The sequence below is a fragment of the Acetobacterium sp. MES1 genome (genome assembly GCF_002237635.1).
In the GTDB taxonomy this organism is placed as follows: domain Bacteria; phylum Bacillota; class Clostridia; order Eubacteriales; family Eubacteriaceae; genus Acetobacterium; species Acetobacterium wieringae.
This window is the reverse complement of sequence record NZ_MJUY01000003.1, coordinates 1-94,015: the sequence shown is the minus strand read 5'-3', so window position 1 is coordinate 94,015 and position 94,015 is coordinate 1. Positions and strand designations below refer to the sequence as shown.

The 94,015-nt window shown below is 43.8% G+C and carries 78 protein-coding genes and 1 pseudogene; 52 read left to right on the top strand and 27 right to left on the bottom strand.

The genetic code is table 11. The features are described from left to right. The first annotated feature begins 124 nt into the window (after window positions 1-124). From BI182_RS00950 to ftsH, 4 genes are all read left to right on the top strand, one after another. The gene (locus BI182_RS00950) at window positions 125-934 is read left to right on the top strand and encodes a hypothetical protein (RefSeq protein WP_286804884.1); all 810 of its coding nucleotides are present in this window, start codon (window positions 125-127) and stop codon (window positions 932-934) included. Window positions 935-1,105: 171 nt separating this feature from the next. Continuing rightward, window positions 1,106-2,662 (top strand): ABC-F family ATP-binding cassette domain-containing protein, encoded by a 1,557-nt coding sequence (locus BI182_RS00945; RefSeq protein ID WP_070372124.1) that lies wholly within the window; start codon window positions 1,106-1,108, stop codon window positions 2,660-2,662. 95 nt (window positions 2,663-2,757) lie between these two features. Further along, on the top strand, window positions 2,758-3,330 hold the full coding sequence (locus tag BI182_RS00940; RefSeq protein ID WP_070372123.1) for a TetR/AcrR family transcriptional regulator: 573 nt from the start codon (window positions 2,758-2,760) through the stop codon (window positions 3,328-3,330). 195 nt (window positions 3,331-3,525) lie between these two features. Then, on the top strand, window positions 3,526-5,340 hold the full coding sequence (gene ftsH, locus BI182_RS00935; protein ID WP_286804879.1) for an ATP-dependent zinc metalloprotease FtsH: 1,815 nt from the start codon (window positions 3,526-3,528) through the stop codon (window positions 5,338-5,340). A gap of 219 nt (window positions 5,341-5,559) precedes the next feature. On the opposite strand, the gene rsmH is transcribed toward ftsH, so the two are convergent. Together rsmH and BI182_RS00925 are read right to left on the bottom strand one after the other, a co-directional pair. Further along, window positions 5,560-6,609: a 16S rRNA (cytosine(1402)-N(4))-methyltransferase RsmH gene (rsmH, locus tag BI182_RS00930; protein ID WP_286804877.1), complete on the bottom strand. Its 1,050-nt coding sequence runs from the start codon at window positions 6,607-6,609 to the stop codon at window positions 5,560-5,562. A gap of 18 nt (window positions 6,610-6,627) precedes the next feature. Next, entirely contained in the window at window positions 6,628-7,002 is a 375-nt protein-coding gene (locus tag BI182_RS00925) for a hypothetical protein (RefSeq protein ID WP_286804875.1), read from the bottom strand. 306 nt (window positions 7,003-7,308) lie between these two features. On the opposite strand from BI182_RS00925, the gene BI182_RS00920 reads away from it, so the two are divergent. Together BI182_RS00920 and BI182_RS00915 are read left to right on the top strand one after the other, a co-directional pair. Continuing rightward, entirely contained in the window at window positions 7,309-9,258 is a 1,950-nt protein-coding gene (locus BI182_RS00920; protein ID WP_070372119.1) for an oxidoreductase, read from the top strand. Between the two features lie 242 nt (window positions 9,259-9,500). After that, window positions 9,501-10,247 carry a thymidylate synthase gene (locus BI182_RS00915; protein WP_228878733.1) on the top strand — a complete coding sequence of 249 codons (747 nt, stop codon included), beginning with the start codon at window positions 9,501-9,503 and terminating at the stop codon, window positions 10,245-10,247. A gap of 88 nt (window positions 10,248-10,335) precedes the next feature. On the opposite strand, the gene BI182_RS00910 is transcribed toward BI182_RS00915, so the two are convergent. Further along, window positions 10,336-10,935, bottom strand: coding sequence for a TetR/AcrR family transcriptional regulator (locus tag BI182_RS00910; protein WP_187389271.1), 600 nt, complete (start codon window positions 10,933-10,935; stop codon window positions 10,336-10,338). A gap of 158 nt (window positions 10,936-11,093) precedes the next feature. Here BI182_RS00910 and BI182_RS00905 point away from each other — a divergent pair, with 158 nt between their 5' ends. The 4 genes from BI182_RS00905 to BI182_RS00890 all read left to right on the top strand — a co-directional run bounded on the left by BI182_RS00905 (window position 11,094) and on the right by BI182_RS00890 (window position 14,027). Next, window positions 11,094-11,825 carry an ABC transporter ATP-binding protein gene (locus BI182_RS00905; RefSeq protein ID WP_286804869.1) on the top strand — a complete coding sequence of 244 codons (732 nt, stop codon included), beginning with the start codon at window positions 11,094-11,096 and terminating at the stop codon, window positions 11,823-11,825. Then, entirely contained in the window at window positions 11,819-12,829 is a 1,011-nt protein-coding gene (locus BI182_RS00900) for an ABC transporter permease (protein WP_070372114.1), read from the top strand. Before BI182_RS00905 ends, BI182_RS00900 begins: the two co-directional genes overlap by 7 nt. Window positions 12,830-12,988: 159 nt before the next feature. After that, window positions 12,989-13,246: a hypothetical protein gene (locus BI182_RS00895; protein ID WP_070372113.1), complete on the top strand. Its 258-nt coding sequence runs from the start codon at window positions 12,989-12,991 to the stop codon at window positions 13,244-13,246. Between the two features lie 19 nt (window positions 13,247-13,265). Next, the gene (locus tag BI182_RS00890; RefSeq protein ID WP_286804867.1) at window positions 13,266-14,027 is read left to right on the top strand and encodes an NAD(P)H-dependent oxidoreductase; all 762 of its coding nucleotides are present in this window, start codon (window positions 13,266-13,268) and stop codon (window positions 14,025-14,027) included. A 44-nt stretch (window positions 14,028-14,071) separates the two neighbouring features. On the opposite strand, the gene BI182_RS00885 is transcribed toward BI182_RS00890, so the two are convergent. The 3 genes from BI182_RS00885 to BI182_RS00875 form a co-directional block, all read right to left on the bottom strand. Continuing rightward, the gene (locus BI182_RS00885) at window positions 14,072-15,061 is read right to left on the bottom strand and encodes a 2-hydroxyacid dehydrogenase (protein WP_148637817.1); all 990 of its coding nucleotides are present in this window, start codon (window positions 15,059-15,061) and stop codon (window positions 14,072-14,074) included. Window positions 15,062-15,130: 69 nt separating this feature from the next. Next, a complete protein-coding gene (locus BI182_RS00880) occupies window positions 15,131-15,463 on the bottom strand; it encodes a hypothetical protein (protein ID WP_070372109.1) in 333 nt (110 codons plus the stop codon). Window positions 15,464-15,732: 269 nt separating this feature from the next. Next, entirely contained in the window at window positions 15,733-16,671 is a 939-nt protein-coding gene (locus BI182_RS00875; RefSeq protein WP_070372108.1) for a CHAP domain-containing protein, read from the bottom strand. Window positions 16,672-17,472: 801 nt separating this feature from the next. Between BI182_RS00875 and rsmA the strand changes: the two genes are divergently transcribed. Genes rsmA through BI182_RS00860 form a run of 3 tightly spaced genes read left to right on the top strand, consistent with a single transcriptional unit; the run spans window position 17,473 to window position 20,229 of the window. Next, window positions 17,473-18,366, top strand: a complete 894-nt coding sequence (gene rsmA, locus BI182_RS00870) for a 16S rRNA (adenine(1518)-N(6)/adenine(1519)-N(6))-dimethyltransferase RsmA (RefSeq protein WP_070372107.1) — start codon at window positions 17,473-17,475, stop codon at window positions 18,364-18,366. A 19-nt stretch (window positions 18,367-18,385) separates the two neighbouring features. After that, window positions 18,386-19,432, top strand: a complete 1,047-nt coding sequence (locus BI182_RS00865; RefSeq protein ID WP_070372106.1) for an ABC transporter ATP-binding protein — start codon at window positions 18,386-18,388, stop codon at window positions 19,430-19,432. Beyond that, window positions 19,429-20,229 (top strand): hypothetical protein, encoded by an 801-nt coding sequence (locus BI182_RS00860; protein WP_070372105.1) that lies wholly within the window; start codon window positions 19,429-19,431, stop codon window positions 20,227-20,229. Before BI182_RS00865 ends, BI182_RS00860 begins: the two co-directional genes overlap by 4 nt. Before the next feature lie 118 nt (window positions 20,230-20,347). On the opposite strand, the gene BI182_RS00855 is transcribed toward BI182_RS00860, so the two are convergent. Continuing rightward, the gene (locus tag BI182_RS00855) at window positions 20,348-21,241 is read right to left on the bottom strand and encodes a fumarylacetoacetate hydrolase family protein (RefSeq protein ID WP_070372104.1); all 894 of its coding nucleotides are present in this window, start codon (window positions 21,239-21,241) and stop codon (window positions 20,348-20,350) included. Between the two features lie 385 nt (window positions 21,242-21,626). Between BI182_RS00855 and pyrB the strand changes: the two genes are divergently transcribed. The 8 genes from pyrB to BI182_RS00815 all read left to right on the top strand — a co-directional run bounded on the left by pyrB (window position 21,627) and on the right by BI182_RS00815 (window position 28,067). Next, window positions 21,627-22,553, top strand: a complete 927-nt coding sequence (gene pyrB / locus BI182_RS00850) for an aspartate carbamoyltransferase (protein ID WP_148637819.1) — start codon at window positions 21,627-21,629, stop codon at window positions 22,551-22,553. Next, window positions 22,550-22,984 (top strand): aspartate carbamoyltransferase regulatory subunit, encoded by a 435-nt coding sequence (locus BI182_RS00845; protein ID WP_070372102.1) that lies wholly within the window; start codon window positions 22,550-22,552, stop codon window positions 22,982-22,984. Before pyrB ends, BI182_RS00845 begins: the two co-directional genes overlap by 4 nt. A gap of 13 nt (window positions 22,985-22,997) precedes the next feature. Then, entirely contained in the window at window positions 22,998-24,170 is a 1,173-nt protein-coding gene (locus tag BI182_RS00840; protein ID WP_070372101.1) for a dihydroorotase, read from the top strand. Continuing rightward, window positions 24,145-25,005, top strand: a complete 861-nt coding sequence (pyrF, locus tag BI182_RS00835) for an orotidine-5'-phosphate decarboxylase (protein WP_084633717.1) — start codon at window positions 24,145-24,147, stop codon at window positions 25,003-25,005. The genes BI182_RS00840 and pyrF overlap by 26 nt, the downstream gene beginning before the upstream one ends. After that, entirely contained in the window at window positions 24,996-25,697 is a 702-nt protein-coding gene (locus BI182_RS00830; RefSeq protein ID WP_286804860.1) for a dihydroorotate dehydrogenase electron transfer subunit, read from the top strand. Before pyrF ends, BI182_RS00830 begins: the two co-directional genes overlap by 10 nt. After that, complete coding sequence (locus BI182_RS00825) at window positions 25,690-26,595, top strand: dihydroorotate dehydrogenase (protein WP_286804858.1); 906 nt, start codon at window positions 25,690-25,692, stop codon at window positions 26,593-26,595. Before BI182_RS00830 ends, BI182_RS00825 begins: the two co-directional genes overlap by 8 nt. Before the next feature lie 26 nt (window positions 26,596-26,621). Further along, window positions 26,622-27,197 carry an orotate phosphoribosyltransferase gene (gene pyrE, locus BI182_RS00820; RefSeq protein WP_286804856.1) on the top strand — a complete coding sequence of 192 codons (576 nt, stop codon included), beginning with the start codon at window positions 26,622-26,624 and terminating at the stop codon, window positions 27,195-27,197. Between the two features lie 348 nt (window positions 27,198-27,545). Next, window positions 27,546-28,067: a type 1 glutamine amidotransferase domain-containing protein gene (locus BI182_RS00815; RefSeq protein ID WP_070372097.1), complete on the top strand. Its 522-nt coding sequence runs from the start codon at window positions 27,546-27,548 to the stop codon at window positions 28,065-28,067. A 123-nt stretch (window positions 28,068-28,190) separates the two neighbouring features. On the opposite strand, the gene BI182_RS00810 is transcribed toward BI182_RS00815, so the two are convergent. The 4 genes from BI182_RS00810 to ltaE form a co-directional block, all read right to left on the bottom strand. After that, the gene (locus BI182_RS00810; RefSeq protein ID WP_148637823.1) at window positions 28,191-29,564 is read right to left on the bottom strand and encodes a diguanylate cyclase domain-containing protein; all 1,374 of its coding nucleotides are present in this window, start codon (window positions 29,562-29,564) and stop codon (window positions 28,191-28,193) included. A 71-nt stretch (window positions 29,565-29,635) separates the two neighbouring features. Then, window positions 29,636-32,392 carry a methyl-accepting chemotaxis protein gene (locus BI182_RS00805; protein WP_286804853.1) on the bottom strand — a complete coding sequence of 919 codons (2,757 nt, stop codon included), beginning with the start codon at window positions 32,390-32,392 and terminating at the stop codon, window positions 29,636-29,638. Window positions 32,393-32,636: 244 nt separating this feature from the next. Next, complete coding sequence (locus BI182_RS00800) at window positions 32,637-33,755, bottom strand: hypothetical protein (protein WP_148637824.1); 1,119 nt, start codon at window positions 33,753-33,755, stop codon at window positions 32,637-32,639. 96 nt (window positions 33,756-33,851) lie between these two features. Then, complete coding sequence (ltaE, locus tag BI182_RS00795) at window positions 33,852-34,883, bottom strand: low-specificity L-threonine aldolase (RefSeq protein WP_070372093.1); 1,032 nt, start codon at window positions 34,881-34,883, stop codon at window positions 33,852-33,854. A gap of 407 nt (window positions 34,884-35,290) precedes the next feature. On the opposite strand from ltaE, the pseudogene BI182_RS00790 reads away from it, so the two are divergent. From BI182_RS00790 to BI182_RS00780, 3 genes and pseudogenes are all read left to right on the top strand, one after another. Continuing rightward, window positions 35,291-35,668 (top strand): annotated as a pseudogene (locus tag BI182_RS00790) (GGDEF domain-containing protein); the annotation flags it as partial. Then, window positions 35,642-36,232: an HD-GYP domain-containing protein gene (locus BI182_RS00785; protein WP_353744728.1), complete on the top strand. Its 591-nt coding sequence runs from the start codon at window positions 35,642-35,644 to the stop codon at window positions 36,230-36,232. The pseudogene BI182_RS00790 and the gene BI182_RS00785, both read left to right, overlap by 27 nt. 183 nt (window positions 36,233-36,415) lie before the next feature. Further along, the gene (locus BI182_RS00780) at window positions 36,416-37,669 is read left to right on the top strand and encodes an HD domain-containing phosphohydrolase (RefSeq protein WP_250935630.1); all 1,254 of its coding nucleotides are present in this window, start codon (window positions 36,416-36,418) and stop codon (window positions 37,667-37,669) included. A 118-nt stretch (window positions 37,670-37,787) separates the two neighbouring features. On the opposite strand, the gene BI182_RS00775 is transcribed toward BI182_RS00780, so the two are convergent. From BI182_RS00775 to BI182_RS00765, 3 genes are all read right to left on the bottom strand, one after another. Continuing rightward, complete coding sequence (locus BI182_RS00775; protein ID WP_286804848.1) at window positions 37,788-40,508, bottom strand: methyl-accepting chemotaxis protein; 2,721 nt, start codon at window positions 40,506-40,508, stop codon at window positions 37,788-37,790. A 548-nt stretch (window positions 40,509-41,056) separates the two neighbouring features. Then, window positions 41,057-44,173, bottom strand: a complete 3,117-nt coding sequence (locus BI182_RS00770; RefSeq protein WP_286804846.1) for a methyl-accepting chemotaxis protein — start codon at window positions 44,171-44,173, stop codon at window positions 41,057-41,059. A 289-nt stretch (window positions 44,174-44,462) separates the two neighbouring features. Continuing rightward, entirely contained in the window at window positions 44,463-45,035 is a 573-nt protein-coding gene (locus tag BI182_RS00765; protein ID WP_148638346.1) for a GGDEF domain-containing protein, read from the bottom strand. Between the two features lie 239 nt (window positions 45,036-45,274). Between BI182_RS00765 and BI182_RS00760 the strand changes: the two genes are divergently transcribed. After that, entirely contained in the window at window positions 45,275-46,216 is a 942-nt protein-coding gene (locus tag BI182_RS00760) for an EFR1 family ferrodoxin (protein WP_139142379.1), read from the top strand. A gap of 39 nt (window positions 46,217-46,255) precedes the next feature. Then, window positions 46,256-46,858 carry a protein-L-isoaspartate(D-aspartate) O-methyltransferase gene (locus tag BI182_RS00755; RefSeq protein ID WP_084633715.1) on the top strand — a complete coding sequence of 201 codons (603 nt, stop codon included), beginning with the start codon at window positions 46,256-46,258 and terminating at the stop codon, window positions 46,856-46,858. 55 nt (window positions 46,859-46,913) lie between these two features. On the opposite strand, the gene BI182_RS00750 is transcribed toward BI182_RS00755, so the two are convergent. Both BI182_RS00750 and BI182_RS00745 read right to left on the bottom strand, forming a co-directional pair. After that, window positions 46,914-49,049, bottom strand: coding sequence for a diguanylate cyclase domain-containing protein (locus tag BI182_RS00750; protein WP_084633714.1), 2,136 nt, complete (start codon window positions 49,047-49,049; stop codon window positions 46,914-46,916). A gap of 37 nt (window positions 49,050-49,086) precedes the next feature. Continuing rightward, window positions 49,087-49,785 (bottom strand): MBL fold metallo-hydrolase, encoded by a 699-nt coding sequence (locus BI182_RS00745; RefSeq protein WP_070372086.1) that lies wholly within the window; start codon window positions 49,783-49,785, stop codon window positions 49,087-49,089. 235 nt (window positions 49,786-50,020) lie between these two features. On the opposite strand from BI182_RS00745, the gene BI182_RS00740 reads away from it, so the two are divergent. The 16 genes from BI182_RS00740 (at window position 50,021) to groL (ending at window position 70,451) form a co-directional block, all read left to right on the top strand. Further along, the gene (locus tag BI182_RS00740) at window positions 50,021-53,770 is read left to right on the top strand and encodes a phosphoribosylformylglycinamidine synthase (protein WP_070372085.1); all 3,750 of its coding nucleotides are present in this window, start codon (window positions 50,021-50,023) and stop codon (window positions 53,768-53,770) included. Between the two features lie 61 nt (window positions 53,771-53,831). Next, window positions 53,832-54,326, top strand: a complete 495-nt coding sequence (gene purE / locus BI182_RS00735; protein WP_228879449.1) for a 5-(carboxyamino)imidazole ribonucleotide mutase — start codon at window positions 53,832-53,834, stop codon at window positions 54,324-54,326. A gap of 50 nt (window positions 54,327-54,376) precedes the next feature. Further along, entirely contained in the window at window positions 54,377-55,084 is a 708-nt protein-coding gene (gene purC / locus BI182_RS00730; protein ID WP_148638341.1) for a phosphoribosylaminoimidazolesuccinocarboxamide synthase, read from the top strand. Between the two features lie 73 nt (window positions 55,085-55,157). Continuing rightward, a complete protein-coding gene (purF, locus tag BI182_RS00725; RefSeq protein ID WP_286804836.1) occupies window positions 55,158-56,546 on the top strand; it encodes an amidophosphoribosyltransferase in 1,389 nt (462 codons plus the stop codon). Between the two features lie 47 nt (window positions 56,547-56,593). Next, the gene (gene purM, locus BI182_RS00720) at window positions 56,594-57,640 is read left to right on the top strand and encodes a phosphoribosylformylglycinamidine cyclo-ligase (protein ID WP_070372081.1); all 1,047 of its coding nucleotides are present in this window, start codon (window positions 56,594-56,596) and stop codon (window positions 57,638-57,640) included. Next, entirely contained in the window at window positions 57,631-58,263 is a 633-nt protein-coding gene (gene purN, locus BI182_RS00715) for a phosphoribosylglycinamide formyltransferase (protein WP_228879445.1), read from the top strand. Before purM ends, purN begins: the two co-directional genes overlap by 10 nt. Before the next feature lie 53 nt (window positions 58,264-58,316). Then, complete coding sequence (gene purH / locus BI182_RS00710; RefSeq protein ID WP_070372079.1) at window positions 58,317-59,846, top strand: bifunctional phosphoribosylaminoimidazolecarboxamide formyltransferase/IMP cyclohydrolase; 1,530 nt, start codon at window positions 58,317-58,319, stop codon at window positions 59,844-59,846. Between the two features lie 167 nt (window positions 59,847-60,013). Beyond that, a complete protein-coding gene (gene purD / locus BI182_RS00705; protein ID WP_286804832.1) occupies window positions 60,014-61,270 on the top strand; it encodes a phosphoribosylamine--glycine ligase in 1,257 nt (418 codons plus the stop codon). Between the two features lie 270 nt (window positions 61,271-61,540). Then, window positions 61,541-62,356, top strand: coding sequence for a pyrroline-5-carboxylate reductase (gene proC, locus BI182_RS00700; RefSeq protein ID WP_084633713.1), 816 nt, complete (start codon window positions 61,541-61,543; stop codon window positions 62,354-62,356). A 330-nt stretch (window positions 62,357-62,686) separates the two neighbouring features. Beyond that, window positions 62,687-65,290 carry a glycoside hydrolase family 3 C-terminal domain-containing protein gene (locus tag BI182_RS00695; protein ID WP_286804829.1) on the top strand — a complete coding sequence of 868 codons (2,604 nt, stop codon included), beginning with the start codon at window positions 62,687-62,689 and terminating at the stop codon, window positions 65,288-65,290. Between the two features lie 119 nt (window positions 65,291-65,409). Then, complete coding sequence (gene tsaB / locus BI182_RS00690) at window positions 65,410-66,096, top strand: tRNA (adenosine(37)-N6)-threonylcarbamoyltransferase complex dimerization subunit type 1 TsaB (protein ID WP_286804828.1); 687 nt, start codon at window positions 65,410-65,412, stop codon at window positions 66,094-66,096. Continuing rightward, a complete protein-coding gene (gene rimI, locus BI182_RS00685) occupies window positions 66,093-66,536 on the top strand; it encodes a ribosomal protein S18-alanine N-acetyltransferase (protein ID WP_286804827.1) in 444 nt (147 codons plus the stop codon). Before tsaB ends, rimI begins: the two co-directional genes overlap by 4 nt. Beyond that, on the top strand, window positions 66,529-67,221 hold the full coding sequence (locus BI182_RS00680; RefSeq protein WP_070372074.1) for a TIGR01906 family membrane protein: 693 nt from the start codon (window positions 66,529-66,531) through the stop codon (window positions 67,219-67,221). Before rimI ends, BI182_RS00680 begins: the two co-directional genes overlap by 8 nt. A 33-nt stretch (window positions 67,222-67,254) precedes the next feature. Beyond that, on the top strand, window positions 67,255-68,268 hold the full coding sequence (gene tsaD, locus BI182_RS00675; RefSeq protein WP_286804826.1) for a tRNA (adenosine(37)-N6)-threonylcarbamoyltransferase complex transferase subunit TsaD: 1,014 nt from the start codon (window positions 67,255-67,257) through the stop codon (window positions 68,266-68,268). 236 nt (window positions 68,269-68,504) lie between these two features. Further along, on the top strand, window positions 68,505-68,789 hold the full coding sequence (gene groES, locus BI182_RS00670) for a co-chaperone GroES (protein ID WP_070372072.1): 285 nt from the start codon (window positions 68,505-68,507) through the stop codon (window positions 68,787-68,789). Between the two features lie 30 nt (window positions 68,790-68,819). Next, window positions 68,820-70,451, top strand: a complete 1,632-nt coding sequence (groL, locus tag BI182_RS00665; protein ID WP_070372071.1) for a chaperonin GroEL — start codon at window positions 68,820-68,822, stop codon at window positions 70,449-70,451. Window positions 70,452-70,552: 101 nt separating this feature from the next. Here the strand turns inward: groL and BI182_RS00660 are convergent, their stop codons facing one another. Both BI182_RS00660 and BI182_RS00655 read right to left on the bottom strand, forming a co-directional pair. Next, entirely contained in the window at window positions 70,553-70,786 is a 234-nt protein-coding gene (locus tag BI182_RS00660) for a hypothetical protein (protein ID WP_070372070.1), read from the bottom strand. Window positions 70,787-70,827: 41 nt separating this feature from the next. Beyond that, window positions 70,828-72,756: an ABC-F family ATP-binding cassette domain-containing protein gene (locus BI182_RS00655; RefSeq protein WP_286804823.1), complete on the bottom strand. Its 1,929-nt coding sequence runs from the start codon at window positions 72,754-72,756 to the stop codon at window positions 70,828-70,830. Window positions 72,757-72,904: 148 nt separating this feature from the next. On the opposite strand from BI182_RS00655, the gene BI182_RS00650 reads away from it, so the two are divergent. After that, window positions 72,905-73,534: a redox-sensing transcriptional repressor Rex gene (locus BI182_RS00650; RefSeq protein ID WP_070372068.1), complete on the top strand. Its 630-nt coding sequence runs from the start codon at window positions 72,905-72,907 to the stop codon at window positions 73,532-73,534. Between the two features lie 176 nt (window positions 73,535-73,710). On the opposite strand, the gene BI182_RS00645 is transcribed toward BI182_RS00650, so the two are convergent. The 4 genes from BI182_RS00645 to BI182_RS00630 all read right to left on the bottom strand — a co-directional run bounded on the left by BI182_RS00645 (window position 73,711) and on the right by BI182_RS00630 (window position 77,655). Further along, a complete protein-coding gene (locus BI182_RS00645; protein WP_026394608.1) occupies window positions 73,711-74,091 on the bottom strand; it encodes a helix-turn-helix domain-containing protein in 381 nt (126 codons plus the stop codon). Between the two features lie 129 nt (window positions 74,092-74,220). Beyond that, complete coding sequence (locus tag BI182_RS00640) at window positions 74,221-75,051, bottom strand: FMN-binding protein (RefSeq protein ID WP_286804819.1); 831 nt, start codon at window positions 75,049-75,051, stop codon at window positions 74,221-74,223. A gap of 26 nt (window positions 75,052-75,077) precedes the next feature. Beyond that, a complete protein-coding gene (locus BI182_RS00635; RefSeq protein WP_070372066.1) occupies window positions 75,078-76,700 on the bottom strand; it encodes a putative manganese-dependent inorganic diphosphatase in 1,623 nt (540 codons plus the stop codon). A gap of 16 nt (window positions 76,701-76,716) precedes the next feature. Continuing rightward, window positions 76,717-77,655, bottom strand: coding sequence for an alpha/beta fold hydrolase (locus tag BI182_RS00630; protein ID WP_286804816.1), 939 nt, complete (start codon window positions 77,653-77,655; stop codon window positions 76,717-76,719). A gap of 190 nt (window positions 77,656-77,845) precedes the next feature. Here BI182_RS00630 and BI182_RS00625 point away from each other — a divergent pair, with 190 nt between their 5' ends. Next, window positions 77,846-80,266 (top strand): DNA internalization-related competence protein ComEC/Rec2, encoded by a 2,421-nt coding sequence (locus tag BI182_RS00625; protein WP_286804815.1) that lies wholly within the window; start codon window positions 77,846-77,848, stop codon window positions 80,264-80,266. 58 nt (window positions 80,267-80,324) lie between these two features. After that, entirely contained in the window at window positions 80,325-81,341 is a 1,017-nt protein-coding gene (holA, locus tag BI182_RS00620; protein WP_286804814.1) for a DNA polymerase III subunit delta, read from the top strand. Between the two features lie 238 nt (window positions 81,342-81,579). Here the strand turns inward: holA and rpsT are convergent, their stop codons facing one another. Then, on the bottom strand, window positions 81,580-81,846 hold the full coding sequence (rpsT, locus tag BI182_RS00615; RefSeq protein ID WP_070372062.1) for a 30S ribosomal protein S20: 267 nt from the start codon (window positions 81,844-81,846) through the stop codon (window positions 81,580-81,582). Between the two features lie 177 nt (window positions 81,847-82,023). Between rpsT and lepA the strand changes: the two genes are divergently transcribed. Beyond that, window positions 82,024-83,829 (top strand): translation elongation factor 4, encoded by a 1,806-nt coding sequence (lepA, locus tag BI182_RS00610; RefSeq protein ID WP_070372183.1) that lies wholly within the window; start codon window positions 82,024-82,026, stop codon window positions 83,827-83,829. A gap of 63 nt (window positions 83,830-83,892) precedes the next feature. On the opposite strand, the gene lsrF is transcribed toward lepA, so the two are convergent. From lsrF to BI182_RS00590, 4 genes are read right to left on the bottom strand one after another with little or no spacing between them, the layout of a single operon-like run. After that, on the bottom strand, window positions 83,893-84,771 hold the full coding sequence (gene lsrF / locus BI182_RS00605; protein WP_286804809.1) for a 3-hydroxy-5-phosphonooxypentane-2,4-dione thiolase: 879 nt from the start codon (window positions 84,769-84,771) through the stop codon (window positions 83,893-83,895). A 2-nt stretch (window positions 84,772-84,773) separates the two neighbouring features. Continuing rightward, window positions 84,774-85,772 (bottom strand): dihydroxyacetone kinase subunit DhaK, encoded by a 999-nt coding sequence (locus BI182_RS00600; RefSeq protein WP_286804807.1) that lies wholly within the window; start codon window positions 85,770-85,772, stop codon window positions 84,774-84,776. Between the two features lie 44 nt (window positions 85,773-85,816). After that, window positions 85,817-86,137: a VOC family protein gene (locus BI182_RS00595; protein ID WP_286804805.1), complete on the bottom strand. Its 321-nt coding sequence runs from the start codon at window positions 86,135-86,137 to the stop codon at window positions 85,817-85,819. 25 nt (window positions 86,138-86,162) lie between these two features. After that, a complete protein-coding gene (locus tag BI182_RS00590) occupies window positions 86,163-86,789 on the bottom strand; it encodes a dihydroxyacetone kinase subunit L (protein ID WP_286804803.1) in 627 nt (208 codons plus the stop codon). A 206-nt stretch (window positions 86,790-86,995) separates the two neighbouring features. On the opposite strand from BI182_RS00590, the gene BI182_RS00585 reads away from it, so the two are divergent. The 6 genes from BI182_RS00585 (at window position 86,996) to BI182_RS00560 (ending at window position 93,742) form a co-directional block, all read left to right on the top strand. Next, complete coding sequence (locus BI182_RS00585) at window positions 86,996-87,919, top strand: sugar-binding transcriptional regulator (RefSeq protein ID WP_286804801.1); 924 nt, start codon at window positions 86,996-86,998, stop codon at window positions 87,917-87,919. 176 nt (window positions 87,920-88,095) lie between these two features. Further along, the gene (locus BI182_RS00580) at window positions 88,096-88,863 is read left to right on the top strand and encodes a DeoR/GlpR family DNA-binding transcription regulator (RefSeq protein ID WP_286804799.1); all 768 of its coding nucleotides are present in this window, start codon (window positions 88,096-88,098) and stop codon (window positions 88,861-88,863) included. Between the two features lie 370 nt (window positions 88,864-89,233). Then, complete coding sequence (locus tag BI182_RS00575) at window positions 89,234-90,388, top strand: uroporphyrinogen decarboxylase family protein (RefSeq protein ID WP_286804798.1); 1,155 nt, start codon at window positions 89,234-89,236, stop codon at window positions 90,386-90,388. Between the two features lie 28 nt (window positions 90,389-90,416). Then, a complete protein-coding gene (locus BI182_RS00570) occupies window positions 90,417-91,049 on the top strand; it encodes a cobalamin B12-binding domain-containing protein (protein WP_286804797.1) in 633 nt (210 codons plus the stop codon). A gap of 96 nt (window positions 91,050-91,145) precedes the next feature. Beyond that, the gene (locus tag BI182_RS00565; protein WP_286804795.1) at window positions 91,146-91,958 is read left to right on the top strand and encodes a methyltetrahydrofolate cobalamin methyltransferase; all 813 of its coding nucleotides are present in this window, start codon (window positions 91,146-91,148) and stop codon (window positions 91,956-91,958) included. A 296-nt stretch (window positions 91,959-92,254) separates the two neighbouring features. Beyond that, entirely contained in the window at window positions 92,255-93,742 is a 1,488-nt protein-coding gene (locus BI182_RS00560) for an FGGY family carbohydrate kinase (protein ID WP_250935697.1), read from the top strand. Window positions 93,743-94,015 lie beyond the last annotated feature (273 nt).

Genomic DNA, 94,015 nt, shown 5'->3' with positions numbered 1-94,015 from the left:
GGGCAAGCAAAAGTGGCAAAGGCCATAGAGCCTGAACGAAGTGAAGGCCAGCGTCTTGAGGCGCCGGCCGGTAACAGAGGCTTATAGCCTCAGAGCAAACCACCCGTTAGACGGGTGGTGCTGATTGATCCGATCGATTGGAACGGCAGTGGCCCCGGCGATTATGGTCGGTTTTATTGCCCATGCCGGGTTGTCGGTGCAGTCAAACGTCATGAATCTATTGCCAACGGAGGTGAGCGTACCAACCTTACCCTATGCTCAGGAGCTAACAGATGAATTTAATCAGCTAAAAAGCAACGAAAATATTGGTGATCAGCTGGCGACTGTAAGCTTGCCGGATTTAACGGCCAAGCAAACGATTGAAATCAATATGAATGAAAACAGTGGTAACGATATTCCTGAGGAGCTGGTGGCCCTGATGAAGGAGTCGGACGTCACCACCATTACCGAAAACAGCAAAACCTTTGCAGCCCGGATGTTTGCAATTATGATGCCGGACACCATTGCTGAGATTAATACCGGCATCGACAATGGAATCAATGGATTAAACACCGGGATCACCCAACTGGATGGAAGCATTGCGGCCTTATCAGCACAACAATATTCGGCTCAGGCAAATCAGGCTCAGATGGGAATAGCCATTGATGCGATGGCGGATGTAAAAAACCAGTTAACGACCATGGTAAATCAGATGACAATCATGAAGAACGCCGTGCCGGAAGCCTTTGAAAGTTCTAAGAATGATTATCTGGCAGCGATTGACAGCAAAAAAACGGAGCTTGAAAATGAGTTTCAGAAAACCCTCAATTATGGCTTCAAACAGGTGTACTGGACCGTTGCCATTGCTTCGGTGCTGGCATTGATGCTACTGGGATTTTATCAAAAAAAGTCGATGCCTGAGGAAGTTCAATGGGAATCCGTTGTTGAACTTTAAAATTTTTCAGAAAATATTTTAGAGATGAGAACAATATTTTCAACTATGGAATAATAAAGACGATTATGTTATACTTATAAAGTTAGAATCTAAGGATAAATATCAACACTTCCTGATCGCAACACACATCTGGAAGTGTTTTTAATTGCGAAAAAAAGAAATGGAGAATGAATGAGTATTTTAAATGTCGAGAATCTTTCTCATGGATTTGGCGACCGGGCGATTTTTAATCAGGTCTCGTTCCGGTTGTTAAAGGGAGAGCACATCGGTTTGATTGGGCCAAACGGCGAAGGCAAGTCAACCTTCATGAATATTGTTACGAATCGGCTGATGCCGGATGAGGGCAAGGTGGAATGGGCCAAAAATGTCCGGATTGGATACCTCGATCAACATGCCGTGTTACAGCCTGGGATGACCGTTCGGGATGTGTTGACCTCAGCCTTTGATTTTCTGCTGGAGATTGAAAGCCGGATCGGTTTGCTTTATGAAAAAATGGCGGAAGACAGCCCCGAAGAAGTGGAAAAAAGTCTGGAAGAGGTGGGCGATCTTCAGGACTTACTGGAATTTCATGACTTTTATCTGGTTGATTCCAAGGTGGAAGAAGTGGGAAATGCTCTGGGTCTTAACGATATTGGCATGGACAAGGATATCACTGAGCTCAGTGGCGGTCAGCGTACTAAGGTACTGTTAGGTAAGCTGTTGCTGGAAAAACCGGATATTCTGTTATTGGATGAGCCGACAAATTACCTCGATGAACAGCACATTGAATGGTTAAAGCGTTATCTTAATGAGTATGAAAATGCCTTTATTCTGATTTCTCACGATCTGCCCTTCGTTGATTCAGTTATTAATCTGATTTATCATATGGATAATCAGAAGCTGACCCGCTATGTAGGAAATTATGCCAAATTCCAGGAAGTACTGGAAGCAAAAAAAGCCCAGGAACAGGCCGCTTACAATAAACAGCAAAATGAAATTGCTGAGCTTAAAGATTTTGTCGCTCGAAACAAAGCCCGGGTGGCCACCCGGAACATGGCCATGTCACGTCAGAAAAAACTGGATAAGATGGATATCATTGAGCTGGCCTCGGAAAAGCCAAAACCCCGCTTCCATTTTAAAGAAGCCGGAGCTACTGGCCGCCGGGTGTTTGAAACTGAAGATCTGGTTATCGGTTATGATGAACCACTGTCCAAGCCTCTGAATCTGGTGATGGAGCGGAAACAGAAAATCGTCTTAAAGGGTACTAACGGCATCGGTAAAACGACGCTGTTAAAAAGCATTCTGGGCTTGATTCCTCCAGTTGCCGGAACCGTTGAACAGGGTGAAAAACTGAAAATTGGCTATTTTGAACAGGAAATGGATCAGGACATCCGCACCAGCTGCATTGAAGAGGTCTGGAACGAGTTTCCGTCGCTGAATCAGAACGAAGTGCGTTCAGCCCTGGCCCAATGTGGTCTGACCCGTAAGCATATCGAAAGCATGGTCAAGGTCTTAAGTGGTGGCGAACAGGCCAAGGTTCGCCTCTGTAAACTGATTAACCGGGAAACCAATATCCTGGTATTGGATGAGCCCACCAATCATCTTGATGCCGATGCCAAGGCCGAGTTGCAGCGGGCACTAGCAGCTTATAACGGCGGGATTCTGATGGTTTGTCATGAACCGGAATTCTATCAGAGCTTTGTCAATGAAGTCTGGGATTGTTCCCAGTGGACCACCAAAACAATTTAATTTAAAAGAAAATTAATTTTTTAAATCTCTGTGTAATAAGATTGACAATAGCCGAATGGTCATTTACTATTAAAACAGTCTGGAGGAGGTGGCACTTGCGAAAAAGAGATGATGAAAAAGAGAAAAGCATTAAGGAGGCGGTCGTAAAACTCACGTTAGAGGAGGGGTTTCATGGGACGTCGATTTCGAAAATTGCCAAGGCAGCCGGAGTTTCACCAGCGACGGTCTATACTTATTTTGACAGCAAGGAAATAATGCTTCAGGTGATTTACCGGGAATATGCCGAAGAAATCTGTCGCTTTGTCTTAAGTCGGGTTCATTATGGAATGAGCAATCATCAACTCATTGAAGGACTAATTGGAAGCTATTATGCCTATATTGAGGCCAATCAGGAAATTTTCAGTTTTGTTGACCAGTTTTCCAATTCACCATCATTAGTGGGGAGTTGTTCAGAAATCGATGGTTACACAAAAATTAAGCAGTTGGTTGCCGACTTGAAGCATCGGGAAATTATAAAAGATTATCACCATGAAAATATTTTGGCGATGATTGTCCAGCCAGTCAAGGCGATTGCAGCAAATAATAATATAACCAGAACGGAACGATCCGAACTGTTACAGGAAATGATCGAAATGATCAAGAGTACCTTATTAGTAAACGAAAAATAAAAAAGAAGCGTGATTGTTAACAATACTACAATAACAATTGCGCTATTTCTTAAAAATTAATTAAATGATCAATCATTTAAAAATAAAGAAAGCAGGTCAAACGAAAGTGAAGTTTCAGGGAAATACGAAAAATGATCGCATCAGTTCAATCGTCAAAAGGTCGTTGCTGATGATCCGATTAATGGAGGCTGAACGTTGAAATATCTTAAAAAGCAAGGCATATTTTTGATTGTTTTTACGATTATTGCTGGATTAATTGTCTTTAGCACCATGAAAAATGAACCCCAAAGCATGAGTTATTCAAAGCTGTTGACAGAAATTCAAGCGGGAAATGTCAGCAGTATTGTATTAGAAGGGGAGATGGCTAAAGTTCAGCTCAATGCAGCTGTGGATGAAAACAGCGGCACCACTGCGTATGAGGTCGTTGTTCCACCGGACATCACTTCAGCTTCCGAACGATTTACCCAGGCATTGGATGCACAACTGATCCAGTCATTTAGTATTTCAAAGCCAATGGAAATTCCCTGGTGGTTTTCAGCCGTGACAACCATTGGCTTGGTGCTCCTGATGGTAATCTGGTTCGGGGTAAATCAGCGGCAGCAAGGTGGCATGGGTGGCAATCGGGTGACGGCAATGGGCAAGAGTCGGGCTAAATTGCTGGAGGATGATCATAAAAACGTCAATTTTACCTGTGTTGCTGGCGCTGATGAGGTCAAGGAAGAACTGGAAGAAATTGTTGAATTTCTTAAGGCTCCGGAACGATTTGTCGATCTGGGGGCCAGAATTCCTAAAGGTGTTCTGCTAATCGGACCGCCGGGTACCGGTAAAACGCTTTTGGCAAAAGCCATATCTGGTGAAGCCAAGGTACCATTTTTTAGTATTAGTGGATCAGACTTTGTCGAAATTTATGTCGGCGTTGGGGCATCCCGGGTTCGTGATTTGTTTGCACAGGCAAAAAAACATGCACCCTGTATTGTCTTCATAGACGAAATTGATGCAGTTGGCAGGCAGCGTGGGGCTAACGTCGGTGGCGGAAATGATGAGCGTGAGCAGACCTTAAATCAGTTGCTGGTCGAAATGGATGGTTTTGGCATCAACGAAGGGGTGATTATCCTGGCGGCTACCAACCGACCGGATGTACTTGATCCGGCGCTTTTGCGACCCGGCCGATTTGATCGGCGGGTAACAGTTGGCTTACCGGATATTAACGGCAGAGAACAGATTCTCAATGTCCATGCTAAAGGTAAACCGCTGGCAGAAGATGTGAAGTTGGGTGAAGTGGCCAGACTGACTCCGGGCTTTACCGGTGCTGATCTGGAAAACCTGCTCAATGAAGCGGCCTTGTTAACTGCCAGAGGTCACCAAAAAAAGATTGGCAATGAGGCCATTAAGGAAGCGGCTTTCAAGGTGATGATGGGGCCGGAAAAGAAAAGCCATGTGATGAGTGACCGTGACAAAAAAGTAACGGCTTATCACGAGGCAGGGCATGCCATTGCCATCAAGCTGGTTTCTTCAAGTCGAAATGTTGATCGGGTTACAATTATTCCATCGGGAATGGCTGGTGGCTATACCGCCAGCAGACCAACGGAAGATCAGAGCTATCACACCAAGTCGCAACTGCTCGAGGAAATTATCATCGCTTTAGGTGGTCGTGCTGCGGAAGAAATTGTTCTGAATGAGATCAGCACCGGTGCGTCTAATGATTTGAAACGGGTGAATCAGATTGCGCGGAATATGATAACCAAATATGGGATGAGTGAAAAGCTGACCAATATGATTTTTGAAAATGATGGGGCCTATGATGGCCAGGATTATGGCTTCAAAAATTGCAGCAATGAGATAGCCAGCATTATTGACACTGAAGTCAAAGAGATTATTGATCACGCTTATCAGCGAACCCTGATGCTGCTTAATGAAAATATTACCAAGCTAAACCGGCTGGGTGAAGTGCTTCTTGAGAAAGAAAAAGTTGATGGTCCGGAATTTGAGTCGATTTTCCAGGCGGCCTAGATAAAATTATGCGTCGAAAGACCTTGTCTGACAGTTGTGTCCGGCAGGGTCTTGTTATTTTTGCAGTAATTTAAGCCAAAACAGCTCATTAAGACGGTTTAGCGTTATGCCGAAAAAATTAAATTTTACTTATCCCACAACTTAAAACCCCAGTTATAATCTGAAGCGTGATTATAACTGGGGTAAATTTTTTTAAACAAACCAGGCCAGATTCATAAACTACGCTTTAATAGCCCACCGCAATTTTGCTGAACGGGCGCGGCTATTGGTATTGCACTCTACAGCAGATGGTCGAATTGGACCGGGAGCGACTTCACGATAGATCCCTTCACGAAAAAGACGTTGAAAGGATTTTTTAACGAGGCGATCTTCGCCGGAATGAAAAGCAAGAATGGCCACCCGTCCACCTGGTACCAGCACCGAAGGAAGTTTTTCTAAAAATTCATATAATACTTCATATTCATCATTAACATCAATCCGTAAGGCTTGAAAGCAGCGTTGACAGGACTTTTTTATGGCATCTTTGCTGTTACTACCGGGAATGAACTTCACGGCATCTTTGATAATTTCCTGGAGTTGAGTTGTTGTTCTGATGTCGATGCCTTTGTTCCGTTGGGAAATAACAGCTTGTGCGATTGCTGCGGCATTGGGTTCGTCAGCGTTTTCAATAAACATACCTTCCAGTTCATATTCAGAAATGGTTTTTAGTCGATCGGCGGCAGAAATACCTTTTTCAGGATTCAGGCGTAGATCCAGCGGCCCTTCGAACTTAAATGAAAAGCCTCGTTCCGGATTGTCAATTTGCATCGATGAAACCCCTAAATCGGCCAAAACAAAATCCATGGGCCCCGATTCTAAAGCAATTTGATCAATACCGGAGAAATTCATTTGCCGGACGGTTAGAAGCTCGGAACCGTAACCCAGGTCTTCCAGACGCTTTTGGGTGCGGGGCAATTCAATGGGATCCACATCCAGGGCATATAAATGTCCCTTACCACCTAAACATCTAAGCATTGCCTGGGTATGACCGCCAAAACCAAGGGTTGCATCCAATCCCGTTTGACCGGGAGTAATTTGTAGGAAATCCAATATTTCATCAACACAAATGGAGCGATGCATTCCAGCCGGGGTGCTGCCCTTTTGCATTACTTTTTCGATTGTATCTGCGTATTTCTCGGGCTGCAGCTCTTTATACTTATCTCTATATGCTTTTGGGTGTGTACCTTTATAGCGCGGTCGTCGCTGATGTTTCGGTTCTTGACTATCCATGGAGTACTCCTAAAATCATTAATTTAAAAACTTTGATCGTGTAAACGGTGGCTCCAACGAATATACGTTTTCTTCATCGTCGGGAGTCTGAGGGATTTCTGGTCGGATATGATACAGTTTCCGAATCAGGTCGTTATAAACCCATTCCAGATTATCCAGAGCTTCCAACAGGGTTAGCGTATCGGCGATGATCTCCGTTGCCTCGCAATATTCCGGGACTTTTGAAAGTTGATCATATTCTTTTTTACTGATGCCGCCACTTACTTTAATTGTTTGAGATTCAGCTTTTTGGGCGGCATACATTTTAATTCCTTTTGCAAAGCTCTCTTGAGAAAGACCGTCGAGGTCTTTACAGAGTTTACGGATTTTTTCTAGCATTTGTTCTGGGATCATAAGGCGCCTCGTTTCGTTTTTTTAATGATACCCATCTTTACAGTAAACGTCAAGGATAAAACGTTGTGATTTTGGCGCAGATCCGAGCAAAGTTGATTTATTTGGGTAGGAATGATCATATGGCTATTAAACTGATAGTTAACAGCTATCGATCGGCAACGTTTACACACAATTAAAATAAATATATCTTAAACATGTAAATATTTACATGATTTTATTGACATCAGCAAAAGATCATGTTAAAATTTTATCAAATTGACCGCTTATTGTTGACGGAACCAACGAAAAATTAAAGGAGAACTGACAATGCAACGAAAATATCCAAATCTTTGTAAACCAATTAAAATTGGTAATGTAACTTTCAGAAACAGAATGTTTGGCGCACCCATGGGAGGCACTGATATAACTGCCGATTGTACCATTGGACCTAAATCAAAAGCTTTTTATGAACTGCGGGCTAAAGGTGGTGCTGCCACCGTCACAGTCAGCGAATGCGTGGTACATCCTGAAACCGAAGGATCCCATATGTATCATCTTGATCTGCAAACGGTTGATTCACTGGCCAGCTTTACTTATACAGCTGACGCAATCCGCCGTCATGGGGCCATTCCCAGTGTCGAATTATCTCATTCTGGACAGTACGCTGGCACCTATCTGACTGACAAGGATAAAAAAGGCGGTATGGCCCAATGGGGACCCAGCGCTGGAACCCGTCCGGATGGGAAACCGGTTAAAGAACTGACCCAGGAACTGATTGATGATATTGTTGCCGCTTACGGACGGGTGGCCGGATTGGCTAAACGGGCCGGATTTGAAATGATCATGGTTCACGGTGGTCACGGCTGGTTACTGAACCAGTTTCTGTCACCATTTTTCAATCATCGTACCGATAAATATGGCGGCCCGCTGGAAAACCGGGCCCGTTTGGCTCTCGAAGTGCTGGACAGTGTCCGTGCAGCAGTTGGGCCCGGTTTCCCGATCGAATTCCGTATGAGTGGCTCAGAATTCTTTGAAGGTGGCTACACCCTGGAAGATGGGGTGGAAATTGCCAAGATGGTCGAATCAAAGGTTGATTTACTGCACATAACCGCTGGCACCTATCAAACCGGCTTTGGCCTGACCCATCCATCCATGTTCGAGCCACATGGCCGAAATGTTTATCTGGCGGCTGAAATCAAGAAACATGTCTCGGTTCCGGTAGCAACCCTGGGAGGACTGAATGACCCTGCAATGATGGAAGAAATTATTGCCTCTGGTCAGGCTGATATCGTTGAAATGGCTCGGGCACTGCTGGCAGATCCCTTCCTGCCAAGAAAAGTTATGAGCAATCAGGATGCTGATATTATTAAATGTCTCCGATGCTTCACCTGTATGGCGGAACGGGCCGTGACATCAACTCGACGTTGTACGGTTAATCCTCTAATTGGTCGGGAAATGGATGGGACTGAAATTATTCCCACCGCCAATCCGGTAAAAGTATTGGTCGCCGGTGGTGGACCAGCCGGACTGGAAGCAGCGCTAACGGCAGCTAAACGTGGCCACCAGGTTATTCTTTGCGAGAAAGGCGATGCCTTGGGTGGAATCCTCAAAGGCGAACAGGCGATCCCATTCAAATATGAAATGTACGAACTGGGTGTTACCCTGGAAAAATTGGCCAGAGACGCTGGCGTTGAAATTCGTTTAAACACGCCGGTAAGCAAAGACTATGTCGATCAGCAAAATGTTGATGCTCTGATAGTCGCTGTGGGTTCGGAACCGATCGTGCCAGCTATTCCCGGTCTGGATGGCGATAATGTGATTATCGTTAACGACTACTATAAGAAAAAAGATCAGGTTGGCGAGTCCGTGGTTGTTTTAGGTGGTGGTCTGGCTGGTTGTGAAGCGGCGATCCATTTTGCCCGGGAAGGTAAACCGGTTCATCTGGTGGAAATGCGTTCAGAACTGGCACCGGATGCTAATCTTCGTCATCGTCCGCTGATGATGAACGAAATCGAAAAATGCGGCATTACCGTTCATACCGAATTAAAAGGGCTAAAAGTTACTGATCAGGGTGTTGTCTGTGAAGATCTTGCTGGTAAGGAAGTACTGGTTCCCGGAACAACCGTGATCTGTGCGCTGGGCCAAAAACCGCTCCGCAATCTTGCCGAAAGCCTGGTTGACTGTGCCCCCTATGTTATTGAAATTGGTGATTGCGTTAAGGCCTCCACCATCACAACGGCTATTTATCAGGGATACCACGCTGCTTTGGATATCTAAGCTGGATTGGCATCGAAAAACTAAAAAAGATACCAAATTCAAATAAAAAGAAGTTGAGACTGCTTTTAAAAAAACCGCCATTTGGCGGTTTTTTACATTTCGCGTACTTTGTTTTACACTGATGAAATTTGCACTTAAATATGGTATGATCATTTTAGCGACAGTTTAATAAAATTATTTTAACAGAAAGGAACTCGTGTCAGCAGTTTAAATCTTTACTGATTAGCTGATGCGATGTGAAAATGATGGTTACTTACATTCACGAAACCGAACTGCATAAGGGCATTGAGGCGGCAATGAAGGCTTTAAATCAAGCTGATGTCGTCATTGGGAAGAATCAGGATCGGGAAGACAGTTTAAAAGAAATTCACCTACTGATGGATATCGACAGCGTCCAGGATATAAAAATTACCATGGCGATGCCAACTGGGCTGGAAACCCTGGTGGACTACGTCCTGGAAATAGTTGAAGGCACCAAAGATTTTGAAAAGGACATGTATGGTTATACCTATCATGATCTGTTTTCCCAAAACATTGACTTTGTGATCAATAAACTAAAAGAAGATCCGGGAACCAGACAGGCGACGCTGCATGTCGCCAACCAGGAGGCCGCCAGACTCAATCATCCGCCCTGTCTGCAGCTGATTCATTATACTGTTAAGGACGGCAAATTAAATACCGATGTGGTATTTAGAAGTAATGATGGGGTTAAGGCCGTCGCTATGAATATTTTTGCTCTGATTGAACTCTCAAGAATGATTGCCCGAGAAGCCGGGATCAACGAACTGGGTTCCTATACCCATCATGCCTTGAGTTTTCATGCCTACAGCCGGGATTGGAAAGCCCTGGAAGGTTACTGTAAATCTTTTGATGACCGTGATTGTACCATCGATTATGAAGATTATCTGGAAGCCTATGACGACTATGCGGACGAATGCCGAGAAAAAAGTATTGAACTGAAAGTAGCTCAGGCGAAAAAGAATCATTAGTACAGTTGAAAAATATATTAAAGCAAAAGCTCTTAATGAGTCGATGACTCGTTAAGAGCTTTAAATAATTAAAAGGAGTTGGGTTTATTCAACGCCGGTATTTTGATAGCTCGCATTGAACGCCGTTGGTCGTCACGGCCAGAAGCAATTCCAGAAATTGTTCCGTTGGCAGGTCTTTGTCATTGGCATACCATTTGGCAATCATACTGAGCATGGCCGCACTCTGGTATTCCATTAAATAGCTTACCTCCAGCAGTTCATGTGGGGATAGTTTTTTGTACATTGACAGCACTGTCGGAGTGAGTTTCTTTAAGACTTTTTGCCTGAAGTGGGGATCGCCGTTTTCTCCCAGTAAAACCGGAAGATAGGTTTTGTTTTTTTCAAAAAATTCAAGAATTGATTTCAGAATGGCTTTTTTACGATGATCACGAAATAGATTGCCATAAAAAAGGTTCTTAATCACAATGCTTCTAAAATCCTCAACCGTAATGGTCTGTTCTTCAATTTCTTCTAAAATTTCATAGACATCGTTAAAATACACATAAAAAGTTGAGCGATTGTAGCCCGCAATTTCACAAATTTCCTTGACAGTAATCTTTTCAATGTTCTTTTGGCAATATAACAGCCAAAAGGAATCGATCAGGTTCTGGCGGGTCACTGTAGCAGTTGCTGATAAAGTCGTATTCATATTGGTTACCTCATTGTCGTAATCAGTCTTCCTGATTATATCCGAAGCCACTGGGATTAACAAGAAAATCCAACAGGTTACGGAACTCTGTTGGTTGAAATAAACAGGAATCGGGATTAAAATGAGAATTATCAAATACAATAAAGAGGGAATTAAAAATGGAAATAATCGTCTGTGAAGTGAGTAAATCATTTAAACAACAGCAGGTTCTCAATCAGATCAGTTTGACAATTGAGGCGGGCCGGATCTTCTGTCTGCTGGGTGCATCCGGTTCAGGCAAGACCACCTTGTTACGCATCATGATGGGGGCTATCCCCGCTGATGGCGGGAGCGTAACAATCGGCGGCATTGCCGTACCAAATCGCCAACTGTTGGCGCTGATCGGCTATATGCCGCAAAATGAAGCATTATATGAAGAGTTGTCAGTCTGGGAAAATCTGAAATTTTTTTCGAGTTTGCAACGGCTAAACTGGAAAACATTTGCTGCCGAAGCCGAAGTACTGCTCCAGATTGTTGATATGGCAGCGTGTAAAAATAAGTTGGTGCGTGACTGCTCCGGCGGGATGAAAAAAAGAATCTCATTGGCAGTAGCGCTGATTCATAAACCCAAGCTCCTGTTACTGGATGAACCAACAGTGGGAGTTGACCCGGTGCTGCGGCGTAAAATATGGCTTTATCTCAAGCAGCTGCGAAATCAGGGCACGACCATTTTGGTGACCACCCATGTCATGGATGAGGTTTCTCAATGTGACGATGCCGCTTTGCTTCGTAATGGTCATATCATTGCGAAGGATACCGTTAAGAATTTGATCGATCAGACTCCCGATGGTAATATTGAAGAATTATTTTTTATGGATAAGCATCCTGAAAAGGAGGTCATATCATGTTAAGCATTATTAAACGGATCCTTGGTCAGATGAAAAATGATAAGCGATCATTGGGACTACTCTTATTTGCACCACTGCTGATTCTAACCCTGCTATTTTTTATTCTCGGAGATTCAAATTATATACCGCAAATTGCTGTATACGATATGAATGAAAAATTTGTTGCTGAGCTTGAGAACCATGCCACAGTTATTTTAGAAACCGAAAAACCAGAGGCTGCAGATTATCTGGAGGCCAATGATGTCGATGCGTTGATCTGGGCTGACAGTGCGGGGACACACATTGAATTGCTGGAGAAAAATTCCAAATCCGTTGCTGCTCTGGAAGCCATTCAGGATACCACTCAAGCCTTGCAACCAACGCAAAATGAGTTGATTGTTGACTATGTATATGAAACAGCTGGGGATAATCAACTGGATTCGCTTTCCTATGTTTTTTTGGGCGTGATTTCATTTTTCTTTGTCTTTATTCTTTCGGGAATGTCATTTGTCCGGGAGCGGTTTGGGCAGACTTTGGAGCGGATGCTGATGACTCCGATCAGACGAGTCGATGTCATTGGGGGCTATACCCTGGGGTATGGTTTGCTGGCTGCAGTTCAAAGTGTGGTGATTATCCTGTACGCAGTGTATGTGCTGCAGCTTCAGGTGGAAGGATCGGTGGCGCTATGTACCTTTGTTATGATCCTAATGGCTTTTTCGGCAGTTTCGGTGGGGGCGTTGGTATCGATTTTTGCCAACAATGAATTACAATTGGTTCAATTTATTCCGGTAATCATCATTCCGCAGATCTTTTTCTCAGGGCTGATCCCGATTGACACCATTCCCTTTGGGCTGGGAAACCTGTGTTACCTGACGCCAATTTACTATGGTTGCACGGCCCTGGAAATGATTATGATTCAGGGTAAGGGGGTTGTCGAGATATGGCCCTGGTTAGCGGGCTCAGTCGTTTTTATTGGGGTGCTTTTTTTAGCAAATGTGACTGCGCTAAAGAAATATCGCCGACTCTAAATTGGTGACAAGCGTATCAAAGCTGAGTTTGATACGCTTTTTTTAATGGGAGAGTTCGATTTAGTTCACAACCATCCTGATTTTATGATATCATTCACGTGTAATAGTTTTAAATAGCATTATATAACAACCCAAAATAAAATCAGAAAGAAGAATAGTATGTTAAATCAGGAATACATTGAAGCACAAACGATTATGAATCAGGCCAAAAAAGAGCTGGAATCCATTTTTGACCAGGCTAAACCACAAACACCAGAAGACCAGGAAGCGCATCACAGTTTATTAAAGCTGATTGATCAATTAAAAAGCATGGATGCGTACTATAATCATTTAAAAACAGCAAAAATCGAAGCCTTGTCTCCAAATGAAAAACTGTTTGTCAATCTGATCAAGAAAAACAAAGAAAACTTAAAATAAGATTGGAAGTGAGATCAGCATGAAAGTTATTGCAATTATGGGAAGTCCCCACAAAGGGAAGGGTTTTGAGATTGTGCGGAAGATTGAGGCTGAGCTCTCTCGTTTGGATTCGGTTGAATTTTCATATGTTTTTTTAAAGGACGCAGATTTAAAACTCTGTCGGGGTTGTTTTGCCTGCATTGGCAAAGGGGAGCAGCTATGTCCCCTTAAGGATGATAAAAACAGCATTGAAGCAGAAATATTAAGTGCCGACGGTGTCATTCTCAGTACCCCGGGTTATGCCATGAATGTCAGTGCGCTGATGAAAAATTTTATTGATCGTTTTGCCCACAGTTTGCATCGACCGAAGTTTTTTAATCAATCCCTGATGCTGGTTGCAAATGGCGGCTCTGGTTTGTCCAAGGTTAATGCATCCATGGGGATGACCTTGGGCGGCAGCAACAAGGTTTGCGAATTAAAAATCACCACCACCCCATGGGAAACCACAAAATCTTATGAGGAGCGGGTACAAAACGATATTGAAAAAGCTGCTGATCGTCTCTATCGATCGATGAAGAATAAAAAGCTTGCTTCACCATCGCTGGGGAACCTGATCTGGTTCCGGATGTTTAAAAAAATGGCCAGTCTTTCTGAGCAGAACCTGCCAGCAGATTACGAATATTATCGAACAAAAACCAATTATTTTTATCCAACTCGAGTGAATCCCATGAAAAACGGTGTGGCAGGGATTATCGCCAATATGGGGGTGGCCACCATGAAAAAGCAGGTCGAATTTAAATAGACATAAAACCCCAGAAAACTGGGGTTTTATTGATTTTAGGGGATTTATAAACCATTAACACAATTTATCGGGGCAGCATCGTTTGAAACAGCTAGAATATTCGCCCAGACCGTTTTATGCATTTTTTCAAAAGCCGGTTTAGTGGTTCCGCCAATATGTGGGCTAAATAGCAGTTTATAATGACAGCTTTCCGGCAGATTAAGCAGTGGGTTATCCAACATTACCGGTTCCGGGTACAGGGTATCAAGACCAGCCCCGGCGATCTGCCCAGCTGCTAATGCAGCAACCAGATCTTCTTGAACGACCAGCTCGCCCCGGGCTGTGTTGATAAGTAGGGTGGTCGGTTTCATCAGAGACAGCAGGTCTGCATTGATCAGACCAGTGGTTTCTGGAGTTACCGGCAAATGGAGACTGATAATATCGCACTGCTTGCAGAGTTCTTCCAGCGGCAGATAGCAAAGGCCTAATTCGTTCTCAACCGTGCTTTTTCGGGAACGATTGAAATAACTGAGCTGCGCACCAAATGGCTGTAACCGTTTGGCTGTTTCAAGGGCAATGGAACCCATACCGACCAGTCCCACATGACAGGAACCCAGTTCCGGAATACCATCGAGAATAAACGAACCTTTGGCCTGGATCTGCTGACCACTACGTACCAGCTGATCGCCTTCTAGAAGCCTTCGCTGCAGGCCTAATATTAGTAGAATCGTTTGCTCTGCCACCGCAGCAGAGTTGGCGGCGGTATTGTTACAGACATAGATACTTTTTTCTTTAGCGGCCAGGATGTCGATTTTATTATATCCCACACCTTCGGAATGGATAAGTTTGAGATTCGGCATGTTATCGATCAGGGTTTTGCTGACTTCCCGGACAGCATCCGCAAAAATAAAATCAGCATCACTGGCAACGTTTAGTATTGCATCATCGGTATTCAGGCTTTCACCGAAAACGAATTCCCAGTCTTTGGGGAGGACAGATAAATCAGAAAATTTTTCGACACGCTTTGTTGATGTCAGGATCAGAATCTTGGTCACAGGGATACCTCCGTTGGATAAATTATCTTCATTATATAATGACAGCGATTTAAGTACAACCAAGTTTGTTTAGATATATTTAAATTTTATGGCTTTCATTTGATTGTCAAAGTAGAAATCACCAGCAGCAGCAACTATTTCTGTCCAATCCAGATACTGGCTGTTTTGCTGAACCCAGGCATTCATTGTAGAAAGTGGAATCTGTTCAAAATCCTGCTGGGTGGCAACTAAAAATCCAGCTGATTGTAAGAAGTCATCAAGGCAGGAGAAAACGGTGTGTGTTTTCATAAATGCAGGCGTAAAATAATTTCTGATCAAATCAAGATCATCTTGAATACCAATCACCGAACCGTCATCATTAAGAAGATTTGAATGGCCAAATTGAGTTTCAAGGGTTTTCATATACGACCTCCTGGAATTTTAGTATGGTTGAATATTATCTTAATAGCTCTATCTTATATTGTTTTAACCAATGTGACAAGAAAAATTCCAATAATTAAAAAGATCACCGATCACGACAACGATTTCCCCTAAATGCGGCAGAAAAAATTTTGTATGATAGGGTGGTGAACCGCAAACGTCCCTGAAAAGTTGCTACCTAGATTGAAATCAAAAAGCCTTCCATTGACGTTTAAACGTCGATTGGAAGGCTTTTTGATGGATGTAATTAACTAGCTTTCAAGAGCAACTTTGCCCAGACTGGTAAAGGTATCGGCCTTCGTGATGGTGGTACCAGTCATCGTGTAGTGACCGGCATTATCGTAAGCATAAATATGGACATTGTAGTCACCAAGTTCAGTGTTGTGATCACTGTATGGAATAAAACAGCTGGCCACATTGCCGTCAACAGTTCCTTCATGCCAGATTAAATCATCCTGTCCGTTGTTTTCGGTCCAGACAGGAAAGTAGACCGATCCGATTCCGCTAAGGTCATCTGAAACCAGCGCAGTGACCTTGATTCCTTCATCCTGATAGTCAGTAACCAGTACATCTGACAAGGATGGGGGGGTTACGTCTGATGCGGCATCAATATAATCACCGATGTAGATATAACCCTGAAAGCCGCCGACCGAGGTGGCATCTTCAGCTCCAATTGTATAGGTGTAATTTTGAAAGTAGATGCCACTATAGGTGGATTCTGAGAGCGTAACCGTATCACCATTGATCGCCTCAACGATTGCCACATGTCCATCTGAACTGCCACCCCAACAGATTACAGCGCCAAGTTTTGGTGTGGAACCTGAGGGATAATAACCAGTGTTTTGATTATAAGCCCACCAGGAATTTGCATTGCCCATTGCTAAATTTGGCGTGGTTCCTAAAATTTCGTACGCTCGGCCAAAGGCATAGGCGGTACAGTTAGGTAGTCCATATCCACCTTGGGAATATGGATTGCTGGCAAAGAAATAGGTGTTATCAGCACCTGGTGCAGTAGTTCTGGCTGTGAATAAGCTGGGCAGAGCTGCCGAGGTTTCAGTTGTTTCCACAGCCTGAGCGATTTCTGTTAAATCGAGCTCGGCTTCTTCAGCCATTACAGTTCCTGGTAATAGGCCCAGGCATAATGCCAAGGCAAGACTTACGCAAGTATTTTTTATTGAGTTTTTTTTCATTTGACCTCCAATGTCAAAACATGATGGTGTCACGGTGTTGTGTGTGACTGAAATGCATCATTGATAGTTGCAAATTATTTACAAATTGGCAAAGCGTATAATACATGATGGTTTGATATTTAGCAAGGGTCTGATAAAAACCATTTAAGAAATCTTTGGAGTCAGCTCAGATAAATAAAAGTAAGACGAGAATAAATGGCTTTAAATACAGGGATTTTCATGACAATGAGCAGTTCGAAGTAAATTGACATTGAAATTAACTGCAAATACGATTAATTTTAATTTAAGTTAAAATGAAATAGCTTCCTAAAAAGTAAAATTAAGGTCTGAGAATGAGTCGTGATTGCGTTTTCTTTTTTATGCAAATGCCATTTTTTTCCGGGCCAACAGAAATAAAAAACGATAGTTTTCAGAAAAGTTGCCGCTTAGATAGCCTAAAATGGGGTGAAGAAGCATCTCCGGCAATAAAGTAAAACAAATGGGTTGACTACGTTTAGAAGCCCAAAAGTAAGTAGATGTGAATATGAAATTTACATAGCGCCTTTTGATTCAATAAAAATTTCTTGATAATGCGAATTCAGCAGCTTAATTCAATAGAAACAGCATATCACGTATCTGCCTATTTAGAAAATTCTGGCCGCTCTGATAAAAGATTCAAAATAACAGGGAGGGAGAGTTTTAATTCGAAACCGAGATAAGGTCTTCCCGCGGGATTAAATAAAGTGTATAATAGTTAAGTTATAGATGGAACATTAAAGATTCACATATAAGCCTAAATAGTTGCAAAATGGAAGGATATGAATGGAAAAATTAACATCACCACGGGTCATCGAAGCACTGTTAAAAAAGTATGATCTTCACTTCAATAAACGATTTGGACAGAATTTTTTAATTGATGAGAATATTGTTCAAAAAATTGTTAAAGCCGGAGACGTGAGCGAAAGGGACTTGGTGCTGGAAATCGGACCGGGGATTGGCACCATGACGCAGGCTCTCAGTGATCATGCTGGCAAGGTTATTTCAGTAGAAATCGATAAAAAACTGATACCGGTTCTTCATGAAACCCTGAATGACTGTGACAATGTTGAGATTGTCCAGGGTGACATCTTAAAAACCAACGTCCGGGAGATTCTGGGAGATCAACTTGTCACAATGCCGCTTAAGATTGTGGCAAACTTACCCTATTATATTACTACCCCCATCATTATGGGGTTTCTGGAATCGGATCTGCCGATTGAAAGCATGACTTTCTTAATTCAAAAAGAGGTGGGCGAGCGTCTATGTGGCGTTCCAGGGACCAAAGCTTACGGATCACTGAGTATCGTGGCACAATTTTATGCGGATATTTCGATTGATTTCGAAGTGCCAGCGCATGTATTTATTCCCAAGCCTAAGGTTGACTCGATTGTAGTCACCCTAAAAAAACTGACGGTGCCCAAAATAGCACTGGAAAACAAGGAATTGTTTTTGTCAGTTGTGAAAGCCAGTTTTCTAAATCGACGAAAAACGCTGATCAATGGGCTGACCATGAACACCCCATTTGATAAAGCGGTTTTAATGGAGGTTCTGGAGGTGTGTAATATTGCACCGGGAATCCGCGGAGAAACCCTCACCGGATCAGATTTTGGCCGAATCGCCAATGAATTGAACAGCCGGATCAGCCAATCAGTTGAATCCGAAGCAATGAACGAATAAGGTTTTTAAGGAGAAAAAAATGATTGAATTAAAGGACGTAACCCTTAAATATTCAAGCACGAAAGGTATTTTCAACTTAAATTTTAGCGTTGAAAAAGGCCAGGTTTTCGGATACGTTGGACCAAACGATGCCGGGAAAACGACCACCATTCGGATGCTGATGGGACTGATCAGGGCTGGACGTGGTAGCGCCACCATCGATGGATTAAATTGCTTTTCCAGAGCATCTGCGATTCAAAAAAATACCGGATATGTGCCCGAAGATGTCGCTCTTTTTGAAAACATGCGGGTCAAAGAGTATTTGAACTTCGTTACTCAAATGCGGGGGATTTTTGGTCAGAAGAATACCAGACTCAGAGATATGCTGATTGAACGCTTTGAGGTTGAAACCCGGGGAAAAATCGAAAATATGTCAAGTGGCATGAAAAAAAGACTGACCATTGTCACAGCTTTGATGCATGATCCCCAAACGCTGGTATTGGACGAACCCACCAGTGGATTGGATCCCCTGATGCAGTCCCGGTTTCTCGATCTTATTTTGGAGGAGAAACGGCGGGGTAAAACGGTACTGTTATCAACGCATAAGTTTGAGGAAGTGGAAAGAACCTGTGATCGTGTCGGGGTGCTAAGAGAAGGCCGTCTCGTGGAAAATATGGATATTGTCAGTCTTCGAGCCGAAGAAACCAAGGCCTATCTGGTTAAATTTGCGGCTCCCCCGAATCTGGAACAGATAAAAAAATATGGTTTCGGCTATCAGCAGTTTTCGCAGAGCGATTATGAGATCTTCTCACCGGGTGATCGGATTGATGTACTGATGAAAGTTTTATCCCATGAAAAAGTATTAGTGTTTAATTCGAAAAATCAATCGTTGGAAGAAATTTTCCAACAGCATTATAAAAAAGAAATAAAACAGACGGAATTTAAAAATGAAGAAAACAACACCCAGGAAAACGAAGGTAAAATAAAAAGAAGCGAAAGAAAGCCGAAATTAATGCCTAAAAAAACGGAGAAGAATAGAACCCTGCCGGATCCGGAAGAAACAGTAAGAGAGGTGAAAAAAGCATGAGTATTCCATTGTTTCTGAAGAATATTAAAAATAATACTTTGCTGTTGCTGGTTTTTGCAGCGTTGATGTCTATTTATTTAGCGGTTATTATCTATATCTATGATCCTAATGGGATTGGCGCAATGGTCGATATGATGTCGATCCTGCCGACCAAACTGGTTAATGCCCTGGGTTTTGGCACCATTGACAGCGGACTGACCGGATTTATTGCCAGCTTGTTTTACGGTTTTCTGATTTATCTGTTTCCGATGGTATATTGCATCATTCTGGCCAATCGTCTGGTGGCCAAGTGGGTCTATGAAGGCTCATTTACCAGCCTGCTGTGCACCCCCAATAGTCGTATAAAAATCATTGTAACCCAGGGAATTTATCTGCTGGCGTCGATTGGGGTTTTGTTTACGATTCTCTTTTTGGTTGGGTACGGCATGAGTGAACATTTTTTTCCGGGAATGCTGGATGTTAAAGTGTTTTTAAAACTGAATTTAGGGGCTTGCCTGATGACAATGACCATCGGGATGTTTTGCTTTTTCTTTTCCTGTTTGTTCAACAGTACCAAACCAGCACTATTTTTTGGAGCCCTGATTCCAGTCGGCTTCTTTATCTTGAATACCCTCAGCAAGTTATCTGAACGAACTGCTTTTTTAGGAAAGTTTTCGCTGTATAATGCCTTTGATGGTTTGGCCATTGTCACAGGGCAGAGCAGTATCAGTTTAATCAGTGGTGGTTTTGCAGTCTTTATTGGATTATTGTTTGCGGCGGCGGTTGGGGTATTCAGTCTGAAACGGTTGCCAGTTTAAACGCTCATCATCGTGATGCAGATCGGATTTTGCGTTATTGGACTAAATCGTAATATTTTAACGTTAAAAAAGCCAGAATGGTCTTGGGTTAGATCCCAAGATAATTCTGGCTTTTTGATTATTCGATGGTATTTCGTAGGACTCCGATTTTTTCAATTTCCGCTTCAATCTGATCCCCGTGTTTTAGGAATTGTGGCGGATCCAGGGCAAAGCCTACCCCGGCAGGGGTTCCGGTGAGAATAATATCGCCTGGTAATAGGGTCATCCCCTGAGATAGATCACTGATAATGGATGGAATGTCAAAAATCATCCGACCAGTTTTAGAGTGTTGCCGAACTTCACCGTTGACTCGACAGGTGATATCCAGATCAAAGGGAATTCTTAAATCGTTTTTGTGCAGAATCCGAGGACCCAAGGGACAAAAAGTGTCAAGAGATTTACCCTTGTACCATTGAGAATGCTTTTTTTGGAGATCCCGGGCGGTTATATCGTTGGCAATGGTGTAGCCAAAAATATAATCTTCAGCGTCTTCTTTGGGAATATCGGCACCTTCTTTGCCAATCACAATGGCCAGCTCCACTTCATAGTCGATCTGCTTGGTGGCCTTGGCATGGGAAAGAATTACCGTATCTGGTCCAGTAACTGAGGTGGGCAGTTTGGAAAAATAGATCGGATTTTCTGGGACGTCGCCCATGGTGGGGATATTCTTGATTTCCTTGGCGTGATCCGCATAGTTTTTCCCCAGACAGAAAATATTTCTTGGGGGTTTGGGAATCGGCGCCAACAGCTTGACCAGATCCAGATTGATACCCAGGTTCTGATGTTCAGCCATGACTTGTTTGATGTCGGCCAGCAATTCATCGGTTGCCAGAGGAATAAAATCGATCAGACGTTCGGGAAATTTGAGACCCATTAGTTTACCGATGGTTGTAATTGGTAAAACCCTGGTTTCATCGGCGGTCAAAATGCCACCTTCGCTAAATGCGTTATATTGATAAGTTACGAAATACATAAAAATCCCTCCCTTTAAATAATATAAGTATTGAAAATTACAAAACTGATCTTAATACTGGTGTCATTTTTGCAATTATTTATGTTAACATCATACCATTATCTGCTTCGAAATTCCAGTCAAATCATTCAGCATGATCCTGTCGATCTTTAAGCTCAAATATTATCTTAAGATAACGGTTTCTTTTAATCAAAGTCCATTGACAATTAGGTCTAATTAAATTATGATTATTATAATTAAGTATGCGAGCTTTAGTAAGCGAGGCATAAAGGTGCAAAAGGAACGATACATTTAATGAGGGAAGATGCCTGTTAGAAAGTATGCCGCTATTTTATAAAGCGGCTTGTTTTTTGCCCATAATTGTGTTTATGATAGGAGGAACATTATGTTAAAAGGAAGACATTTAATCGAGCCTGGAGACTTTCAACTAAATGAAATTGAATCGATTATGCAGCTGGCTGATAATATTATTGCAGACCCCGAGGGTTATTCTTTGGTTTGCAAGGGAAAATTATTGGCCAGCCTTTTTTATGAGCCTTCCACACGGACACGGTTCAGTTTTGAAGCTGCCATGCTTCGTTTAGGGGGAGAAATCATCGGGTTTGATGATCCCAATAACTCCTCGGTGTCCAAGGGGGAAAGTCTGGGTGATACGATCCGGACCATCGAGTGCTATTCGGATATCGCTGTGATCCGGCATCCCCGAGAGGGAACCGCCCGGCTGGTTTCCAAATTTGCCAACGAAATGCCGATTATCAATGCCGGGGACGGCGGTCATGAGCACCCCACCCAGACTCTGACTGATCTGCTGACGATTCGAAAATTCAAAGGCGGTTGCAACAACCATGTGGTGGGCGTATGCGGCGATTTACTTTTTGGTCGAACCATCCATTCGCTGGTTAAAACTCTGAGCCGTTATCAGGGCATCCGGTTTGTATTTATATCGCCCACTGAGCTAAAAATGCCAGCCCATATTCTTAATCAACTGGATCCACAAACCTATAAGGAAACGACCAGTCTGGATGAGGTCATTGGTGAATTGGATATTCTTTATATGTCCCGGGTTCAACGGGAGCGGTTTGTCAGTGAGGAAGAGTATCTGCGATTGAAAAACTATTATATTCTGGATAAAAAGAAAATGAAGGGCGCCAAACCGGATATGATTGTCATGCATCCTTTGCCGCGGGTTAATGAAATCGCCACCGAGGTGGACGAGGATCCCCGGGCAGTTTATTTTGCCCAGGCTAAATATGGGATGTATGTTCGGATGGCTCTGATTGCCAAACTTCTGGGAGTGGAGGATAAAAAATGATCAACGTATCGAAATTGAAAAAGGGTATCATCATCGACCACATTGAAGCGGGACATGGTTTTGAAATTTACAAGGAACTCCATCTCAATGATATTGACGATGTGGTGGTGTTACTTAAGAACATTCCCAGTAAAAAAATGAAACAGAAAGATTTAATTAAAATTGAAACCGATTTGCAGATTGATATGACCGTTCTGGGTCTGATTGATCCCAATGTGACCATTAACTTTGTCAAGAATGGTGAGTTGTACAAAAAAATAAGCTTGACCCTACCAACAGTTGTTAATGGCATTATGACCTGCAAAAATCCCCGTTGTATTACCCAATATGAGGATGTGAAGGATATTAAATTCTTTTTGGTCAATGAAGAGAAAAAACAATACCGCTGTGAGTACTGCGACGCCTACACCACTTTTATTGACGAAGAATAACAAAGGAGGAACGATGAAAACCTTAATCAAGAACGTTGAAATGGTAGATGCCGAGGGAAGACGGTTTGGCAAGGTATTAATTGAAGACGGAAAAATAAAAAAAGTCTATAAAGAAAAAGGGAATGTCAAGTCTGAATATGATCAGGAAATCGATGGTCAGGGTTATTTGTTGATGCCAGGATTTATTGATATGCACTGTCATTTGCGGGATCCGGGCTTTGAATATAAAGAAACCATGGAAACTGGGATGCAGGCGGCGCTGAAAGGCGGCTTTACGACACTGGTGGCAATGGCAAATACCAAGCCCTGCATGGATGAGGCGGCACTTGTTAAAGCCAATCTGGATAAGGCCAAAAATTTGCACCTTTGCAACCTGATTCAGGTGGCGGCACTGACTAAAGAGTTTAATGATTCGAATCTAGTCGAGGTTCAATCCTTGCGGCCGCTGACCAATGTCTTTTCCAACGACGGGGTTTCAATTGTGAATCCAGACATTATGGTAGCAGGGCTAAAGGCTTCAACCGCACATGATTTTATTCTTTTAACCCATTGCCAGCCAGAAACTGAACTGGTGCAGCGCGATGTAGACCTACTGGAAGAAATCGGCGGTCATCTGCATATCTGCCATATCAGCAAAAAAGATACTCTGGATCTGATTGTGGAAGCTAAAGCAAAGGGCCTTGATATCACCTGCGAAGTAACTCCCCATCACATCTTTGCCTCGGCGATGGACTACAAGGTCAATCCGCCGTTCCGGACTTATCCCGACCGCCGCGCCTTAATCGAAGGGATTAAAGCTGGCATCATTGATATGTGTGGCACCGATCATGCCCCCCATTCTGAAGCTGACAAACAAAAAGGGGCTCCGGGAATCAATAACTTCGAAATGGCTTTTGCCATGTATTATACGGTTTTTGAACAGAATGGCATCAGCCTGGAAAAGCTCAGCGAGATGCTTAGCGACGCTCCGGCTAAACGCCTGGGCATAAAGGCGGGACTCATCAAAGAACGATATCCGGCGGATCTGGTTCTGGTGGATCCAAACTGGGAAGGGAAAATCAATCCCAAAGAATTCGTTTCAAAAAGTAAAAACAATCCCTTTGGCGGCGAGACCCTAAAAGGAAAAGTAATGATGACCATGGTGAAGGGAGAAATTAAATATGATAATAATGGACCGGCTCTATAATGAAGCTGTAAAAAAAGGACCGATTTGCGTAGGTCTGGATACAACCTTGAAATTTTTACCAAAATACCTGCTTGATAAGGACTGGTCTGATGGTGAGAAAATAACCGAATTCAATAAAAAAATTATCGATGCCACCGAGGATCTGGCAGCTGCCTACAAGGTGCAAATTGCCTGCTATGAGTCACTGGGACTGGACGGCATGAAAGCCTATAGCGAAACGGTTAAATATGCCCGGAGTAAAGGCATTGTCGTGATTGGTGATGTCAAGCGGGGCGACATTTCGTCCACTGGCGACCAGTATGCCAAGGGTCATTTCACAGGTGATTTCGAAGTCGATATCATGACCGTTAACGCTTATATGGGTGAAGATGCGGTATCACCTTACTATCAATATATTAAAGAAAACAACAAGGGTATTTTTATCCTGCAACGCACATCCAACCCGTCAGCGGTGGATCTCCAGAATCTGGAGGTTGGGGCTGACACCATTTACGAAATTATGGGCGATAAAATCGAAGGCTGGGGCAGTGCTTTCCGGGGTGAAAATGGCTTTTCGGCTATCGGATCGGTAGTCGGACTGACCCGTCCGGATGAATTCGAAGCGATTCGGGCCCGTTGCCCCCATACCTTCTTTTTAGTGCCAGGTTACGGTGCCCAGGGCGGAACTGGCGAAGATATCGCAAATATTCTCAAAAAATCCCGGTGTGCGGTGGTTAACTCATCCCGGGGACTGATCACCGGTCATCAAAAGGCTGGCTGTGAAGATGAGGGCTTTGCTGAGCATATCCGAAAGGCCACTCTGGCAATGCAGGAGGATATTCTTAAATGGCTGTAATCCTAAGTAATTCTCTTGTGTCAGCAGGGATTTTTAAAATGACTGTGGCGTTTACCGGCGACGTTAAGCCAGGTCAATTCTTTATGCTGCGTGCCTGGGACAAAGACCCGCTACTGTCCCGACCGATCAGTGTTCACAATTACGAAGCCGGTCAACTCACCTTTTTATACCAGGTGGTGGGAAAAGGGACCGAAATTTTAGCGCGACTGCAGGCTGATGATGAGGTGACCATCCAGGGTCCCTACGGCAATGGTTTTCCGGAAATCACCGGTGACCTCTGCGTGGTTGGCGGCGGTATCGGAACAGCGCCGCTTTATTATTTGCTGCGACACTATCGTGACCAGAACCCCACCGGTAAGTGTCGGGTCTATTTGGGTTTTCGGGATCTCGACTACGGTGTTGAGGCTTTTGCCGCCCTAGCCGATGAAGTGGTGCTTGATGTCGGGGGCATTATCACTGACAAACTTTCGGTTATACCCAGCGAAACGGTGGTAACCTGCGGGCCGGAAATTATGATGGCCGCGGTGGCTAGTGCCGTACCGACTGAAAATACCGTCTACGTTTCGCTGGAAGCCCATATGGCCTGCGGGATCGGCGCCTGTCTGGGTTGCACCTGTGAAACTCGTTCCGGTAATAAAAAAGTCTGTAAAGATGGCCCGGTGTTTGTCCGTGAGGAGGTCTTTAATGTCTAATTATCTGGAAACAAAATTTAATGACATCCGCTTTAAAAACCCGGTGATTCCGGCTTCGGGAACCTTTGGTTTTGGCCGGGAGTATGAAGCCTTTTATGATCTGGCTAAACTGGGCGGCCTCTGCTCCAAGGGGCTGACCTTAGAACCAAAATCGGGAAATACTGGGATGCGACTCTGGGAAACACCGGCTGGGTTGATGAACAGCATCGGTCTGGAAAATCCGGGAATCGATGCCTTTATCGAAAATGAATGGCCCCATCTAAAAGCAATTGATACGGTAACGATTGTCAACGTCGGCGGTAAAGATGAAGAATCGTACCTCACCGCCATTGAGAAGCTGAACGCCATTGATGCCCAGCTGATTGAGCTCAATATTTCCTGTCCCAATGTTAAAGCGGGGGGCATGGCCTATGGGATCAAAGCTGAAACCGCCGGGGAGATCACCAGAAAAGTGGTGGAAATCTCCCGTCATCCGATTATGGTCAAACTGTCGCCCAATGGTGAAGCAGTCGCCGATATTGCCCGGGCCTGCGAGGATGCAGGGGCCCAGGGCATTTCACTGATCAATACGCTTCAAGGAATGGCCATTGATTACAGAAAAAAAGCGGTTGTTTTTGACAACCTCTATGCTGGCCTTTCCGGTCCGGCGGTAAAACCGATTGCTCTGCGGATGACCCATCAGGTATGTCAGGCGGTAAAAATACCGGTGATGGCCATGGGTGGCATCAGTGACTGGAAAGATGCCCTGGAATTTATTATGGCTGGGGCTACCTGTATTCAAATCGGTACCATCAACTTCAATAACCCGCTGGCGCCGCTTGAGATCATCGCTGGCTTGGAAGCCTATTGCATTAACGAAGGACTGACCAATATCGGCGAAGTCAGGGGAATTATTTAATTTAAAATATAGAAATGAGGAATAATATGAGTCAGGAAGTATTAGAAGTATTAAAAGAAACCGATGCTTTTTTGGAAGGACATTTTTTACTATCATCCGGTAAACACAGCGATCAGTATGTTCAATGCGCCAAAGTGCTGCGTTTTCCTGATGCTGCCGCCAAGGTTCTGGCACCGGTAGTTGAACAGTTAAAAACGCTGGAAATTGACAAGGTGGTCGGCCCGGCCATGGGCGGCGTCATCGTTTCCTACGAAATCGGCCGACAATTGGGCAAAGAATCTATTTTTACCGAACGTAAAGACGGCCTGATGGAACTGCGCCGCGGCTTTGAAATCAAACCCGGCGAACGGGTCATTATCACCGAAGATGTCGTCACTACCGGAAAATCCACCATTGAAACAAAAAAAGTGCTCGAAGAGCTGGGCGCTGTCGTCCTCGGCGTGGCCTGTATCGCTGACCGCCGGGCAGCCGGGGTTGAAATCAACATGCCCATCTATTCATCCATCAAACTGGAAATCACCGCCTGGGACCCCGACGACTGTCCCGTCTGCAAAGCCGATCAAGTCGCCCTGGTTAAACCCGGTTCCAGAGGGAATGCCTAGCATTTGAAAAAATGCTTTGAAATATATTAATTTAGGTACCGATATCTTTATTCGAAGTAAGTGTGAAATAAACAGACGTAGTACCGACAATTGTTACATCATGTTGTGACCTAGGGGTCAGACCCTGTGCATCAAGGCGGACACGGCGTAGCCTGCGTGAAGGCAACGAGCCAATCACAAGCTTGCTTGTAGTTGGCGACTGCCCACGACTCATGAGAAATGTTACATTTCTTATGAGTGTCCGAGCTTGCAGCATACAACAGATTAACAATTGGTCGGTACGGAACTTAGATGAAAAACTGAGGTACCGTATAGTTAGTTTACAATTAAAAACAGGAGGAAAACAAGATGAAAAACAAAAAGATTATCGCGTTAATCAGTAATGATTTTGAGGATCTTGAATTATGGTACCCCGTGCTGCGCCTGCGGGAAGAAGGGGTTACCGTTCATGTTGTAGGGGAGATTGCTAACAAAAAGTACATCGGTAAATACGGTGTACCCTGTGTCTCCGACCTGGCCTATACTGACATCAATCCTGACGATTATGACGGGATTCTGGTTCCCGGCGGTTGGGCGCCCGATGCGATCCGTCGTTTCCCGGTGGTGCTGGAGATGATCCGCAACCTCGACAAACGAAAACGGGTCATTGGCCAAATCTGCCATGCCGGTTGGGTCCTGATTTCTGCTGGCATCCTCAAAGGCAAAAACGTCACCAGTACCCCTGGTATCAAAGATGACATGACCAACGCCGGGGCCATCTGGCATGATACACCTTCGATTATCGACGGCCACATTGTTTCCAGTCGTCGGCCCCCGGATCTGCCAGAATATATGATTGATTATATTAAAGTTCTGAAAGCTCAGGATTGATCAGACCTGTAAAATAAGAATAACCGACATTTGTCCATCACTTAGTAAGATAGGCTACAGCGGACAGATGTCGGTATTTTTTGTAAAAAAATGACCGCAGTGAACATAAACTGCGGTCATTGATTAAAGATAAGGCCCCATGGCTTCAATATCCTCATGCCAGACTGCTATCCGGTTTCTCCCGGTTTCTTTGGCCTGATAAAGGGCTTCATCAGCACGGTGCAACAGGCTGTCAAAGGAGTTCTCATCCATTGGATTAGAAGAAACAACCCCGACTGATATAGTAACCATATCATTAACAGGAGAGGACTCATGAGGAATGTTCAAATTCAGAATTGCGTTGCGCAGCGATTCGGCAACGTTTTGAGCTCCGTGAGTATTGGTGTTGGGGAGCAAACAGGCGAATTCTTCGCCACCCCAGCGGGCAGCCAGATCTTTAGGACGCTTAAGTGTAACCGATAGAGCGCTAGCCACCTTTCTAAGACAAGCATCCCCTTCCAAATGACCATAGGTATCGTTATAAAACTTAAAATGATCAATGTCAAGCAAAAGCACAGATAAAATGGTGCCCGTTCGCTTGGCTTTTTTAATTTCCAGGGTCATGGTATCATCGAAACGTCGGCGGTTGGCGATCTGGGTCAATTGATCAACATCCGTATTGATTTTTAGGGTGTCCTGATAGTATTTTACAGCCAGATGGTTTTTGATCTTGGCTTTAATAATCGGGATGCTGAAGGGTTTAGTAATATAATCGATGGCACCCAGAGTTAAGCCGAACTCGATATCTCTGGCAGCTGTGAGAGAGGTAAGAAAGATCACCGGTATATCTTTAGTTTTTGTACCCCTGCTAAGTCGTCGGCAGATTTCATAGCCATCAATTTCAGGCATAATAATATCCAACAGGATAAGATCCGGGGGATCATTGGAATTACAAATAGACAGGGCTTCTTTACCACTGTGAGATATCAGCACATCGTAATCTTCAATCAGTGCACTTTCCATTATTTTGGTGTTAAGGGGTGAGTCATCAACCACTAGGATTTTCTGACGAATCGGACAAAGGTCTTCCAGATCGTTTTGAAGCTGGTGCTTATTGAGCTGTCCACGAAGTTCTTTCAGGCCAGCTGCAGAGAGTTTTGTGTGGGTGATGTCGGTTCCCGCCACATAGGCGTAGTTATCATGGCAATTAAATTCCCAGTCGACGTATCGGTAGTTGCCGTCTTTGGATCGGAAACGATTCGAAAAGGTGAGTCGATGGTTAGTGTGTAACAATTCTGAAAAAACAAAGGTGGTAGCGTCCCGGTCATCGGGATGCGCATAATCAATAATGTTGGTATCGAGTAATTCTGCCGCACTGTAACCAAAGGTTTTTTCCCAGGTATAATTAACTTTTTCAATACGTCCATCCGTGTGGAGGATGCATAAAAGGCCAAGATTCAGGGAAAAAATGCGGTTGAGAATTTGTTGCGAGGTATTGGTGGCGAAAAATTCTTCCATGGGCAATGATTCCAATCGATAAGTAAATTTGTTTAATTATAACATGCATTACTCAAAGGTGGATAAAAAAATTAATAATTATCTGTTTCTCGATCATCAAGATCAATTATCGGTTCCATGCTTTCAAATTCCGTCTTTTCAAAAGCGGGGTAGCTTGAGCCAAGGCGGGAATCAGTGTTAATGGGAGTGGTAGAAAGCTGCTTCAGTTTAAAAGCTTCCATCATTTCTTTAAGCATTTCGGCCTGGCTGGACAGTTCCTGACTGGCGGCTGCGCTTTCTTCGGCGGTGGCAGAATTTGCCTGAACGACCTGCGAAACCTGATCAAGTCCCATGGTAATCTGGGCGATTTCTGAGGCCTGGTCATTGGAGGCCCGGGCAATATTGGCAACCAGATCGGAGACCTTTTCAATTTGATTGAGAATTTCCTTTAATCCCTCAGCGGTCTCATCCGCAATTTTTGTTCCAGCTTCCACTTTACTTATGGAGCCTTCAATCAGGAAGGTCGTTTCTTTGGCGGCTTCGGCGCTTCGGGCGGCCAGGGTGCGAACTTCCTCGGCGACGACGGCAAAACCTTTACCGTGCTGACCAGCCCGGGCAGCTTCAACTGCGGCATTTAAAGCCAGTATATTCGTCTGGAAGGCGATGTCATCAATAACCTTGATGACTTTTGAAATATTGTGGGATGAGGCATTGATGTCGGACATGGAGGTGACCATTTTTTGTATCTGTTCATTGCCGATCTGGGCATTACTTCGCACCTCAATGGCCCGGTCATTGGCTTCATTGGCATTAACGGCATTCTGTTTTGTTTCAGCCGCCACTTCTTCGATGGAAGAACTGAGCTCCTCAATGGAACTGGCCTGTTCAGTGGTACCATGGGATAACTGCTGACCGCCGTCAGAGATCTGTCGGGAACCAGAATCCACCTGATCGGCAGCTTCGATAATTTCCCGCATCACGGTGCTGAGATGGCTGGTAATATCGTTGATAGCGTATTTAATAGCAATAAAATCCCCGAGATAGTGATTCGTGATTTCCTGAGTCAGATCACCCTGGCCAATTTTTTCCAGGGTGGCAGTGATTTCATCAACATATTGTTTGAGGAAGTCAATGGTACGGTTCATGTCATCTTTGATTTTTCCGTGTTGTCCTTTGAAATCGCCAGCCATGGTAACCTTTAGATTTCCCTGGGCTAATTGGTTTAAGGTTGTTGAAGCAGCACGAATCGGGTCGATTACCGCATCAAGCGTATTATTGAAACCTTCAATGACCCGGGCGTATTCGCCAGGGAATTTAGAAGCGTCACCCCGATGATCAAGATCTCCTTCAACGGCAATTTGCGTCATCGACTGAGTTTCGTCAACGAGTAATACAATATTCTCAATCATTCCAATCAGACTGGGAATTAACTGATCGTTATCACTGCGTTTGCCGGTGGATTTCAGGTCAGCCAGATCACTCATATCACCGTTTGCGATCCGATTGACGATATCCATGATGTGAATCATTTTGTTATTGATGCGGTTGATAGAGTGAGAAATTTCGCTAAATATACCGCAACAGCTTTCATCAATAGTTTGTGAGAAGTCATTGACACTCATGCGGGCCAGAACCCGATTACCATCTTCCAGCGCCCCGAGACCATCGATACAGGAATTGATATTGTTCTTGATGGTATTGAAATCACCGTGATAGGTATCAGTAATCTGCGGGGGAATTTCACCATGGCCAATGCGTTGGATATAATCGGCAGCCACATTGAGGGGTAGGATAACGGCATTTAGCGTTTCATTGACACCTTGTACGATTTCTTTAAATCCACCCTGAAAGTTCTCGGCATTTCCCCGGGTTTCCAGACGCCCCTCGATGGCCGCTGCCGAGAGAAAATTAGCCTCGGCAATCAGGTGACGAATGTTCTCAATGGTCTGTTTGAGAGCCGGTGTGATTTCATCCCGATCCCCCTGAGATTGAATTTCGGCAGAAAGATCACCAGCCGCTATTTGGTTCAGGGTTTTGATCAAAACAAATTGGAGGTTGTCAGCGAAGTTATCAAGGGCAACAGCCATTTCACCAATCTCATTGCTTTCTTTCATATTCAACCGGGTACCCAGATAACCCTGGTTCATTTCCTGAATCATCTGATTGACGTTTGTGATGGGCTTGGTAATTGATAGTGAAATTCGATAGAGGATCAATGCCAGAATTACGAAAATCAGTAAGCCAACACCGGCAATCAACAGGATATTGTTGGTAACCGCAGCATAAACATTTTCCATAGAGTAGCCAATGTCAATTGCGCCAACCAGTTCGCCATTAATTGTCAGCGGATAGAGCACATCATAAACGGTTACATCCTTTAATTCATAGTAGTATTCTGAGGCGGAGGCAATGCCTTCCTGAGCGGCAGCCTTCATTGTTTCGTCGTCAGAATAATCGTTACCGATGTCTTCGGCAATACTGTCAGCGATGTCGATGACATTTTTGTCAATGATGGCGATATAGACTATGTTTTCATCATTGGTCATTTTATCAATCTGGGCTTGATAGCTGAATTCATCTTTAATTTCTTTACTTTCTTGGGATGTTGCCCCAGCAGTAGCTTCAGTCAGGGCTTCAATGGCATTGGCGTTGTTTTCAAGCTGTGTTACAAATCGTTGAGAAGTTGTATAGCCATGATCTTTTAATTGATCCAAGAGGCTGTTTCGGATCAAATACGAAGAAATAAGACCAATGGCAAAAATGCCCAAAAAAACGCAGAAAAGGGGCATAATCAGTAGTTTAAAACGTATCGAATCGTTTTTTTTGGTTTGCGTCCTTTGATTATTCATTCTCATGATGCTCCTTTAATTATGGGCGTTTGGATTTGAAAAACTAGACACTTAATTCTGGTTGCCTGGATTAGCTTAATTATACAGGCAGGTTTCTTTTAAGTCAAAATAATTATTCTGTCAAATATAGTCCAATCAATAGAAAAAAGCAATCGTTGCGAACGTCCGATCAGGAGGAAGTTGCAAACAATTGCTTTTAATGGCGTAAACAGACTTGTATAATGGTGGAACGCTATCAGGTGCTTTATTGTTCCACAAAATCTACGATGATTTCAATGAGATCCATGGCTAATTGATTATAATGATCTCCGGTAAGGTCATCAGTACCTGAATAAATTAATACAAAGGACTTGGCATTGAGTCCAACCCCTATTTTTATCCGGGGTTTATCTTTGAAAGCGATGGGAATATTATCGTTTCGCAGAGTAATATACATTTTCTCTTTGTCAGCAAAAAGTTTTACCAGGGTTCGTCCATCTTCGGCTTTGATGCTGTAAGAACCATTAAAGGTGATAACCTTGCTGGTGGTGAGCCGATCTCCCAAGGATACTAAAAACTCCTCCAGATTTAATTTCAAATCCGGGTGCCACTGATCCAAAACAATGGTTCGAATGGTCGGGTCATTATTGCTGGAGCCGGTTTCTGCAGGCAGATGTAAGACATTGTCTTTCGACAGGGCATAATATCCTTTTTGGGGATCAACCAGGTTTTGCTCTTCAAGCATGGCAAACGAAATTAAACCAAAGGATTGTTTTTCGGCCCGCCAACCGCTGACGCCGATGGGGGGCAAAAAGTTGGCATTTTTAAAGGGCTGGATATCAACCGGATCATTAGTCAGAGCAACAAATAAAAAATCCGGATTGTATCCGAATTTATCAATACAGAGTTTGATCATGACGGGTTTTTTAAGTACCTTGGGGACATCGTGGTAGAGCTTGTATGCTTCATCCACATCTTCAATAAATCCGCCATCTTTTTGATAATGATAAGCTTTGGCCAAACGATACATTAGAGCCAGTCGGATATTCAGCTTGTCGCCAATGTCTTTGTATTTATTGGGAAATAGTTTTATATTTAATTTTTCTGATGCATCATCATAGGCCGAAATTTTTGATTCAACAAAAATAACATGCCGCTGGAGGCTTTTTTCTTCGGCTATAATGATCAGATTGGGCCTGCCAAACTGTCCCAGTGACGGTTCGATAATAAAAGTAATTTTGACAATATCCGGCAGCCACTCTGGCTTGAAGTCATCAGTAAATTTAATAGTGTTTAAAAATCTCAATTGTTTTTCAAAATCGGTTTCCATATCGAGTATGATGCTGTTCACAACACCTTGGTTACCGTAGAATGTGGTTGTCATAAAGAATCCTCCATTTTTAGTGAGTTTAGTATACCACGTCAAGCCCAACTATAAAAGGATTTTGATGCATGAGTCCGTGAAAATCAGGGGTAAAAATCAGGAATAATGGGAAACAAGGGTCTTCATACTTTCAATGACCCAGTCGATGTCATCAGAGTTGACACCATGATTGGTTACAAAACGGTACTCACCATTTTCTGTTCCACTAATTTTAATATTCTTTTTTAGCAGACCTTCAATAAGCGCAGATTCAGTTATCACAGATTCTGGAAGGGTAAAAAAGACCATGTTGATATCCAAACGGTTTCTAAGAACCGAGCAGGAATCGATCTCTTCCAGCCGGGTGGCCAGATAGCGGGCATTCCGGTGGTCTTCTTCCAGCCGGGAGATCATTTCCGTCAGACTGATAATCCCGGCCGCGGCCAGGATTCCGGCCTGTCGGAGGCCACCGCCCATCAGTTTTCTGTTTTTACGGGCTTTTTTTATAAATATTTCGGTTCCCAGTAGTAACGACCCCACCGGTGCACAGAGGCCTTTGGACAGACAGACGTTTACTGAATCCCCTTGGGCGGCAATTTCTTTGACATCAACCCCTAATGCAAGAGCGGCATTAAATATTCGGGCGCCATCAATGTGCACTGGGATGTTTTGGGATTGGGCCAGGGTATAAACCGCTTCCATATTGGCCAAGGGAACAGTTTTTCCCGATGACTGGGCGTTTTCCATACAGATCAGTCCGGTATCCGGGAAATGAATGTCTTCACCCCGGAGCATCAGCGCCAGTTTTTCCACATCGACGCCGTCATCGAGAACCGGAAAGGTTCTGATTTGAACGCCCGAAAGGACCGCGGCTGCGCCGACCTCATGCATCAGGATATGGCAATCATCACCGACCAGGACTTCATTTCCTCTTGTCGTGTGGGTCATGATCGCCAGTTGATTGCCAAAAGTACCGGAGGGTACAAACAGAGCCGCTTCCTTGCCTAAAAGTTCAGCAGCTAGCTTTTCTAACTGGTTGACAGTTGGGTCATCCCCGTAGACATCATCACCCACGGTTGCATTGGCCATAGCGGTTCGCATGGTTTGGGTTGGTTGGGTTACAGTATCACTTCTTAAGTCGATCAACATAATTAAAACTCCTTTGATTGTTTTAATAATTATTTCAGTTTTCATTATTATAGCGCGAAAAGATCTGATCGACAAATAAGTTTTTGATCGGGAAAAGATCTAAATGTATTTATGCAAGGCTTATTACAGAACGACTGATGAGATTGTAAAAATATAAAAATTTGTCAATAAATGAGATTTAAATTAGAGTACTGTCTTAATTGTATAAATATACAGTAAGATAATGGTTAATTACGATAAAAAATAGTTGAAATAAATCGAGGTCATGTTATAATTTGCACATATGTGAAAGTATGGGGGAATAGTTTTGGAGAAGATTCAAATTACCATCAATTTCTAAAAAGCGTGAGAGATGGTATTATCGTTGTTGACCTAGACAATATGAAGAAGCCCGGGAAAGATTTGAGGATGGGTCTCAATATCCACTTTCTATTATTATGGGAGATGTAAACGGATTAAAGATGACAAATGATGCATTCGGACATCTGGCCGGTGATTCATTATTGATAGCAGCTAGTCAGGTTCTGACTCATTGTTGTCGTTCCACCGATGTGGTCGTGCGATGGGGCGGTGATGAATTTGTTATGCTCCTCCCAAATACCGATGAAGAAACCGTTAAAAAACGGATGAGCAATATGATCGATGCAGTGGTGTCTTGTAAAGTTGACCAAGGGATTCTATCGATATCATTTGGATGGGCAACTAAGCATTCAAAGACAGAACCATTTACTGAATTGTTTAAAAAAGCGGAAAGCATGATGCATAAAAATAAACTAAAAATGAAATCTGAAGTTCGACAAAATACAATTCAGTCAATTATGTATACTTTATATGAAAAAAGCGCAGTTGAAAAAATTCATGCGGAGCGGGTTTGTTATTATTGTATGCGTATTGCTAAAGAAATGAATATGAAAGAAATAAAATTAGAACTGCTCAGGTGGACAGGAATGCTTCATGACATCGGCAAAGTAACAATCGATAAAGAAATTCTTGAAAAAAAGGGAGAATTAACCCCGGAGGAATGGAATGTAATAAAAAAGCATCCAGAAACTGGCTATCATATTATCAATTCAGCCCCTGAAATGGTTGGAATTGCTACCGCAATTTTGTGTCATCATGAACGGTGGGATGGAAAAGGGTATCCAAAAGGCCTGGTAGGTGAAGAGATTCCGATTTTATCAAGAATTATGGCGGTTGGAGCGTCTTATGATACGATATTATCTCAACGAACCTATAAAAAAGCAAAAACCAAAAGCGAAGCGCTGCAGGAGCTTCAGAATTATGCTGGAACCCAATTTGATCCCCAGATTGTATCACTTTTTGTGAATCGGGTGGCAAACACATTATAAAAAAATCGATCATCAGCAAAGTCAAATTTTGTGATGGTCTTTTTCATTTCATTCCCAAATTATAAAAAAAAACCCTAAAGTCAAAAAGTGCGATGAGATTGTGTTACAATGCTAACAAAAGTATGGTATCATAACAAAATAATTATGTGTAACTCATGTCTTATGTGGAAAGGAAAAGAAAAGATGGTCTCTTTATTAGAGTTAACTCTCCAACTATCAAGAGCTTCGGATATGGTAAGCCCGGAACTGAATCATCATCAACGTCTTGTCGCCTATATTACCAACAACCTAGGGGAAGAGTTGAACTTTGATGAAAAGAAACTAAATGAAGTCTGTGTCGCCGCTGTGCTGCATGATATTGGTGGTTTAAGTATGCAGGAACGAATCAATGTGCTGAAGTTTGAAGCCATTAATCCCCATCAGCATGCCCGAATTGGTTGGCTGCTTCTGAAGGATTACCGAGAATTCAAAAATATAGCCAGAATCATCAAATTTCATCATGTGGATTGGAACGATGGGGAAGGTCTCAGATTTTTGGGGGAAACGGTCATGTCCGAAAGTCATCTCATCCACTTGGCTGACCGGATTGCTACCCTCATCTCTCGGGACGATAAGATGATCAATCAAAAAGACCGAATTTTTGAAAAAATAGTAAGTGCCTCGGGACGAAAATTTAACCCTGAGTTCATCAAAGCTTTTGAACGCTTAAAAGAAAAAGAGTTTTTCTGGTATGATCTGGAGTCTATTTCCAATGGTCGGCGATATTATAAAAAAATAAAATTCCAGGACCAGAGACTGGATATCGACGAATTAATCGGAATTACCAAACTGTTTGCCCGGGTCATTGATTTTCGGAGCAACTTTACTGCAGTTCACAGCGAAGGAGTTTCAGCAGTAGCCAAACGGTTGGCACAGCATTTAAAATGTGATGAGCTGACCTGTAAGAAAATTCAGGCCGCTGGCTACATCCATGATATTGGCAAACTGACAGTTTCCACGGAAATCCTGGAGAAACCGGCGGGACTTACCCAAGCCGAATTTGCTGTCATGAAAGAGCATACCTATCATACTTATGTGTTGTTGTTTCAGATTGCCGGTTTTGAAGAAATAAATGAATTTGCCTCGATGCATCATGAACGGCTGGATGGAACCGGCTATCCCTTTAAAAAGACAGCGTCAGAGCTTTCGCTGGGAGCCAAGATCATGGCGGTGGCAGATATTTTTACCGCAGTATCTGAGAATAGACCCTATCGTAAGGGAATGGAAAAAGAAAAAGTGATCGAGATTTTAAAGCAAATGGTGACGGATCATAAAATTGATCCACACATTGTAGAAATTCTAATTTCGAATTATCAAGATGTAAACAAAGTCCGGATCAGGGCCCAGAAAAAGGCAAGAATACGGTACAATGATTTTGCTAAACTATTGACATCATAAAAGCTATTCAGGTTTTAGGTTTTTGTGAAAAAATGGAAGTGTAAAGAAATTAATAAAAAAATAGTACAATAAAAATCCAGGCTGAATATTTCTGTTCAGCCTGGATTTTTTAGAACGCTTAATATTTGTCAAAATCCAGATTATCAAGGATTATTTCTGATTGAGGAAGTACCAATGACTCTGAATAATCGGTAACAGGTCTGGCAGGCTGATTTTTTGTGTTCTTGAGTTTAAAGGCATCAACCATTTGTTTAAGCATCTCGGCTTGTCCGGAAAGTTCTTCACTGGCAGCAGCGCTTTGTTCGGCTGTTGCTGAATTCGTTTGAACTACTTGGGAAACGGCTTCAATGCCTTGATTGATCTGGGCAATTTCTGAAGCCTGGTCATTGGAGGCCCGGGCAATTCGACCGACCAGATCGGTAACTTTTTCAATTTGCTTAAGAATTTCGGCAAGCCCCAGAGCGGTTTCATCAGCGATTTTAGTGCCGACTTCTACCTTGTCGATGGAGCCTTCAATCAGCCCGGTGGTTTCCTTGGCAGCTTCAGCACTGCGGGCAGCCAGAGTACGGACTTCTTCAGCAACGACGGCAAAACCTTTGCCGTGCTGACCAGCCCGGGCTGCTTCCACAGCGGCATTAAGAGCCAGAATATTGGTCTGAAAGGCAATGTCATCAATGACTTTAATGATTTTAGAAATATTGTGTGAGGAGTCGTTGATTTCGCTCATCGCAGCGACCATCTTAACCATTTGAGTATTGCCAACTTCAGCATTGGAACGAACATTGATGGCCAGTTCATTCGCTTCATTGGCATTTTGGGCGTTGCGTTTTGTTTCGGCAGCAACTTCTTCAATGGAAGCTGTCAACTCCTGAATCGAGCTGGCCTGTTCAGTAGTTCCATGTGATAATGCTTGACCACTATCAGAAATTTGTTGAGCACCGATATCCACCTGACTGGCAGCGACATTGATGTCGTAAAGGGTAGTGCTTAAGCTGGCAGCAATTTGATTTAGGGCTTTTTTGATTGCCAGGAAATCGCCACAGTAGAGGTTGGTAATCTCCAGGTCAAAATTTCCCCGACTCATTTCTTCCAGAGTGTGAGTGATTTCTTCCACGTAGGCTCTTAAAAATTCAATGGTCTGGTTCATATCATGTTTGATTTTTCCATGTTGACCTTTGAAATCACCGTCCATGGTAATTTTGAGATTTCCCTCAGCCAGTTCATTGAGCGTGGCCGAAGCAGCTTGAATCGGATCAATGATCGCATCCAGGGTCTGGTTGAATCCTTCAATGACGGTGGCATATTCACCTTGGAACTTTGTTACATCGCCACGGTTGTTGAGATCTCCGGAAATGGCGATCTGAGCCATGTTTCTGGTTTCTTCAACCAGCATCAAAATCGTTTCGGTCATGCCCAGCAGTGCTGGTACCAGACGGTCGTTCTCACTGCGTTTGCCAATGCTGCGAAGATAGTCCAGATCACTTAGATCACCGTTACGGATATTGGTGGAAATACTGACAATCCGACCAAGCTGGGCATGAACCCCATTGATGGATCGGGCAATTTCACCGAAAATACCGTCAAAATCGCCGTCAATAGCTTGAGTTAAATCGTTTTTATTCATCAATTTCAAAGTGTGGTCAGCCACCGATAAGGCACCTAATCCATCCAGGCAGGCATTAAGATTATTTTTAATTTCGCGGAAGTCGCCATAATATTCATCAGTAATCTTCGGTGGAATTTCACCCTTGCCAATTCGCTCAATGTATTCGGCAGCGACGTTAAGGGGACCGACAACGGCATCCAGAGTACTGTTTACACCGGCAACGATTTCCCGAAAACCACCGCTGAATGCATCAGCATGGCCCCGGGTGTCCAGACGTCCTTCGACGGCTGCCTGAGACAGTGCATTTGTCTCGGTAATCAGGGCTCGGATGGTTTCGATGGTTTTTTTCAGCGCGGGCCCGATTTCATCCTGGGGATCGGTGATTTCCACATTCATGGAAACATCCCCTTCAGAAATGCGGTTGATTGTGCCAATAACCAGAAACTGGAGAGAATCAGCCATTTTGTCCATGGTTGTCGCCATTTCGCCGACCTCGTCGGTGGTATCAATATTAAGACGGTTGCTCAGGTGACCTTTACTCATTTCCTGGATCATATGGTTAGCCTTGCGGAGTGGCCCACAGATCAGGGAGGTCAGTACTAATCCCAAAGCGACAGCGATAATCATACTAATAATCATGATAATGGTCATTGTGGTGGTGACACCAGCCGCCTGGGCAAAATTTTCTTCAGATTTGGTCAAACCATCGGCAAGTTTTAAGTCAGAGAGATTATCGATTGCCGTTTGCAGGGCGGCCGTGGCTTTCCCGGCAGCACCATCTGGACTCATTAAGTTAAACGCTTCAGTGTCCTGGTTTAGGGCAGCTTGGGTCTTCACCGCGTCAAGATGTTTGTTGTATTCTGTCCGAGCAGCTTCAAAGCTGTCAAAGGCTTCTTGCATTTCATCGGTTTGAATCGTTTTCTGGTAATCGTCAGCCAAGGTATCGATTTTTTGTTGGTCTTCAGCAATGCTCTTTTCAATCGACTGAATCAGGGCAGGATCGTTGGCTAGAATCATGTCCCGCAGGTTTACACGCATCTTCTGAAAGGTGGTTGACATTTGACCAACTTGGGAGATGGGCACTGTCATGTTTTCATATAACTCCTGATCAGACTCTTGTAGCGACCAGGTATTTATGATACCAATGAAACCAACAACGCCAACAAGCAGAGCAATAAGAATAAACGATGTCAGCAGTTTCGTTTTAATTTTTAAATTTTTAAACCAATTCAAGTTAGACCTCCGTTAGTTTAATCTGAGGGGGCAAATTGCGGACGGTGTCCTTACTCACCAGTATTGATGCAAAAAAAAAAGTCTTATGAGATTAGCTTATCGCTGCGGAATAAATAATTGCTATTCTGGTGATTGGACGGATTGATGCGGGATTTATTTTCTGAAACACCACCTGACTGAATGAATAGATAGTCATTCAAATTAATATAATTTCATTTTTTAATTTCCTGTAAATTATAAGGGATAATCTTGTAAAATGAAACAAAAAAATAACATAATATCGCATTATTTTCTAAAAAATGCTCCAAATATAGTATAACTCGATCAAAATTTTAATCAAATGTCAATAATGTTAGCAGAAATAGAAAATAGACAGTTGTTTATTGTTATATTCTGGACGATAATGAATCGATATTGACATCCGTTATAAAATCGTAAAATGAAAGAATACATGAGTATTCAAAAAAAATCCTGAAGACAATCGGATTTGACTGTCTTCAGGATTTTTACTTAGAGCATGGAGTATATGGATATGACTTGTTCAGATATCAGTACTTATCACGTTCTGAATCATCCAAAGTGATCCGGGGTTCAGGTTGGGGTGGTGCGACAAAGGGAACCGCAGATACCTTTTTGTTAATCGGCATTGTTCTTTCGACATCATTGCTGTATTGGTTTTTGAGTTTGAAAGTGCGCATCATCTGTTTAAGAACCTCAGCCTGGCCGGAAAGCTCCTGGCTGGAAGCTGCACTTTCTTCGGCAGTAGCTGAGTTGGTTTGGACTACATTGGAAACTTGTTCAATACCCTTGGTGATTTGTGCAATTTCTGAAGCCTGATCATTGGAGGCCCGGGCGATATTGCCAACCAATCCGGTTACTTTTTCAATCTCATTAAGAATTTCAACCAGACTTTCAGCGGTTTCATCAGCAATCTTGGTGCCAGCTGCAACCTTATCAATCGAGCCTTCAATGAGACCCGTGGTTTCCTTGGCGGCTTCGGCACTGCGGGCTGCCAGGGTTCGCACTTCTTCAGCAACGACGGCAAAGCCTTTGCCATGTTGTCCGGCCCGGGCGGCTTCGACAGCCGCATTAAGAGCGAGAATATTGGTTTGGAAGGCGATGTCATCAATGACCTTGATAATCTTTGAAATATTGTTTGACGATTCGTTGATTTCAACCATGGCAGTGACCATTTTTGACATCTGAGAATTACCTACTTCAGCATTGGTTCGCACTTCAATGGCCCGTTCATTGGCTTCATTGGCGTTTTGGGCGTTTCGCTTGGTTTCTGCGGCCACTTCTTCAATGGAAGCGGTAAGTTCCTGGATGGCACTAGCCTGTTCGGTTGTACCTTGTGATAAGGCTTGACCGCCGTCAGAGATTTGAATGGCACCGGCTTCGACTTGTCCGGCAGCGTCATCAATTTCTTTCATGACTTCACTTAAATGGGTAGTGATCCCATTAATAGCCAGTTTAATGGCGACAAAATCGCCATGATAATAGGTTTTAATTTCCTGGCTGAGGTCGCCCTCTCCAATGCGTTGGAGGGTGATTGTGATTTCGTCAACATAGTTTTTGAGGAAATCAATGGTTCGGTTCATATCCTCTTTTATTTTTCCGTGCTGGCCTTTGTAATCACCATCCATATACGTCTTCAGGTTACCTTTGGCCAGCTCGTCCAAGGCGGTAGAAGCTGCCTGGATCGGCTCAATGACAGCATCCAGGGTTTGGTTAAAGCCAGCAATAACTTTGGCATACTCGCCTTTGAATTTAGCAGGGTCACCCCGATGATCAAGATCGCCTTCAACAGCCAGCCGGGTCATTTCATCGGCTTCGCTAACCAGGGAATGGATATTTTCAATCATTTGAATCAAGCTGGGAATAAATTCATCCGCTTCACTTCGTTTTCCGATGTTAACCAGTTCATCGTAATCACTCATATTGCCGTTGGCAACATTATTGACAATGGCATGGATGTAGTTTAATTTCCAGTGAATTTCATTGACAGAGGTTGCCAAATCGCCAAAGACGCCTAAATAGGTTCCCTCCATTTGGGCCGTAAAATCATTGATAAATAGTCGATGAAGCACTTCACCAGTCTCGGTTAAAGCCCCTAAACCATCGATGCAGGCGTTGATATTATTTTTCAGATCATTAAAATCACCCTTGTATTCAGTGGTGATTTTAGGCGGGATCACGCCGTTGCCAATCCGTTCAATGGCTTTATTGGCAACTTTGAGGGGTTTGACAAAGGTGTTGATCACATTGTTTAAAGAAATGATCATATCTTTGTAGGCCCCGGCGTATTCATTGGTATTTCCCCGGTAGTTAAGTTGTCCAGCTAAAGCAGCGTTTCCAAATTTTACAATGGCATCATGGATTCTGTTCATTTCTGTTAAAACAGCAACCATGGAATAGGCGATTACATCATCGTCAGAACGGGGGATGATTGCAACGTCAAAATCACCCTTTGACATCTGTTGAGCCGCTTCGGAGAGACCTTTGTTGTTTTGAATCATGGTTTCAAAAGATCGCATCAAATCGCCAATCTCATCATGGGTGGTGATTTCAATGTTTACATCCACCTTGCCCACAGCCACCTGATCGGCGATTTCTTTAAGTTTTACAATCGGTTTCGACAGCTTTTGGGCCATTATAAAGGCTGCAGCACCGCCAATCAGGAGAATAAACAATGAAATCATGATAATCAGATTGCGGAGATTATTGATCGGAGCTAGTACATCATCTTCATATTGGGCGACAATCAGGGTCCAGTTTGTACCAGGAATGGGAGCTGTGGAACCAATTTTGGTTTCTCCGTTTAAAGTATAGGTTAACATCCCGGTGGTTTGGGTTCCCAGTTTCTTTAACGCTAAACCAAAACTCTTCCAAATGCCATCGTTGTCGATAGCGTCAAAGACGTTAACCTGATCCAATATCATCTGATCATCGGGATGGGCCATCATCGCTCCAGTTTCATTGACAACAAAACCGAACTGGCGGTCGCCATCGCCCATGGCATTGATGATATCCTTTAAGAAGGTTGGATCTCTTCGGCCAACCAATAAGCCAACAACCTGACCGTTGCTTTTTATCGGTGCGACGTCAAATACCACGGGTTCTTTGGTAACTTTACTGATGGCAACATCAGAAATAGATAATTCACCCTTGAAGCCGTTTTCATACCAAAATTCTCCCCAAGAATCAAACTCGCCACCGCCTTTGATATATTTGGCATGACCGTCCTGGTTCATTACGGCAATGTCCTGATAACCCAATCGTTCCACATCGCCAGCAATGGCATCAACTTGAGTTTGCCAGTCCATGGTGGTTACCCGGGCCCGGGAAGCCACTTCACTAAGGGTCGATAAGTTACCATCAATGATGGCGCCAACATGGGAAGCGCCTTCCGTGGTGTACTTTTGAGCATCGGTATTGGCCTGGTTGGTTAACGCAGCAGCACCCAGGTTAACTGTGATGATTCCCAGAGAAAACACGGCCAAGGCCATAAGGACAACTGTAAACAACAGCAGTTTGGTGGATATTCGGGATTTACGAATGGCTTTATCCGGGATATAGTCAGCTGTATTTGCAGCAGTTTGTGGTGTCAGATCGGTTTGCTTGGTTGGTTCCAGATCCAGCAGCGGTTCTAGATTTTTGTTCATAATAACCCCTTTCAAATATCGTTTTGCAGGTTATCCAGAAAATCAGGGGCCAAGATACGGCCGCAATGATTTTAGCAGGATGTAAGTTGATTTAGGACAAGTGCATACTGACATCGCAAAAGACACCAGTGTTATCATTATATAACTATTTATAACAAAAATCTACCACTTCATAACTAATAATTATCATTGCCGAACAGGTTGTGGCTGGTTGCAGCTTGGTTGCTGTCTGTTAGTTTAATCGCTAAAAACATGCAATATAAATTAAAACCAGACAGAGTGCCTGGTTTTAATTTATATTGATAACAATTTGGTTTTGGCCCATTGCATCGGCTGCCGACAGGGCCTGAGTTACTTTTTTAATCAGTATTTCGTAGGAAATATCATCAGTGAGAATGGCAGTAACCACACCAATGGAAACTGTGTAATAGCAAATCTGGGGAGTGGTTGCGTGGAAAAAAGCGGTGTTTAAGATTTTTCGTCTGAATTTTTCAGCCATTTCTGCAGCACCGGCGGGATCCGTATCTGAGAGAATACAGGCGAATGTGCAATCATCCCATTGGGTAACCAGATCCCCGGAACGTTTCAAGGTTTTATTCAGTATGGTGGCAATCCGGCGATGACAGTCAGTGTTGGATAATTGTTCTTGACAATGAGTAGGTTTCTCTAAAGTGTTAAATTTGATCAGAAGGATTGATAGATAACGTACGGTAGTCTTTGCTTTGTTGATGGCCTCAACGAGCATTGAATCAAATTCTTGACGATTGCCAATTGGAGTAGGGATATCCGTGACGCAGCCGTATCGCTTAGAAACGTCTTCATTTGCAAAAGCGTCATCTGGGGGAACGCAAAATTTACTCATTTTCAGAATTCCTTTCTGATCATAAAAAATATTGACCTGATAGTATTTTATACTTGATTTGGGCGGAATGTAAAGCTTTTTAATCAAAATCAAGCGCTCGTGAATATGTTTATAATTAACAATAAAGGGTAAAATATGGTAGAATGAAGACCTGCAAATTGACAAAGACAGCCACAATAATCATACGCATTTGATTATTGAAAGAATGGAGAACGGGTAATAAAAATAAGGTGTACAGATTGAGCGACATTCAAATTCAAAAAGCAATAGACAACTGTACGGTTAGTGAGGAAAGAATGGATTTTAAAAACGCAAATCTGGTGTATTTTACAGGTACTGGAGGAACAGCTCGAGTTGCTGATGCGTTCGAACATTCGTTAAAAAAAAGAGCAATTGCGGTTCAACGCACCGAGTTAAGGGGTATAACTGAGCCAGTTGTGTTTGGCGATGTATTGGTGCTGTTGTTTCCGGTGTATGCATTTAATGCACCAAAACCCATTACGGAGTGGTTAAAAAAAATTCCGCCTGCCAAAGATCGACCGGCGGTGGTCATTTCTGTTTCAGGTGGAGGCGAAATTTCGCCCAATACAGCGTGTCGATGGGCAACAATTCGTCATCTTGAAAGAAAAGGTTATGATGTAATATACGAAAAAATGATGGTTATGCCATCTAATTTTTTGATCGGTTACGATGAAAGCCTTTGCGCCATGGTTCTTCATGCAACACCAGTAATTGTTGAAAAGGTGGTGACTGAAATTATGGTAGGAGAACGGCATCGAACGCAGCCCTATGGCATCGATCGAATCGCATCAAAACTGGGATATTTTGAGATGATTGGGGGAAGGATTTTTGGTCGGCGACTTAAAGTCAACGAGAAATGTATTGAATGCGGATTGTGTGAAAAATTGTGTCCTCAAGAAAATATTAAAATTAGTGAAGGTAGGCACCATTTTGGCAATGAGTGCGTCATCTGTATGCGTTGTATTTATGGCTGCCCTCAAAAGGCTATTGAACCGGGAATTGGAAAATTTGTGGTGCTTTCAGAAGGCTTTGATTTGAATAAAGTCGAAGACCGCATGGATCATCTGACCGTATATCCCCGTATCAGCAGTGCCACCAGCCATTCGTCACTTCGAGGTGTACGGGATTATCTGATTGAAAGTGATTGTTTTAGACAATAAAAGAATTGGGTGTTAAGGAATTGAAAGTGAGAAACAGCAATGGATTATCAGGAACTCAGTGATTTTTTTGTGCATCTGGATCGTTCTTATTTTATTGACAATGAAATGAAAGAATTTGCAGATCGGGATCAACCCCTGTCAATCGGTTATGAACAAACAATTTCTCAACCTTCTCTGGTGCTTGAAATGACTCAGATTCTCGCCCCAGAGAAAAACAGTTGTGTGTTGGAAATTGGAACGGGTTCAGGTTACCAAACAGCACTTCTGGCTAGATTTTCGAAAATGGTTTATACGATTGAACGAATTCCGGAATTATCGGAAACAGCCCAAAAGAGACTTAATAATTTGGGTTACAAAAATATTGTTTATAAAATTGGCGATGGCAGTGAGGGATGGGCTGAATTTGCCCCCTTCAATCGAATAATCGTCACGGCAGCGGCAGAGAGAATTCCCAAGGAACTCATTGATCAGTTGGCCAGAGGTGGAAAAATGATTATCCCTGTGGGGCCGCCGGAATTACAGGAGTTAAAGCTTATATGTAAAGATGATGATGGGCAGCTTAGGCAGCAGACCGTTGATCTGGTACGTTTTGTTGAAATGAAAGGGAAATATGGTTGGAAAAATAAAGCAGCAGTTAAATAGGATGTTTTTAAAACCCCTGAACCCTTTTTTAAAAGAGGATAGGGGTTTTAAATTTTTAGTCGTTATGGAATACAAAAAGCTGGTTGCGACCGGCTTTTTTGGCTCTGATTAGAGCGGTTTCCGAGCGGGTGAAAAGGGTCGTTAAGGAGTTTTCGGAAGTGCTTTTGTCTAAATAAACGCCGGTAGCCACTCCCAGTGATAAAGTGATGATTGTATTAATTGGTGAGGTTTGGTGAGGAATGCTCAAATTTACTACAGTTTTTCTGATGATTTCAGCGATATGGGCGGCTCCCTTTAAATTAGTGTCCGGGAGTAGACAGATAAATTCCTCACCTTCCCAGCGGGCGGCCAGATCACCGGCACGTTTTAATGTTTTTTTGATTGTACCGGCAACTTCCTGGAGACAAGCATCCCCTTCAGCGCGGCCATAAGTCTCATTATATAATTTAAAATAATCAATATCAATTCTGATCATCGAGAGTGGGGTGTTATTTCGTCTGGCTTTGCGAATTTCGATAGTCAGCATTTCTTCGAAACGGCGACGGTTGGCGAGTTGGGTTAAAGCGTCGGTATCGGTTGTGTTACTGAGAATTTCCCGATAATGCTTGAGCGCCAGCTGGTATTTTATTTTTTGCTCGACATTGGGCAGATCAAAGGGCTTGGAAATAAAATCAACAGCACCAGTTTGGGCGCCATGGGCTTTGTTTTCTTTGTCACTCAGAGTCGTTAAAAAAATGATCGGAATACCCATCGTACTTTCTTCCAGCTGAATTTGTTTACTGACTTCAAAGCCATTCATTTCCGGCATACTGAGATCCAACAGAATTAAGTCGGGGACAGGTTTTTGTGTAGCCATAGCTAAGGCAGCTTTTCCGCTGTTGGCAACAGTGATATCATATTTTTCTACCAGAGCCTCAGCAAGCATTTGGGTGTTCTTGGTTGAATCATCAACCACCAGGATTTTCGGTCTCTGATCTAGAACGCCAGAGCTGGTTAATTGAGTCTGATCATTTACGATTTGCTCTAATGCTGTTAGTTCGTCATCTTTGAGGCGAAGGTTTTTATTATACATCGGTAATATATGTTGGGACACACTACGTCCGTTTTTGAGTTTCTGAGACTCATCTCTGAGCAAGAGAACATGAAATGAAAAATCATAGTTGTTCTCATTGTCCCAGGCAGCAGAAAATTTGCCGTTCATGGTTTCAACCAGCGTTTTCACTAGTTCCAGGCCAAAACTGAGATTGTTTGCCATTGTGACGCCGGTGGCATCGGTAAATAAAAAGGGGTCTGCCAAGCCATTTTTTAAGGGCGAAATTCCAGACGTTTTAACATTAAAATAAATCTTAAAAACTGATTTGTCGGTATTTTCCGGGGTAGCTTCAAGGAAAATCTTACCTTGCTCCAGGCATTTCATGGCGTTAAGAATTAAATAGGAGATGATTTGCTTGAGTCGTTGAGGATCACCAACGACAGTCGTTGGAATCTTGGGATGAATTGACAATTCGATGGCAATGTTATGACGCTTGGCGCTGGCGATCAAGGGGATGATTGCATCCTCGACGGTAGTGTGAAAATCAAAAACAATCACATCATGGCCAGTCTTGCTATCGTTTGTCAGAAGCCCATCAATCAGATTTCCCAGAAGTGAAGAGGAAAGATGGATATTCTCCAGACAGGTTTTCTGATCTGATCTGGAATTGGCTTTGCTCATTAACTCAAAAAACAGGAACAGACTTTCCAGAGGTTCCTTTAGTTCATTTGATAAAATCGATATCAATTGATTTTTTAAAAAGTTGGCGCTCTCAGCATCTTTTTTTGCCTGATAGAGTTCAGTCAAATCTTTACCACAACAAAAGATAAGTCCATCGACCCATTTAAACTGCCAGGTTACAAAAAGATAGGAGTCAAAATTGGAGTGTAGACGAGTGGTAAGCGTCAGTGATTCCTTTTCTCCAGTCAATTTTTTTAGGCCAAGAATCAAGTTGGGCACATCGTTGGGATGAACAAGATCAATGAGATTTTTGTCATAAAGATCTGGATTCAGGTAGCCCAGCTTCGTTTCCCAAACCTGATTTGTTTGTAAAATAGCCCCTCGTTCATCGGCAATGCAAAGAAATTCTGTACTGATGGTAAAAAATAAGTCAAGGAGTTGACGACTTTGTTTACTAAGCGAAAATAGATTGTTCATAGCAATACTCCTTCAGCAAGTAAGAAGATTCGATAATTCAGACGCCAGGTGACCAGGTGTTTTTGATTTTGACATTCCGTTCTTTAAATTCAGGAATAATCGTTTTGGTGTTCCCGATTTTGTCTTTGAAACGCTGGATAATTTCGAAATCATCACGAAAATGCATGGGAATGAGTACCTTGGGATGAAAGGTTTCGATAAAATATTCGCCCGCTTTGTAGAAGGAGTCGCCCAGACGGGGATCCACCGGAACAAAGGCGAATTCCATGGGCAGGTTCTTCATTTTTTCCAGTTCAGCTTTATAGTCCTTTTCTTCCTGTATCGGATCGATATTTGGTTTTTCATTGGTGTCCCAGTCCCACCAATTGAGATCCCCGGCGTGGAAAATCCGATGGGAATTGGTAGCAATATAAAATGAGATACCTTGATCAGTGGAACCAAAAGTTTTGATGTCCATCCCACCCAGCGACATGTGCTGGTAGGGGCCAATAGTATGGGTTTTATGAGTAGAGGCTTTGGGGATATCATCACTTAATATATAGGTAGGGTGATAAACCCGTTCGGTTGAAAAAATATCAGCGGTGTAGTGGTCGCCGTGACCATGAGACACAAAAAAATAATGAGGAAGTCCCTTGCGAAGGAGACTGGTTGGGATATGGGTAAAACAATCAAAGATCAGTGTTTTATCTGCTAATTGAATTAAAAAGCCGCTATGATGCAAATGGAAAATTTTCATATGTTACCTCTCTTGGATCTTTTTTATATCGAGTAATTGGTTAGTACTATATTACCCAAATATAATGCAATTATACTTCAAATTATACCGGAATCGATTAAAAATTTGAAAATAAACGGATAAACTTGAAAAATATTCGGGAAAATAAAAAAATAATCCGAACGTTTTAAATTCTATTGATATTATTGTTCGGAAATAGTAAAATAAGTTTATCATTTAAAAAGGTGGAAAAATTGTGATAAAACGAATTTTTGTAGAAAAAAAAGACGAATTTGAAGTAGAAGCCAAGTCGTTGACACATACCTTTCAACGGATTCTAAAGATTCAAAAGCTTGAATCCATGCGTATAGTATATCGATATGATGTCCAAGACGTGGCAGATGAGTTGTTTGATCAGATTATTAGCACTATTTTATCCGAACCCAATGTTGATCAGGTATTTGAAGACTGTCTTGAAACGAGAGTTGATGAAAAAATATTTGGAATTTCGTATCTGCCTGGGCAATACGATCAGCATGCCGATTCCGCGATTCAGTGCATTCAGATCGTATCCGGTGAACGGGCTTTAGTTAAAGTCGCAAAAATTGTTGTACTCACAGGGGAATTAACTCAAAATGAATTTGAGAGTATTAAGCACTACATGATTAATCCAGTGGATTCTCAGGAAGCCAGTTTAGAACCTTTTACAACCCTGGCTGATGAGGTTCGTGAGCCAAATGATATCAAACCGCTGGATCGTTTTATCACGCTAAATGGTGATCAATTAGAAGCGTTTCGTCTGGATCACGGATTTGCCATGACAACTGAGGACATTATATTTGTTCAGAATTATTTTAATAAAGAAGAACAGCGGAATCCGACCATTACGGAATTAAAGGTAATTGATACCTATTGGTCGGATCATTGTCGTCATACGACTTTTTTAACTCAGATTAAGCAGGTGCAGTTTCTGGGCGATGACCCCATTTCACAGGCGATGAAACGGGCCTATGCTGATTATTGTCAGGCCAGAACGGATCTATACGGCGAAAATTCCGAACGACCAATGAGTCTGATGGATCTGGCGGTTATTGGTACCAAAGCACTTAAAAAAGCGGGGCGGATTCCAGATCTGGATGAATCAGAAGAAATCAATGCCTGTAGCATCAACATGGTTGTCGATCATGATGGTGTCGACGAAGAATGGCTACTGATGTTTAAAAATGAAACCCATAACCATCCCACCGAAATCGAACCGTTTGGCGGGGCTGCGACTTGTCTGGGTGGGGCTATCCGGGATCCACTTTCCGGTCGAAGTTATGTTTATCAGGCAATGCGGGTAACTGGTGCCTGGGATCCCCGGGCGGCCATTGAAGATACCTTACCGGGCAAATTGCCGCAACGTAAAATTTCGACGGAAGCGGCCCATGGATACAGTTCATATGGGAATCAGATCGGTTTGGCAACTGGTCAGGTAACGGAAGTTTATGATCCCGGTTTTCTGGCCAAGCGGATGGAAGTCGGGGCCGTGATTGCTGCGGCACCCAAAGAAAATGTCATCCGGGAACGCCCAGCTCCTGGCGATGTGGTGTTGCTAGTTGGTGGTCGGACTGGCCGGGATGGTTGCGGTGGTGCCACCGGTTCATCTAAGGCCCATACTGAAGAATCGATTCTGGAAAGTGGGGCTGAGGTTCAAAAAGGAAATCCCGTCGAAGAAAGAAAAATCCAACGCTTATTCCGCAGTAAAGAACTGGCGAATCTCATTAAACGTTGTAACGACTTTGGTGCTGGCGGGGTATCGGTGGCCATTGGCGAACTGGCAGATAGTCTGGAAATCGATTTGGATAAGGTGCCAAAAAAATATGAAGGCTTGGATGGCACCGAACTGGCCATTTCTGAATCCCAGGAACGAATGGCTGTGGTGGTCGATCCTAAAGATGTGGATACCTTTATTTCTATGGGAAAAGCTGAAAACCTGGAGATTACCCCAGTTGCCGTTGTCACCGATTCAGGTCGGTTGATCATGAAATGGCGGGGTGCAGAAATCTTGAATATTTCCCGATCCTTTCTTGAAACCAACGGTGCACCACAATTTATTGATGTGGTAGTTGAGTCACCAATAGAAATAGATAGCGCAATAAAAACAGCGGATCAAGACCCGAAAAAAGATGAACAATTCGATTTTATCAATCAAATGAAAGAGACGCTAAAAGATCTGAATGTAGCCAGTCAGCGAGGTATGGTGGAAATGTTTGACTCAACCATTGGCGCTGGCACTGTGGCGATGCCCTATGGCGGCAAAAACGCTTTGTCACCAATGGACGGGATGATCGCCAAGATTCCGATGATTCATGGCGACACTACCACCTGCAGCATGATGACCTTTGGTTACAATCCGACCATCGCCAAAAGCAGTCCCTTTCTAGGCGGGATGATGGGAGTGCTTGAATCGCTGTCCAAACTGGTTGCGATGGGGGGCGATTATAAAAAGGCCCGCCTCAGTTTCCAGGAATATTTTGAACGGTTGGGCAAAGAACCAATTAAATGGGGCCGCCCTTTTGCGGCGCTCTTAGGGGCCCATCAGGTTCAGACAGCCATGGGAACGCCAGCCATTGGTGGCAAGGATAGTATGTCAGGCAGCTTTGGCGAACTGACCGTTCCACCAACCCTGATTTCTTTTGCAGTGGTGACAACTCACGTGGAATCAGTGATAACCAGTGAACTCAAGTCCAGTGAGTCATTGTTACAATTGTTTAGTTTACCGTTAGATAAAAATGGAGTACCGGACTTAGTTGCGGTGAAAGCTGTTTATGATGTCATCATTAAAGCGAATCGGGAAGGCAAAATATTGAGCGCCAAAACAATCGGTTATGGCGGTTTGGCTGAAGCAGTGACAAAAATGGCATTTGGTAACGGCATCGGGGTTGACATCAATGATCGGATCGATCCCGCCTTCTTGTTTAAACCACTGTATGGCAGTATCTTGATCGAAAGTTTTGAAATTCTGGAGGGCTCAACCCCCATTGGCAAGACCACTGATAATAATAAAATTGTATTTGGCAGTGATGCCATCGCAATTAATGAATTGATCGAAGTCTGGGAAGCACCACTGCGGTCAGTTTATCCTGAAAAAGCAGAAATCAGTGGGGCCGTGGAAACCTTAAGCTTTAAGGTCACACCGATTGTATACCACAAAGATAAACTAGCCAAACCTCAGGTATTTATCCCGGTCTTCCCGGGAACTAACTGTGAATACGACTCGGTCAAAGCCTTTGAGAATGCCGGTGCAAAAGCGGTGACGACGATTTTCAGAAATCAGTCAGCGCAGGATATAATCAACTCCATTGACGAAATGGCGGCGCAGATCAGAGCATCCCAGATGATAATGATTCCTGGTGGGTTTAGTGCTGGGGATCAACCGAACGGTTCCGGTAAATTTATTGCCTCGGTTTTTAGAAATCCCAAGATGATGGATGCCGTCATGGATTTGCTCAATAACCGGGATGGGTTGGTATTGGGGATCTGTAATGGCTTCCAGGCCCTGATTAAGCTGGGACTGGTTCCCAATGGTGAAATCTGTGAAATTACCGAGGAGATGCCGACCTTAACCTTTAACACCATCGGCCGCCATGTGTCCACCATTCCGATGACTCGAATCAGCTCCAATCTGTCGCCCTGGTTGGCCAATACCAAGGTCGGGGATATTCATCGGATGCCCATGTCGCATGGCGAAGGTCGTTTTGTCGCCAGTGATGCGGTGCTGAAAATCCTCATCGAAAACGGTCAGATTGCTACCCAATATGTGGATTTTGAGGGTGCCGCCACCCTTGATGGCCGCTTCAATCCCAACGGTTCTGTTTATGCGGTTGAAGGCATCACCAGCCAGGATGGCCGGGTCCTTGGGAAAATGGGTCACTCCGAACGAATCGGCAAGAATCTCTATAAAAATATTCCCGGCAATATGGATCAGCAGATCTTTAAAGCTGGCGTCAATTATTTTAAATAAATTATAAATAAGAAAACTAGTGTTAGAAAATTTAAGAAGCAAACACGAAGGAGATTAAAAAATGAGTACACCAAAAGTTGCGGTTATCATGGGCAGTGATTCTGATTTTGAGATTGTCAAAAAATGTCTGATTGCGCTGGAGAAATTTGGCATTGAATATGATGTTCAGGTTATCTCAGCCCACCGCAATCCCCACAAAATCTTTGACTATGCCACTACTGCCGAAGATCGGGGGATTGAAGTTTTCATTGCGGCAGCGGGAAAAGCGGCCCACTTGCCGGGAGTTATCGCTGGGATCACACCACTTCCGGTCATTGGCATTCCGATTCAAACCTCTTTTCAAGGTGGACTGGATTCGCTCTTGTCAATCGTTCAGATGCCATCCGGCGTACCAGTGGCCACAGTCGCTGTCAATGGCGCCGAAAATGCCGGGATTTTAGCCGCTCAGATGCTGTCAATCAAATACCCGGAGATCCGCGAAAAAATGAAGGCTTTCAAAATTCAGTTAAACGACGAAGTAATTGCGAAAAATGAAAAGGTTCAGGAAATCTTATAAGACATTTACAAGCACAGCATTGATTTAAATCAAATTTTAAGGAGATTAAAATGGAAAAATTAGAACAGTTATACGAAGGTAAAGCCAAGAAAGTTTTTAAAACCGATAATCCCAACGAATTTATTATTGAGTATAAGGATGACGCGACTGCTTTTAACGGCGAGGTCAAAGGCAGCATTGGTGGCAAAGGTGTCATCAATAATAAAATGACCGGTGTCATTTTCACAATGTTGGAAGAGAATGGTATCCCTACTCATTTTGTTAAAATTCTCTCTGAAAATGAACAGCTGGTTAAAGCAGTCACGATTTTCCCATTGGAAGTGATTATCCGCAACACCGCTGCCGGTTCCATTTGCAAACGCCTTGGCTTGGAAGAAGGCTTGAAACTGGAGTCGCCAATTTTTGAATTCTGTTATAAAAACGATGATTTTGGGGATCCGGTCATCAATGATTATCATGCCATTGCCATGAAACTGGCCACTGCCGAAGAAATTGAGACAATCCGTGAAATGACCTTTAAAATCAATGAGATCTTAAAAACATATTTCCTGGAAAAAGGCATCAATTTAGTGGACTTTAAGATTGAGTTTGGTAAAACCAGTGATGGTCAAATTGTTCTGGCCGATGAGATTTCACCGGATACCTGTCGCTTCTGGGATGTGAAAACCAATGAAAAACTGGATAAAGACCGCTTCCGTAGAAACCTTGGCCATATCGAAGAAGCCTACGAAGAAATGCTCAAACGGGTGCAGGCATAAAAAATCACTCGTATCATATAAAAGTTCGAGTGCGGGAAAAATAAAATCAAATACCTGGAGGATACACACACCAATGATAAATGACAAGTTTCGCGATGAATGTGGAATAATGGGGGCCTATCTCAAATCGAAAGAGAATAATTGTTCTTCCTATATCTATTATGGACTTTATGCGCTTCAGCACCGCGGTCAGGAAAGCGCTGGTATATCAGTTAACAAAGACGGAAAGATTTCGACCCACAAAGAAACGGGCCTGGTCTGTGATGCATTTAAAGGCAACGTATTAAAACAGCTTAAAGGTAATATCGGAATCGGTCACGTTCGTTATTCCACTTCAGGCGAAGATGGGGTCACAAATGCTCAACCATTAACGGTTAATCACAGTATGGGCCAAATAGCTTTGGCACATAATGGAAATCTCATCAATGATAGTGCTTTACGGAACATGCTGGAAGACTCTGGCGTTGTTTTTCAGACGACTATTGATACCGAGGTAATGGTCAACATTTTAGCCAGAGGCCTGCGCCACGGGATGATTGAAGCGATTCAACGAATGGTCGAAATCATCAAGGGGGCCTATGCTCTGGTAATCACGGTTGGCGATAAACTGGTGGGCGTTCGTGATCCCTATGGTTTGCGGCCGCTTTGTATTGGTAAGAAGGATGAAGATTATTTTCTGACATCGGAAAGCTGTGCCCTGGATGCGATTGGGGCGGAACTGGTTCGCGATGTTGAACCCGGCGAAATTGTTGTCATTGACGAAAACGGCTTAACCAGTTATGGCCAAAACAACTGGGTTAAAAAGAAAGCCTGTATTTTCGAGTTGATTTATTTTGCCCGTCCCGATTCGGTGATGGATGAAACATCTGTTTATGCGGCTCGTCATAAAGCTGGTGAAATTCTTGCCAAAGAGTCACCAGTTGAAGCCGATGTAGTCATTGGGGTGCCGGATTCAGGAATTGGCGCAGCCATCGGTTATGCTGAAGCATCAGGGATTCCCTATGGTGTCGGCTTGATTAAAAATAAATACATTGGCCGAACCTTTATTCAACCCAATCAGAAGTTGCGGGAAGAAGGGGTGCGGATAAAACTCAACCCATTAAAAGAAACCATTAAAGGCAAACGGGTCATTATTATCGACGATTCCATCGTTCGGGGGACTACCTCTAAACGATTGGTTGAAATTTTGAGACAGGCTGGCGCGACTGAAGTTCATTTCCGGGTTACCAGTCCACCGGTAGCGCACACCTGCCATTTCGGGATTGATACCCCCCGCCGTAAATACCTGATCGGCGCAAAAAAAACGGTGGAAGAAATACGCGATATTTTAGGTGCCGATTCGCTGGCCTATATTTCATTGGAGGGCTTAACCGAATCTGTCGGCGGTAAAACAACCTTCTGCCGGGCCTGCTTTGACGGGGAATATCCGATGGAAGTGCCAATTTTAAATGCCAACGACTAATTGGCAAGTGATGCTAGAAACTGGAACTAAAAATAGATGGAGGAAACATGTCAGAAAATCAGATAAAAACAGATGCCTATCGACAAGCCGGAGTGGACGTTGAAGCGGGTTACGAATCGGTTAAACTAATGAAGGCCGATGTCAAGCGGACCTTTAACGATCGGGTTCTTTCGCACCTGGGCGGATTTGGCGGGCTGTTCGAACTGCCCGCAGGTTATCAGAAACCAGTCCTGGTTTCCGGAACCGATGGCGTTGGTACCAAACTACGGCTGGCCTTTATGATGGATCGCCATGATACCATTGGCATCGACTGTGTGGCGATGTGTGTTAATGATATCTTGTGTCAGGGCGCCCAACCAATGTTCTTTTTGGACTACATTGCCTGCGGCAAAAACTATCCGGAAAAAATTGCCACCATTGTTAAAGGGATTGCTGAAGGTTGTATTCAGGGGAATATGGCCTTAATCGGTGGCGAAACGGCGGAAATGCCAGACATGTATGGCCTGGATGAGTATGATCTGGCCGGTTTTGCGGTGGGCATTGTTGAAAAAGATGATATTGTCACTGGTGCGAATATTGCTGAAGGGGATGTGTTGGTGGGGCTACCATCCTCCGGGGTTCACAGTAATGGTTTTTCGCTGGTTCGAAAGGTTTTATTCAAAGATCTGTCGCTGGACATCAATACCTATGTGGAGGATCTCGGTATGACCCTGGGTGAAGCCCTGCTGACACCGACCCGAATTTATGTAAAAGCCTTGGCCGATCTGATCAAACCATGCAAAATTAAGGGCATGAGCCATATCACTGGCGGCGGTTTCTATGAAAACATACCCCGGATGATTCCTGATGGACTTTGCGCCAAGGTCGATGCCAGTGTGATCGAAACCCTGCCGATTTTTAAATTTATCCAGGAAGCGGGAAAAATTGCCGCTGAAAGCATGTATGCCACCTTTAATATGGGGATTGGCCTGGTGGCTGTTCTGCCAGCTGACCAGGTTGAAGCCTTTCTATCCGGTTTAACTGCCAAGGGCGAAAAGCCGGTTATTCTCGGTTCCATTGTAAAAGGAGAGGAAAAAATCGAGCTATGTCTGTAAAAGCTTTAAAAAAAATCGGTGTGCTGGTTTCCGGTGGCGGAACAAATTTTCAGTCCCTGATTGATACCATTCATCACAAATATGGTGAAATTGTGGTCGTTATTTCCAATAACCGCCATGCCTTTGGTCTGGAACGGGGAGAAGCCGCCGGGATTCCGGCAGTGGCCGTCAATCCCAAGGGTTATCCCAGTAATGAAGCCTTTGATCAAAAAATTGTCGAGATTTTAAGAGGCTATGATGTCGATCTGGTGGTGCTGGCCGGCTATATGAAAATTATTACCCCGGCCTTTGTGGAAGCTTACCCCAATGCCATTATTAACATTCATCCGGCCCTGATTCCATCTTTTTGCGGAGCCGGGTTTTATGGGATGCGTGTTCATCAAGCCGTCATCGATTATGGCGTGAAGGTCACCGGGGCAACGGTTCACTTTGTTAACAAAGTGGCAGATGGCGGCCCGGTAATTATGCAGGAAACTGTTATTGTTGCCGAAGACGACACCCCGGAATCGATCCAGCAGAAAGTTCTCAAAATTGAACACGAGCTTTTACCAAAAGCGGTGAAGGCGTTTTGTCTTGATCAATTGTCAGTGACAGGCCGAATTGTCAAAAATAAAACAGTATAGATTTGATAAAAAACACAGGGAACTTATTAGAGTTATAAATTTGGAGGAATAAAATGAGAGCATTGTTAAGTGTATCGGATAAACGTGGGATTGTCGAATTTGCAAAAAAACTGGCAGAAATGGGATGGGAAATCCTGTCTACCGGGGGAACCGCCAAAGCTCTACGAGAAGCAGGATTGACAATTACCGGCGTTTCCGAAGTGACCGGCTTTCCGGAATGTCTGGACGGACGGGTCAAAACCCTGCATCCGAAGATCCACGGTGGGATTCTGGGTATCCGCAATAATCCCGATCATCAGAAACAGATGGCAGAGCTTGAGATTACTCCCATTGATCTGTTGGTCATTAACCTCTACCCATTTAAGAATACGATTCTGAAAGAAGGGGTTGCCTTTGAAGATGCGGTCGAAAACATCGATATCGGCGGACCAACGATGTTGCGCTCGGCAGCCAAAAACTTCAATGACGTAACTGTCGTAGTCGATCCGGAAGACTATGCTGTAGTGCTCGCAGAACTGGAAGCAAACGGTCAAACAAACTATCAAACCCGCTATAAGCTGGCCTTAAAAGTGTTTGAAACGACCTCCAACTATGATACGATGATTGCTGACTACTTAAGAAAACGAATCGACGGGGAAGTCTTACAAGACACCATCACGATGACCTTTGAGAAGGTTCAGGATCTGCGATACGGTGAAAATCCCCACCAAAAAGCTGCTTTCTATGGCGAAGTCGTGCCGGTTAAAGGCGCCCTCACCGCCGCCAAACAACTCCAGGGCAAAGAACTTTCCTATAATAATATCAACGACACCAATGGGGCTCTGGAAATCCTAAAGGAATATGGGGATGAACCCACCATCGTCGCGGTTAAGCATGCCAATCCCTGTGGCATTGCCAGTGACGAAAAAATTGCGGTGGCTTACAAAAAAGCCCATGACAGCGATCCGGTTTCGATTTTTGGTGGCATTATTGCCTCGAATCGCTTGATTGATGAGGCCGCCGCCAAAGAAATGGTGGAAACATTCCTGGAAGTAATCGTTGCACCGGGATTTACACCAGAAGCTTTGACAGTGCTGGCCGCGAAACCAAATCTGCGCTTATTGGAGCTGGCCGACATCATTCACAACGAACCCAGTTATGAAGTCAAAAAAGTGATGGGTGGTCTGCTGGTTCAGGAACGTGATACCAGCTTGTATGATGAGTTAAAAGTCGTCACCAAACGTCAGCCCAGCGAAGCCGAAATGGCCGAATTGCTGTTTGCCTGGAAAGCGGTTAAAAACACCAAATCCAACGCCATCAGTCTGACTAAAAATAAATGTCTGATTGCCAACGGACCGGGCCAGGTCAATCGGGTCGGCGCTCTGGAAAACGCCATCCGTCAGGCCGGTGAAAACGTCAGAGGCGCAGTGATGGCATCGGACGCCTTCTTCCCCTTTGACGACAGTGTCAAGGCTGCCGCCGCAGCCGGTATTACCGCCATCATCCAACCCGGTGGGGCTGGAAAAGATGCAGATTCAATCAAAGCCTGTGATGAGGCGGGGATTGCGATGGTGTTTACTGGCATGCGCCACTTCAAACACTAGTTTTGCGTCGATAATTGCCCGACTTCTGCGTTGGAGACGGTTTTGGCCTTGGTCACGTATTAATAGATACGCTCCCGTCGGCCAAAACCGTCTCCGCCTTGAATTCGAACAATTCTCTTTGCAAAACGAGGTGTTATAAAAAATGAAAGCAAAACGAGGAGAGACAGATGAAAATATTAATGATTGGATCCGGTGGTCGGGAGCATGTGTTGACATGGAAGCTTGCCCAAAGCCCCCGGGTTGAAAAAATATATGCCGCCCCGGGCAACGGCGGCATGGCAGAATTGGCCGAATGTGTGGATTTGTCGGTGGAAGATATTCCCGGCTGTTTGGCTTTTGCCAAAGAACATCAGATTGATCTTACCGTTGTCGGTCCCGAAGTCCCCCTAGTTATGGGAATGGTCGACGCTTTTGAAGCGGCTGGTTTAAAAGTTTTTGGTCCTAACAAACATTGTGCTCAGTTTGAGGGCAGCAAAGCCTTTACCAAGAAATTTTTATTCCGTCACAATATTCCCACGGCGGCCTATAAAGAATATACCGATTTTGATGAAATTATCAAAGATCTGGGTGTTTATGGCTATCCAATGGTAATCAAGGCTGATGGTCTGGCCGCCGGTAAAGGGGTACTGATCCCCGAAAATGAAACCGATGCCCGAGCCGGCATGGAAATGATCATGAAAAAAAGGGAATTCGGAGAAGCTGGCGATAAGGTCGTGATCGAAGAATTCTTAACCGGACAGGAAGCCTCGATGCTCTGTTTTGTCGATGGTAAAACGATTGTCCCGATGGAAAGTGCTCAGGACTACAAACGGGCCTATGACAATGATGAAGGCTTAAATACCGGCGGCATGGGAACCTATTCCCCCAATGTGCTGTTTGCCGATGAAACCCTGAACAAGCGCATCAAAGCAGAGATTCTGGATCCGATTATCAATGGTTTTATTGCCGATGGGATGGATTTTAAAGGTGTTCTGTTTATTGGCCTGATGATTGATAATGGTGTCCCGAAGGTTCTTGAATTTAACGTTCGCTTTGGTGATCCTGAAGCCCAGAGCGTTCTGATGCGGTTGGAATCGGATCTGGTCGAAATCATGGAAGCTGTCATTGATGGCAAGCTGGCTGATTGTGAGATCAAATGGAGTAGTAAAGAAGCTGTTTGCGTAGTCATCGCTTCCGGCGGCTACCCCGGCACTTACGAAAAAGGCAAGGTTATCACCGGCATTGAAGATATGCAAGACTGCGTCGTTTTCCACGCCGGAACCAAGCTGGTCAACGGCGAACTACAAACCAACGGCGGCCGGGTCCTCTGTGTCACAGCGCTGGGCGAAACTCGTGAAGCCGCCAGAAAAACCGTTTACGCCAACATCGGCAAAATCCACTTTGAAGGCGCCCAATACCGAACTGATATTGCAAAGTTTAACTAGCGGAAATTCATACTAAATTTGAAACTGAGCATAGTGACTTGGTTATGGATAATCCAACCCATTAATTTAAGAATTAGTGGGTTTTTCCATTTTAGGTTTGCACTGGGTTGAATTAAAGTCTAAAATAGAGGGTATAAAATTAAAAAATCCTGGTACAAAAAAATCAATCAGCTTAGCGTTGGTTGGCACGACGACTCCGATCATTTGAAGATGAACCGGTCGCTCGCAGCTGATAAACACAGCTGATTAGCATAAGCATGAGGAGTTAACGTGAAAAATAATATTGGTTTTATCGGTTGCGGAAACATGGCAAAGGCTATGATTGGTGGTTTGGTAAAGGGTGAATTATTCCGGCCGGAAAATATTCACTGTTATGATCCTGAAGACGCCGCCAGAGCTCAGGTGGCGGAAGAATATGGTGTTACGATTCAGGATTCCAATATAGCCGTGGCAGCCCAGGCAGACTATCTGGTTTTGGCAGTGAAACCCTTTTTATATGGCAAGGTGCTGGCGGAAATTGCCGGGAGTATCAAACCGTCGGTAATTATCGTCTCGATTGCAGTCGGTGTTGGCTTTGATGACATCAAGGAATTTTTGGGCAGCGATGTTAAAGTAATCAGAACCCAGCCTAGCACTCCGGCATTTGTCGGAGAATCCGATTCAACTCTGTGTCCGGATGATATCATGACGCAAGAGGACATTCAGGATATCATCACGATTTTTGAGAGCTTTGGTAAAGCTGAAATTATTAGTGAGAAGCTGATGGACGTGGTGCCCGGAATCGCTAGCTCAGCACCGGCCTATACGATGCTGCTGATTGAGGCCATGGCCGATGGTGGGGTTCTTCATGGCTTCCCCCGGGATCAGGCCTATCGCTTGTCAGCCCAGGCAGTTTATGGTGCCGCCAAACTGGTTCTGGAATCCGGCGAACATCCCGGAAAACTCAAAGATCAGATCTGTACCCCCGGGGGAACCACCATCGAAGCCGTCCGGGTTCTGGAAGCCAAAGGCTTCAGAGACGCTGTCATTTCAGCAGTTGACGCCTGCGCCAGAAAATCATTGGCAATGAGTAAGAAACAAGATTAATGTACAAATAGCATAAAACTAACCCTTTAGTTAGAGGTTGTCAATAAACTACCGTACCGACCAATTGTTAATCTGTTGTTCGCTGCGCCATGCGAAATCCGCTTTGCTCCTTTCGCATTGGTCGCGGGCAGTCGCCAACTACAAGCAAGCTTGTGATTGGCTCGTTGCCTGCGCGCAGAATCGGACAGGCTCTGCCGTGTCCGCTCCGATGCGTACAACATGATGTAACAATTGTCGGTACTGGGTTATCTTTTTTGACAGTCTGAACCCTTTAATAAAATCAAAGGTTATTGCGGAAGTTTGGTTAATCCATTAAGGAGATGATTTATCATGGATGAAGGATTAATTAAAAAAATACGACGAAATATGAGTCTCGAAGAAATGGTCTCGCTCTGTTCCGGCCGAACCGACTGGGAAACCATGGGCTATTCCAAATACGGCATCGAGCCGGTATTTATGGCCGACGGCCCCCATGGCATGCGGGTGATTGAAAATGAAGGCGCACTGGGGATTCCCCAGGGTAAACCGGCCACCTGTTTTCCGCCGGCGGTGCTCTCGGCCTGTTCCTGGGACGAAGGTCTGCTTGAATTTGTGGGCCGAACCATTGCCTTGGAGGCCCGCAGTCTGGGCGTTGATCTAATTTTGGGGCCCGGCATCAATATTAAGCGATCGCCTTTGTGCGGACGTAATTTTGAATATTTTTCAGAAGATCCGCTGTTGTCAGGCCGGTTGGGGAAAAGTTTTATTCTCGGCGCAAAAGATCATGGCGTGGGAACGACAGTCAAGCATTATCTGGCCAACAATCAGGAAACCCGGCGCATGACGGTGGACGAAAAGATTGATATCCGGGCGCTGCGGGAAATCTATTTAAAACCCTTTGAGATCGCCATCAAAGAAGGAAAACCGATGGCGGTGATGTGTTCCTATAACAGCATCAATGGCAAGTTTGTCTCCCAGAGCAATTATTTTCTGACCCAACTGCTCCGTAATGAGTGGGGTTTTGACGGGATTGTCATCTCCGATTGGGGGGCTGTCTATGATCGGGTCAGAGGGGTATTGGCGGGAATGGATCTGGAAATGCCCGGCAATGGCGGTGTCAATAATCAAAAGATATTTGACCGGATCAAAGAAGGGAAACTGAAAGTCACCATTCTCAATGAGATGGTGGAACGGCTGATTCGGTTTTCCTTTCAGGCTAAGGAAAACCGTCGCAATTATGCTACTAATCTGGAAATTGAACCAAAAGGTCATCACAAAATCGCCCAACTGGCGGCGGTTGAAAGTATGGTGCTGCTTAAAAATGAAGCGTGTATTCTGCCCATTGATCGGACCAAAATCAAGAAGCTGGCGATTATCGGAAGCATGGCTTTTGATCCCCGCTATCAGGGCAGCGGCAGCTCAAAAATAAATCCCTACCATATCGATTCACCTTATGAACGGATTAAAAAATTGGTGGGCGATGAAATCCAGTTGTTCCCGCATCAGGGCTATATTCATGATGAGGTGGTGGAGCAGATTCATTTGGCCGAGCAGGCGGAGGAAGTCGCAAAAAACTCCGAAATGGCATTGTTATTCGTGGGTTTGCCGGATCACGATGAGTCAGAAGGTTATGACCGGACCCATTTGCATCTGCCCCAAAAACAACTTGCCCTGATCCGTAAGATCTGCAAGGTTCAACCTAAGACGGTGGTGATTGTTCAGAATGGCGGCGTTGTTGATATGAGCTGGGAACACCAACCCCAGGCCATCGTCGAGATGTTTTTAGGCGGTCAGGCGGGCGGTGATGCCATTGCCAAGCTTTTATTTGGCGAAAATAATTTCTGCGGCAAGCTGGCGGAAACCATTCCAATGCGGCTGGAAGACACCCCGGCTTATATTAATTTTCCGGGAATCCATGATGAGGTGGTTTACGGCGAAAGTATTTTTGTCGGCTACCGATATTACGACTTTACGAAGAAGAAGGTCCGTTTTCCCTTTGGATTTGGGCTCAGCTACACCGATTTTAACTATGAACCGATTGATGAGCCAGCGTTAACAATCGATGCAGAAAAAATGGTTACCGTTAGATGCCGTGTTACCAATTCCGGCGTAATGAACGGCAAGGAAATTGTTCAGTTATACACGGGAAAATCAGATACCGCCATCCTGCGGCCACTGCGGGAACTGCGGGCCTTTAAAAAAGTCTTCATCCCGGCGGGGCGTTCGGCCGAGGTCAGCTTTGAGTTGGGACTCAGTGATTTTTGCTATTATAATCCCACCACCAAATCCTGGGAACATGAGTCGGGCAGTCACCAGATCTATATCGGGTCATCCAGCCGGGATTTGCCGATTGTCTATGCGGTTCAGATTACCAAAGATCTGATCCATCCGATCAACCCCTTATCCTATCTCAGCGATTTTGAAAAAACCGAGCGGGGACAGACGATCTTAAAACTACTGCTCTCGGGCTTTGAAGAAATCATGGGGGATGACCAGACCAGAGAAGATGACTTTTTTATGACGATGCTGGCCAACACCCCCTTGCGCAAACTGGTTGAGTTTTCCAATGGCATCTTCACCGAAGAATGTATTGATAAGATTATTGAACTGGTCAATTCAGATCAGTCACTGGAAGGGATTACCTTCGAAAAGTTGGTTAATTGTACCGAAAAGAAAAAGGGTTTTTTCAAAAGTCTTTTCGGTGGTAATGAGGAAGAGTACCTCTGTATCCATTCTAAAGTTCGGGATCTGGTCGAGGATGAGGATGTTATGCAGATTCTCCGAAATTATTTTGGTGACGAAACTTTTGAAAGTGACTATCTGCAAATGGCCATCAAAATGGGAATCTGCTTTGATAAGGCTCAGAAATTACTGCCCGATGACTTTTTTTCCGACGAAAAGCTTAAGGATATCGATCGGGATCTCAAAGTACTGGCAAAGCTAAAAAAGAAGTAAGATGATTAAGAAAAAGCGTACCGATTTGTTACAATCTAAAATCGGTACCTTCTCTTTGTCGGGCTGGGGTATTATTTTAAAATAGTTCAGCAAATAATAATTAAGAAGGAAAGCAAAAGATGAATACACTCACCATTGATACATCCACTATTGTGGCAACGGTTGCCATATTAAATGAAGAAAAACTAGTCGGCGAAATGATTATCAATCATCAAAAAAAACATTCCGAAAAACTGATGATAGCCATCGATCATTTGCTCAGTGATGGGGGTCTTTCGATTCAGGATATTGATGTTTTCGGCATTGTCTCCGGCCCCGGTTCCTTTACCGGCTTGCGCATTGGTATGGCGACCGTCAAGGGCTTTGCTCAGGCTCTGAATAAACCGGTGGTGGGAGTATCCACCCTGGAAAGCCTGGCCATGAATATTCCCTTTGCCAATGGTCTGATCTGTCCGATTCTGGATGCCCAGCGTAACCAGACCTATACTGGTGTTTTTCATTTTGAAGACGGCCAACTGGTTCAGGATCTGGCCGATGCGGTGATGGAAATTGACGAGCTCATTACTTTTTTACAAGGGCGAAAAGAGACCATCTATTTCTTGGGTGATGGCTTACCCCGCTTTTCACAAATCCTGCAGGGAGCGATTCCTACCGCCCGGATCGTTCCCAATTATCTCAACATGAACCGGGCCTCGTCAGCCGCTGCCCTGGTCCTTAAGCGGGCCTTAAAGGGGGCGACCAGCCATTATCGGGAAGTGGAACCCTTTTATATTCGGCCTTCCTACGCCGAAGAGCATAAAAAATGATGATCCATTATCGACTGATGGAGTCCCGGGATGTCCCCGGCGTTTTTAAGGTGGATCAGGCCTGCTTTTCACACAATTGGACCGAGGATTCCTATAAGGCAGAAACTAACAATATCCTCTCCAATTATATTGTCGCTGAATTAGATGGCGAAATTATTGGTTTTGGTGGCTTCTGGCAGGTGATTGATGAAGCCCACATTACCAATATCGCAGTACTGGAAGCCTATCGCCAGACCGGGGTGGGGCAAAATATTATCAATGCAATGCTGGCCCTGGCACTGGAGCAAGGTTGTGTGGCGATGACACTGGAGGTCAGGGCGGATAATCAGCCGGCTATCAATTTTTATCTGAAAAACCAATTTACCCGGCAAGGACGACGCAAAGATTACTATGGCACGGGAATGGACGGAATCATCATGTGGAGGTACAAACTTGAATAAAACCATCAAAATAGTTACAGTGTTGCTGGGAATCCTTTTTCCGGTTATTATTTTTATCAGCGGCATTGAAGCAGCGGTGTTTGACAAAGCGTTTTACATGGATCAGATGGAAAAAAATCAGGTCACTGATAACACTGGTATCTATCCCCCAGATATGGAACTGGTGGTCGATGAAATCATCAGCTACCTCAAGGGCGACCGGAAGGATTTTGACATCCAAGCCCGTTTAGCCATTGGAAGTGCCAAAAACGTTGTCGACAGTGTTTCAATTTTTAATGACAAAGAAATCACCCATATGGACGATGTCAGAGACTTGTTGCTTTTCTTTCTCGGTCTTCGGGACGCCGCTCTGATTCTGGCGCTGATCGCTTTTCTGGTGCTGTTAAAATACGATCGCCAGGCCATTATCAAGGCCTTGTTCTATGGATCGGCCACGTTTTTGGTGATCTTGCTAATTGTTGGTGCGAGTTTTATTTTTAATTTCAATAACACCTTTATCCTCTTCCATCAGTTATTTTTTTCCAACGACTTATGGATTATGGATCCTTCCACCGACCGACTGATCTGGATTGTCCCCGAGCCCTTCTTCTTCGCCATGATCGGCCGAATGGTCATCTATATTCTGGTACCCCTGGGACTCATCACCCTGGGAACGGGGCTGGTTTTGAAAAAGAAAAACATATAAAATAAATAACGAGAAATTCTAATCGAGGTAAACATGAAAATTCTTAGTATTGAGACATCCTGTGACGAAACATCCGTGGCCATTGTTGAAGATGGCCGGAACATATTGACCAACCGGATTTATTCCCAGATTGATATTCATCAGAAATATGGGGGTGTGGTACCAGAGATTGCCTCCCGCAACCATGTCACTAAACTGCCCTATATCATTGACGAAGCCCTGGCCGAAAGTAAGCTTTCCCTGGCCGAGATGGACGCCATTGCCGTGACCAATGGTCCCGGTCTGGTGGGGGCGCTGCTGATTGGTCTCTCTACGGCCAAAGCAATGGCTTACAGTCTCGGGAAACCGCTGATCGGTGTACACCATATTGAAGGCCATATCGCCGCTAATTTTTTGCAGTTTCCGGAGCTTACACCGCCCTTTTTGACATTGGTGGTATCCGGCGGCCACAGTCATCTGGTCCTGGTGGAAGATTACCAGACTTTCAAGGTGCTGGGCCGAACCATCGATGATGCGGCGGGAGAAGCCTTTGACAAAATATCCCGGGTTTTGGGATTGGGTTATCCCGGCGGTCCGGCCATTGATGCTGCGGCCAAAAATGGCAACCCCGAGGCGATCGCTTTTCCCCGAGTGATGCTGGATAAAACTGAGTATAATTTTAGCTTCAGCGGTTTGAAATCGGCGGTGCTCAATTACCTCAACGGCAAGAAAATGAAAAATGAGGCGGTCAATCCCGATGATGTGGCCGCATCGTTTCAGCTGGCCGTTATCGAGGTGCTGGTCAGCAAAACCATTGCCTGTGCCAACAGTATTGGCATGAAGAGTATCTGCATGGCGGGCGGGGTGTCCTGTAATTCGTTGCTGCGAAAAATGATGGGACAGGCAGCCGCTGATGCGGGCATGACCTTGTACTATCCAGATCCTATTCTCTGTACCGATAACGCCGCTATGATCGGTTCGATGGCTTACTATAATTATATCAATGGGGAAGAGAGCGACCTGAGTCTCAATGGCATTCCGGGTTTAAAAATCGGAACCCGTCAATAAAGGCAGACAGGAAATACGGCCTGTCGACAAAAGGGTAGACACGTTTATATAAAGAGAAGTGTACCCTCTTTAAAAATTAAAACAATCTTAAAAAAAATTAAGATGAACGAAAAGGGAAAAAATACTTGCAATCAATCTGCAAATCATTTAAAATACTATTAGCACTCAAGATGAATGAGTGCTAATAAATGAAATAAAAGGTACAGCGTACCCAATATAATCAAATGGAGGAAAAAATGAGTTTAAGACCTTTAGGTGACAAAGTAGTAATTAAAGTTAAAGCTGAAGAAGTAAAAACTGTTGGTGGAATTGTTTTACCAGGATCAGCCCAGGAAAAACCACAGCAGGGTAAAGTAGTGGCTGTCGGAACTGGCGAAATTATCGATGGTAAAAAGGTGCCATTGGATGTTAAGGTAGATGATGAAGTTATCTATTCCAAATATTCCGGCAATGAAGTAAAAATTGGCGATGAAGAGTTTTTAATCATCCGTCAGGCTGATATTTTAGCAATTGTAGAATAATAAAATTTAGAAAAACAGGAGGAAAATAATATGGCTAAAGAGATTAAATTTCGTGAAGACGCCAGAGCATCTCTGATCACTGGTGTAGATAAATTAGCAAATACTGTTAAGGTGACATTAGGACCAAAAGGAAGAAATGTTATTTTAGCTAAATCATACGGTTCACCAACCATCACCAATGATGGGGTAACCATTGCCAAAGAAATTGAGCTGGAAGATGCCTTTGAAAACATGGGTGCGCAGCTGGTTAAAGAAGTTGCTACTAAAACAAATGACGTCGCAGGGGACGGAACAACCACAGCTACTTTATTGGCTCAGGCAATTGTTCGTGAAGGTAACCGTAACGTTGTTGCCGGTGCAAACCCAATGGTTCTTAAAAAAGGGATTGAAAAAGCAGTTGCGACTGTTGTCGAAGAATTAAAAGCAAACAGTAAAAAAATTGAAAGCAAAGAAGCAATCGCTCAGGTTGCATCCATTTCGGCAGCCGATGCCGAAATTGGAAAACTGATTTCCGAAGCGATGGATAAAGTCGGTGATGACGGAGTTATCACCGTTGAAGAAGGCAAAGGTATGGGTACCGAGTTAGAGTTTACTGAAGGGATGCAATTTGACCGGGGCTACTTATCAGCGTATATGGTAACTGACACCGAAAAAATGGTTGCCATCCTGGATAATCCCTATATCTTAATCACTGACAAAAAAATCTCCAATATTCAGGAAATTTTACCAGTTTTGGAACAAATTGTTCAAACTGGCAGTAAGCTGTTAATTATTGCTGAAGATGTTGAAGGCGAAGCATTGGCAACATTGGTTGTTAATAAATTACGGGGAACCTTTAACTGTGTCGCAGTAAAAGCTCCTGGCTTTGGCGATCGTCGTAAAGCGATGCTGGCTGATATTGCCGCATTAACTGGCGGAGAAGTGATCTCGGACGAATTAGGCTTAGAATTAAAAACCACAACCATTGAACAATTAGGCCGTGCCCGTCAGGTAAAAGTTGACAAAGAAGATACCATTATTGTTGAAGGTAGCGGAAATAAAGAGGCTGTTGAAGAACGAATCCGTCAGATCAAAGCGCAGATTCCAGAAACTTCTTCCGAATATGATAAAGAAAAACTTCAGGAACGTTTGGCTAAATTATCCGGCGGTGTAGCAGTTATCCAAGTTGGTGCAGCTACCGAAACTGAACTGAAAGAAATCAAATACCGTATCGAAGATGCTTTAAATGCGACTCGGGCAGCGGTTGAAGAAGGCGTTGTGTCCGGTGGTGGTACCGCTTATATTAATGCGATTCCAAAGGTTGATGCCTTAATCGAAACTCTTGAAGGCGACGAAAAAACTGGTGCTGGTATCATCCGTCGGGCGATTGAAGAACCAATGCGACAAATTGCTGAAAATGCCGGTCTTGAAGGATCGGTTATTGTTTCACAAATGGCTGGTAAAGCTGTTGGCGTTGGCTATGATGCTTCTAAAGGCGAATTTGTTGATATGTTCAAAGCGGGCATTATTGACCCGACCAAGGTTACCCGTTCAGCGATTCAAAATGCCGCCAGTGTTTCGGCAATGTTCTTAACCACTGAAGTAGCGGTTGCTGATCTTCCAAGCGAAGATGCCGGTATGGGCGGAATGCCAGGTGGCATGGGCGGAATGCCAATGATGTAAGCCTCCGGCTGCATCAGTAGATAAACTAAAATAATTAATATAAGCAACCAAAAAGGCAGTCTCTCGCGAGGCTGCCTTTTTAATTGCGGTTTTAGAAGCATTTAGTCGACATTGTAGGGGATCCCGGCGAATAGGACTTCCATCTCCGGTTGTTCCAGCTCTGCCAGTTTGATAATGAGACCATTGATTAAAGTGATCAGGGCTTGGGCATCGGGAGATTCATCATCGATCGGTTTGGCAGCATAAAGGGCAACCAGCATGGTGTTGCGGGTGGTTCCTTTCACTTCTTTAAACAGGGTATTTAATACCTTTTTTTCATTTTTAGTCAGTTCCATTTCTTCCTCCAATAATATATTATTGCTTTATTAAACGATTGTTACTCGGTTTCCAGAGCCAGTAAGGCGACTTCCCAGGAATCCGTTAACTCAGATAATTGCTGTTTGAGTGCTTCATAGGACAGATTGATCTCAGCTGCCAAAGCCAGGTTATCATAGAAATCCGGAGCACACATGGCAGTTTCAATGGATTCGATTTTCTGTTCAGTCACTAGTATGGTTTCTTCAATTTCCTTAACCTGCTTCTTCAAGAGCCGAATACGGGCTTCTTCTTCTTTTTGCTTTTTGCGATCCGTTCGCTGCTGTGTTTTGGTTACAATTGTTTTATTCTCTTCGGCCAGAACAGCTGCCCGGGCGGAAGCATCCGCCTTTTGTTTTAAGTAGTCATCATAGTTGCCCAGATGGATTTCCATCCCATCAGCTGAGAACTGGTAGATCTGGGTTGAAATTCGATTTAAAAAATACCGGTCATGGGAGATAAACAGTAAGGTGCCCTCATATTGGCTCAAGGCATTTTCAAGGATTTCTTTGGTGTCCATGTCAATGTGATTGGTCGGCTCATCCATCAATAAGAAGTTGGACTGAGAAATCATCAAGCGGGCCAACAGCAACCGGGCCTTTTCACCGCCAGATAGGGTGCCAATCGGTTTAAAGACCTCATCGCCGACAAATAAAAAGGCCGCCAGGATATTGCGCAATTCGCCTTCAGTCAGTTTCGAATCGACATCCCACAGGGCTTCCAGCAGATTTTCATTGTAGAATTGCTTCAGAGCCTGATGTTCCTGATCGAAATAACCGATATGGACCTTCTGACCCAGTCGGATTTCGCCGGCATCGGCGGCCAACTTTTTCTGCAAAATGCGAAAAAGGGTTGTTTTTCCGGCACCATTGGGTCCAATGATGCCGATTTTATCACCGCGATGAATTTCAAAATTCATATTCTGAAAAAGCAGACGATCGCCAAAGGATTTTTTAATCCCTGTCACCGCCAAAACGTCATTGCCGCTTTTAACCCGGGGGACAAAGCTGAAATGGCTGTTATGAGCAGTTTCGACCTTGTCGAGCAACTCAATCTTACTGAGGGCTTTTTCCCGGCTTGAAGCCCGTTTTGAGCTTTTGATGGAGTTATAAGCCCGGAACCGGTCGATGACTTCCTGCTGGTGTTTGATTTCTTTAAGTTGTTGTTGATACTGATGATTTTGTTCCATCATATCCTGTCGCTTTTTTAGTGCATACTGGGTATAATTGCCTTGATATTCTTTGATGTTTTTCTGGGATACTTCGATAATTGAAGTACAGACTTTATCGATAAAATAGCGGTCATGGGACACGATGACAAAAGTACCGGGGTAATTCTTCAGATATTGTTCCAACCACTGCAGGGCATCGATATCGAGGTAGTTGGTGGGCTCATCCAATAAGAGCAGTTCCGGTTCCTGAAGTAGGATCTGGCCCAACGTAGCACGGGTTTTTTCACCGCCGCTAAGCATCGAGAAGGCTTTAGTTTGATCTTCGGGCTTAAAACCGAGGCCATTGATGACACCCCGAATTCGGCTGGGGTATTCATAACCGTGTTGTTCGGCAAAACTTTCTTGCAATTCCCCAAACTCTAGTATCAGTTTTTCCTGCTCTGCCCCGGTGCTGTCGGCAATGGCAGCGCCAATTTGTTTGATTCGCTTTTCCATGTCAATCAGCGGTTTAAATACATCAGTGAGCATTTCGAGTAGGGTTGTGTTCTCGGCAATTGTGGACTCCTGAGATAAATAGCTGATGGTTAGTCCGTTTTTTTTGCTGATTCGTCCGGTATCAGGGATCAGTTCGCCAGTAATCAGCTTAAGCAGCGTCGATTTTCCGGTACCATTGCGGCCGACCAGACCGATTTGTTTTTTTTCATTAATGGATAGATTAAGATTATTAAAAATTTCATGAATGCCATAACTAAAATGCAAATTTTCGATATTGATTAACATTATTTCACCTGTTTTCGTTTTTGTTCAGTTATTTGAGTTCACTTTTACTATTCTATCAAAAAAAACGGCAAATTAAAATGAATAATTTGACGTAATTGGTTCATATTGATATAATTAGTTGACTATCCGAAAGAAAGGAGAAGTAATCATGCATCGCTTCTCAAAAAAAGTATCAATGACCGTCGTAAAACGGTTACCGAAATATTATCAATATTTAAGTGATTTACAACTCAATGATATCGAAAAAATATCATCCCGGGAATTAGCAAGTCTGATGGGCCTGACAGCTTCTCAAATTAGACAGGATTTGAATTCTTTCGGGGGGTATGGACAACAGGGGTACGGCTATAATGTGGGAGAATTAAAGGAGGCTATCAAGGAAATTTTGGGTCTTGATAGTGAATATAATTGTATTATCATTGGTGGCGGGAATATGGGTCATGCCATCGCAAACTACGAACGATTTAAGCGGGAAGGTGTGATTTTAAAAGGCGTCTTCGATGTTGATCCATTGACTGTAGGTACAGTCGTTGGCAGTGTAGTAGTAAAACATATGGATGAACTTGATGAATTTGTCAAAGCGAATGAAATTGACATCGCCATTTTGTGTGTGCCCCGGGAAGTCGGTCAGAAAGTTGCAACCCAGATTACAGAACTGGGTGTGAAAGGTATCCTCAATTTTAGCCCATTGGATTTGGATGTTCCCAGTGATGTAGTGGTTGAGAATGTTAACATTACAGATAGTTTATTCACGTTAACTTATCTGCTGGGTGAGTAAAAGATTAGTTGTAGAGTATGGGAAGAGTTTGATTTTCTTTAATCAGGCTCTTTATATTTTGCTCAAAAAAGAAAACACAACTGCGGATATATCGGTGAATTAAAAAAGAAACACTTTCTTTGTGTTTCTTTTGTTTTATAACAAGTTATTTAAACATGATTTTCGTAGTTTTTGATTTACTTCCCACTGGAGCTCTTAAAATTAATAAAATCCAGAACCTCTTGCTTATAGCTTTCCGGGAAAGAGAAGTACGAAGAAAAAGAATCCACTTCTTCGTTGGAAAAAACGTAAGATTTCAAAAATTCTTCACATGTCATCGGTTTCGGGTTGCTTGGTAAAAGCTTTGGCTGATCGGTTCTACATAATAAATAGTCCACAGAAACTTCAAAGAAATCTGCAATTTTTATCAGTAATTGGTTTTCAGGTAAGTTTTTATCTTTTTCATACTTGGAGATAGAGCTTTTATTTAGATAGAAAAGATTGGCAAAATTCTCCTGTGTTAATCGTTTTGAAATCCGCAACGCTTTTAATCGGCTGCCAAAAGTATTGTTTTCCATTTTTTCACCTTCTTTCAGTTTAGAATTGTTGGCATAAATGCACTGCCTATAGCGTAATTATATCACGTCTTTAACATTTGTCAAGATTTACGGTTGAATTAAAGGAATAAATCTTAAAGGGATAAAGCATCAAAAAGGCGCTCTTGCTTCTCTTAAGAGTCGTAGACATTCTCCGTATTTGACTTTTTCTGGAGATGCTTCATTGGCTGGAAATGGACTTTCCAGAGACTGACTGCTAAGAGCAGTCTTCGTTATTGTGTCAAATAATGCATTAAAGTCCGTATTGGCAGGAGGATCAGTTGATTTGCGTTTTGATTTTCCGTCTTCGGTTATAATTTCATCGTAACTCAGAGAGACCAGCGTTGATCCGTTAAAGGTTGCCTGAAGAAATCCCTGATAGCCATCATGGTCGGGGTTGCTGGTGATTGAATAAGTATCGAGGGTGTCAATTTTTATTGGTTCATGATCACCTTTGCTGGCCAGATCCAGAATTGCCTTGGACAAACTGATAAATTTTTCGGATGTTTGTGTCGCACCGGATATAGCGTCAGTTTCATCAGGATTTTGCGACATCAGCAATTCGCTATAAAGGCGGAGATAGAGAGCACTTAAATTTGCCACAGCCAGATTGGGCCAGGTTTTGTCAGAACCCTCGACAGACAGGCGATCAGACTTGTTTTTGTCGATTTCGTTTAAGGTTACCCGTGTAATTAGGCCGTTTTTTATTAAAAGGTTCAATTGTTGGCCATAGCCCCGAGTGTCATAATATTTTGTGCTTGCGGAATACTGACCATCGATCAGGGCGCCAGAAATATCTGCCGAAAAAATTGAACCAGTTGCGGGATCATTGATCAGTTCTTTTTCAACGCAGCCAGTCAATAAAAGCGATAGCAAACCTGAGACCAGAAAGATAATCACCAGTCGAAGTCCGATATATTTTTTGGATTCATTTTTTTGCATCATTTTCACCAAAATCTGGATTCGTTTTAAAAAGAGGAGGCGTTCATCAGCGGCGGCACAATCTGTTTTTTTCGGGAAAAAACACCATTCATGTATTTGCTGAATTCACCGGGTTGAAAGCCAAAAGCCAGCTGGGCGAGATTTTTAGCTTCACCGGCGATGATTAGTTCGGAGCCCCCTAATATAATGTCGGTAACCATTAAAATAGCCAGATCCAGGCTTTCTTCTGCACACAATTTATTCATTTCCTGCAGAACCCCATCCAGTTTGTCAAAGATACCCCGGAAATCTCCAGTATTGATTTGTGAAACCCCAATTTTATAGGCTCCCATGGTGAATAGCTTCCGATCGGTGGAGATAATTTCAAAGGGGTGCATTTCTTTTAAATTACTGCCAGCCACTAACATTTTTTCGCCGTAACTCTTAACATCGAGATTCAAAATTTTCCCTAATTCCAGGGCAATAACCCGGTCTTCTTCAGTGCAGGTGGGAGAATTAAAAAGCAGCGTATCCGAGATGATTGCGCTGAGCATCAGTCCGGCCATATCTTTGGGGATGGCAACCTGATGCTCATGGTACATTTTGGCGACAATGGTGGCGGTGCAGCCAACTGGTTCAATTCGCAGATACAGTGGTGTAGCAGTTTGGATTTCAGCGACCCGATGATGGTCAATCACTTCAATGATTTCAGCTTCTTCAACGCCAACGATCGACTGGTTGCGTTCGTTGTGGTCGACCAGAATCACTTTTTTCCGGCTAAAGTCAATCAGGTTGCTACGGGAAATGGTTGAAAGAACCCTCCCGTCGACATCCACCACGGGGAAACGCTCATGATCTGAGGTTAGCATGTTTTTTTTGACATCATCGATGGTTTCGTAAGTCATGAAATATTCCAGATGGTGTTTCTGGTAATATTTTTTGATCGGAATTCCCTGACAGAGTAACCGGATGACTTCGAAGGGACCAAAGGCGACAATCAATACGGCCCCCTGGTAATTTTTGGGAATATCAAAAACGATATCTGGAGATGCATTGGAAACAATAATAATTCCGGCACCAGTGGCAAAGGCCCGGTTGAGATAGATATCCTGTGAAACGGTAACTAAAATGTCTCGACTGCTTAAGGTTTGACCATCCTCGATTTCGGTAATGGTATAAACATCGCCCCGCACTAGTTCGGATTTGATTGAGCCATAAACCTGAGCTTCAAGTAAATCAATGATGTTATCCAGTGGGGTTTCGCTGTCCCGCAGCAGCGATTTTGAAAAAGCATCGGTGTAGGCGGGAATAATATCGGACAGGGAAACCATCCCAATGAGCTGCTCTTCATCGCTGATTACAGGTAAGGAGCGGCCAGGATGATCAATAATCTGGCCCATGGTTTTTGAAACGGAGTCTTTTTCATAGGCCATCGAAAAATCAGTCAGCACCAGGTCTGAAACCTGGGGTTTGACATCTTTGATCAGTTCGGGTAAGCTGACGCCAAAAGTATCGAGAACAAACTGGGTCTCCTTATTAACGGGGCCCAGCCGGGCGGGAAAGACCAGAGTATGTCCCAGGGTTTGCTTTAAATGAGCATAGGCAATGGCTGAGCAGATGGAATCGGTGTCCGGATTGCGGTGTCCGAAGACATATATTTTTGGGGTCATCGGTGGTTCTCCTTATTTATTTAGATAATGAATGCGTATTTAAAAATCGCAGGATGTCTCTATAGACTAATTCTCGTTTATCTTCGTTTAGAATTTCATGTCGCATCAGCGGATAGAGAATCGACTCGACGTTTGCGACACCGATTTTTTTTAGCTGCTGGGTTAGCTGCGTTACTTCTTTGCCCATGCCACCAACGGGGTCATCCCGGCCAGCTAAAAAAAGCAAGGGAAATTCGCTGGGGATTTTTTTGAGATTCGACGTTTTGGTGGTGTAATCAAGACCATAAAACAAATCCCGGTAAAACCCGGCACTACAGGTAAAACCACAGAGATCATCGCTTAAATAGGCATCGACGTTGGATTTGCTCAGGGAGATCCAATCATATTCAGTTCGGTTGGGTTTAAACTTTTTATTATAGCTACCAAAGGATAGCTTGGATAATAGTTTGGAGGGGGTGGTTTCACCATTTTTGCGGATCTCCCGGCGGGCAATGATGCTGGCGGTTTTGCGCATTAAGTTGTTGATACCGACAGTTGTGCCGATGATGATTGCCCCTTCATATAATTCTGAATAATCAATGATGGTTGTGCGGGTAACCACCGACCCCATACTATGACCAGTGATAAACAGCGGCAGTTCTGGATAGGCTTCTTTAAGCGCTCCAGAAATTTCTTTGACATCGGAAACAACCCGCTCCCAACCGTTGCCACTGGAAAAAAAGCCCAGGTTACCAGCGTCTTTGCCGGTTTGGCCATGGCCCCTTTGATCGTGGGTCACTGCCAGGTAGTGATTGTGAAATAAAAAATTCATTAACTCATGATAGCGTTGGGCATGTTCAGCCATACCATGAACAATCTGAACAATACCCTTTGGTTTTGCGGGGCAGGGGGTTTCGTAATAGGTCAGTTTGACCTCATCAGATGCATAAAAACCATTGGTTGTTAAATCAATCATTTGCGGTCCCCTCTTTCATTTGGTCTTCTTAAATCTATTGTCACATTATAACAAAATATCTTAAAAAAAACAGGTTTCCCGTACTAAAAAAGCGGTAATCAGTGTATAATTGAGATAATATCATGGGATAAGGGGTATTGACAATGAAATTAACGGTACTGAGCACGAATAGACGACTCAGCCAGAATCAATGAAACGACCGTTATTATGGGGCTTTTTTACCCTGAGCCTGGGCATTATTGGGGTTTTTGACCACTGGCCAGTGTGGTTGTTGCTTGGCGCAGCTGTTTTGCTGGCAATAATGCCGTTTTTGCTTAAAGATACCAAAATAAGCCAGGTGGCATTTGTTCTTGGCTTGTTCGGTTTTGGGGTAGTTTTAGGCTCCGGAGCCTTCCCGGAGACGGATATTCTAGGCAGCTTTTATGAACGGGAGGTGTCCCTGATCGGAGTCGTTAATGATTACCCGATTCGCACCGAAAATCGGTTAACGATCAATCTGACAGCTCGTGAAATAGTAGATGCTGACGATGAAAACAATCGTTTTGACAAGACTGCTGGGATCAGAGCAACCGTCTACTATCAAAGTGATGAAGATACCGCAGAGGAGCATGTTTCATTAACGACCAACGAAGAGCCGCAATTCGATCTGGCACCTGGAGATCTGGTGTTAATGAAGGGAAAATTATCTCAACCATCAGGTCAAAGAAACCCAGGCGGATTTGATTATGGACTCTATCTTAAAGCCCTGTCAATTGAGGGATTGCTGACGGTTAAACCGGAAAATATCCGCCAAATTGGTCATCAAGTGCGTCTGTATGATCGAATCTTGGGTATTAAACACCACCTGGAACACCAGGCGGAGCTCAATTTTTCAAACGATGTGGCAGATTTGCTCAAGGGCGTTGTTTTTGGTGAGAAAAATATCAATGAGGAACTTGGCCAGAGCTTTCAGGACGCTGGAGTGACCCATGTTTTATCGGTTTCCGGACTCCATGTGGGCTATGTGTTCTTGATGCTTTCTTCTCTGCTGTTCATTTTGAAGATTAAAAAGCAGTACTGGATTTTATTTTTAGTTCCTGCTTTGTTATTTTATGTTGCCCTCACCGGTTTTGCGGCACCGGTGATCCGAGCTGCCATCATGCTTCTTTGTCTCACTGGCGGCCAGAGACTGCACCGAGAGCGGGATGCCCTGAATCAGCTGTGTTTGGCGGGAATAATAATTCTTTTTATCTGGCCTGCCCAGCTTTTTCAGGCCGGGTTTCAACTTTCCATGGGTGCAATGTTGGGGATCATTCTTTTTTATCTCCCGTTGTTGTATGCTTATGAAAAACACCGAAATAAAAAACGGGTTAACCAAAAAATCAAAGCGGGACCGGTGATTCAAGGTCTGGTGCTGACTTTTTGCGCCACAGTGGGAACCCTGCCGATTCTCTTATACCACTTTAAGAGCTTTACGCTGATGAGTTTCCTATCCAATTTGCTGGTGGTGCCGCTGATTGGCGTCTTTTTGTTGGTGGGGATGGTTTTTTTGGCAATCGTTGCGATTGTTCCCGGGTTAGCCCCCATCATATCAGTGCCGATCGAATTTTTAGGGGAATCCATCGTAGTGGTGCTCAAAGGAATTAATGATCTGGGAAATGCCGTAAATTTTGTGAGAATCAGTCGGGGCGGATTATCCCTGGCTGAAATGGCACTGGCGTTGTTGCTGGTCTTTCTGTTTTCCGGTTATTTTTATCTCCGGCAACCCTATGTTCGAAATACGGTAATCAGTTTTGCACTGGTGTTGGTGCTGATTGTGGCAGCAACACCGCTGTTTCCCAGAAATCTGGTCGTTACTGTTTTGGATGTGGGTCAGGGCGACAGTATTTTAATTGAGACTCCGGGTGGTCAGAATTATCTGGTTGATGGGGGCGGCTATCTTTTTGAACGAAGCAATCGGGTCGCAGATCGGGTACTCTACCCGGTTCTTTATGCTAAAAACATCAGGGGATTGGATGCCATCTTTTTAACGCATAACCATGTCGATCACAGTCAGGGGGTTGAAGAACTGATCTTTGACGGTTATCCGGTCGAGAATCTCTTTATGAGTGTTCAGACCAATAACGACGAACTCCTCAATCAGCAGCTGGTTCCAGTGTCTTTGTTAAAAAAGGGGTCGGTGGTAAAAGGGCGTGACGGTGTAACCATTACGGTGTATAATCCAGACGGTCCGGTCCGTCCGGTAGCGGATGAAGAGCAGAATAACGCGTCGCTGGTGATGGCTCTTTCCTATCAAAATTTTAATCTATTATTGTGTGGAGATGTAGAAACCGAGGTCGAAAAACAGTTGATTGCCGAATTGCAGGCCGAAAGCGATGAACGGGACTTTCAAGTGATCAAAATTCCTCACCATGGCAGTAAAACCTCATCTTCGCTGGCTTTTTTACAGGTGGTGGAGCCGGAAACTGCAGTGATTTCAGTGGGTGCCAATAATTCCTTTAATCATCCCAGTGATGAAGTAATGAATCGTTTGGAGGAAGAAGCTATCGCAGCACTGCGAACCGATCAAAAGGGCGCTGTGGAAATTACCAGCAATGGTGAATTCATTCGCATTAAAAGCTATGTAAATTAAAAAGTATAAAACAATTATAAAAAAAGCAAAACTCAACCTAAGTTATTGGAGAAACAATGTGAATTACAAAGAACTTAATAAAAGCTTAAAAAACAAAGAAATCAGTTCAGTCTATCTGTTTACCGGTCCAGAACAGTACATTGGCCATATGATGGAAAAAACACTGATCGGTACAGAATTGGCCAAGGGCTTGGAACCCTTGAATTTGACCACCTATAGCGATAAAAATTTGGATGTCTCGGAATTGTTGGCTACCTGTGAAACACTGCCGATGATGAGCAGTAAGCGGATGGTGATTGTCCGGGAAGAGGCCCAGTTGGATAAGATTTCCGATAAAAAGGATTTGGATGGGATTGCTGCCTACCTGGAGAAACCCTGTCCATCGACGCTCTTAATTATCTACTGGGAACAACCGGACAAGCGTAAAAAACTGTACAAAAGTTTGATCAAGACAGGTACCCTGGTTGTGTTTGAAAAACTGGATGCCAACGACCTTAAGGCCTGGATTACCCGGCGGGTTAAAAATGCCAATAAAAAAATCAGTCGCAGTGAATTGGAGCTGTTTATTCAGCGTTCGATGTATTTGATGAATGAGAAAAAAACCATGGAGATGGTCGACAATGAACTCAACAGTCTGATTGACTATGCTGGGGATCGCAATGAAATCACCAAAGAAGATATCCTGCTGATCTTACCGCAGTCGATTGAAGAGGGGATTTTCAAATTGATTGACTATGCCGTCAGCGGGCAAAAAGATCAAGCCTTGCTGATGTTGAATCACTTTTATCTGGAAGGGGAATCCCCTTTTGGTGTCTTTAGTCTATTGCTTCGGCAAATTCGGATGCTGCTGATGGTTAAAATATACAGTGCCCGGGGATTGCCGGCCAAAACAGTGGCGACAGAAATGAAGTTGGCCCCATTTATTGTCAATAAGCTGTTAAAAAACGGAAAAAATTATCCAATCGACAATTTATGGGAAATTATGCTACTTGGAGCAGACCTTGATGCTCAGATGAAACTGGGGGAAATCGATCAAAATTTTGCCCTGGAATTATTTTTAATGAAGATTGGATAAAACCCAAATGCTTTGGATCAATGCGCGGGATTATTAAAAAGGATAGACATGCACCACTAATGAACCCTTAGTTATTGGTGGTGCGGTAGGATTGCGATAACCGCCAGTTTTGTAGCAAATTTTTTGCACCGACAAAAAGTTTGGTTGTTTTTAAACAATAAAAAAAGATGTACCTGAGTAAGTACATCTTTGGATAGACCCTAGAGACACGGGTTTTGGGAATATATAAATGAGGTAATTAAGCAGTCATCTTGTTTAAGATTCTAGCCAAAGTACTTTTTTTACGCGCTGCTGTGTTTTTATGTAAAACACCTTTTGTAACAGCCATATCAAATTTCTTTGTTGCTAAACGAAAAGCTTCCTGCGCTGCTTCGACGTTACCTTCAGTAACTGCAAGTTCAAATTTTTTCACGGTTGTCTTAAGATTAGTTTTCACCATCTTATTTCGCAGACGACTGATTTCATTTGTTTTAGCTCGTTTCATAGCCGATTTAATGTTAGCCATGGGTTCACCCCCCTCATTTATTTATAACATAGCAATTCTAACACATTTACAGCGACTTATCAAGAAAAAACGTGACAAAAAAAATATTTCTTGATAGAATATTGATCTAGGCATAAAAATCAGGAATTAAAACATAATTTAACCATTGATATAGATTTGAAAGGTGAGGACAAAAAATTGACAAACAAACAAAAACATACCCGAAATTTTTCGATTATTGCCCATATTGATCATGGCAAGTCAACGCTGGCGGATCGGCTGATTGAAGACACCGGGCTGATGAGCAAACGGGACATGGAAGAACAGTTTCTGGATAATATGGATATTGAGCGGGAGCGGGGCATCACTATCAAGCTGCAGGCGGTTCGGCTGCTGTATACTGCTGATGATGGCGAAGAGTATATTTTAAATCTGATTGATACCCCGGGTCACGTCGATTTTACCTACGAGGTATCCCGTAGTCTGGCTGCCTGTGAAGGGGCCTTGCTGATTGTGGATGGTTCTCAGGGAATCGAAGCTCAAACCATTGCCAATGTTTATCTGGCTATGGAGAATAATCTGGAGGTTATCCCGGTCATCAATAAGATCGATCTACTCAGTGCTGACCCGCAGCGGGTTAAGGACGAGATTGAACATGTAATTGGCATCGAAGCCCAGGATGCTCCATTGATTTCAGCTAAAGCGGGTCTTAACATCCGGGAAGTGCTGGAAGCAATCGTTAAAAAAGTGCCACCACCAGATGGTGATGTCGATGCACCGTTGCAAGCGCTGATTTTTGACTCCTATTATGACCAGTATCTGGGGGTTATTGCCTCGGTTCGGGTCGTTCAGGGGAAAATCCGCAAAGGCATGAAAATTGATATGATGGCTGTCGGTAAAAGCTTTGAAGTTAATGAGGTTGGCGTCTTTGGAAAAGGTCTGTTTCCCATGGATGAGCTTTGTGCTGGTGATGTTGGTTATGTCAACGCCGGGATTAAAAATGTCCGGGACACCCGGGTAGGGGATACCATCACCGAAACTAATAATCGGGCCAAGGAACCCTTGCCGGGTTACAAAAAAGTAACTTCCATGGTTTTCTGTGGAATTTATCCGGCTGACGGCTCCCGTTATGAAGATTTAAAAGAGGCCCTGGCTAAGCTACAGCTTAACGATGCCTCACTGCTTTATGAGGCCGAAACCTCAATGGCTCTTGGGTTTGGCTTTCGTTGCGGATTCCTTGGATTGCTGCATATGGAAATTATCCAGGAACGACTGGAACGGGAATTCAATCTGGATCTGGTGACGACGGCCCCCAGTGTTATTTACAAAGTCATCAAAACCGACGGTACTGAGTTATGGGTGGATAATCCCACCAACCTGCCCAATCCGGTTGAGATTAAAACCATGGAAGAACCGATTGTCAATGCCGACATCATGGTGCCTTCTGAATATCTGGGGGCGATTATGGAATTGTGTCAGGAACGTCGGGGCGTTTATCTGACCATGGATTATGTCGAAGAAAACCGGGTGATCCTGAAATATGAACTGCCCCTGAATGAAATCATTTATGATTTCTTTGATGCCCTGAAATCCCGAACCCGGGGCTATGCTTCTTTTGACTATGACATCAAGGAATATCGGCCCTCGGATCTGGTTAAACTTGACATTCTGTTAAATGGCGAACTGGTGGATGCCCTGTCCTTTATTGTCCATCGGGACAAGGCGGCGAACCGGGGACGGGGAATTGCCAAAAAATTAAAAGAAGAAATCCCCCGACAGATGTTTGAAATTCCAGTACAGGCGGCCATTGGTACCAAGGTGGTGGCCCGGGAAACGATTCGGGCGATGCGTAAAGATGTTCTGGCCAAGTGCTATGGCGGCGATATCAGCCGGAAACGAAAACTGCTGGAAAAACAAAAAGAAGGTAAGAAGCGGATGCGTCAGGTGGGTAATGTGGAAGTACCGCAGGAAGCCTTTATGGCGGTTCTTAAACTGGATTCCTGATTTAATGAAAGAAAAACCGGATTGGATGAAGAGCTCGTCCAATCCGGTTTTTTTAAATTTTTGTCAACGGGAAGAAAGATCACGATAGAATTCAAAGGCTTCGGTGCCAGTGAACTTTTCGTGAACAACCTTGCGGATGCTCTGAATCATCGCCACCGGGTTGTCGGCCTGGAAGACGTTTCGGCCCATATCCACCCCAGCAGCGCCTTTTTGAAGGGCTTGGTAGGTTATTTCCAGAGCTTCCTGCTCGGGAACCTTTTTGCCGCCGGCGATAACAATCGGAACCGGACAGGCAGCAGTCACTTCTTCAAAATTATCGCAGTAGTAGACTTTGACAATCTGAACCCCGAATTCTGCCAGCATCCGGGTGGCCAGGGAAAAGTATTTGGTGGTGCGTTCCATCTCTTTGCCCACCGCCACGACGCCCAGGGTCGGGATGCCATAACGGTTGCCGGCATCGACAGTTCTGATGATGTTTTCAATGCTCTGGCATTCATGTTCCGATCCGATAAAGGCCTGTATCGCCATGCAGGTGGCGTTCATCCGAATCGCATCTTCGATATTGACACCGATGATTTCTTTGCTCATATCTTCTTTGAGCACTGAACTACCTGCGGAACAGCGCAGGGCAATGGCCTTGTTGTGATTCGGTCGGATACAGGTGCGCAGGGCTCCCCGGGTGGCCATCAGCACGTCCGCATAGTCCTGGAGAGGGGGGATAGCCAGGTCCATTCGCTCCAATCCCTGAGTGGGGCCCATGATATAGCCATGATCGAAGGCCAGCATGACGGTATGACTGCTGACAGGATCAAAAATTTTTGATAGCCGGGTTTTCATCCCCCAGTCGACATCGTCCATCCCTTTAACGTGGAAACTCCGTTTTTCCATGGGGTGGTCAAAACCAAAATCTTTGGCCTTTTTGATTGAATCCTGATCTGCCATAGTTATCGACTCAAATAAGGCGTTTTAGCCGGAGCTTCCCAAAAGGCAAGTTTTTCCGGATCCATCCGGGCAAAGAAAAGCTGGAAACCGGCCTGTTCCTGAACCGTTAAAACCTCTTCAACCCAGCTGGCCACAATCTTGATACCTTTTTCGCTGAGGTATTTGTGAACCCGTCGGAAGACCAGTAGCATTTCCATGATGGTGGTGGCGCCGGTACCGTTAACGATCACCATCACCTCTTCTCCCGCTTTCAGATCGAGATCGTTAAGGAGGGCATCGGCCATGATCACCGCAGTTTCATCAGCGCTGGCCATTTTTTGGCGACCGCCGCCGCCTTCACCATGCTGACCCATCCCAACTTCCATTTCATCCTCGCCGAGATCCGCAAAGGATGCGCCATTTTGTGGATGGGTAGCCGTTTTGCAGGCCACTGCAATGGTCGCCATATTGTCGGCAAAATCCTGGGCAATGGCGGCTACCTCGGCTAGTGATTTTCCCTGGGCGGCAGCAGCGCCACAGATTTTATAAAGCGGCACACAGCCGACCAGGCCACGACGGTTGGCGGCGTCAGAGCGGGGGGCATTGGCAATATCTTCCTGGGTGACCACTTTAATAACATTTAGTCCCAGTTTTTCGACCTCTTTCATGGTTCGGTCACCGGCTAGCATATCACCGGCATGGTTTAAGACCACCAACAGCACGCCTTTGCCCTTGTCAGCCAGTTTTAAGGCTTCCACCACGGCTTTATAACCGGGGGCCGCAAAAATATCGCCAACAACCGAGATATCGATCATCCCTTCGCCGACAAAGCCTTCCAGAGCTGGTTCATGACCGGCGCCACCGATGGTGACAATGGTAACCCGATCGGCAGTGGCCAGTCCTTTGTTGATGATCAGATTGTGGTCAGTCACCTCAAGAATGCTGGGGTTTGCCAGGGCCAGGCCCTCTAATAATTCTGCTGTAATGTTATCCGGACTGTTAATAAATTTTTTCATCGTCATGGTTTTTCCCCTTTAGATTATTATAATTTGATGAGTAAGAATGGCTATTTCATTTCCATCAGTTCAAGAACGGTACCGTTAACTTTGACAAAAGCAATATCCAGATGGTCATCAACCGTCATCCGTTCGTTTAGAACAATCGCCTGGTGATCCTTGATAAAGGCATCGATGTTCGGTACCTTATAGGCGATGTGGGTAAAATTAACCACATCCGGATGAAACGGAGTACCCTCTTCAAATCGCAGATACTCAAACTTGAAAGGATTGTTATCCGGTCCGGAGATGTGAACCTTTAAACCCTCGGCATAAAACTCCTCTAAAACCGGTTCCTTAACGGGAACCCCGACGTGCATGATTTCGTACATTTTTTCTCCCTTCAGTTAATAAATTTTATGTTGAATATCCTTTGGCCAGTCCCTCATAGAAATAGGCGAAGGTGACTGAGCCGGGATCTTTATGACCTAAACAACGGTCGCCGATATAGCGGGCGCGTCCATATTTAGCCAGCATTCCGGCGGTGTTATCAGAACCGCTTCGGGCTGCCCGGGCAGCTTCTTCCAGTGTTGTTTTCATATCGGTAGTGGAATTGCGGATCACCTCAGTAGCCGGGTCGATGGCGTCCATCATCGTTTTATCCCCAACGACTGCCTTCGAAGTTGCGAAGAACTCGTCATAGGCACCAAGTAGAATCTGCTTGATAAAATCATCGGTAGTTGGCGCATCAGAATCAGCAGCTTCTGCCATGCCATAGACAAAAGCTGAAAACAATGGCCCAGCGGAACCACCGCTGACATCTTCCAGGGCATCTGTGAGGGATTTTAGGCCATCTTTTAGGTTTGTGGTTTCATTCCAGGGCTCAATCTGGTCAAACATCACATGTGTCAGCTTTTTCATGGTCGTGCCATGATCCCCATCGCCCAGAGCACAGTCCAGATCAGTGAGGATATCAACATGATCGGTGATTTCCCGGGCGGCAGTAAGGAGCATCGTTTTGATTTTTAATGGTTCAAGTGGCATTGGCTCACCTCCACAATCGTTTACATCTTCGCCATCAGTATAACAAGTGTCAGGAGGCAAGTCAATCAAAAATAGCATATGTTAGCATTAAAATAGATAAATATTTAATAAGTAACAAAAAATCGAAATATATTGACATATGATAACTATTGTTATATATTAAACAATATAAAAACTGACATTTGTAAAGAAAGTGAAGCAACGAGATGAAAGAGAAAGAGTTATTGCGACTGATCCAAATTTCAAAGTTATATTATGAAGAGAATAAAACTCAGGCAGAAATCGCCCGGATCATGAATATTTCCCGCCCGTCAGTGAGCAATCTATTAACGAAGGCCAGAAAAGCAGGGGTCGTGAAGATTGATATCATGTCCTATGATCACTCCCAAATGGGCTTGAGTCAGTCACTGTGTCAACGATTCAATCTGAAAACCTGTCATGTAATGGAGTCTGGCGAAGATTTTCACCAAACGGCAGCAAGGGTCTTGATGGAGTATCTTGCTAATGCCAGAGTGTTGGGTTTGGGATGGGGTTATAACATCAATAGAGTGATCGAGGCTTTGCCCCAGGCAAAGACTGGCGAAACTGCCCAGGGTATCGTCTGTCCGCTGATAGGAACAGCAACAGTTCCGCATCGCGGTTATCACCCCAATGAATTGGCCACCGACTTGTCTCGTAAGACCGGGTTTCAGGCGGAATACCTGATCAGCCCAGCCTTTCCCACCACCGAACAAGATCAGGAATTGTTTATGAATACCAATAATTATCTGGATATTCTTGAGCGGTGGCGAAAAACCGATACCGCTATTATTACCCTGGGCAGTTTTCCCCTGGTACCGGATCATGGAACAGCGCTGCGGTTTGGCAAGAAACTGACGCAAGAGAAAGCGGTCGGGAGTCTGCTGTCTTACTTTTTTAATTTGCAGGGCGAGCGGATCGAAGGGGATGATGATTACGCCATCCAGATTCCTTTACGGCTTTTGGCTCGGATCAAACATGTTATTGGCATTGTTCCGTCGGAGTCCAACACCAGTGCGGTCATCAGCTGCTTGCGAACTGGCTACATCAAACATCTGGTGATTGCTGAGCAAACTGCCAAGGACGTGATCGATCAAAATGAAAGCAAATGAAAAGGTTGATTTCTTTATGTTGGTCTTGCAATAATGAGGATTTGTAGGTACTATTTAAAATAGAGATCAATTTTCGAATTTGATTTCAGATAAATTTTGAGAGATGTGTTCTCGATGATCAGAATAACCATGAGCTTGATAAATATAAAAAAGAACACATATGAGGAGAAACTGAGATGTTGCATATTGATCGTAGAAAAGAAATTTTAAATACAATTATGAGCAAAGGTTCGGTTAAAGTTGCCAGTCTTTCGGAAAAATATGGTGTGGGTGAGGCGACAATCCGTCGGGATTTAAAATATCTGGCGGAGGAATATGGGATTACATTATCTTATGGTGGTGCTTTCAGAAAAGAAAAAATAAACTATCAGACGACATCAGAAATGGATATTTATAAAAAACGGACCCAGAATATTGAAGAGAAGCGGTTAATTGCTCAAAAAGCGGCAAAAATCATTGATAATGGCGACACCATTGCACTTAATGCCGGAAGCACAGTGGAGCTGATTCTTGACTATATCGAAGATATTCAGGATGTCAATTTAATAACGCTTTCACTGAATGTGGCCTTAAAAGCCTCGGCCATTTCTGGAATAACAGTCTATATGCCGGGAGGAAAGCTACGTAGTTTTTCTGGTGCCTTTTATGGGAAAGAGGCGAATGAGTTCCTAAAAACATTTAATATTGATAAGGCCTTTATGGGCGTCATGGCAGTATCGATTGACAAGGGGATTACCCATGGGGCGTTTGAAGAGGTAGAAATCAATCAAACTATTTATGAAATCAGCAGTAAATGTTATCTTCTGGCAGACTATTCGAAGTTTGATAAGGTTGCACTGACAAAAATGGTTGATTTAAATGTTTTTGACGGTTTTATTCTTGATGATAAAACTCCGGAAATTTATCGGGAATATTGTAAGAGCAATAACATCGAAATAATATAAAGATAATAGTTTCAATTATGGTATTGTATTAATGCTTTGGGACGCATCGAAAATGACGATGCGTTTTTTTATTTGACAATGAAAAGATTTTTGGAAAACGACAATCAAATAAGATGCTATAAATTCGTAAAAAATAAGCATTAAATTAATTAAAAAAAGCATATTTGTTCGATTAAATCAAACATATTAACATAAAGTTACTATAATGTTAACACAAAACTATCATATAATATTGATAAGAAGATGATGTCGTGTTATATTGTAGTTGAAATAAGCGGTAAAGTAAAATATTTTACGAAATAAAAAAATCGAAGCCTCGAAAATATCTAAGAAAACTGCGAATTAATTATGTGTAGAAAGAGAGGAAATAATGAATTCAAGAGAAAGAGTGATGGCAGCAGCCAATCACCAGGAACCAGACCGGGTGCCAGTTGATATGGTACTGACGATTGATGTGTACCGCGATATGAAAAAGTTATTGGATATGGAATATTTGCCAGAGAACCCCAGGATGGGTCGATGGACTGAAGTTCAGATGCCAATTGAGATGATCAAAAAACTCGGGATTGATATGTATTACATTTCCCCGCGATCCGGTGTTTCGGTTCATACCAAGAGTTTTGAAGACGGCAGTTTTACTGATGAATGGGGTTGTTACTGGAAAAAAACTGCCATTGATGGCGGACATTTCTACTTTGAACTGGTTAATCCACCATTGGCACATGCAACATCTATTGAAGACTTGGAGAACTATATCTGGCCGGATCCTGAAGATCCAAAACGTTACGCCGGACTAAAGGAAGAAATGAACGAGGTTCGGGAAACGACGGATCTCGCAATTCTGGCAAAATTTGCCGGAGCGGTCTTTGAACTTGCAACCTATATGCGGGGCCACGAGCTTTGGTATCGGGATATCGTCAATAATCAGGAATTCGCCCATGCTCTAATGGATAAAATCTGTCAGATTCAAAAACGCACCAATGAAGTTATTATGGCTGAGGTCGGTGAATACGTTGACATTTTAAGACTCAGCGGAGAAGATCTGGGGATGCAGGATCGTCCACTGATGTCGCCAAAAACATTTAAAAAAGTTGTAAAACCCCATTTAAAAGAACATTTTGAACATGCCAAAAAGACCTTGCATCAATACAATCCGCAAGCCAAGATTATGCTGCATTCCTGTGGAGCTATCAAACCATTTATCGCAGATTTGATTGATTGCGGTGTGGATGTGCTTGACCCGGTTCAACCAGCAGCAGCTAATATGAATCGTTATGAATTGAAAAAGGAATTTGGGAACGACATTGTTTTTCATGGCAATATTGATATTCAAAAGATTTTGCCTTTTGGTACAAAAGAAGAGATTACCAGCGAGGTTCGTGATGCGATTAGAGCTTTAGCACCTGGCGGTGGATTTTTATTATCCCCGGCACACAATGTACAGGGTGATGTCAGTGCAGAAAATCTGGTGCACATGGTAAAATGTGTTCATGAATTCGGAAATTACCCCATCAATTTAGAATAAAACGTATAAAAAAGGACAGGTGAAAAAAGTGGAGATTTTAAAAAAAATAGCAGAGACGCTTTATGACGGCGACGAACGGGCCATGCCGGGTTTAGTTCAGGAAGCCATTGATGCCGGTTGTGATGCTCAGGAAGTTCTTGATGCGATGATGGCGGGGATGGCGATTGTTGGCGAAGAATTCAGTCGTGATGAACTTTATATCCCGGAAGTATTGTGTTCATGTCATGCGATGATGGAAGGATCGAAAGTATTAAAACCTTTATTAACCGATCAGGACTCGAAGTCGCTGGGAACTGTTATTCTGGGCAGTGTTCAGGGAGATATGCATGATATCGGGAAAAACCTGGTGGGGATGATGCTCGAAGGTAGGGGCTTAAAAGTAATTGACATCGGCATTGATGTGCCAGCCGAAAAATTTGTTGAAGCGGCCATTGAGCATCACGCTGACATTGTCGCCTGTTCGATCTTGCTCACCACTACCATGCCGGAAACTCCAAAGGTTGTTAAAGCGTTTGTCGATGCGGGCATTCGCGACAATGTCAAAATTATGATTGGTGGCGCACCCATCACACAGGATTTCTGTGATCGAATGGGATGTGATGCCTTTGCGAAGGATGCTGGTGGTGCAGCTGCTCTGGCTGTTGAACTGTGCCTAAAATAACAACTAGCTAAATCAGAATAAAGAAAACCAATTGTGGTTGTTGCATAAATCACTTTTGTAAAGTAAAAATGCAACAACCAGTACACAGGAGAAGACATGATAATTATCGGAGAAAAAATTAACGGAACCATTCCGTTGGTCAAAGACGCTATTGAAAAAAGAGATTCCGCTTTTATCGCAAACCTGGCGATCACGCAGGCAGAGGCGGGTGCAGATTATCTTGATGTTTGTGCCAGTACCGCACCGGAACTGGAGATCGAAGCCCTGAAATGGCTCATGGATGTTGTTCAGGAGGCCACTGAGACACCACTGTGCATTGACAGCCCCAACCCCCGGGTTATTGAAGCTGTTTTTAAATATGCGAAACAACCAGGATTGCTGAATTCAATTTCGGGGGAGGGAGATAAATGTGACGTGTTGTTGCCGTTGCTGGCAGGAACCGCATGGGAAATAGTCGGCTTAACCTGCGATGATCATGGAATTCCCAAAGATGTTGAAACGAAGGTAAAGATCACCGAAATAATGGTTGAAAAAGCAGCAAAATACGGCATTGCACCGGATCGGATTCATCTTGATCCCTGTTTATTGGCACTGGCGACTGATAACGAATCGTTTATAAATTTCATGGCGGAAATCAGAGCGATCAGAGCTGTGTACCCGGACATACATATTACGTCAGGATTAAGTAACATTTCATTTGGGTTGCCAGGACGGGCTCAGGTTAATCGAACCTTCATGGCACTGGCAATTCAAGCGGGAATGGATTCAGCGGTAATGGATCCAACGAACAAAGATATGATGGCAACAATTTTTGCGACCGATGCGCTACTTGGACAAGACCGGAATTGCCGAAGGTACAGTAAAGCATTTCGTACCGGGATCATTAGTCCAAATAAAAAGAAAGTCTGACGGACGTACGTTTTAACGAAATGAATCATGTCAATCTCTGAAGTTGCCTTGGAATAGATTGGATGCTAAAAATCAAAGTGTTAATTCAGTTAGCCCATGCCCTCCAATTTATTTGTTTGCATTCCCTATTTTGCAATCAAAACAAACCATTATTTTTCATTCAAGGCAACGTCAGGGATTGACTTATCGAAACGAAGATGTAAACGTTTGTTTGTGATTAGGACCAATGAATATACGCAGACATTTTAGTAAATCATGTTAGGAATTACATAAATTAAATTTTAAAGGAGTAAGAAATGGAAAAGTATGTACTCGTCATTGATGAAGGAACCACCGGTACGCGAGCTTTGATTTTCAATCAAAAACTGCAAATTGTAGCTCAGAGTTATGAAGAATTCACCCAGTACACCCCCAGTGAAGACAAGGTCGAGCATGACGCCGTGGAAATTTACGAAAAAAGCGTGGCTATGTGTCAAAAGGCGATTGGCGAGGCCATGATTTCACCGGAAGAAATTGCCTGCATCGGGATTACCAATCAGCGGGCAACATGTTTGGTATGGGATAAGCTAACCGGTGAACCCTTATACAATGCCATCGTTTGGCAGGATACCCGAACCGCCGCCTTCTGTCAGGAATTAAATGCTGGCGAATGGGGCGAAAAAGCAAGAAAGACCACCGGTTGGACATTGGGACCGGTTTATTCTTCGATGATGCTGAATTGGTACATTAATAATGTGCCTCTGATCAAAGAAAAAATTGCGACTGGCGAAGCCCTCTTTGGTACCATCGATACCTGGCTGATCTGGAAATTAACCGGTGGAAAAAAACATGCCGTCAGTTATTCCAATGCCTCGGTTATGGGCAGCCTTGATTTAAGAACCGGGAAATGGTATGAGGAATTCCTTGCTTTTCTTGGCATTGATACAAAAATATTTCCAGAAATCATTACGGACTCCGGAGATTATGGAGTCGTGCAGAAAGATATTCTGGGTGCAGAAATTCCGATTACCGGTGTGATTGCTGACCAACATGCGGCCTTATTTGCCCAGGGATGCCGAACGGCAGGCACCGGAAAAATCACCAATGGTACGGGCTCATTTTTGGATATCAACGTTGGTACCGAATGCGTCATTTCTGATCAGGGACTGAATACTGTTATTGCCTGGAAACTTGGAAATGTGATGACGTATGCCCTGGAAGGATATGAATCGGTGACTGGTTCTGCCGTTCAATGGTTGAGAGACGGCTTGGAAGTGATTGCCGAGTCCAGTGATACTGAAGCCCTGGCCCGATCCGTAGAAGATACCAATGGGGTGTACTTTGTTCCAGCCCTGGCAGGATTGAGCGCTCCTTATCATGATCCTTTTGCCCGGGGAACGATATTTGGCATCACCCGGGGAACGAAGAAAGCCCATCTGATCCGTGCCACCCTGGAAGGGATCGCCTTTAGACTAAAAGATATTATGGATGTTGTGGCTAATGAAGCGGGCATAAAGATGAAAGCGATACGGATTGACGGCGGAGCCTCAAAAAACAACCTATTGGCGCAAATGATGGCGGATATGATGGATGTTCAGGTAGACCGTCCATTCTCGGTAGAGGCAACCAGTTTAGGTGCGGCAGAAATGGCAGGACTTTATGTTGGGTTATGGAAAGAAGCAGATTTTGATGCAGCCCTGACGATTGAAGCAAGCTTTACCCCGGAAATCGTTGCTGAGAAACGCAACAAAGCATATGATGGATGGCAGGAAGCCATTAAGCGTTCAATGAACTGGAACTACTAGGGGTAATCAAAATAGCATCATGACAGAAGGTTTATGGTTAGTCTTACTGATCGGAACATAATGATTTGATGTTTGTTCCAAAAAAATAGAGTATTATGAAATCATAGCTCCTGCAAATTCAGATAATTTGCAGGGGCTAATTTTGATTTAGACTTTAGTCTGTTGAGCACGCAAAACGTGCGAAATAATAAACCACCTGCTATGCGGGTGGTGGGCAAAAGGGTTATACCCAAAAATCACCTTTCCATGTAAGATAGAGATGTTCAGGCTCTA

Bases quoted from the DNA above. Each gene is read 5' to 3' on its own strand.
- BI182_RS00920 (WP_070372119.1), top strand. From the start codon at position 7,309: ATGCAACGAAAATATCCAAATCTTTGTAAACCAATTAAAATTGGTAAT.
- BI182_RS00765 (WP_148638346.1), bottom strand. From the start codon at position 45,035: ATGAGTAAATTTTGCGTTCCCCCAGATGACGCTTTTGCAAATGAAGAC.
- BI182_RS00780 (WP_250935630.1), top strand. From the start codon at position 36,416: ATGGTCTCTTTATTAGAGTTAACTCTCCAACTATCAAGAGCTTCGGAT.
- BI182_RS00770 (WP_286804846.1), bottom strand. From the start codon at position 44,173: ATGAACAAAAATCTAGAACCGCTGCTGGATCTGGAACCAACCAAGCAA.
- BI182_RS00890 (WP_286804867.1), top strand. From the start codon at position 13,266: ATGAAAGTTATTGCAATTATGGGAAGTCCCCACAAAGGGAAGGGTTTT.
- groL (WP_070372071.1), top strand. From the start codon at position 68,820: ATGGCTAAAGAGATTAAATTTCGTGAAGACGCCAGAGCATCTCTGATC.
- BI182_RS00575 (WP_286804798.1), top strand. From the start codon at position 89,234: ATGAATTCAAGAGAAAGAGTGATGGCAGCAGCCAATCACCAGGAACCA.
- rsmH (WP_286804877.1), bottom strand. From the start codon at position 6,609: ATGGATAGTCAAGAACCGAAACATCAGCGACGACCGCGCTATAAAGGT.
- ltaE (WP_070372093.1), bottom strand. From the start codon at position 34,883: ATGTTGATCGACTTAAGAAGTGATACTGTAACCCAACCAACCCAAACC.
- BI182_RS00645 (WP_026394608.1), bottom strand. From the start codon at position 74,091: ATGGAAAACAATACTTTTGGCAGCCGATTAAAAGCGTTGCGGATTTCA.
- BI182_RS00595 (WP_286804805.1), bottom strand. From the start codon at position 86,137: ATGTACGAAATCATGCACGTCGGGGTTCCCGTTAAGGAACCGGTTTTA.
- purD (WP_286804832.1), top strand. From the start codon at position 60,014: ATGAAAATATTAATGATTGGATCCGGTGGTCGGGAGCATGTGTTGACA.
- BI182_RS00755 (WP_084633715.1), top strand. From the start codon at position 46,256: ATGGATTATCAGGAACTCAGTGATTTTTTTGTGCATCTGGATCGTTCT.
- BI182_RS00630 (WP_286804816.1), bottom strand. From the start codon at position 77,655: ATGATTGATTTAACAACCAATGGTTTTTATGCATCTGATGAGGTCAAA.
- BI182_RS00785 (WP_353744728.1), top strand. From the start codon at position 35,642: ATGCATAAAAATAAACTAAAAATGAAATCTGAAGTTCGACAAAATACA.
- BI182_RS00895 (WP_070372113.1), top strand. From the start codon at position 12,989: ATGTTAAATCAGGAATACATTGAAGCACAAACGATTATGAATCAGGCC.
- BI182_RS00945 (WP_070372124.1), top strand. From the start codon at position 1,106: ATGAGTATTTTAAATGTCGAGAATCTTTCTCATGGATTTGGCGACCGG.
- BI182_RS00625 (WP_286804815.1), top strand. From the start codon at position 77,846: ATGAAACGACCGTTATTATGGGGCTTTTTTACCCTGAGCCTGGGCATT.
- BI182_RS00565 (WP_286804795.1), top strand. From the start codon at position 91,146: ATGATAATTATCGGAGAAAAAATTAACGGAACCATTCCGTTGGTCAAA.
- BI182_RS00745 (WP_070372086.1), bottom strand. From the start codon at position 49,785: ATGAAAATTTTCCATTTGCATCATAGCGGCTTTTTAATTCAATTAGCA.
- BI182_RS00650 (WP_070372068.1), top strand. From the start codon at position 72,905: ATGCATCGCTTCTCAAAAAAAGTATCAATGACCGTCGTAAAACGGTTA.
- BI182_RS00580 (WP_286804799.1), top strand. From the start codon at position 88,096: ATGTTGCATATTGATCGTAGAAAAGAAATTTTAAATACAATTATGAGC.
- BI182_RS00640 (WP_286804819.1), bottom strand. From the start codon at position 75,051: ATGCAAAAAAATGAATCCAAAAAATATATCGGACTTCGACTGGTGATT.
- tsaB (WP_286804828.1), top strand. From the start codon at position 65,410: ATGAATACACTCACCATTGATACATCCACTATTGTGGCAACGGTTGCC.
- BI182_RS00880 (WP_070372109.1), bottom strand. From the start codon at position 15,463: ATGAAAACCCTTGAAACTCAATTTGGCCATTCAAATCTTCTTAATGAT.
- purC (WP_148638341.1), top strand. From the start codon at position 54,377: ATGGAAAAATTAGAACAGTTATACGAAGGTAAAGCCAAGAAAGTTTTT.
- purN (WP_228879445.1), top strand. From the start codon at position 57,631: ATGTCTGTAAAAGCTTTAAAAAAAATCGGTGTGCTGGTTTCCGGTGGC.
- groES (WP_070372072.1), top strand. From the start codon at position 68,505: ATGAGTTTAAGACCTTTAGGTGACAAAGTAGTAATTAAAGTTAAAGCT.
- pyrB (WP_148637819.1), top strand. From the start codon at position 21,627: ATGTTAAAAGGAAGACATTTAATCGAGCCTGGAGACTTTCAACTAAAT.
- BI182_RS00860 (WP_070372105.1), top strand. From the start codon at position 19,429: ATGAGTATTCCATTGTTTCTGAAGAATATTAAAAATAATACTTTGCTG.
- purM (WP_070372081.1), top strand. From the start codon at position 56,594: ATGTCAGAAAATCAGATAAAAACAGATGCCTATCGACAAGCCGGAGTG.
- rpsT (WP_070372062.1), bottom strand. From the start codon at position 81,846: ATGGCTAACATTAAATCGGCTATGAAACGAGCTAAAACAAATGAAATC.
- pyrE (WP_286804856.1), top strand. From the start codon at position 26,622: ATGAGTCAGGAAGTATTAGAAGTATTAAAAGAAACCGATGCTTTTTTG.
- rimI (WP_286804827.1), top strand. From the start codon at position 66,093: ATGATGATCCATTATCGACTGATGGAGTCCCGGGATGTCCCCGGCGTT.
- BI182_RS00805 (WP_286804853.1), bottom strand. From the start codon at position 32,392: ATGAATAATCAAAGGACGCAAACCAAAAAAAACGATTCGATACGTTTT.
- BI182_RS00910 (WP_187389271.1), bottom strand. From the start codon at position 10,935: ATGAATACGACTTTATCAGCAACTGCTACAGTGACCCGCCAGAACCTG.
- BI182_RS00635 (WP_070372066.1), bottom strand. From the start codon at position 76,700: ATGACCCCAAAAATATATGTCTTCGGACACCGCAATCCGGACACCGAT.
- rsmA (WP_070372107.1), top strand. From the start codon at position 17,473: ATGGAAAAATTAACATCACCACGGGTCATCGAAGCACTGTTAAAAAAG.
- BI182_RS00750 (WP_084633714.1), bottom strand. From the start codon at position 49,049: ATGAACAATCTATTTTCGCTTAGTAAACAAAGTCGTCAACTCCTTGAC.
- BI182_RS00560 (WP_250935697.1), top strand. From the start codon at position 92,255: ATGGAAAAGTATGTACTCGTCATTGATGAAGGAACCACCGGTACGCGA.
- BI182_RS00875 (WP_070372108.1), bottom strand. From the start codon at position 16,671: ATGAAAAAAAACTCAATAAAAAATACTTGCGTAAGTCTTGCCTTGGCA.
- BI182_RS00900 (WP_070372114.1), top strand. From the start codon at position 11,819: ATGTTAAGCATTATTAAACGGATCCTTGGTCAGATGAAAAATGATAAG.
- BI182_RS00855 (WP_070372104.1), bottom strand. From the start codon at position 21,241: ATGTATTTCGTAACTTATCAATATAACGCATTTAGCGAAGGTGGCATT.
- BI182_RS00840 (WP_070372101.1), top strand. From the start codon at position 22,998: ATGAAAACCTTAATCAAGAACGTTGAAATGGTAGATGCCGAGGGAAGA.
- BI182_RS00585 (WP_286804801.1), top strand. From the start codon at position 86,996: ATGAAAGAGAAAGAGTTATTGCGACTGATCCAAATTTCAAAGTTATAT.
- BI182_RS00830 (WP_286804860.1), top strand. From the start codon at position 24,996: ATGGCTGTAATCCTAAGTAATTCTCTTGTGTCAGCAGGGATTTTTAAA.
- BI182_RS00695 (WP_286804829.1), top strand. From the start codon at position 62,687: ATGGATGAAGGATTAATTAAAAAAATACGACGAAATATGAGTCTCGAA.
- BI182_RS00915 (WP_228878733.1), top strand. From the start codon at position 9,501: ATGATGGTTACTTACATTCACGAAACCGAACTGCATAAGGGCATTGAG.
- BI182_RS00800 (WP_148637824.1), bottom strand. From the start codon at position 33,755: ATGACAACCACATTCTACGGTAACCAAGGTGTTGTGAACAGCATCATA.
- purE (WP_228879449.1), top strand. From the start codon at position 53,832: ATGAGTACACCAAAAGTTGCGGTTATCATGGGCAGTGATTCTGATTTT.
- pyrF (WP_084633717.1), top strand. From the start codon at position 24,145: ATGATAATAATGGACCGGCTCTATAATGAAGCTGTAAAAAAAGGACCG.
- BI182_RS00865 (WP_070372106.1), top strand. From the start codon at position 18,386: ATGATTGAATTAAAGGACGTAACCCTTAAATATTCAAGCACGAAAGGT.
- BI182_RS00600 (WP_286804807.1), bottom strand. From the start codon at position 85,772: ATGACGATGAAAAAATTTATTAACAGTCCGGATAACATTACAGCAGAA.
- BI182_RS00655 (WP_286804823.1), bottom strand. From the start codon at position 72,756: ATGTTAATCAATATCGAAAATTTGCATTTTAGTTATGGCATTCATGAA.
- BI182_RS00810 (WP_148637823.1), bottom strand. From the start codon at position 29,564: ATGGAAGAATTTTTCGCCACCAATACCTCGCAACAAATTCTCAACCGC.
- tsaD (WP_286804826.1), top strand. From the start codon at position 67,255: ATGAAAATTCTTAGTATTGAGACATCCTGTGACGAAACATCCGTGGCC.
- purH (WP_070372079.1), top strand. From the start codon at position 58,317: ATGAGAGCATTGTTAAGTGTATCGGATAAACGTGGGATTGTCGAATTT.
- purF (WP_286804836.1), top strand. From the start codon at position 55,158: ATGATAAATGACAAGTTTCGCGATGAATGTGGAATAATGGGGGCCTAT.
- BI182_RS00815 (WP_070372097.1), top strand. From the start codon at position 27,546: ATGAAAAACAAAAAGATTATCGCGTTAATCAGTAATGATTTTGAGGAT.
- BI182_RS00925 (WP_286804875.1), bottom strand. From the start codon at position 7,002: ATGATCCCAGAACAAATGCTAGAAAAAATCCGTAAACTCTGTAAAGAC.
- BI182_RS00660 (WP_070372070.1), bottom strand. From the start codon at position 70,786: ATGGAACTGACTAAAAATGAAAAAAAGGTATTAAATACCCTGTTTAAA.
- BI182_RS00905 (WP_286804869.1), top strand. From the start codon at position 11,094: ATGGAAATAATCGTCTGTGAAGTGAGTAAATCATTTAAACAACAGCAG.
- lsrF (WP_286804809.1), bottom strand. From the start codon at position 84,771: ATGGCAGATCAGGATTCAATCAAAAAGGCCAAAGATTTTGGTTTTGAC.
- BI182_RS00590 (WP_286804803.1), bottom strand. From the start codon at position 86,789: ATGCCACTTGAACCATTAAAAATCAAAACGATGCTCCTTACTGCCGCC.
- BI182_RS00825 (WP_286804858.1), top strand. From the start codon at position 25,690: ATGTCTAATTATCTGGAAACAAAATTTAATGACATCCGCTTTAAAAAC.
- BI182_RS00845 (WP_070372102.1), top strand. From the start codon at position 22,550: ATGATCAACGTATCGAAATTGAAAAAGGGTATCATCATCGACCACATT.